This window comes from Mesorhizobium sp. P2_E6 (assembly GCF_056403835.1).
Genome location: NZ_JBFUEQ010000011.1, coordinates 115344 through 224257, shown reverse-complemented (window position 1 = coordinate 224257; position 108914 = coordinate 115344). Strand labels below are relative to the sequence as shown.

Annotated in this window: 96 protein-coding genes (1 of these 96 only partly in view); 66 read left to right on the top strand and 30 right to left on the bottom strand. The window is 61.9% G+C overall.

Translation table 11 applies throughout. From position 1 onward, the window contains the following. From AC1D08_RS25870 to AC1D08_RS25855, 4 genes are all read right to left on the bottom strand, one after another. A partial coding sequence (locus AC1D08_RS25870; RefSeq protein ID WP_477424376.1) for a DUF4347 domain-containing protein occupies positions 1-2114 on the bottom strand: 2114 nt, incomplete at its 3' end. 3 nt (positions 2115-2117) lie between these two features. Next, positions 2118-3131, bottom strand: coding sequence for a DUF4347 domain-containing protein (locus AC1D08_RS25865; protein ID WP_477424383.1), 1014 nt, complete (start codon positions 3129-3131; stop codon positions 2118-2120). 601 nt (positions 3132-3732) lie between these two features. Continuing rightward, positions 3733-9096 (bottom strand): DUF4347 domain-containing protein, encoded by a 5364-nt coding sequence (locus AC1D08_RS25860; RefSeq protein ID WP_477424374.1) that lies wholly within the window; start codon positions 9094-9096, stop codon positions 3733-3735. Between the two features lie 94 nt (positions 9097-9190). Further along, positions 9191-9505, bottom strand: coding sequence for a hypothetical protein (locus tag AC1D08_RS25855; protein ID WP_477400054.1), 315 nt, complete (start codon positions 9503-9505; stop codon positions 9191-9193). A gap of 1102 nt (positions 9506-10607) precedes the next feature. Between AC1D08_RS25855 and AC1D08_RS25850 the strand changes: the two genes are divergently transcribed. The 3 genes from AC1D08_RS25850 (at position 10608) to AC1D08_RS25840 (ending at position 18671) form a co-directional block, all read left to right on the top strand. Further along, positions 10608-14390, top strand: a complete 3783-nt coding sequence (locus tag AC1D08_RS25850) for a glycosyltransferase (RefSeq protein ID WP_477424373.1) — start codon at positions 10608-10610, stop codon at positions 14388-14390. Positions 14391-14401: 11 nt separating this feature from the next. Beyond that, on the top strand, positions 14402-16978 hold the full coding sequence (locus AC1D08_RS25845; RefSeq protein ID WP_477424371.1) for a tetratricopeptide repeat-containing glycosyltransferase: 2577 nt from the start codon (positions 14402-14404) through the stop codon (positions 16976-16978). Between the two features lie 79 nt (positions 16979-17057). Next, entirely contained in the window at positions 17058-18671 is a 1614-nt protein-coding gene (locus AC1D08_RS25840) for a discoidin domain-containing protein (RefSeq protein ID WP_477424369.1), read from the top strand. A gap of 94 nt (positions 18672-18765) precedes the next feature. Here AC1D08_RS25840 and AC1D08_RS25835 read toward each other — a convergent pair whose 3' ends face one another. Next, positions 18766-19932 (bottom strand): FkbM family methyltransferase, encoded by a 1167-nt coding sequence (locus AC1D08_RS25835; protein ID WP_477424367.1) that lies wholly within the window; start codon positions 19930-19932, stop codon positions 18766-18768. Between the two features lie 132 nt (positions 19933-20064). Here AC1D08_RS25835 and AC1D08_RS25830 point away from each other — a divergent pair, with 132 nt between their 5' ends. The 8 genes from AC1D08_RS25830 to apnL all read left to right on the top strand — a co-directional run bounded on the left by AC1D08_RS25830 (position 20065) and on the right by apnL (position 29423). Beyond that, positions 20065-20868 carry a hypothetical protein gene (locus tag AC1D08_RS25830; RefSeq protein WP_477424366.1) on the top strand — a complete coding sequence of 268 codons (804 nt, stop codon included), beginning with the start codon at positions 20065-20067 and terminating at the stop codon, positions 20866-20868. 228 nt (positions 20869-21096) lie between these two features. After that, the gene (locus tag AC1D08_RS25825) at positions 21097-21924 is read left to right on the top strand and encodes a phosphogluconate dehydrogenase C-terminal domain-containing protein (protein ID WP_477225736.1); all 828 of its coding nucleotides are present in this window, start codon (positions 21097-21099) and stop codon (positions 21922-21924) included. A 330-nt stretch (positions 21925-22254) separates the two neighbouring features. Then, a complete protein-coding gene (locus AC1D08_RS25820; protein ID WP_095080533.1) occupies positions 22255-23196 on the top strand; it encodes a D-ribose ABC transporter substrate-binding protein in 942 nt (313 codons plus the stop codon). A 109-nt stretch (positions 23197-23305) separates the two neighbouring features. Then, a complete protein-coding gene (locus tag AC1D08_RS25815; RefSeq protein ID WP_457153135.1) occupies positions 23306-23947 on the top strand; it encodes a DUF2291 family protein in 642 nt (213 codons plus the stop codon). Next, positions 23944-25491 carry a sugar ABC transporter ATP-binding protein gene (locus AC1D08_RS25810; protein WP_477424365.1) on the top strand — a complete coding sequence of 516 codons (1548 nt, stop codon included), beginning with the start codon at positions 23944-23946 and terminating at the stop codon, positions 25489-25491. The genes AC1D08_RS25815 and AC1D08_RS25810 overlap by 4 nt, the downstream gene beginning before the upstream one ends. Then, the gene (locus tag AC1D08_RS25805) at positions 25484-26548 is read left to right on the top strand and encodes an ABC transporter permease (protein ID WP_457153137.1); all 1065 of its coding nucleotides are present in this window, start codon (positions 25484-25486) and stop codon (positions 26546-26548) included. The genes AC1D08_RS25810 and AC1D08_RS25805 overlap by 8 nt, the downstream gene beginning before the upstream one ends. Positions 26549-26550: 2 nt before the next feature. Further along, positions 26551-27585, top strand: coding sequence for a Gfo/Idh/MocA family protein (locus tag AC1D08_RS25800; protein WP_457153138.1), 1035 nt, complete (start codon positions 26551-26553; stop codon positions 27583-27585). Next, on the top strand, positions 27582-29423 hold the full coding sequence (apnL, locus tag AC1D08_RS25795) for a D-apionate lactonase (RefSeq protein WP_457153139.1): 1842 nt from the start codon (positions 27582-27584) through the stop codon (positions 29421-29423). Before AC1D08_RS25800 ends, apnL begins: the two co-directional genes overlap by 4 nt. 10 nt (positions 29424-29433) lie before the next feature. Here the strand turns inward: apnL and AC1D08_RS25790 are convergent, their stop codons facing one another. Continuing rightward, a complete protein-coding gene (locus tag AC1D08_RS25790; RefSeq protein WP_457153140.1) occupies positions 29434-30147 on the bottom strand; it encodes a transcriptional regulator NanR in 714 nt (237 codons plus the stop codon). A gap of 184 nt (positions 30148-30331) precedes the next feature. Between AC1D08_RS25790 and oiaX the strand changes: the two genes are divergently transcribed. Beyond that, positions 30332-31582 carry a 3-oxo-isoapionate-4-phosphate decarboxylase OiaX gene (gene oiaX, locus AC1D08_RS25785; RefSeq protein ID WP_457152918.1) on the top strand — a complete coding sequence of 417 codons (1251 nt, stop codon included), beginning with the start codon at positions 30332-30334 and terminating at the stop codon, positions 31580-31582. Positions 31583-31586: 4 nt separating this feature from the next. Next, complete coding sequence (locus AC1D08_RS25780; RefSeq protein ID WP_457152917.1) at positions 31587-32921, top strand: four-carbon acid sugar kinase family protein; 1335 nt, start codon at positions 31587-31589, stop codon at positions 32919-32921. A gap of 41 nt (positions 32922-32962) precedes the next feature. Here AC1D08_RS25780 and AC1D08_RS25775 read toward each other — a convergent pair whose 3' ends face one another. The 9 genes from AC1D08_RS25775 to AC1D08_RS25735 all read right to left on the bottom strand — a co-directional run bounded on the left by AC1D08_RS25775 (position 32963) and on the right by AC1D08_RS25735 (position 42995). Beyond that, positions 32963-34048 (bottom strand): tartrate dehydrogenase, encoded by a 1086-nt coding sequence (locus AC1D08_RS25775; protein ID WP_457152916.1) that lies wholly within the window; start codon positions 34046-34048, stop codon positions 32963-32965. Then, positions 34035-35126 (bottom strand): isocitrate/isopropylmalate dehydrogenase family protein, encoded by a 1092-nt coding sequence (locus tag AC1D08_RS25770; RefSeq protein WP_457152915.1) that lies wholly within the window; start codon positions 35124-35126, stop codon positions 34035-34037. Before AC1D08_RS25770 ends, AC1D08_RS25775 begins: the two co-directional genes overlap by 14 nt. 49 nt (positions 35127-35175) lie before the next feature. Then, positions 35176-36585, bottom strand: a complete 1410-nt coding sequence (locus AC1D08_RS25765; RefSeq protein ID WP_477424362.1) for an MmgE/PrpD family protein — start codon at positions 36583-36585, stop codon at positions 35176-35178. A 234-nt stretch (positions 36586-36819) separates the two neighbouring features. Continuing rightward, positions 36820-37527 carry an FCD domain-containing protein gene (locus tag AC1D08_RS25760; protein ID WP_477424361.1) on the bottom strand — a complete coding sequence of 236 codons (708 nt, stop codon included), beginning with the start codon at positions 37525-37527 and terminating at the stop codon, positions 36820-36822. Positions 37528-37736: 209 nt separating this feature from the next. Further along, positions 37737-39407, bottom strand: a complete 1671-nt coding sequence (locus AC1D08_RS25755; protein ID WP_477424359.1) for an ABC transporter permease — start codon at positions 39405-39407, stop codon at positions 37737-37739. 194 nt (positions 39408-39601) lie between these two features. After that, complete coding sequence (locus AC1D08_RS25750) at positions 39602-40648, bottom strand: ABC transporter substrate-binding protein (RefSeq protein WP_477225725.1); 1047 nt, start codon at positions 40646-40648, stop codon at positions 39602-39604. Positions 40649-40659: 11 nt separating this feature from the next. After that, positions 40660-41727, bottom strand: a complete 1068-nt coding sequence (locus AC1D08_RS25745; protein WP_095080504.1) for an ABC transporter ATP-binding protein — start codon at positions 41725-41727, stop codon at positions 40660-40662. A gap of 157 nt (positions 41728-41884) precedes the next feature. Beyond that, positions 41885-42424, bottom strand: a complete 540-nt coding sequence (locus AC1D08_RS25740; RefSeq protein ID WP_095080502.1) for a chromate transporter — start codon at positions 42422-42424, stop codon at positions 41885-41887. Then, the gene (locus AC1D08_RS25735) at positions 42411-42995 is read right to left on the bottom strand and encodes a chromate transporter (protein ID WP_095080501.1); all 585 of its coding nucleotides are present in this window, start codon (positions 42993-42995) and stop codon (positions 42411-42413) included. The genes AC1D08_RS25740 and AC1D08_RS25735 overlap by 14 nt, the downstream gene beginning before the upstream one ends. Before the next feature lie 106 nt (positions 42996-43101). Between AC1D08_RS25735 and AC1D08_RS25730 the strand changes: the two genes are divergently transcribed. From AC1D08_RS25730 to AC1D08_RS25720, 3 genes are all read left to right on the top strand, one after another. After that, positions 43102-43812: an FCD domain-containing protein gene (locus AC1D08_RS25730; RefSeq protein ID WP_457154483.1), complete on the top strand. Its 711-nt coding sequence runs from the start codon at positions 43102-43104 to the stop codon at positions 43810-43812. Beyond that, positions 43809-44558, top strand: a complete 750-nt coding sequence (locus tag AC1D08_RS25725) for an SDR family NAD(P)-dependent oxidoreductase (protein ID WP_457154484.1) — start codon at positions 43809-43811, stop codon at positions 44556-44558. The genes AC1D08_RS25730 and AC1D08_RS25725 overlap by 4 nt, the downstream gene beginning before the upstream one ends. Positions 44559-44623: 65 nt before the next feature. Then, positions 44624-45967 (top strand): MmgE/PrpD family protein, encoded by a 1344-nt coding sequence (locus AC1D08_RS25720; RefSeq protein WP_477424356.1) that lies wholly within the window; start codon positions 44624-44626, stop codon positions 45965-45967. Between the two features lie 85 nt (positions 45968-46052). On the opposite strand, the gene AC1D08_RS25715 is transcribed toward AC1D08_RS25720, so the two are convergent. Then, on the bottom strand, positions 46053-47126 hold the full coding sequence (locus tag AC1D08_RS25715) for a tartrate dehydrogenase (protein WP_477424354.1): 1074 nt from the start codon (positions 47124-47126) through the stop codon (positions 46053-46055). Between the two features lie 31 nt (positions 47127-47157). Next, positions 47158-48216: a PdxA family dehydrogenase gene (locus tag AC1D08_RS25710; RefSeq protein ID WP_457153481.1), complete on the bottom strand. Its 1059-nt coding sequence runs from the start codon at positions 48214-48216 to the stop codon at positions 47158-47160. Positions 48217-48391: 175 nt separating this feature from the next. Between AC1D08_RS25710 and AC1D08_RS25705 the strand changes: the two genes are divergently transcribed. The 5 genes from AC1D08_RS25705 to AC1D08_RS25685 all read left to right on the top strand — a co-directional run bounded on the left by AC1D08_RS25705 (position 48392) and on the right by AC1D08_RS25685 (position 53147). Further along, positions 48392-49360 (top strand): alpha/beta fold hydrolase, encoded by a 969-nt coding sequence (locus AC1D08_RS25705; protein WP_457153480.1) that lies wholly within the window; start codon positions 48392-48394, stop codon positions 49358-49360. 435 nt (positions 49361-49795) lie between these two features. Beyond that, complete coding sequence (locus tag AC1D08_RS25700) at positions 49796-50764, top strand: helix-turn-helix domain-containing protein (protein WP_457153479.1); 969 nt, start codon at positions 49796-49798, stop codon at positions 50762-50764. 146 nt (positions 50765-50910) lie between these two features. Continuing rightward, positions 50911-52428 carry an aldehyde dehydrogenase gene (gene adh / locus AC1D08_RS25695; protein WP_457153478.1) on the top strand — a complete coding sequence of 506 codons (1518 nt, stop codon included), beginning with the start codon at positions 50911-50913 and terminating at the stop codon, positions 52426-52428. Between the two features lie 69 nt (positions 52429-52497). After that, positions 52498-52836 (top strand): DUF779 domain-containing protein, encoded by a 339-nt coding sequence (locus AC1D08_RS25690; RefSeq protein ID WP_457153477.1) that lies wholly within the window; start codon positions 52498-52500, stop codon positions 52834-52836. A 59-nt stretch (positions 52837-52895) separates the two neighbouring features. Beyond that, positions 52896-53147: a DUF1858 domain-containing protein gene (locus AC1D08_RS25685; RefSeq protein WP_457154871.1), complete on the top strand. Its 252-nt coding sequence runs from the start codon at positions 52896-52898 to the stop codon at positions 53145-53147. Here the strand turns inward: AC1D08_RS25685 and AC1D08_RS25680 are convergent. Further along, the gene (locus AC1D08_RS25680) at positions 53144-53848 is read right to left on the bottom strand and encodes a Crp/Fnr family transcriptional regulator (RefSeq protein ID WP_477424381.1); all 705 of its coding nucleotides are present in this window, start codon (positions 53846-53848) and stop codon (positions 53144-53146) included. The genes AC1D08_RS25685 and AC1D08_RS25680 overlap by 4 nt on opposite strands. 247 nt (positions 53849-54095) lie before the next feature. Here AC1D08_RS25680 and AC1D08_RS25675 point away from each other — a divergent pair, with 247 nt between their 5' ends. The 5 genes from AC1D08_RS25675 (at position 54096) to AC1D08_RS25655 (ending at position 57922) form a co-directional block, all read left to right on the top strand. Beyond that, a complete protein-coding gene (locus tag AC1D08_RS25675; protein WP_457154873.1) occupies positions 54096-54542 on the top strand; it encodes a pseudoazurin in 447 nt (148 codons plus the stop codon). A gap of 320 nt (positions 54543-54862) precedes the next feature. Next, positions 54863-55966 (top strand): copper-containing nitrite reductase, encoded by a 1104-nt coding sequence (nirK, locus tag AC1D08_RS25670; protein WP_477303473.1) that lies wholly within the window; start codon positions 54863-54865, stop codon positions 55964-55966. 72 nt (positions 55967-56038) lie between these two features. Then, on the top strand, positions 56039-56911 hold the full coding sequence (locus tag AC1D08_RS25665) for an SUMF1/EgtB/PvdO family nonheme iron enzyme (RefSeq protein ID WP_457155279.1): 873 nt from the start codon (positions 56039-56041) through the stop codon (positions 56909-56911). A 217-nt stretch (positions 56912-57128) separates the two neighbouring features. Continuing rightward, on the top strand, positions 57129-57386 hold the full coding sequence (locus AC1D08_RS25660) for a group III truncated hemoglobin (RefSeq protein WP_477225708.1): 258 nt from the start codon (positions 57129-57131) through the stop codon (positions 57384-57386). A gap of 104 nt (positions 57387-57490) precedes the next feature. Continuing rightward, positions 57491-57922 (top strand): potassium channel family protein, encoded by a 432-nt coding sequence (locus AC1D08_RS25655; RefSeq protein WP_477225707.1) that lies wholly within the window; start codon positions 57491-57493, stop codon positions 57920-57922. Between the two features lie 12 nt (positions 57923-57934). Here the strand turns inward: AC1D08_RS25655 and hemN are convergent, their stop codons facing one another. Continuing rightward, complete coding sequence (gene hemN / locus AC1D08_RS25650; RefSeq protein ID WP_457155153.1) at positions 57935-59284, bottom strand: oxygen-independent coproporphyrinogen III oxidase; 1350 nt, start codon at positions 59282-59284, stop codon at positions 57935-57937. A gap of 158 nt (positions 59285-59442) precedes the next feature. Here hemN and AC1D08_RS25645 point away from each other — a divergent pair, with 158 nt between their 5' ends. Then, positions 59443-60171, top strand: coding sequence for a Crp/Fnr family transcriptional regulator (locus AC1D08_RS25645; protein WP_477424352.1), 729 nt, complete (start codon positions 59443-59445; stop codon positions 60169-60171). Between the two features lie 110 nt (positions 60172-60281). On the opposite strand, the gene AC1D08_RS25640 is transcribed toward AC1D08_RS25645, so the two are convergent. Beyond that, a complete protein-coding gene (locus tag AC1D08_RS25640) occupies positions 60282-60863 on the bottom strand; it encodes a hemerythrin domain-containing protein (protein WP_477424350.1) in 582 nt (193 codons plus the stop codon). Positions 60864-60950: 87 nt separating this feature from the next. On the opposite strand from AC1D08_RS25640, the gene ccoN reads away from it, so the two are divergent. The 9 genes from ccoN (at position 60951) to AC1D08_RS25595 (ending at position 69791) form a co-directional block, all read left to right on the top strand. Further along, positions 60951-62561, top strand: coding sequence for a cytochrome-c oxidase, cbb3-type subunit I (ccoN, locus tag AC1D08_RS25635; RefSeq protein ID WP_477417492.1), 1611 nt, complete (start codon positions 60951-60953; stop codon positions 62559-62561). A 12-nt stretch (positions 62562-62573) separates the two neighbouring features. Beyond that, a complete protein-coding gene (gene ccoO, locus AC1D08_RS25630; protein WP_095080473.1) occupies positions 62574-63305 on the top strand; it encodes a cytochrome-c oxidase, cbb3-type subunit II in 732 nt (243 codons plus the stop codon). Between the two features lie 12 nt (positions 63306-63317). Then, positions 63318-63467, top strand: a complete 150-nt coding sequence (locus tag AC1D08_RS25625) for a CcoQ/FixQ family Cbb3-type cytochrome c oxidase assembly chaperone (protein ID WP_023759205.1) — start codon at positions 63318-63320, stop codon at positions 63465-63467. A 2-nt stretch (positions 63468-63469) separates the two neighbouring features. Continuing rightward, positions 63470-64333: a cytochrome-c oxidase, cbb3-type subunit III gene (gene ccoP / locus AC1D08_RS25620; protein ID WP_477424347.1), complete on the top strand. Its 864-nt coding sequence runs from the start codon at positions 63470-63472 to the stop codon at positions 64331-64333. A gap of 186 nt (positions 64334-64519) precedes the next feature. Further along, positions 64520-66079 carry a cytochrome c oxidase accessory protein CcoG gene (gene ccoG, locus AC1D08_RS25615; RefSeq protein ID WP_457153284.1) on the top strand — a complete coding sequence of 520 codons (1560 nt, stop codon included), beginning with the start codon at positions 64520-64522 and terminating at the stop codon, positions 66077-66079. Continuing rightward, positions 66076-66573 (top strand): FixH family protein, encoded by a 498-nt coding sequence (locus AC1D08_RS25610; RefSeq protein ID WP_457153285.1) that lies wholly within the window; start codon positions 66076-66078, stop codon positions 66571-66573. Before ccoG ends, AC1D08_RS25610 begins: the two co-directional genes overlap by 4 nt. Further along, positions 66570-68858, top strand: a complete 2289-nt coding sequence (locus AC1D08_RS25605; protein ID WP_457153286.1) for a cation-translocating P-type ATPase — start codon at positions 66570-66572, stop codon at positions 68856-68858. Before AC1D08_RS25610 ends, AC1D08_RS25605 begins: the two co-directional genes overlap by 4 nt. Then, on the top strand, positions 68855-69007 hold the full coding sequence (ccoS, locus tag AC1D08_RS25600) for a cbb3-type cytochrome oxidase assembly protein CcoS (RefSeq protein ID WP_457153287.1): 153 nt from the start codon (positions 68855-68857) through the stop codon (positions 69005-69007). The genes AC1D08_RS25605 and ccoS overlap by 4 nt, the downstream gene beginning before the upstream one ends. A gap of 88 nt (positions 69008-69095) precedes the next feature. Further along, complete coding sequence (locus AC1D08_RS25595) at positions 69096-69791, top strand: CBS domain-containing protein (protein WP_477424345.1); 696 nt, start codon at positions 69096-69098, stop codon at positions 69789-69791. A 73-nt stretch (positions 69792-69864) separates the two neighbouring features. On the opposite strand, the gene AC1D08_RS25590 is transcribed toward AC1D08_RS25595, so the two are convergent. The 3 genes from AC1D08_RS25590 to AC1D08_RS25580 form a co-directional block, all read right to left on the bottom strand. Then, complete coding sequence (locus tag AC1D08_RS25590) at positions 69865-70413, bottom strand: hypothetical protein (protein WP_477394484.1); 549 nt, start codon at positions 70411-70413, stop codon at positions 69865-69867. Positions 70414-70574: 161 nt separating this feature from the next. Beyond that, positions 70575-70853 carry a DUF6455 family protein gene (locus tag AC1D08_RS25585; RefSeq protein ID WP_477225694.1) on the bottom strand — a complete coding sequence of 93 codons (279 nt, stop codon included), beginning with the start codon at positions 70851-70853 and terminating at the stop codon, positions 70575-70577. Positions 70854-70999: 146 nt separating this feature from the next. Then, positions 71000-71812 (bottom strand): universal stress protein, encoded by an 813-nt coding sequence (locus AC1D08_RS25580; protein WP_477225693.1) that lies wholly within the window; start codon positions 71810-71812, stop codon positions 71000-71002. A gap of 235 nt (positions 71813-72047) precedes the next feature. Here AC1D08_RS25580 and AC1D08_RS25575 point away from each other — a divergent pair, with 235 nt between their 5' ends. Together AC1D08_RS25575 and fixJ are read left to right on the top strand one after the other, a co-directional pair. After that, positions 72048-73562: a PAS domain S-box protein gene (locus tag AC1D08_RS25575; RefSeq protein WP_477226404.1), complete on the top strand. Its 1515-nt coding sequence runs from the start codon at positions 72048-72050 to the stop codon at positions 73560-73562. Next, the gene (fixJ, locus tag AC1D08_RS25570) at positions 73549-74163 is read left to right on the top strand and encodes a response regulator FixJ (RefSeq protein ID WP_477424343.1); all 615 of its coding nucleotides are present in this window, start codon (positions 73549-73551) and stop codon (positions 74161-74163) included. The genes AC1D08_RS25575 and fixJ overlap by 14 nt, the downstream gene beginning before the upstream one ends. Here fixJ and AC1D08_RS25565 read toward each other — a convergent pair. Continuing rightward, positions 74160-74384: a hypothetical protein gene (locus AC1D08_RS25565; protein WP_457155418.1), complete on the bottom strand. Its 225-nt coding sequence runs from the start codon at positions 74382-74384 to the stop codon at positions 74160-74162. The two genes, fixJ and AC1D08_RS25565, sit on opposite strands and share 4 nt — an antisense overlap. A gap of 170 nt (positions 74385-74554) precedes the next feature. On the opposite strand from AC1D08_RS25565, the gene AC1D08_RS25560 reads away from it, so the two are divergent. From AC1D08_RS25560 to AC1D08_RS25535, 6 genes are all read left to right on the top strand, one after another. After that, complete coding sequence (locus AC1D08_RS25560) at positions 74555-74809, top strand: biotin/lipoyl-containing protein (protein ID WP_457155419.1); 255 nt, start codon at positions 74555-74557, stop codon at positions 74807-74809. A gap of 107 nt (positions 74810-74916) precedes the next feature. Then, a complete protein-coding gene (locus AC1D08_RS25555; RefSeq protein WP_477394493.1) occupies positions 74917-75354 on the top strand; it encodes a DUF2267 domain-containing protein in 438 nt (145 codons plus the stop codon). Positions 75355-75356: 2 nt separating this feature from the next. Beyond that, positions 75357-76091 carry a phosphoribosyltransferase gene (locus AC1D08_RS25550; RefSeq protein ID WP_477424380.1) on the top strand — a complete coding sequence of 245 codons (735 nt, stop codon included), beginning with the start codon at positions 75357-75359 and terminating at the stop codon, positions 76089-76091. Between the two features lie 12 nt (positions 76092-76103). Next, positions 76104-76550, top strand: coding sequence for a pyridoxamine 5'-phosphate oxidase family protein (locus tag AC1D08_RS25545; RefSeq protein WP_457153087.1), 447 nt, complete (start codon positions 76104-76106; stop codon positions 76548-76550). Positions 76551-76560: 10 nt separating this feature from the next. After that, positions 76561-77814 carry an MgtC/SapB family protein gene (locus AC1D08_RS25540; protein ID WP_477424341.1) on the top strand — a complete coding sequence of 418 codons (1254 nt, stop codon included), beginning with the start codon at positions 76561-76563 and terminating at the stop codon, positions 77812-77814. Between the two features lie 85 nt (positions 77815-77899). Next, positions 77900-78286, top strand: coding sequence for a hypothetical protein (locus AC1D08_RS25535; RefSeq protein WP_095080458.1), 387 nt, complete (start codon positions 77900-77902; stop codon positions 78284-78286). 75 nt (positions 78287-78361) lie between these two features. Here the strand turns inward: AC1D08_RS25535 and AC1D08_RS25530 are convergent, their stop codons facing one another. Both AC1D08_RS25530 and AC1D08_RS25525 read right to left on the bottom strand, forming a co-directional pair. Continuing rightward, positions 78362-79555 carry an acetate/propionate family kinase gene (locus AC1D08_RS25530; protein ID WP_457153085.1) on the bottom strand — a complete coding sequence of 398 codons (1194 nt, stop codon included), beginning with the start codon at positions 79553-79555 and terminating at the stop codon, positions 78362-78364. 10 nt (positions 79556-79565) lie between these two features. Further along, entirely contained in the window at positions 79566-81989 is a 2424-nt protein-coding gene (locus AC1D08_RS25525) for a phosphoketolase family protein (protein WP_457153084.1), read from the bottom strand. 433 nt (positions 81990-82422) lie between these two features. On the opposite strand from AC1D08_RS25525, the gene AC1D08_RS25520 reads away from it, so the two are divergent. Further along, positions 82423-83070, top strand: coding sequence for a helix-turn-helix domain-containing protein (locus tag AC1D08_RS25520; RefSeq protein WP_457153083.1), 648 nt, complete (start codon positions 82423-82425; stop codon positions 83068-83070). Between the two features lie 112 nt (positions 83071-83182). Here AC1D08_RS25520 and AC1D08_RS25515 read toward each other — a convergent pair whose 3' ends face one another. The 3 genes from AC1D08_RS25515 to AC1D08_RS25505 form a co-directional block, all read right to left on the bottom strand. Continuing rightward, entirely contained in the window at positions 83183-83770 is a 588-nt protein-coding gene (locus tag AC1D08_RS25515; RefSeq protein WP_457153082.1) for a DUF308 domain-containing protein, read from the bottom strand. 293 nt (positions 83771-84063) lie between these two features. After that, positions 84064-84651 (bottom strand): TetR/AcrR family transcriptional regulator, encoded by a 588-nt coding sequence (locus AC1D08_RS25510; RefSeq protein WP_477303443.1) that lies wholly within the window; start codon positions 84649-84651, stop codon positions 84064-84066. Between the two features lie 108 nt (positions 84652-84759). Further along, positions 84760-85434, bottom strand: a complete 675-nt coding sequence (locus tag AC1D08_RS25505) for a GntR family transcriptional regulator (protein ID WP_457154697.1) — start codon at positions 85432-85434, stop codon at positions 84760-84762. A gap of 133 nt (positions 85435-85567) precedes the next feature. On the opposite strand from AC1D08_RS25505, the gene AC1D08_RS25500 reads away from it, so the two are divergent. The 11 genes from AC1D08_RS25500 to AC1D08_RS25450 all read left to right on the top strand — a co-directional run bounded on the left by AC1D08_RS25500 (position 85568) and on the right by AC1D08_RS25450 (position 98198). After that, a complete protein-coding gene (locus tag AC1D08_RS25500) occupies positions 85568-86689 on the top strand; it encodes a cupin domain-containing protein (RefSeq protein ID WP_457154698.1) in 1122 nt (373 codons plus the stop codon). A 10-nt stretch (positions 86690-86699) separates the two neighbouring features. After that, complete coding sequence (locus AC1D08_RS25495) at positions 86700-87620, top strand: fumarylacetoacetate hydrolase family protein (RefSeq protein WP_457154699.1); 921 nt, start codon at positions 86700-86702, stop codon at positions 87618-87620. Positions 87621-87739: 119 nt separating this feature from the next. Next, positions 87740-88771, top strand: a complete 1032-nt coding sequence (locus AC1D08_RS25490; protein ID WP_477424338.1) for a carbon-nitrogen hydrolase family protein — start codon at positions 87740-87742, stop codon at positions 88769-88771. 43 nt (positions 88772-88814) lie between these two features. Continuing rightward, positions 88815-89567, top strand: coding sequence for a maleate cis-trans isomerase family protein (locus AC1D08_RS25485; protein WP_477424336.1), 753 nt, complete (start codon positions 88815-88817; stop codon positions 89565-89567). Positions 89568-89804: 237 nt separating this feature from the next. Next, on the top strand, positions 89805-90857 hold the full coding sequence (locus AC1D08_RS25480; protein WP_457154006.1) for a 2,5-dihydroxypyridine 5,6-dioxygenase NicX family protein: 1053 nt from the start codon (positions 89805-89807) through the stop codon (positions 90855-90857). A gap of 17 nt (positions 90858-90874) precedes the next feature. Further along, complete coding sequence (locus tag AC1D08_RS25475; RefSeq protein ID WP_457154007.1) at positions 90875-92185, top strand: acyl-CoA dehydrogenase family protein; 1311 nt, start codon at positions 90875-90877, stop codon at positions 92183-92185. A gap of 6 nt (positions 92186-92191) precedes the next feature. Beyond that, the gene (locus tag AC1D08_RS25470) at positions 92192-93481 is read left to right on the top strand and encodes an alpha/beta fold hydrolase (protein WP_457154008.1); all 1290 of its coding nucleotides are present in this window, start codon (positions 92192-92194) and stop codon (positions 93479-93481) included. Next, positions 93478-94167: a TetR/AcrR family transcriptional regulator gene (locus AC1D08_RS25465; protein WP_477424334.1), complete on the top strand. Its 690-nt coding sequence runs from the start codon at positions 93478-93480 to the stop codon at positions 94165-94167. The genes AC1D08_RS25470 and AC1D08_RS25465 overlap by 4 nt, the downstream gene beginning before the upstream one ends. After that, a complete protein-coding gene (locus tag AC1D08_RS25460) occupies positions 94157-95497 on the top strand; it encodes a glutamine synthetase family protein (protein ID WP_457154349.1) in 1341 nt (446 codons plus the stop codon). The genes AC1D08_RS25465 and AC1D08_RS25460 overlap by 11 nt, the downstream gene beginning before the upstream one ends. A 6-nt stretch (positions 95498-95503) precedes the next feature. Then, positions 95504-96670 carry a LysR substrate-binding domain-containing protein gene (locus AC1D08_RS25455; RefSeq protein WP_477424332.1) on the top strand — a complete coding sequence of 389 codons (1167 nt, stop codon included), beginning with the start codon at positions 95504-95506 and terminating at the stop codon, positions 96668-96670. A 94-nt stretch (positions 96671-96764) separates the two neighbouring features. Further along, positions 96765-98198: an APC family permease gene (locus tag AC1D08_RS25450; protein WP_477394527.1), complete on the top strand. Its 1434-nt coding sequence runs from the start codon at positions 96765-96767 to the stop codon at positions 98196-98198. A 153-nt stretch (positions 98199-98351) separates the two neighbouring features. Here the strand turns inward: AC1D08_RS25450 and AC1D08_RS25445 are convergent, their stop codons facing one another. Continuing rightward, a complete protein-coding gene (locus AC1D08_RS25445) occupies positions 98352-98975 on the bottom strand; it encodes an SdpI family protein (protein WP_477424378.1) in 624 nt (207 codons plus the stop codon). A 171-nt stretch (positions 98976-99146) separates the two neighbouring features. Here AC1D08_RS25445 and AC1D08_RS25440 point away from each other — a divergent pair, with 171 nt between their 5' ends. From AC1D08_RS25440 to AC1D08_RS25395, 10 genes are all read left to right on the top strand, one after another. Then, a complete protein-coding gene (locus tag AC1D08_RS25440; protein ID WP_457152874.1) occupies positions 99147-99860 on the top strand; it encodes a hypothetical protein in 714 nt (237 codons plus the stop codon). 42 nt (positions 99861-99902) lie between these two features. Next, a complete protein-coding gene (locus AC1D08_RS25435) occupies positions 99903-100448 on the top strand; it encodes a hypothetical protein (protein ID WP_457152875.1) in 546 nt (181 codons plus the stop codon). A 12-nt stretch (positions 100449-100460) separates the two neighbouring features. Beyond that, a complete protein-coding gene (locus AC1D08_RS25430; RefSeq protein WP_095080450.1) occupies positions 100461-101807 on the top strand; it encodes a radical SAM/SPASM domain-containing protein in 1347 nt (448 codons plus the stop codon). Further along, entirely contained in the window at positions 101804-103015 is a 1212-nt protein-coding gene (locus AC1D08_RS25425) for a radical SAM/SPASM domain-containing protein (RefSeq protein ID WP_477424330.1), read from the top strand. The genes AC1D08_RS25430 and AC1D08_RS25425 overlap by 4 nt, the downstream gene beginning before the upstream one ends. Before the next feature lie 176 nt (positions 103016-103191). Then, positions 103192-104235, top strand: a complete 1044-nt coding sequence (locus tag AC1D08_RS25420) for a hypothetical protein (protein WP_457152876.1) — start codon at positions 103192-103194, stop codon at positions 104233-104235. Continuing rightward, a complete protein-coding gene (locus tag AC1D08_RS25415) occupies positions 104232-105317 on the top strand; it encodes a radical SAM protein (protein WP_095080445.1) in 1086 nt (361 codons plus the stop codon). Before AC1D08_RS25420 ends, AC1D08_RS25415 begins: the two co-directional genes overlap by 4 nt. Continuing rightward, positions 105310-105855 (top strand): hypothetical protein, encoded by a 546-nt coding sequence (locus tag AC1D08_RS25410; protein WP_095080443.1) that lies wholly within the window; start codon positions 105310-105312, stop codon positions 105853-105855. Before AC1D08_RS25415 ends, AC1D08_RS25410 begins: the two co-directional genes overlap by 8 nt. A 73-nt stretch (positions 105856-105928) precedes the next feature. Continuing rightward, complete coding sequence (locus tag AC1D08_RS25405) at positions 105929-106501, top strand: hypothetical protein (RefSeq protein ID WP_457152877.1); 573 nt, start codon at positions 105929-105931, stop codon at positions 106499-106501. Further along, positions 106485-108422: a RiPP maturation radical SAM C-methyltransferase gene (locus AC1D08_RS25400; protein ID WP_477225663.1), complete on the top strand. Its 1938-nt coding sequence runs from the start codon at positions 106485-106487 to the stop codon at positions 108420-108422. The genes AC1D08_RS25405 and AC1D08_RS25400 overlap by 17 nt, the downstream gene beginning before the upstream one ends. A 9-nt stretch (positions 108423-108431) precedes the next feature. Continuing rightward, a protein-coding gene (locus tag AC1D08_RS25395; RefSeq protein ID WP_457155044.1) for an alpha/beta hydrolase family protein crosses the window boundary here: on the top strand, positions 108432-108914 show its 5' portion. Its footprint extends 1095 nt past the window's final position; the window shows 483 of its 1578 coding nt (coding positions 1-483); it begins with the start codon at positions 108432-108434; its stop codon lies beyond the right edge, outside the window.

Below are 108914 nucleotides of genomic sequence, written 5' to 3'. Positions count from 1 at the left end.
CCCGTATCGCCAGTTGCGCCTGTCGAACCCGTGGCACCGGTATCGCCGGTCGCGCCTGTGGCTCCGGTCGAACCTGTGGCTCCCGTGTCGCCGGTCGCGCCGGTCGACCCCGTGGCGCCAGTATCGCCGGTCGCACCTGTGGCTCCGGTTGCTCCAGTCGAACCCGTGGCTCCCGTATCGCCAGTGGCGCCGGTTGAACCCGTGGCGCCGGTATCGCCGGTCGCACCTGTGGCTCCGGTTGCTCCAGTCGAACCTGTGGCTCCCGTATCGCCAGTGGCGCCTGTCGAACCCGTGGCGCCGGTATCACCAGTCGCGCCCGTTGCTCCGGTGGCCCCCGTATCGCCGGTCGCACCTGTGGCTCCGGTTGCTCCGGTCGAGCCAGTAGCTCCGGTATCGCCGGTTGCACCAGTCGAGCCAGTTGCGCCCGTATCGCCTGTGGCGCCGGTTGAACCCGTGGCGCCGGTATCGCCGGTCGAGCCCGTGGCTCCGGTATCGCCAGTCGAGCCAGTTGCGCCGGTATCGCCAGTAGAGCCTGTCGCGCCCGTGGCTCCGGTTGAACCTGTGGCGCCGGTATCACCGGTCGAGCCAGTTGCGCCGGTATCGCCCGTGGCGCCGGTCGCACCTGTGGCTCCGGTTGCGCCGGTCGCACCCGTGGCGCCAGTATCGCCAGTATTGCCAGCGGCGCCTGTCGAACCCGTTGCGCCCGTATCGCCAGTCGCACCTGTGGGTCCGGTTGCGCCGGTCGCACCCGTGGCGCCAGAATCGCCCGTGGCGCCAGTAGCTCCAGTCGAACCTGTGGCGCCCGTATCGCCGGTCGCGCCGGTGGCTCCGGTTGCTCCGGTCGAACCTGTGGCGCCCGTATCACCAGTCGCGCCTGTAGAACCAGTGGCGCCCGTATTGCCGGTCGCACCTGTGGCTCCGGTGGCGCCAGTCGAACCTGTGGCGCCAGTCGCACCGGTCGAGCCAGTCGCACCAGTGCCGCCGGTCGCACCAGTTGAACCTGTGGCGCCAGTCGATCCCGTAGCGCCGGTCGTACCAGTCGCGCCGGTCGCACCTGTCGAGCCAGTCGCACCAGTGGCGCCGCTCGCGCCGGTCGAACCCGTGGCGCCGGTTGCACCCGTAGCGCCAGTTGAACCTGTAGCGCCAGTCGCACCCGCGCCGGTAGGGCCGGTGGGGCCGGTAGGACCGGTGTTACTGGCGAAGGAGAAGGAGCTGAAAGTGTCACCGTTGCTTGTGGCGCTAATCGCTCCAGTCAACGTTACAACAAAAGTAAACGAGCTGCCGGAAGTTGTCGTTCCAGACGTGTAAATCGCATACGTGTCGGTGGCGTTTGGAACGGTAAAAGTGACAGAAAAACCATTGAATCCTGAATTAGTCCTATTTGGCAACGTAAAGCTGCCAACTATTAAATTGCTTGTCGTATCTACTACATAAAAAATATTAGTACTCTGTGTAGAACCATTGGAGATTGTCCCCCCGATGGTGAGTTCTGATGACAACACCCCCGTGTATGCGGCAATAGCCGCACTCGAAATCGGGGGGAGCAGTACAAGCTCATTCTTGCTCCGCACGATCTCCCAGGCGCCGCCCAGCGCCGACGCGCCGACGCGCCCGGCCGCCGCCGCTACAAAAGCGCCAGCTGCCTCTTCCAACTGTTCGACGAACGCCTCGCCGGCGTTACCCTTGCCCGTCTCGCAGCTCCACAGCTGCAGGTCGCCGTCTTCGGCCAGGGCCCGGCCGATCGCGGCCAGGTCGCCGGCGTCGCGCGCCAGCGTTTCGCGCGACCATTCGCCGGCCGCGAAGGCGACGCGCCCAGGCGCGCCGTGGGCGATGATGTGCACGGCCGCAAGGCCTTGGCGGCCGGCCAGCGCCGCCGCCATCTGTGCGGCCGCCGGCCGCGCCGCGTCGAGGAGCACCGGCTGCACGCCGGCCCGCAGCCCGGCAAGGATGGCGGGTATGTCGGCGACGGCGGGATCGATGAACAGGACTTCGGGCTCGAACGTCATGGCTCGCCCGCTCTGAGGGTATGCGGGCGAAACCTTGTGTGTCGATGCGTGAAGGCCCAGCGCGGCGGCCGGGCTATGGAAGGGATCCGAGGTGAGGTCCTTCAGCATGGCTCACCCCTTCGGCCCGACGGCGCCGGATGGACGCGCGGGCACATCCACAGTGAAGCCAGCCGAGGTGAACTTGCCGCTTTCGTCGAAGACGCCGACGTCGAGGCTCGTCGCTCCGCCCGGCACCCTGACGGCGATCCGGAAGGCGTTGTTGGCCATGTTCGGCAGATTGAGGTTGCCAACAATCGTGCCGTGGTCCCTGTCGACCACGAAGTAGGTCGTCGAGCCGCCGGTCATGCCGGTTGGGATCAAGCCGGAGATCGTGATCTCGATCGCGGCAAGCACTGCTGCGTAGCCCATGATACCCTCCTCCGTCAGCGGCGCCCGCGCCGCGGTGTTCCTTGTCAGTTTCCATCGTCCGCCGAGCGTCGGCGACCCAACCAGGTCGGTGGCGGCCGCAACCGGCGCCCCCGCAGCGCGCGCCAGCGCATCGACAAAATCGGTTCCGGCAGCGCCGGCGCCCGCGTCACAGCTCCACAGAAGCAGCTCGCCGGAGCCTCCCAATGCCTGGCCGATCGTGGCGAGATCGGCCTCATCGTGCCGCAGCGTGCGCGCCGACCAATCGCCGGCCGCGAAGCACACCCGCCCGGGCGCGCCGTGCGCGATCACGTGCACGGCGTCGAGGCGGTCACGAGCTTCGAGCGCCCGTGCCATCTGGCGCGCGGCCGGGGATTTGGCATCAAGCACGATCGCCTCGACCCGTGGCCTCAAATTGCCGAGGATCGTGCCTGGATCGGATACCGATGGATCGACGAAAACGAGTTCGGTGGCGCTGGCCGTGGCGAGATCCCGCTGGTTCCAATTGGGTTCAAGCTGAGAGCATCCGCCGGCGACGCCCGGCGCGGCGGGGTCGGGCCCGCGGGCAGGCCGCGCAGTGCTGAGGCTTTCATGGAGGGCGGAACAGCGGCGGCCAATCTGCCAGCCGCCGGCTGCGGCGGTCCGTCGCCGCTGTCGGATTGCGGGCCTATCGACGCCGGAAATCGCTCCGCGCCGGGCCCAACTCGCACGCAATCTCACCCCACCCACGACACACTCCCGCCACTGGTCACGCCGACGGATCGGCGTCCAAACGCGAGGGAACTCTGGAACGGGAAACCTGTCCGCCTCCGTGGGCGGGCAACGTTGACGCGGCTTTCAAGGCGCGCTCAAAGAACGCGCCTCCATCATCGCCCGCGATGTGGCTTAACGACCCCCAGATCCTTCCCCAAAACTTCGCAGGACGTCGGCAACCCTACCGCGCGACCTGCGGACACACCCCGTGTCACACATTAGTAAAATCGAAAATTAGGGATTTGTAAACTATAAAGTGGAGATTTGGTGAATGGCCAGGAACAAGATGGCCGAACTTGGCCAGTATCGAAGAGCCGAAGCCGCGCAGATTCTTTTTGAAAATCGCAGGCTTGGCGGCTTCATTTCCGTTTGCGCCGACTTACTAAAAATAATCGCCTCGCCAGGCCGATCCGCTGCCCTCGCTGGAAGCCAGAGATGGCCAGCGGAGGGTTTTCCGCAAGACGATGCCGCACCGACAAGAAGTGGAAACGCGCGAACTTCCAGCGAAGTCCGCGCGCCCCTTTTTCAAACCTGGACCAGTCTCCGGACGTGGTCCATTTAACATTCCTTATTCATGCGGCTTCAAGAGATCCTTCAGGGTCGTCTTGATGGAATGATCGTCGCTGGCGTAGCCGGCGCCATGCTTGGTCTGGTCCGAGGTGAGATCCGAGCTCGCCCCCGACGGCTTGTTGTGGTTCTGGCCAAATCCGCTCATCGTCTTGAGGACATTGAGCAGGTCTGTCGACACCGATGTAGACGCCAGGCCGATCAGGTTGCGGAACGACGCATGGCTGTCGTGATCACTGTTGCCATGTGTCGAGCCCGACTGCAGGAATTTTGCAGTGTCCTTGAGGCCGAGCGAGGTGGAGGTGACGCTGGCTTTGTGACCAGGGCCGTTTTCGCCATTGTTATGGTTCCCGGAACCACCAGGTGCATCCTGATCTCCATTGCCAAAGCCGTTATTGCCATGGTTGTGGTCATGATCACCTGTTCCACCGCCCGAGCCCGTGGCTCCGGTCGCACCTGTCGCACCAGCCGTACCTGTTGCTCCGGTCGAGCCAGTAGCACCGGTCGAACCGGTGGCTCCTGTCGAGCCGGTGGCTCCGGTAGAGCCCGTTGCACCAGTGTCGCCAGTCGCTCCGGTCGAACCGGTCGCTCCGGTATCGCCGGTCGCACCCGTGGCTCCAGTTGCTCCGGTCGCTCCGGTGTCGCCAGTCGAGCCCGTCGCTCCGGTATCGCCGGTCGCACCCGTGGCTCCAGTCGAGCCAGTCGCTCCGGTATCACCCGTTGCACCCGTGGCTCCAGTTGCTCCGGTATCACCGGTGGCGCCAGTCGAGCCCGTCGCTCCGGTATCACCGGTGGCGCCAGTCGAGCCCGTCGCTCCGGTATCGCCCGTTGCACCCGTGGCTCCAGTCGAGCCAGTCGCTCCGGTATCGCCGGTCGCACCCGTGGCTCCAGTGGCTCCAGTCGCTCCGGTGTCGCCGGTGGCGCCGGTCGAACCCGTCGCTCCAGTATCGCCGGTCGCACCCGTGGCTCCAGTCGAGCCAGTCGCTCCGGTATCGCCAGTCGCACCCGTGGCTCCGGTTGCTCCAGTCGCTCCGGTGTCGCCAGTGGCGCCGGTTGCACCGGTCGAGCCCGTTGCACCTGTGGCTCCAGTGTCGCCAGTCGCTCCGGTCGCTCCAGTCGCTCCGGTATCGCCCGTCGCACCCGTCGAGCCGGTGGCTCCGGTCGAGCCGGTATCACCAGTTGCACCTGTCGAGCCCGTCGCACCAGTCGAGCCGGTGGCTCCGGTCGAGCCGGTATCGCCAGTCGAGCCGGTCGAACCCGTYGCACCAGTCGAGCCGGTGGCWCCAGTCGAGCCAGTTGCTCCAGTCGAGCCGGTCGAACCGGTTGCACCAGTGTCGCCAGTGGCACCCGTCGAGCCAGTTGCGCCGGTCGAACCAGTCGAACCCGTCGCACCAGTCGAGCCGGTGGCTCCAGTCGAGCCGGTATCGCCAGTTGCACCTGTCGAGCCCGTCGCACCAGTCGAGCCGGTGGCTCCGGTCGAGCCGGTATCGCCAGTCGCACCTGTCGATCCAGTCGCACCCGTCGAGCCAGTTGCCCCGGTCGAGCCGGTTGCTCCAGTCGAGCCGGTCGAACCAGTCGCACCMGTCGAGCCGGTGGCTCCGGTCGAGCCGGTATCGCCAGTTGCACCTGTCGAGCCAGTCGCACCCGTCGAGCCAGTTGCCCCGGTCGAGCCGGTTGCGCCGGTCGAACCAGTGGCACCCGTCGAGCCTGTCGCTCCGGTCGAGCCGGTTGAGCCTGTCGCTCCGGTCGAACCGGTGTCGCCAGTCGAGCCAGTCGAACCCGTTGCACCAGTCGAGCCAGTGGCACCCGTCGAGCCGGTTGCTCCAGTCGAGCCGGTCGAGCCCGTCGCACCAGTCGAGCCGGTGGCTCCGGTCGAGCCGGTCGCACCCGTCGAGCCAGTTGCGCCGGTCGAACCCGTCGAACCCGTCGCACCAGTCGAGCCGGTGGCTCCGGTCGAGCCGGTTGCTCCAGTCGAGCCGGTCGAACCCGTTGCACCAGTCGAGCCGGTGGCTCCGGTCGAGCCGGTTGCTCCAGTCGAGCCGGTCGAGCCCGTCGCACCAGTCGAGCCGGTGGCCCCGGTCGAGCCGGTATCACCAGTTGCACCTGTCGAGCCAGTTGCGCCGGTCGAACCAGTGGCACCCGTCGAGCCAGTTGCGCCGGTCGAACCAGTCGAGCCAGTCGCACCCGTCGAGCCCGTGGCTCCGGTCGAGCCGGTTGCTCCAGTCGAGCCGGTCGAGCCAGTCGCACCAGTCGAGCCTGTCGCTCCGGTCGAACCGGTATCACCAGTTGCACCTGTCGAGCCAGTTGCGCCGGTCGAGCCAGTGGCACCCGTCGAGCCTGTCGCTCCGGTCGAGCCGGTTGAGCCTGTCGCTCCGGTCGAACCAGTGTCGCCAGTCGAGCCAGTCGAACCCGTTGCACCAGTCGAGCCGGTGGCACCAGTCGAGCCAGTTGCTCCAGTCGAGCCGGTCGAACCCGTTGCACCAGTGTCGCCAGTGGCACCTGTCGAGCCAGTTGCGCCGGTCGAACCAGTCGAGCCAGTCGCACCCGTCGAGCCGGTGGCCCCAGTCGAGCCGGTTGCTCCAGTCGAGCCGGTCGAGCCCGTCGCACCTGTCGAGCCGGTGGCCCCGGTCGAGCCGGTATCACCAGTTGCACCTGTCGAGCCAGTTGCGCCGGTCGAGCCAGTGGCACCCGTCGAGCCTGTCGCTCCGGTCGAACCAGTCGAGCCAGTTGCACCAGTCGAGCCGGTGGCCCCGGTCGAGCCGGTTGCTCCAGTCGAACCAGTCGAGCCAGTCGCACCAGTCGAGCCGGTGGCCCCGGTCGAGCCGGTTGCTCCAGTCGAACCAGTCGAGCCAGTCGCACCAGTCGAGCCGGTGGCTCCGGTCGAGCCGGTATCGCCAGTTGCACCTGTCGAGCCAGTCGCACCCGTCGAGCCAGTTGCGCCGGTCGAGCCAGTTGCGCCGGTCGAACCAGTCGAGCCAGTCGCTCCGGTCGAGCCGGTATCACCAGTTGCACCTGTCGAGCCGGTCGCACCCGTCGAGCCAGTGGCACCAGTCGAGCCGGTGGCTCCGGTCGAGCCGGTATCACCAGTTGCACCTGTCGAGCCGGTAGCACCTGTCGAACCGGTGGCGCCGGTCGAGCCAGTCGCTCCGGTATCACCCGTGGCGCCGGTCGCACCTGTGGCTCCGGTTGCACCAGTCGAGCCAGTTGCCCCGGTATCACCCGTGGCGCCGGTCGAGCCAGTCGCTCCGGTGTCGCCGGTTGCGCCGGTCGAGCCAGTCGCTCCGGTCGAGCCCGTTGCACCCGTGGTTCCTGTTGCACCGGTGTCGCCAGTCGCACCTGTCGAACCAGTCGCTCCGGTCGAACCGGAGGCGCCGGTCGAGCCAGTCGCTCCGGTATCACCCGTGGCACCAGTTGAGCCAGTCGCTCCGGTAGAGCCCGTTGCACCCGTGGTTCCTGTTGCACCAGTGTCGCCAGTGGCACCTGTCGAACCAGTTGCTCCGGTCGAACCGGAGGCACCAGTTGAGCCGGTCGCTCCGGTAGAGCCCGTTGCACCCGTGGTTCCAGTTGCACCAGTGCCGCCAGTCGCACCTGTCGAACCGGAGGCGCCGGTCGAGCCAGTCGTTCCGGTATCACCCGTGGCGCCGGTCGCACCTGTTGCTCCGGTTGCGCCGGTGGAGCCCGCGGCTCCGGTATCACCGGTGGCACCAGTCGAGCCGGTCGCTCCGGTAGAGCCCGTAGCACCCGTGGTTCCTGTTGCACCAGTGTCGCCAGTTGCACCTGTTGAACCCGTCGCTCCGGTCGAACCGGACGCGCCGGTCGAGCCAGTCGCTCCGGTATCACCCGTGGCGCCGGTCGCACCTGTGGCTCCGGTTGCGCCAGTGGAGCCCGCGGCTCCGGTGTCGCCCGTCGCGCCAGTCGAGCCGGTCGCACCTGTCGAACCAGTCGCTCCGGTCGAACCGGCGGCGCCGGTCGAGCCAGTCGCTCCGGTGTCGCCCGTCGCGCCTGTAGAACCCGTGGCGCCAGTGGAACCTGCGGCGCCGGTATCACCTGTGGCTCCGCCTGCGCCAGTCGCTCCCGTGGAGCCGCTCGCGCCCGTGGCTCCGGTCGAGCCGCCTGCGCCAGTCGAACCTGTTGCACCCGTGGCGCCGGTATCACCTGTGGGTCCGCCTGCGCCAGTCGCACCCGTCGGGCCGCTCGCGCCAGTCGCACCCGTCGGGCCGCTCGCGCCAGTGGCACCGGTCGGGCCGCTCGCGCCAGTGGCACCGGTCGGGCCGCTCGCGCCAGTCGCACCGGTCGGGCCGCTCGCGCCAGTCGCACCCGTCGGGCCGCTCGCGCCAGTCGCACCCGTCGGGCCGCTCGCGCCAGTCGCACCGGTCGGGCCGCTTGCGCCAGTCGCACCTGTGGCTCCGGTCACACCTGTGCCGGTAGCACCCGTGGCGCCTGTCGCTCCGGTTGCACCCGTGGCTCCGGTCGCACCCGCGCCGGTCGCTCCCGTAGCGCCGGTCGGGCCCGCCGGGCCCGTCGCGCCAACTGTACTGGTGCTGAAGCTCCCAACATCAAATAGATTGCCCCCGGATCCATTGGAGGGACCCGCTGCGAAATTGTAAGTATTACCGGCGCCTGGAGTAAGTGTGCCGTATAAATTGAAGCCGGCGTCGTAAATCACATAAGTATGAGTTTCATTTGGTATTGAAATAGTTACCGCAAATTCGCTGACAACGCCATTACCCGATTGAGGCAGTGGAAAGCTGCCAACCAACACATCAGGATTTGCTGTTGTATCTATTAAATAGTAGGTGTTAATGGTTGCGGAGCCATTCTGAACAGTCAAGTTGCCAGTGAGTGTCAGATCAACCGCCAGCACCCCGGCGTAACTTGCCATTCCATCCGGGGTCAGCGGCGGCGGCGTGGGCGCGCTTGCACGTGCGGACAGTTCCCAGGAGCCGCCCAGGGCGGCTGCACCAACCAGCGATCTTGATGCACGGACATCCGCGCCGACGGCCTCTTCCAGCGCCGCCACGAAGGTCTCGCCCGCATCCCCCGACGCCGTCTCGCAGCTCCACAGCCGCAGCTCGCCGTCCGCGGCAAGCGCCCTGCCGATCGCGGCAAAATCGTCAGCCGCTTCCTTCAACGTCCCGGCCGACCACTCTCCTGAAGTGAAGCCAACCCGGCCAGGTGCGCCATGTGCCATGATATGGATCGCATCGAGGCTTTCGTGCCCTGCGAGCGCGGCAGCGATCTGTTGTGCGGCCGGCCGGCGGCCATCGAGCACGACAGCCTGGACTTGCGGTCGCACGTTGCCGAGAACCGTCTCGAGGTCGGAGACTGAAGGATCCACGAAGAGAATTTCAGAGGCACGGGCCATGACTGGCTCCTGTTGGCTTCGAATTCGATTCAAGGGGAAACCGCCCACCGGCTTGGCCGGCGAGCGGTCGTAGGGAGAAGGAGCACGGGCGCCGTCATCTTCCGGACGGGCCGACGGCGCCGTCGGGATGTTTGACAGCGGGGCTCTCTACGCGGAGGAAGCTGCAGGCCTGGAAGTTTCCGCCATCTTCAAACGTGCCAATCGCAAATGCGCCGGCTGCGGCCGGAACCTTGACAGTGAGAGCGACGGCGAGGCTTCGCTTGACGGCTTTGGGAAGAACGACCTGACCGACGATGGCGTTCTTGGCCGTGTCCAGAATAAAATAAGGCACGTTTTCGGTCGTATCGCCGATAGGCAAGACGCCTCTAACGGCGACTTCCATGACCGCAAACCCTGCTATGTAGCTCATCGTTGTTCTCCTCGGTCGGCGGCGGCTGGGCCACCTGCTTCTCTTGTTCGTACCCTTAGGTTCAATCGCTGGTTTCAATTGCCTCCGAGCGCACGCGCTCGCCGAAGCCGTTCGCGGCTGCTATCGGCCCCGCGCGCATCCGCGTATGACGGGCAGGTCTACGAGGCGGGCGGGCAAGGCTTGACGGCCTCTTCGTCACGCTCGATCGAACGGCGCGCCACTTGTCTTCGCTGAGGTGATTGAGAGGCCCGCGGGCACGTGGGCGTTCCCTGCCGGCGGCCGGCTGCGGATGATTGAGGGGGTGATCGAAGCGGGCGCCCGCGTCGCGGCCGCATCGTTTCATACGCGGTATCACACCTACCACAGCCAACTCCCGTTACGCGTGTCTCGATTTCTCGACGACGACTTGCGAGGGAACCGACTGCTAGCGAGGGAACATCGGGTTGGGAAAACGCTGGCCTTGAGTTCAAGGCGTCACGACGTCTTCACTTGCACGCCACCGCACACTCTATGCGCCCTCACGCACGAAGTGACTTGCTCCAGACACTCTCCAGGCTGACAGACTGCGCAGACCGACAGGCCTCCTGCCCGGTCCACGGCTACCCTCCCATGCACAAGACATTAGTAAAATCTAAAATTAGCAAGTTGTAAATAACCCTGTTATCAATTTGTTAATTGTTGACCACGGGTAACTACTTTTCGGTCGACATCTACATGGCGCTCGTGGGCCAAACCCTTCGAAAAATCCGAGGCTTAAAGGTGCCCCCTGGTTCGCGTCGTGCCCTCGAAATCACGGCGAAGTGAGCGATCGACCCGAACGGAGCGTTTGCTCGCCAACGGCTGGTTCAGCGGGACGGCGAGACCCTTGCGGCGGCGGACAGCGCTAGCTAACAATGGATAGCGTGGGGGTCGCGTTTGCAAAGGAAGGGACGAACTATCCTTTGCACACGGGTCATGCGAATGGCCGAGGCAGGGGGGTATTGCACATGGGGCATGAAGGTCGGACAAATCCGCATCGGAGCGGATTGCTGCCCCAGACGGCACGACGGCATAAAAGTGACCGCCTCGACCCGCAGTTATCCGGGGAGCAGACAGTCAGCATATGACAAGCGGCAAGCGCCTCTGTCTCAACATGATCGTCAAGAACGAGATGGCAAATCTCGAGCGCTGTCTCGGCGCAGTTGCGAGCCACATCGACTGCTGGGTCATCGGCGATACCGGCTCGACCGACGGGACACAGGATTTCGTCAAGTCGTTCTTCGCCGCACGCAACCTGCCAGGTGAGCTGCACGAATTTCCATTCCACAATTTCGAGCAGGCGCGCAACGCCGCGCTCGATCACGCCTATGCCTCGCCGCTCGCCTATGACTATCTGCTGTTCGACGACGCCGACATGGAACTGATGGTCGAGGATACGGGCTTCCGCGAGGGGCTCGACGGTCCAGGCTACCGGCTGCTGCAACGCTCGGATTCAGGCCTCGCCTATTGGAACACGCGCATTGTCAGGCGCGATGCTGGCGCACGCTACCGTGGTGTAACCCACGAGTATCTCGACGTGCCCGGCGGCGTGCAAGAACTACGCAGCGCCTGGTACAAGGACCACGCCAGCGGCTCGAACCGGGTGGACAAATTCGAGCGCGATGCCAGACTTTTGCTGGAGGCCCTCGAAAAGGATCCGGATAATCAGCGCTACTGGTTCTACCTGGCGCAATCCTACCGCGACGCCGGGCGGACGGCGGAGGCCGCGGTGGCATATGCCAAGCGCGCCGCGATGGGCGGCTGGGACGAGGAGGCGTGGAACGCCCGGCTGCAAGAGGCGCGCTGTCTGCGCACGCTTGGCGACGAGGCTGGCTTCATCGGCCAGGCGCTTGCCGCCTTCAATCAGCGGCCGCAACGTGCCGAGCCGCTCTATGACCTGGCGCGGTTCTACCGCGAGAAGGGGATGAATGACGCCAGCGTGCTGTTTTCGGAAGCCGGGCTGGCGATCAGGCGACCCGACCAGGACATCCTGTTTATTGAGGACTACGCCTACACGACAGGCCTGCTGGAGGAGTACGCGATCGCGGCAAACTACGCGCGCGATCCCGTGCGCAAGGACCGCGGCTTCGCGGCGTGCAACTGGCTGGCGCTGAACCGGACCATCGCCGATGGCCCCAGGGATCTGGCGTGGTCGAACCTGTTCTTCTATGTGCAGCCCGCCAAGACGGTGATGCCGTCCTTCAGCGCGCGTCCGGTCGGTTTCACGGCGCCCGACGGCTATCGGCCGTCAAACCCGTCGGTGACCCGGTGGGGCGGCCAGATCGTGCTGTTGCAGCGGACGGTGAATTTCACCCGGACCGAAGACAACCTTCGATACGACACGCCGGACGGAGTGCCGGTTCACACGCGCAATTTCCTGCTCCGATTGAGCGATGAACTCGCCATCCAGTCCGCAAACGAGATTTTGCCGCCGGCTGACATGCCGGAACTCGCGCGCGACCGGGTTCTTGAGGATATGCGCCTGTTCGCCTGGCGCGATGCGCTATGGGGCGTCTCGTGCGTGCGCGAACTGATACCGGACGGACAGTGCGAACAGGTCATCGCGCGCATCGACGAGGGTGGCGCCAGCCGGCTGACCGACTGGCGCGTGCTCCATCCGGCAGGACCGCGGGTGCACGAGAAGAACTGGATGCCGCAAGTCAAGCCTGCCGCAGGCGGCGAGAAGCTGCAATTCATCTGTTTCGGTGACTCCGTCAGGATAGTGGACGAGCATGCTGCGACCGTCCTTGAGACGTCTCCCGCGATCGCGACCCATAAGTTCGGGGGAGGAACCCAACTGCTCGCTTTCGCCGGCGGTTGGCTGACATTGATTCAGGAAGTGCAATGGAGGTTTGCGGAGAAGCTCCATTGGTGCATGCATCGGTTCGTCTGGTTCGACGAAACAAGCGTTCTGCGAAAAGTGAGCCGTCCGTTCTTCTTCAACAAAAAGGGCCCTGAATTCGCTGCGGGTCTAGCCTGGCATCCGGATGACGCGCGTTTGCTGATTTCTTACGGTGTGGCCGACAGCGAGTCCTGGATCGCGACCGTCGATGCGGGTGAGGTCCAGGCCTTGCTGGAGGAGGTGGATAGCCTGCCATCGGGTGTGGCTGACACAGCGTCCAGGCTGACGCTGTCGTCGCCGGCCTCGCGGCTCCAGGCAGATTATTCAGCGCATACCGCTCCTCCAACGGAAACGCGGATGAAGCCTGACCGTGCTCGTGATGGCGCGGCGGGGGACAGAAGCGGGGTGCTGGTCGAAGCCATCGCCTCCGGCCGCGTGAAGTCAACGGAGGAGTTCTTCTATGAGCTTGCGCCGTTTCTGCGCGACGTCGATTCTCCGCGGGAGCGGCGGGAACGATCGCGCCAGTTCGACGCGCGGATCAATCCCTTCCTTGGCAGCGACGACACCGCACTTCCCCAGATCAACTGCTTCTATCAGGTGATGTCCGACAAGGCCGAGCATCGTACCCTGATTGCCGCCACAGCGTCGATGCGAGCGGCGGGCCATCCGGTGCGGGTGTGGAGCTATGCACCGGAGAAGCTCGAATTCCTCATCCCGCATGGGATCGAAATCCGCAATGCCGACGACGTCATGCCGCGCGCCATGTTCGAGCGGATCGTCGCCGGCTCCGAGATCAGGTATTTCAGCGACGTCTTCCGCTACGCCGTGCTGTACGAGCATGGCGGGCTATGGATGGATTGCGATGTCGTCATGCTGCGGCCCTTCCCCTTCCGCGGCGATCATTTCTTCAATCTGCAATGGCGGGGAGCGCACAAGGGCCACTTCATCTGCGGCAACGTCATGTATGCCCAGCCCTACAGCCGCCACCTGAGGGCCCTCTACGAGATTTCGATCGAACGTTTCCATCATGCCGACGGCAAGGAGTTTGGAGATATCGGCCCCAAGCTGCTGTCTGACTATATTGCGTCCGATAGGGGATCCGAACTGCAACAATGGGTGTTCAGCCCGATGTTCTTCAACACGATCGACTGGACTGAGATCGACCGGTTCGAGAAGCCGATAGCGGAACTGGCTGACTATCTGAACGATGATCGCGTAGTCGGCCTCCATCTTTGGACGGCGCGAAACGACGCTCAACCGGGCGGCGAAGGGGCGCCGCTGATCTCTCAGCTGATCAGCCCGCTCGACAGTTTCCCCACGTTCACAAGTCTCGCCGACCGCTTCAACACCGACAAGAACCGGCACACCGGCAACCGCCATTGCTACGCAAGGATTTACGATCGCCTGCTGTCGGCCCGACGGCTGTCCATGCGGCGGCTGATGGAAATCGGCCTATACAATGTTTTCAGGGAAGGCAGCCAGACCGAGATGCCTTCAGTCAGCCTGTGGCAGAGCTATTTTCCGTTCTGTCAGGTGATCGGCGTCGACCTGACGGATTATTCGCGGCTCAATGACGAAAGATTCAAATCGTTCGTCTGTAACCAGTCCAAGCTGGACGATCTGCGCGGCGTCGCTGCGAAGCTCGAACCGGGATCGCTCGACGTGATCATCGACGACGGCAGCCACGCCTCGTTCGACGAGCAGTTGACGCTCCGCCAGTTCTTCCCGCTGCTCGCCGAGGGTGGCTGGTACTTCATCGAGGACCTCGATTGGCAGCCGCCGGGCGAGGACGCCGGCAAGATCACGCTTACCAAGAACCTGCTACGGGAGATCCAGCAGCATGGCAGCGCGCGCTCGGTCGATCCGCTGGGTGTGAACGCGCTTGCCGATCAGTTCGCCGAGATCCTGTTCTTCGACAGTCACTACGAGCTGAATCGGGCAAGGCTGCTCGGTGGCCTGGTGGCTATCCGCAAGGGCGCGTCGGGCCTGTCCACCAGGCGAGGTGTATCATCGCACGTTGAGTGAAGGGGCTTGATTTGAAAGTTGCGGTCTACACCATCGCCTTGAACGAAGCCGCAAACGCGGAGCGCTGGGCCAATTCGGCCGTCGACGCCGACTATCGCATTGTGGTCGACACCGGCAGCACGGACGGCACAGTGGAGCGACTAACCGAGGCGGGGGTGACAGTATACAGGATAGCAGTCCGCCCGTGGCGCTTCGACGACGCCCGCAACGCCGCCATGGCCCTGATCCCGCCTGACGTTGATGTATGCTGTACGATGGACATGGACCGGTTTCTTGCGCCTGGCTGGCGGGCGAAACTTGAGGCTGCCTGGACCCCCGAGACGACAGCCCTTTACTGCCAGACGATCTACAGATCGAGTGTCGAGGACCCGACACCGCTGCGAAGCTGGCCGGCGAAGAACTTTCACCATCGCTGGGGATATCGCTTCAAGCGGCCCGTCCACGAGGCTCTGGTCTTCACCGGAGACAGGGAAGTCACCACGAACAGCAGTGAGATCGTCATGTTCGAGGTGCAGGACCTCGCCAAGCCAACAAGGAGCAACTACCTGCCGCTGATGGAAGTGGCACATAAGGAGGACCCCGGCGACGCTCAGATATGCTTCTGGCTCGGACGGGACTTGATGTGGGCCAACCAGCCAGAGCGGGCCGTCCAACTGCTTGAGCACTACCTTGCATTGCCGACAAGCACATGGGGCGAAGAACGCTCCGAGGCAATGCGCTACATCGCGCGCATGCAACCGGAGCAGAAATTGTCCTGGCTGGACAAGGCACGGATGGAGGCCCCCCATCGGCGCGAAATCTGGCTGGACATGGCCGAAGAGTTCCATGGCAAGGCCGACTGGCTGAACCTGCTCTGGGCCTGCAGCAATGGGATCGAGAAGACGCGCCGCACCGGCAGTTATCTGGACGACGCGCATTGCTGGGGGGCTCGGCTGTACGAGCTTGGCGCCACGGCAGCATGGAAACTCAATTCGATGGATCAAGCTGTGGAATGGGGGCAAAAAGCGGTCGAACTCGATGCCGGCAATCAGCGGCTCAAGAACAATGTTGATTTTTTCATCAAACACCGACTGCGGCTTGCGCGCAGCCACACGAGCGGTCCGTCTTTCAAACCCGCGCGGTTGTTCACAGCGTTCGGCACTGTGCTGTATGTCGACCAACCTACAGGCGAGCTGCGACACGGCCCCGTCGAAAGCGTCCCGGCAAACGTTTTCTTTGAACCGGAGATGAGTTTGGCAGGCGGATTCCGGCAGGGTCGGTTGCTCAATGCCGGCATCGGTTTGCCCGAACCGGTCCTTTGCTTTCATGACGCCTGTTTGACCGCCTCACAGGCGAAACGGCAGAATCGACCAGCAGATGCGGATGCGCTCGAATTGATCCCCCTCGAACGTGGCTTGCTGGCACTGAGATCCGGTGGCGTGTTTCTGTCGGCCATACCTAATGGCCACGTGGAACTCAGGGCTCCTGTTTGCAGCACTTGGGAATTGTTCATCGCTTCGGAAAACTGGTGCACGGAAAGCAGCCGGGAGACCATCCGATGGCGAACCGACCACGCCGATTTCGACAAGAGCCGGATTCAAAGCCACTTCGTCCATCCCGCCATTCGAGCTGCCGCAGACACGCTGTCCCGCGCTCCCCGCAAGGCCGTCATCTGCGACATCGGCTGGCTATCGTCCTATCTTGCAGACGAGCACTTCTATTTGGTTCGGCTATTGAATGAAGACTATGACTTCGACATCATAGATTGCAGATCGACGGACTTTGCCGCCGAAAGCACAATAGAGCGCCTGAACTCATATTCGGCTCTCTTGATAGCCTACCAGGGTGGCATATCCATACCTCTCGATGCTTTTTCAGCACTTAAGTTTTTGAAAATAGACGACCTTGTAAGTTACAATCCAAGCTATGATACTTTGCTGCGCTCCCTTGTCGCTTCATCTGATGTCGTCATAAGCCCATATGCGTACGAGTTTCAGAACCACTTCACCCATCGTGCAGTGAATTGGGTTCCATATTCGTCGGCGATGGAAGGTTGCAAAGGCTTCGAGCGTATCGTGTTCAATGAAACCCCGATTTCCAAGGTGCTCGTGTCGGGGAGCATCGCGGCGGATCGACCTCTGAGGAAATATGCGGCCGGTCTCGACTCCAGCAAGGTGGCCGTATTGGATCATCCTGGCTACGCGGGAAAATACAACGACGACAGCCCCGCCATTGTTAGAGTACGATACTACGAGGAACTCTCAAAATACCTTTGCTGCTTTTGCGATGGCCATTCTTATCGCTACATTCATCTCAAGAATTTTGAAATCGCATCGGCAGGTTCATTGCTTTTGACCGATCGCTTGATCGAAAAGGAAATGAATGAACTCGGTTTCGTAGATCACGAAACATGCATTTTTGCTGCGAGAGAGGATTTTCTGGAAAAGGTGGATTGGATCCTGGACGACCGCAACCGGCCCGCTGTGGACGAGATCCGATCTGCCGGAATGCGTCTTGTTAAAGCAAGGCATATGACGCGGCACCGCGCGCTTCAGATCGACAATTTGGTCAATTATTACGCGCTTGGTGCCGGAACTGTTGATCATTAAAGATAATCTATGCGAAATTTTCCCAATTTTTACTGAAATGGAGAAGAGAAACTACTAATCTCGCAGAAAGTGTAGCAAAATGAGTCAGGTGCCGCCAGAAAATTACTTTGCGCGTAGGCGTGTCATCGCCTTAAGGCATCGAGGTAATGTAGCGAACAAGATGATTCAGTATATGGGCGCTTTGGCAATGTCCAAGCGTATTGAACAATGCAGCGTTGTTGGCGTTTCTATCCCGGAATGGGGCATTGAAATTCCAGACGATACGCAAAGTCAGATTTTTCTTGATAACATAGATTTGTGGACTTGGGATGCCTTTCGGCCTCACGTTGGTGAGATTTGCCGTCTTGCGAACAGAAGCGAGTCGGTGCGAATAATGATGGCTGACCATCTGCAGAGGATGGAGTTCCTTGACCCACCTCAAGCTTATCACTCACTTTTTCCATACAGCTCTCCGGAACGGAAAATTGGCGAGGGTGATCTACTAATCAATATTCGAACTGCCGAAATCCTACAAGGCATAGCTCACTATCCGCTTCTTCCGATAGATTTCTATGAGGATGTGGTCGCTTCGACGGGACTAAATCCGGTGTTTGTCGGACAGCTCGGCGATTCAGAGTATGTGCGACAACTTAGATCCCGCTTCCCAAAAGCTGTCTTCTACGACAGCCAAGGAGCCAGGGCCGACTTTGATTTGATTCGTTCAGCAAAGAACATTGTCGTTGCGGTCAGCACGTTCTCCTGGTTAGCGGCATGGCTTTCCCAAGCGCAGACGATCTTCCTTCCGCTCAGTGGTTTCTACAACCCAGCGCATCATCGCGAGGTCGATCTGCTGCCGATCGATGATCCTCGTTATAGATACTTTCTATTTCCGTTGAACTATGGAATTCCGGAGGAACAGAGCCTGGAATACCATCGCCGGATATCAGGTAGATGGAAAGAGATATCGCGCAATCAGGTTGCGCTGCTGAAGACTTCCGCTCCATTCCTGCGTGTGCCGAGAGAAAACTACGACAGCGGCTTGCCGTCGAGAACCGCGCAGGGGTCTGCCATCACCTTCGATTCCATCTGGTACGCACATCGATACATCGACGCTGCAATGGAGATAAGCGAAGGGTGGTTCGAGGATCCACTGCACCACTATCTCGAAGTTGGCAGGCTGCGGGGCTATCAGCCGGTTCGCCAATTCGATGGACATCCTCCCATAGATCTTTCGATGCCCAACCTCGCGCTCAAAAAGCGAGCGACACAAAGTTCGTTGAGCCAGTGGTCCGTTGGATCGACCTTGGAGGAAGACGCCGGGAATGCAGTAAATGGAAATCCAGCAAAAGCGCTTGGATTTCATACTGAGAATATCGAAACCCCGTGGTGGATGGTAGACCTTGAAGAGCCCTCTCAAGTGTTCGCCATTCGGATATTCAACCGAGACCGTATTCCGGAATGGATGCAGCGCCGAACGTCGCCCATTGTAGTCGAAGGCTCGATTGATGGCGTGGACTGGAAGCTGATATTCAGCACTGAGCCCGGTCAAATCTTCGGCGGATATAGCGCTGGAATGCCATTGGTGTGGTCCTCTGACTTACCTGTGGAGGCACGCTACGTTCGGATTTCGATCCCTCGCAAAGAGTATCTCCATCTTTCCGAGGTGGAGATTTACGGTCTCCAACAGCCCACAATCCACGGGACAGGCGGATGATACGCGGGTTCCGCGCCCGGCAGATCAGTCAGCGGTCTGAAGTGGAACAAAAAATGCAATTCGGGCGGCGGTCGTTGCCATGCGACTCCCGCGGTCAAGTCCGTTCCTTGGGCACCAAGAAGTAGTTGTCATCCATAGGCAGGGATTCCTGGATCATATAGTGAAAAGCGCTGCACCAGGCCTCGAGCTCCTTGCGAGCCTGAGGCCAAACCTCGACCAGCAGATTTGGCCGCCGGAGCTCGATTGTATTCTTCAATCCCTTGAGCACTTCAAATTCAGCACCTTCGACGTCAATTTTAATGAATCCAATCGGCTTCTGATACAGAAGATCGTCGCCGGGAATGCATTTCACGTCCCCAAAGTCGTCGGGCAACATTTGAGCGCCACCAATATTTCCGATTGATGGATAATGTACGCGCATTGTCCCAGATTTTGACGACAGCGCCAAACCAAGATGGTCCTGATTGACTTTCGAACATCCGTTGAGTGACATATTTATCCTAAGTATGGCTATCGCAGCTGGATTGGGCTCGAACGCGATCACCTCGGATGGATTACAAAATTTTGAGAGGAAGATGCAGTGATTGCCAATATTGGCACCTATGTCGACGAATGTTTTTTCCGGTAGACATTGACGCCTGATGAGGTTGAGCGCCTCGCGGTCATAAAAATCTCCACGTAGCAGCAACGATTGAATGTAATCGGCTCGGTTCGAAATAAAGAAATTCACTATCTGACCGTCAATCCGATGCCTAACTATCGATCCGCTTACCTCGGAAGCATCATGCCGAAAATGGAACAGCTCCCAGCTTTTGCACTCTGTTCTCGAGAGCGAAACGCGGCCATCCGGTTCAGCGCTGAGGAACAACCCGCTTTTCTTCAGCCCGAATTCCTTCTTGTTAAAATTTACGAGGGCAAATGAGTTGATACTATCGTCATAGTTACTTCCATCATTCTTTTTGAAGGAAAACCCATTTGGGTATGAAGAAAGTCTAACTATATCTTGATTGAAGTATGCGTCGGAGAGTTTTGGATCTGATTCTCCGCCCTCTGGCATCAATACAGTATTGAAAGGAGTGGCCTCAAAAGGTCCATGTCGGAGTTCGTTTGAGCTCGGATCGACGAACAACGTCGTACCATGTGAGGTGAAAAGGCGGCTGGCTGAGCCGATACGATCAGGATCCGCATTCATGACGATAGCCTCTCTTGGTTCCATCGCAAGGTAAGCGACTTTCCGAAATTTGCCAAAGACGAGCGTCATGCTGAAAGGCGGTATCAGAAGGGCTTGGAGGGCAGATCGAATATGAAACGGCGTGATTTCATCCTTGGCGCAGGAAGCGCACCAATGCTATTTGCTCAGCCCAAGTTGACCTGCTGGGGCCTTACTCCTGCAATGGCCGCTCCCTCCACCCTCCTCACCGCACCCATCGAGCTTGCCGGCGACTGGGGCCGCATGCTGGAGGGCGCGGCAGATCAGGTCGTCGAGCGCATGCGGCACGCATGCCTTGACGGTGTCCGCCTTGTCTCCGACCGCCAGCCGACGCGGCTGCGTGTCGACGAGCACACTTCCGGCACGCCGGCGATCTGGCTGCATCCCGACGGCACCAGCATGGCCTGGATCATCGTCGATATCGGCGAGCGTGACTGGTCGAAGCTCGCCTACCAGTTCGGCCACGAGCTCGGCCATGTACTCTGCAACAGCTGGCAGGCGGACGCCAAACCGGCGGCGCCCTGCCAGTGGCTCGAGGAAGCAATGGTGGAGGCCCACTCGCTGCGCGGGCTCGGGCGTCTGGCGAAAAGCTGGAAGGAGGCCCCGCCCTTCGCCGGCGACAACGCCTTCGGCGATGCCATTGCCAAGTATCGCGAAAACATCATCCGAAGCTATACCGCGCTTGCCGACAGCCAGGGGCTCACCAGCGACGCCGCGGCGTGGTTCGCCGACCATCGCAGCGAGATCGAAATACCCGGCCTCAATCCATTCGCCCAGGCGATGTCCGTGACCATCCTCGCCGAATACGACCGCGCGCCGGATTGCGTCGAGGCGCTGGGTGCACTCAACCGCTGGCCCGGCCGCACCGGTCTACCGATCGCCGAGTATCTCGGGCGTTGGGAGGCAAGCTGTTCCGAATTGCGCGCTTCGTCCAGCTTGCCGATCCGCCTGCGTGAGCTGCTGCACGTTCCGCAATGGGCCAAGTGAATAGCATCTCGATGTCTTGTCTCGCTGACTGCGTTGTTCATCGGCGCCATTGCGACGGGCATAGCTAGCGAGCTTCGACCAGCGCCAGACATGCAGGCCAAGGATGGTCCGGCATGAATCATCGGCATTCCATCCCGATCCAGATTGCCAAGATTTGGTAGAGTGATTATACCAGTTGATAACATGACGATTGGTTGGTCCATCGTTGGACATCGGGAGTAGTGATACATGACGACGATTGCACTGTTCGGTGCCGGCGGGAAAATGGGTTACCGCCTGTCGACCAATTTTCGCGGCTCGCCTTACACGATACGCCATGTCGAGGTCAGCGAGGCCGGTCGCGAGCGACTGAAGTCGGGGCTGGGTTTCGATGCCGTCAGTGCCGATGACGCGCTCAAAGGCGCCGATGTGGTGATCCTGGCCGTTCCGGATACACATATCGGCAAGGTCGCGGCGAGCATCGAGAGCAAACTCGTGCCAGGTACGATGGTGGTGGTGCTCGACGCCGCGGCACCTTTCGCCGGCCATCTGCCCAAGCGGCCGGACCTGACCTATTTCGTCACCCATCCCTGTCATCCGCCGATCTTCAACGACGAAACCGACATGGCGGCCAAGAAGGACTATTTCGGCGGCGTCAAAGCCAAGCAGCACATGGTTAGTGCGCTGATGCAGGGCCCGGAAGAGGACTATGCCAAGGGTGAGGCGATCGCCAAGATCATCTGGGCGCCGGTGATGCGATCGCACCGCGTCACTGTCGATCAGATGGCGCTGCTCGAGCCGGGTCTTTCGGAGACCGTCTGCGCCTCGCTGCTCGTCGTCATGAAGGAAGCCGTCGATGAAGTCGTTGCGCGCGGCGTCGACAAACAGGCGGCTCTCGATTTCCTGCTCGGCCATATGAACGTGCTTGGCGCTGTCATCTTCGGCGAAACCAAGGGCGTCTTCTCCGACGCCTGCAACAAGGCAATAGAGTTTGGAAAGCCGGTGCTGATGCGCGACGACTGGAAGCGCGTCTTCGAGCCGGAGGAGATTGCCGCCAGCATTCAGCGCATCACCTGAAGCGAAGCTCAGGCGGAACGGCCGGAAGGGCCGAGACCCTTGGATGATAACAGCGCTTGCGAGGGTTGGGCTGTCGACGCCCTCGTGAAAACACGCTCATCAGGTACATATCATCTGAATTTGTGATTGACTCATCATACCAGTTGGCCTAGCTATTTCTTAAGCTCAGGCCAAAGCTTCGCAGGGAATTCGTGGCCTGGACGAGCGGAGGACTGCCGGGGGCACGACGGCCGGGGTGATGCCGGCAAACAAACGGTTTTTGAAACTGAGACGATCCGCGGTCTGAAATGCAGACAGCGGCCTGAATTGTTTTTCAAACGGGAGGACTTCATGAAACTGACACGCAGAATGACACTGGCGGCTTTTGCCGGCATGCTGGCGCTTGGCACGGCCGCACCAGCCTATGCTGCCGATCTCATTGCCATCATCACGCCCTCGCACGACAACCCGTTCTTCAAGGCGGAAGCTGTCGGCGCGGAGGCCAAGGCCAAGGAACTCGGCTATGAAGCGCTGGTGCTCGTCCATGATGACGACGCCAACAAGCAGTCCGAGCTGATCGACACGGCGATCGGCCGCGGTGCCAAGGCGATCATCCTCGACAATGCCGGCGCCGACGCCACCGTTGCCGCCGTGCAGAAGGCCAAGGACGCGGGCGTGCCTTCGTTCCTGATAGATCGCGAGATCAATGCCACCGGCGTTGCCGTCGCGCAGATCGTTTCCAACAATTACCAGGGCGCCCAGCTCGGCGCGCAGGAATTCGTCAAGCTGATGGGCGAGAAGGGCAATTTCGTCGAACTCGTCGGCAAGGAATCCGACACCAATGCCGGCATTCGCTCCAAGGGCTATCATGACGTCATCGACGACTATCCGGATCTGAAGATGGTTGCCCAGCAGTCGGCCAACTGGAGCCAGACCGAAGCCTACGCCAAGATGGAATCGATCCTGCAGGCCAATCCGGACATCAAGGGCGTTATCTCCGGCAACGACACGATGGCGATGGGCGCCTATGCGGCGCTGGTCGCGGCAAACCGCAAGGACGTCATTGTCGTCGGCTTCGACGGATCGAACGACGTGCGCGATTCAATCACCGCGGGCGGCATCAAGGCCACAGTCCTGCAGCCGGCCTTTGCGCAGGCGCAGATGGCGGTCGAGCAGGCCAACGACTTCATCAAGAACAAGAAGTCGCCGGCCAAGGAAAAGCAGCTGATGGACTGCCTCCTGGTCAATGGCGACAACGCCCCCAAGCTGGAAACCTTCGCGCTGACCAACTGAGCCGGCGTGACATGAATAGCGAGGGGCGAATCTCGGTTCGTCCCTCGCCGCCATTTTCTGCGGATGCCGACCATCATGCCGAGGCCGCCATGCTGAACAACAAACCGCCATGCTGAACAAGCCGACCTGGCCGATCCTTGCCGTGACGCTCGGCATCAGCCTTGCCAGCTGCAAGGTTCTGCCGACCCCCTCGGGTGATAGCGGCGGCGCTGCCGCCTTCAATCCCGACAAGATGGTCGAGGCGTTGTGGGCGGCGAAGGTGGTGCCCTATCTCAAGCAGAAAGCCGGACCGTTTCCCGAGGTTCATGCCCTGGCGAAAGCCGACCCGGCGGCTGCCGGCGCCAAATACGGCAATCCGAACAAGCAGGCGAATTCGCCGTGGGCCTTCGCGGTTCGTGTTGACGGCAAGATCGTTGCCGCAAACACGGGCTCGCGCGCGGCGACGATGGATATCGATGTCGACGGCGACGGCAAGGCGGATGCACGCGTGCAGATCGGTCCCGCCATGCGCGGTACGGCGCTGCGCGACAGCCTCGACTTCGTCCAGTTCAACGACTTCACCAACCAGATCGACTTCGCCCAGTTCGGCAAGGCGTTCAACGCGTATGCCGACAAGAATGTGCTTTCGAAGCTGCCGCGTGAAGCACTGGAAGGCCGCACCGCCAAGGTTCTCGGCGCCTATACGCTCGAAGGCAGCCAAGACCTGCCGCTGGTGACGCCGGCGGAGGCAGAAATCGGGCCGCGGCCATGAGCGATCACGATGTTATTCTGAAGCTGGAAGACGTCTCCAAGGTCTATTCCGGCACGGTTGCGGTCAAGCGAGCGAATTTCGAGGTGCGCAAGGGCGCGGTCAATGTGCTGGTCGGCGAAAACGGCGCAGGCAAATCGACGCTGATGAAGATCATCGCCGGTGTAGAACGACCTACTGCCGGCCGGATCCTCCTGGAAGGGGAAGAAGTTTCCTTCTCGTCGTCCGCCGACGCCGTGAACCGCGGCATCGGCATGGTGTTCCAGGAGTTGAACCTGTTCGGCAATTTGACCGTCGCCGAAAACATTTTCGCCACCCGCGAGATCACCAACCGGTTCCGCAAGATCGACCGCAAGCAACAGGAGCGCCGCGCCGCGCAATTTCTCGAACGCCTGCAGGCCGGAATCCGGCCCGACATGCTGGTCGAGGATCTGCGCATCGGCCAGCAGCAGTTGGTCGAGATCGCCAAGGCGGTTTCGCTCGATGCGCGCATCCTGATCATGGACGAACCCACTTCGGCATTGAGTTCCGCGGAAGTCGAGATCCTGTTCAAGGTGATTGCCGACCTCAAGGCGCGCGGTGTGGCCATCGTCTACATCTCGCACCGGCTCGAGGAGCTGATCCGCATCGGCGACTACATCACCGTGCTGCGCGACGGGCACATCACCGGCCAGGAGGAAATGAGAAACGTCGACACCCGTTGGATCGTACGGCAGATGATTGGGTCCGACGCCAAGGATTTCGCCAAGGCCGATGGCCATGTCCCAGGCGAAGAAATATTCCGCACCGAGGACATCTGCCTGCCGCGTGCGACCGGCGGTCTTGCGGTCGACCACGTCTCGCTCTCGCTGCGCGCCGGCGAGATCCTCGGCATCTACGGCCTGATGGGCGCAGGACGCAGCGAGCTGTTCGACTGCATCATGGGCCGCCATGGCCAGGCCACAGGAGCGATCTTCATTTCCGGCAAACAGGTCAAGGAGCGCGACACGACGCGGCGCATCCGGCGCGGGCTGGCGCTGATCCCCGAAGACCGCCAGCGCGAAGGGCTGGTGTCGATCCTCTCCGTTGCCAGCAATCTGACGCTGGCCAGCCTGTCGCGGTTTGTCCGCCTGTTTCATATCCGCGGCGGCCCCGAAAGGCAGGCGGTGGTGCAGATGGTGCGGGAACTGGCGATCAAGGTTGCCGATCCGGCACAGGAGGTCTCGTCGCTGTCCGGCGGCAACCAGCAAAAAGTGGTGATCGGCAAGGCACTGCTCACCGGCCCGAAGGTGCTGCTGATGGACGAGCCCAGCCGTGGCATCGATGTGGGCGCCAAGGCCGACGTCTTCCGCACGATGCGCAGACTGTCGCGCGACGGATTGGGCATCCTGTTCGCCACCTCGGACCTCGACGAGGTGATGGCGCTGTCCGACCGGATCGCGGTGATGAGCAATGGAAAACTGACCGGCATGTTCGATCGCGCCGAGGCGACGGAGGCCGCCCTTGTCGCCGCCTCGGCGCTTGGCCACGGCCCGGTCCCGCACACGGAGTACACCGCCCATGACTGACATCCCGGCCAAGGCGGCTATTCCCTCCGCATCGAGCGGCTCGCTGCTGCTGACGCTGATGAAGGCGAGGACCTTCATCGCGCTGATCGCCGTGCTGGTCTTCTTCTCGATCGCGGCACCGAATTTCCTGTCGACCGCCAACCTGATCCTGATGTCGAAGCACGTGGCGCTGAATGCGTTCCTCGCCATGGGCATGACCTTCGTGATCATCACCGGCGGCATCGACCTGTCGGTCGGCTCGATCGTCGGCCTGTGCGGCATGGTGGCCGGCTATCTCGTGCTCAACGGCATCGACCTGCAGATCGGCTACACCATCTATTTCAACGTCGTCGAGATCGCGCTGATCACGCTTGCGGTCGGCATCCTGATCGGCGCCGTCAACGGATTGCTGATCACCAGGCTGAACGTCGCGCCGTTCATCGCCACGCTCGGCGTGCTCTATGTCGCGCGCGGCCTGGCGCTGCTGTCGTCGGATGGACGCACCTTCCCCAACCTTGTCGGCAAGCCGGAACTGGGCACCACCGGGTTCGGCTTCCTCGGCGCCGGCCGGCTGCTCGGCCTGCCGGTGGCGATCTGGATCCTGATCGTCGTTGCGCTGGCGGCGGCCTATCTCGCCAAATACACGCCGCTTGGCCGCCATATCTTCGCGGTTGGCGGCAACGAACGGGCGTCGCGAATTTCGGGCGTCCGTGTCAACACGGTGAAGATGTTCGTCTATATGTTCTCCGGTTTCTGCGCGGCAATCGTCGGCCTGATCATCTCGTCCGAGTTGATGGCCTCGCATCCGGCGACGGGCGAAAGTTTCGAGCTCAATGCCATCGCGGCGGCGGTGCTCGGCGGCACCTCGATGTCGGGCGGTCGCGGCACGATTGGCGGCACCATAGTCGGTGCCTTCGTCATCGGCATTCTTTCGGACGGGTTGGTGATGATGGGGGTGAGTTCTTTCTGGCAAATGGTGATCAAGGGCCTGGTCATCATTGTCGCCGTCGTCGTCGACCAGGCGCAGCGCCGGCTGCAGAGTCGCGTGACATTGATGCAGATGGCAAAGGCAGGCTGAGCATGGTGGAATTGCGCGGAGCGCTGATCGGCTGCGGTTTCTTCGCCGTCAATCAGATGCATGCCTGGCGCGACATCGCTGGCGCCACGATCGTCGCCATTTGCGACCGCGATCCCGACCGGCTGCGGATCGTCGGCGACCAGTTCGGCATTACCAGGCGCTACACCGACGCGATGGCCCTGTTTGATGGCGAGAACCTGGATTTCGTCGATATCGCCACCACGGCGCCCAGCCATCGTGCGCTGGTCGAGATGGCGGCGCAACACCGCGTGCCGGCGATCTGTCAAAAACCGTTCGCGCCAACGCTTGCCGATGCCGAGGCGATGGTGAAGGCATGCACCGATGCCGGCGTGCCGCTGATGGTGCATGAGAATTTTCGCTGGCAGTCGCCAATCCAGGCGGTGCGCGCCGTACTCGACAGCAACGAGATCGGCACGCCGTTCTTCGGGCGCATCTCGTTCCGCTCCGCCTATGACGTGTTTTCCGGCCAGCCCTATCTGGCAACGGGAAAGCGCTTCATCATCGAGGATCTCGGCATCCACATCCTCGACATAGCCCGCTTCCTGCTGGGCGACGTCTCGACGATCACGACGCGAACGGCGCGCATCAACCCTGCCATCGCCGGCGAGGACGTGGCGACCATGCTGATGGACCATGCCAGTGGCGCAACCTCGGTGGTCGACTGCAGCTACGCGACGACGCTTGCCGTCGAACCGTTTCCCGAAACGCTGATCGAGATCGACGGAAGCGACGGCACGATCCGATTGGCACAGGGATACCAGCTCACCGTCACCGGCAAAAGCGGCACGGCGGTCAGCGACGTCTCGCCGCCGCTGCTGCCCTGGGCATCGCGACCCTGGCACAACATCCAGGAAAGCGTCGTTGCCATCCAGCAGCACTGGGTCGACTGCCTGGCGAAGGGAACGGAGCCCGCGACCTCGGGCGCCGACAACGTCAAGACCTTCGCACTGGTCGAGGCCGCCTACGCCGGTGCTGCAAGCCGCGAGCCGGTGCAGCTCGACACTTTGCTCAGATGACCGCCGACACCTTTCACCTTTGCGGCACGGATGCGACCGAGGTCGAGCCGGTCAGGCTGAGCGCCGGTGCGCTCAGCGCCGACTTCGTCAACGGCAATCTGCGCACCGTCCGCCATGGCGGTACCGAAGTGCTGCGGGCCATCGCCTACATCGTCAGGGATCGCGACTGGGGCACTTACGAGCCCGAACTGACCGACCTTGCCATTGACCAGGGCGATGACACTTTCTCGATCCGCTATTCGGCAAGCTGCACCGGGCCGGACGCAAGCCGGCTCGGCTTCCGCGCCACCATCAAGGGCTCCTCCGATGGCCAACTGGTCTTCGACGTGAGCGCCCTTCCCGAAAGCGATTTCGAAACCAATCGCTGCGGCTTCTGCGTCCTGCATCCGATCGCCGGCCTCGCCGGCAGCCCGGTGACGGTCGAGCACACCGACGGCACCACGGTCGCGACCAAGCTTCCGCTGCTGATCGACCCGTGGCAGCCCTTCAGGGATTTGCGTGCGATCACGCATGAGGTGCGGCCAGGCGTCAGTGCCGAATGCCGGATGGAAGGCGACGTGTTCGAAATGGAGGACCAGCGCAACTGGTCGGATGCCTCCTACAAGACCTATGTGCGGCCGCTCGCTTTGCCGTGGCCCTATATGCTGCCGGCCGGCCAGCCCCTGCGCCAGACAATCAGCCTGCTGATCACTGGTGAGGGCAGAGCACCGGCTGCCTCCGTGGCCAACGGACCGGTCCGCGTTAAGCTCGGCGAGGCCGGACCGAGGAAGCTGCCCGATGTCGGCGTGATCATCTATCCCGAGGATGTCGAGACGGCACTGGCGAACCTGCCGCTGCTGTCGGCGCTTGGCCCGCAACAGCTGGTCCTCCACTACGATCCAACGCGCGGCCATGGGCTCGACGCCTTGCGATCCTTTGCCCGGGTCGCGGCAGCCTACCCGGCCCGGACGACGCTCGAATGCGTTGTTGCCGGCGTGGGCGATCTCGAGGCTGAATTTTCAGCTGTCGCCAGCTTGGTGCACGAGCCAGGGCTAGAACTTTCGGCCATCGCCGTCTCGCCTTCGGTCGACCGGCAGTCGACGCCGCCGGGGAGCGCATGGCCGGAGTGTCCGCCGCTGGAAACCGTCTATGCCGCCGCCCGCCGCGCCTTCCCCGACATCCGTCTCGGCGGCGGCATGTTCAGCTATTTCACCGAACTCAACCGCAAACGCGTGCCGGCGGACCTGCTCGACTTCGTCACTCATTGCACCTGCCCGATCGTGCACGCGGCCGACGATCTCAGCGTCATGCAATCTCTGGGGGCGCTGCCCTTCATCACCCAATCGGTGCGGGCGATCTTCGGAGAAACACCCTACCGGATCGGCCCGTCGACGATCGCCATGCGCCAGAACCCCTATGGTGGCGCGACCAAGGCCAATCCCGGGGGACAGCGCATTGCCATGGCCGACCGCGATCCGCGCCATGCCGGCCTGTTCGGGGCCGCATGGACGATCGGCTATGCGGCACGCGTCGCACCGGCGGGGCTTGAGATGCTGACGCTCTCCGGCTTCACAGGACCGTTCGGCGTGCTGGCGGGACCGGGCGAGCCAGCCGCGGAAGGATCACCTCGGCCGATCTTCAGGGCTATCAAGGGGCTTTGCGAACTGGCCGGCCTCGCACATGTTGCGGCAACGACGAGCGATGAGACCAAGGTGCTGGCGCTGGCCGGGCGCTCCGCTTCCGGTCAGACCATCGTGTGGCTGGCGAACCTGACAGCGGAGGACGTACCGGTCGACATTTCAGCGCTGGGCAGAGGCCACCTGGTCATGACGCCCTACGCGATCACCCGGTTCGGCTGACACTGCGGATTCACTTTTCGGCGTTCATCACATAGAGCGCACGCGAGCGCTCGAGGTGCTTGATCATCGCCTTCTCGGCGCCGTCGGCATCCTTCTTCTCGATGCGGCCAATGATCTCTTCATGCTCAGTCAGCGTGAACTTTTCCTTGCCGGTCCAGATCAGCATTTCGGTGTGATATTCCTTCAGCCAGCCCAGCATCGCCTCGCTGACGGCGACGTAGATCGGGTTGCCCGAAATCGCCGCGATCTGGGTATGAAACTTCATGTCGGCGGATATGAAGGCTTCGGAATCACCGCGAAAGCTGCGCTGCTCGGCGACGGTGGCGCGCAACCGCTGCACATCCTCGGCGGTGGCTTTTTCGGCTGCTTCCCTGACCATGCCTCGCTCGAAGAAGATGCGGGCGTTCTTGAGGTGCTCTAGCGTGTCTTTCGACGACGACAGGATGATCTTGGCTGCGCCGTCGACCTGCCTGATGATCGACTTGGCGGTAAGCTGCAGCACCTTGGCGCGCTCGCCATGCGAGATCGCCACCAGCCCCATATTGCTCAGCGCCTGCATCGCCTCGCGGATCGCCGGACGGCCGACCTCGAAGCGTTCCATCAGTTCGCGCTCCGAGGGCATGTCATCGCCCGGCATCAGTTCGCCGCTGGTGATCAGGCGCTTCAGCCGCAAGAAGACCTCGTCGGAAAGCTTGCGCCGGACAATCGGTTCGGAACGGTTCATCGTCACGAATCACTCCCTTGATCCGGCCTATCTAACACTGCCGCCACAATTCCCGGAAATTGCGGTCGGGTCGACCCGACCAAACTTCCACTCGGATATCTCTTGCAATACTTATGTACTCATTATACCAGATTTCGAGCATCGGTGAACCTTTTTCGAACGCCCGGGCTTGAGACGGCGGACCATGATCACCCTCACCTATCGCATCGAAACATCAGACAGCATCGAGGTGCTGGCGGCCAAGATCGCCAGCGACCAATCGACCGGCACCTTCGTTGCGCTGCCCGGCGAGACCGAGGAGCTGAAGGCCAGGGTGGCTGCGCGCGTCCTGGCGATCCGGCATCTGCCCGACGCCATGCAGCCCTCCATTCCGGAAGCCGGCGATGGGCCGTTCAAGCGCGCCGATGTCGACATCGCATTTCCGCTCGACGCGATCGGCACAGACCTTGCGGCGCTGATGACCATCGCCATCGGCGGTACCTATTCGATCAAAGGGCTGTCCGGCATTCGCATCGTCGACATGAAGCTGCCTGAGCAATTCCGCGGCGCGCACCCAGGCCCGCAGTTCGGCGTCGCCGGCAGCCGCCGGTTGACTGGTGTCGAGGAGCGCCCGATCATCGGCACCATCGTCAAGCCAGCGCTGGGGCTGAGGCCGCACGAGACGGCGGCGATGGTGGGCGAGCTGATCGAAGCTGGCGTCGATTTCATCAAGGACGACGAGAAGCTGATGAGCCCGGCCTATTCGCCGCTGGCCGAGCGAGTGAAGGCGATCATGCCGCTGATCCTCGACCACGAGCAGAAGGCCGGCAAGAAGGTGATGTATGCCTTCGGCATTTCGCATGCCGACCCGGACGAGATGATGCGCAACCACGATCTGGTGGCCAGGGCCGGCGGCAATTGCGCGGTGGTCAACATCAATTCGATCGGCTTCGGCGGCATGGCGTTCCTGAGGAAACGCTCCAGCCTGGTGCTGCACGCCCACCGCAATGGCTGGGACATCCTCACCCGCCACCCCGGCCTCGGGATGGACTTCAAAGTCTGGCAGCAGTTCTGGCGGCTGCTCGGCGTCGACCAGTTCCAGATCAACGGCATCGCCTCGAAATACTGGGAGCCGGATGCATCCTTCGTCGAATCCTTCAAGGCGGTGACCACGCCGATCTTCTCGCCCGATGATTGCGCCCTGCCCGTGGCGGGCTCGGGCCAATGGGGTGGGCAGGCGCCGGAGACCTACCAGCGAACCGGCCGCACGCTCGATCTGCTCTATCTCTGCGGCGGCGGCATCGTCAGCCATCCGGACGGGCCGGGCGCCGGCGTGCGCGCAGTGCAACAAGCCTGGCAAGCGGCGGTAGACGGCATTCCGCTGGCGGACTTCGCCCTGACCCATCCAGAACTGGCACGATCGATCGACAAATTCGGCGATGGCAGGGCGGCCTGACGCCATGCAGAACCTGCTGCTCAGCTACTATGGCGACGATCTCACCGGCTCGACCGACGTCATGGAAGCGCTCGAGCTCGGCGGCGTGCAGACGGTGCTGTTCATGCGCCAGCCGGACAAAGCCCAACTTTCGCGTTTCTCACATTGCCGGGCCATCGGATTGGCCGGCACCAGCCGCAGCGAGACGCCGCACTGGATGGGCACGCATCTCAAGGACGCTTTCACCTGGCTGAAGATGCTGAACGCAGCGATCTGCCACTACAAGGTCTGCTCGACTTTCGATTCCAGCCCAACGACCGGCAGCATCGGCCGGGCGATCGAGATCGGCCGCTCAGTGTTCAGTCAGGATAGCGTGCCGCTGCTGGTCGGCGCGCCGCAGCTCAAGCGCTACACCGCCTTTGGACACCTGTTCGCCGCCTATCGCGACCAATATTTCCGCATCGACCGCCATCCGGTGATGAGCCGCCACCCGACGACGCCAATGGATGAATCCGACCTGCTGATCCACCTGTCGCGGCAGACCGGGCTTGCCTCGGGATTACTGGACCTGGCGACCCTGCAATCCGCGTCACGGTCGCAGGCATTCGATCGCCTCGTGGCGAATGGCGCGGCCATCGTGCTTGTCGACGTCGATAGCCACGGGACCCAGGCACTGGCCGGCAAAGAGATCTGGCGCATCCGCAAGCCAGGCGGCTCCTTTGTCGTCGGCTCGTCCGGCATCGAGTACGCGCTGCTGGCCGAATGGGCCTCGAATGACATCGTCAGCACTGGACCAGGCTTCACACCGCCGGGTGCTGCCGACCGGATCGCCGTCGTATCGGGCAGTTGTTCGCCGACCACCGAACGACAGATCCGGTATGCGCTGAGCGACGGTTTCGACGGCATCGAGGTCGATCCTGTCGAACTGGTTTCGGAGGCTTCCGAGCAGGTGATCGCGCGTGCGGCGGCAAGCGGCCGCGCCAGCTTGCAAGCCGGGCGCAGCGTCATCCTCTACACCGCGCTTGGCCCCGCCGCCGACAGAGGCGAGGAAATCGACCGGCAGGAAGGCGCCCGCCACAAGCTCGGCCGCGGTCTGGGCGAACTGCTTCGCGCGCTAACGATCGAACAGAAACTGCGGCGCGTGGTCATCGCCGGCGGCGATACCTCGAGCCACGCGCTCGGCCAGATGGGCATCGACGCCCTGACTGTGCGGATGCCGCTGCCTGCCTCGCCAGGGTCCCCGCTATGCCTCGCCCATTCGCGCATTGCGGCGATCGACGGACTGGAGGTTGCGCTGAAGGGCGGACAGGTCGGAGCTGACGGCTATTTCAGCGCGATCCGCGACGGCCTCGGTGGTTGACAGGACAGTCCCCGCGCCCATAACTTCTGTGCGGGCAAGCCTCAGGATCCTGGACTGTTCACGCCCGAAAGCGCGGCAATCACAGCGGCCGTTACTTCGGCGGTGTTGGCTGCGCCACCGAGATCCGGGCTAAGAAATTCTCCTCGACCGGTAACGATTTCGATCGCAACCATGAGACGTCGCGATGCAGCCTGCTCACCCAGATGGTCCAGCATCAAGCTCGCCGTCCAGAACGATCCAAGCGGATTGGCGACGCCCTTGCCGGTAATGTCGAAGGCCGAACCATGGATGGGTTCGAACATCGACGGACGATTGCGCGACGGATCGATGTTCGATGTCGAGCCGATGCCAAGCGACCCCCCAAGTGCTGCAGCCAGGTCGGAAAGGATATCCGCGTGGAGGTTGGTCGCCAGAACCGTGTCGATGCTGCCAGGCTTGTTGACCATGCGCTGGGTCATCGCGTCGACCAGCATCCAGTCGACAGTCAGACCAGGGTGGTCGCGCACCACTTCGCGCACGACTTCGTCCCAGAGCACCATGCCATGGCGCTGTGCATTCGACTTTGTCACCACGGTCAGCAGCTTGCGGGGGCGCGACATGGCAAGATCGCAGGCAAAGCGGGCGATCCGTTCAATACCGGTGCGGGTAAAGACGGCGACATCCATGCCGACCTCGATCGGCAGGCCGCGATGGGCGCGACCGCCGACGCCGGCATATTCGCCCTCGCTGTTCTCGCGGACGATCACCCAGTCTATCTGCTTGCCGAGCTCTGGCCGCAGCGGACCGGTCAGGCCGGGCAGCAGACGCGTCGGCCGCACATTGGCGTATTGGTCGAACCCCTGGCAGATGGCCAGGCGCAGACCCCAGAGCGTGATATCGTCGGGAAGGTTCGGATCACCGACCGAACCGAAATAGATGGCATCGAAGCCCTCGATCTGAGCCAGACCATCTTGCGGCATCATGCGGCCGTTGCGGCGATAATAGTCCGAGCCCCAGTCAAAGCGCTTGAAATCGAAGGCAAGGCCTGGCTCGACGTCTGCCAGCGTTTCCAGCACCTTGACGCCGGCCTCAACCACCTCCGGGCCGATACCATCGCCGCCGATGACAGCGATCTTATGCAAGGACATTTTCAGATTCCTTCTCGATGGCAGCGACGATGGCGCTGGTCATTCCTTCGGTGTTGGTGATCCCACGTATGTCGCCCGTGCGCGTTTCGGGCCGCGAGAGCGCGGCGATGGTGGCTTGCCCCATCATGGACGCCGCGGCGAGCGCCTCGGCAATGCCGCGGTTGTGGCCGAGCCACTCCAGCAGCATGCGGGTGGATTCGACCATCGCATAGGGATTGACGATGCCCTTTCCGGCAATATCGGGAGCAGACCCGTGCGCCGCCTGCGCCATGGCTATGTTGCCTTCGCCGATACACAGGCCGGGCGCCATGCCGAGCCCGCCGACGAGGCCTGCTGCCTCGTCGCTCAGTATGTCGCCGAACATGTTTGTGGTGACGACGACATCGAATGTCTGGGGATCGCGAAGCAACCGCATGGCGAAGGTGTCTACGATCACCTCGTCGACAGCGACGTCAGGGAACTGCTCGGCGGCCCGGTAGCACTCCTCCACGAACATGCCGCAGCCGAGCTTGAACACGGTGTCCTTGTGAACGATCGTCAGCTTCCTGCGCCGGGTTCTGGCAAGTTCGAGTGCGGCCTTGGCCACGCGATAGCTGCCGGCACGGGTGATGACGCGGACCGAAATGGTCGTATCGTGCGTTGGACGAAATTCTCCCGAACCGGCAACCACATTGCGATCCGGCTGGAAGCCCTCATTGTTTTCCCGAACGATGACGAGATCGACATCGTCGAACAGCGCGCCAAGTCCGGGAAACGAGCGCGTCGGACGGACGTTGGCGAAAAGGCCGAAGTGCTTGCGCAAGATGGGATGCGGGTTGATCGCGCCAATCACCTTTGGATAGGCGCGATGTCCGATCGGACCGAGTATGAAACCATCGAGTGTCGAAAGCGTCTCGAGCGTGCCGTCGGGCATCGTCGAGCCGTGTGTGTCGAGTGCCGTGCGGCCAATCGGCATCGGTCGCCAGTCGATGTCGAGACCCGTTCGCGCCGCGGCGGCCCGGGCGATGCGCACGGCAGCGGGCACGATTTCGTGTCCGATATCATCGCCATTGAGAATGCCGATCGTGAGATGGGCCATCGAACCAACCTTTCTGAATGCCGGCTGCAGCGCAGCGCCATCAAGACCGTCAGCCGGCCTTGGCGACCAGGGCCATCAAGCGTTCGAGCGAGGGCTGTTCTTCGAGGTCACGCACCAGCGCGACGACCTCGTCGGCTGCCGAACGGGCAAGGCGGGCATGAGCCGCGTTGTCCCGGAACTTGTCGGCGACCTCTTCATAACTCATGGGATTGGCGGGGCTGCCTTTGCCGAAATCGGCCTCGCCATGGATGACGCGGCCATCATTGAGCGTGACGTCGATGATCGTTGTCATCTTGTGATAGCCTGCCTTCTCGGCCTTTTCGTCGATAACGAAATCCACCTTGTCGATCATGGCCTTGACGTCGTCGCGTTGGGTTGCCGCATCCGTAAATTCGCCAAGCCCGGCCTTGCCGTCGAGCAGCAGGATGGCCATGCAGAATTCCATGGAGAACTTGGCCTGCAACTCATCATGCGGATGGTGATGGATCAGGGCGTTCGGCATGTTGGAATTGGTGCCGATGCGCACATGCTTCACATCCCCGGCCTTGATGTCATTCTCACGGATGAGGCGCGCCATCTCAGTCATGCCGGGATGGGTCAACGACCCCGAGGGATGCGGCTTGATCGAGATGCCTGGGTTGGCGAACGTCCAGGGAGCGCCGAGGCGTCCGCGAATTGCGTTCTCATCGTAACCGCCGCCGGCCGCCTGGAAGAACCCGCGCGGGGCCTCCAGTATCTTGTCGGTGGCAGTCCATCCATGGGCGGCGAACTGTGCGGCGGCGACACCGCTTTCCGATGCACGCCCGGCATGGAACGGCTTGGTCATCGTGCCGAAATTCTCACGCAAACCAGCCGACTGGCTGCCTGCGATCGAAAGCGCGCGAGCCGTGGTTTTCGCGTCGAAACGCAAAAGCCAGGCCGCAGCCGCGGCCGCGGCAAACGTTCCGCAGGTGGCCGTCGCGTGAAATCCCGTCTGATAGTGGCGGGGCGCGATGGCTTCGGCGATCTTGCACTCGACCTCGACGCCGAGATGATACGCCAGCATGACCTGCTTGCCCGAGGCGCCCACCTGTTCGCCAATGGCCAGAGCCGCGGGCAATGCCGGCGCCGTGGGATGGGTCAGCAAGCCGTAGACGCGATCCGTGGCGACGGCCAGCTGGGTGTCGTCATAGTCATCGGCATGGATGCCGACACCATTCGCGAATGCCGCAAAGCGCGGTGCAACCTTGCGGCCCGCTCCGATTATGGTCGCGGCGCCCGGCATCAGTCCAAGCTCATCGAGATGGCGGCGGACGAGGTCGCCGCTTTGCGCGACCGAGCCTGAAAGAGCCAGCCCAATGCCGTCCAGTATCGACTTCTTGCCAAGGGCCACGACGTCGTCCGGCAGATCTTCCGGAGTGGCCGACGCGACGAATTCCGCCACATAATTCGTGAGACCTGCAGGTGCGGTGTCGTGCATTGATAGTCCTCTCTATCGAAATTGTAGCGGGCCAACCAGGCATCGAGTTCAAGCTCGACTCCATGTCATGGCCGCCTGATGCAGAGGAGTAGGAAGGCAGTTTTGGTAAACTGTCAACAATTTTTTGCCGACAGGGCAACCAAGTTTTCAGTTCGTCGGACAGCCGCTACCGCAGGCACGCAAATGCTGCCGCGGTATCTGTCCTCGGACCTCGACTACAGGAATGGGTGAGCGTCAGTCGGAGCCGTGGCGCAAAGCGACGCTGGCCCTGCGCGTGCGCGAGGTGCCATTGACGATATGCTCCCGCCCGGCCGTGAAAGCCCGTTGCGAGTCGCGGGCGGCAACAGCCTCAACTATTGCCCGATGCTCGCGGTTGGATATGTCGAGCACGTCGCCACTCGCCAATGCTCGATAGCGCTGGATATGAAGCTCTCGAGCGAGGCCGAGATAGATCTGCGCTAGGCGTGCGTTGCCACACATCCTGGCCAGTTCGGAATGGAATTCCAGATTGACCGGGTAGTACTGGCTCACCTCACCGGTCTTGGCCAGCGCGTCCATGCGGTCGACGAGCGCGCGCAGCCTGGCGACCTCGGGGTCGGTGATCCTCTCGGCAACGCTCATGGTCATGCAGGCGAAGATGTAGGCACGGGCCTCCGAGACATCACGGGCTTCGTCTTCGCTGAGTTCTCGCACGAAAAACCCGCGATTGGGAATCACCTGGATCAGCCCAAGAGCGGCCAGCGCGCTGCACGCCTCGCGGATCGGTCCACGGCTGACCTTGAGTTGCTGGGCCAGGGCGTTTTCGTTGATCCTCTCGTTGGGTGTGAATTCCCCCTCGACAATCATTCGCTCGATTTCGTGCTGCACGACATTGGCAAGCGAGCGCGTGCGCAAAAAGTCGATTGGCGAAAATCCCTGCATGTTCTCGGTTTCGTTAGCCATGGGCCTGAATTCCGTTCAATGCGTCACGGGATATGCCGCTTGCCTGGTCCGGCCCTGATGGGCGCCAACGCGTTGCCTGCGCATCATCCATGGTTTGGTCTCCCTCATCGAATTGATGCCGACGCGTCCAATCGGGCCCATGACTGAGACGATACTTCCTCTTGTCAAGCGAAACGCCGATAATTGCTGTGGAACCAAGCTGTATCCTATCAACTGCCACTCCTGGGCGCCGCGCCGCCGAGAACCGGAACCTTGTTGGCTATGAAGACGACAGTGAACGAAACCACCAGCAGCAGAATACCAAGCACCGAAATCGCGCCGTAGTCGCCGCTTTCGTTGAGGTCGTAGATGATGACCGAGACCAGCTTGGTCTGCGCCGTCGTCAGCAGGACCGTCGCCGACAATTCCCGGATGGTGCCGATGAAAACGAAACACCAGGCCGCAATCAGGCTGGTGCGCAACAATGGCGCGGTGATCTGCCAAAGGGTCTTCAGGCGGGTGGCGCCGAGAATCCGACTGGCTTCCTCTAGTTCCGGATGCACGCCATGGAAGGCCGATGACAGTTGCTGGTAACCAGCCGGAAGCTCAATCGTCAGGAATGCAATCAGCAGGATCCACAGCGTGCCGTAGAGGCCGAAAGTCGGATTGGCGTAGGCCAGGAAAAGACCAACGCCCAGCACAATGCCCGGAATCGCAATCGGCGCGGTCGCCAGCATGCCGAGCAGCGAGGCGCCCGGCACCGCGCGGCGCGCAACCAGATAGGACACGACAAGGGCTATGCCGGTCGCGATCGTTGCTGTAGCCAGACCGAGGATCAGGGTGTTCCAGATGGCGAGCCGCGTGCTGGAGAATTCGAACAGCACGAAATTGAAGTTATGGAGCGTCAAGGAACTCCAGCTGAGCGGTTCGGAAATGTTGTGGGTCAGCGCCACCTTGAGCAAGGCCAGGTAGGGGAACAGGATCGTCACGCACAGGATGAAAAGGACGTATGCGCCCGCCAGCCATTTCCAGTTGCCCAGCTTTACACGCCGGGGGGTGCCGCTCTTGCCGCCGAGCACGGTATAGCCACGGCGCCCAAGCAGCCATCTCTGCCCCCACAGCAAGAGCATTGTGACCACAAGCAAAGGCACCGCGCTTGCTGCCGCGAGATCAAGCCGTGGAGGAAACTGGAAGAAGCTCCAGATCTTGGTGGTGAGAACGTGGAACCCGGCCGGCAGCGCCAGGATAGCCGGCGAACCGAACATGGTGAAGGCCTGGACGATGGCGACCAGAGACCCGGCGAGCATCGCCGGCAGCACCATCGGCAGGGTCACCCGCCGCAATGTGGTGCCTGGCTTGCCGCCGAGGATCGCCGACGCTTCCTCGAGATCCGATGGCACCTTGTCGAAGGCGTTGGCAACAAGCGTGAAGACGAATGGGAACGAGTAGCAGGTGACCGCGAACACCAGTCCCGTGAAGGTGTAGATGTTGAACAGCGCCTGCGATTGATCGAGGCCAAATGCCCAGCGGTAGATGTTGTTGAGGATGCCGCTGTTGGGCGCGGCCAGCATCGCCCAGGCAATGGCACCCAGGAATGGCGGCGTCACGAAGGATGCCGTCACCAGGCTGCGGACCAGGCGCTGCCCCGGCATGTCGGTGCGCGCGACGAGCCAGGCGAGTGGTGTGGCCACCAGGCAAGAGAACACGCCGACGCAACCAGCCATGCCCAGCGATATGAGGAAGGCCCGGCGAATTGTGGCATCGGTAAAGAGACGGGCCAGGTTCGCCAGGGTCGGTGAACCGGCCTTGTTGGTGAGGGCGTAGTATCCCAGCCAGAACAAAGGCAGCAGGACCAGCACACACAGAACCACTGCGAGCAGCACGAAGAGCGGCGTCGACAAATCGAATCTGCCGAGGTGTCGCCTGTTGGCGGTATCGGGGGACAATGCAGCGATGGTCACCTGGTCACCTCTGAGTTTGATCCGACGTCGGCGGATCAACCGCCGATCTGCCCAGGGATGTGGCGATGTCGCCGGTGACGACATCGCAAGATCCTCATTCTGGCACCGATCCGTGGCCGGTGCCGAGCCTTTGCTTACGTGCCGAAATACTCTTCGTACTTCTGCTTGATCTCTTCAACGGCATCCCGAACGTTCGACGGATCGGAGTCGAGAAGCTTGATCTGGGAGAGCGGCGTGCGGTTGGATTTCTCCTTCACGTCCGGGCGAACCGAACGCAAACCGCCGAAATCGTCATTCAACTGCTGCGCTTCCTGAGAGAACATGAAGGAATAGAACAGCTTGGCCGCGTTCGGATGGGGAGCATAAGCCAGGATTGCGGCGTTGCCGTAGGCGATCGAGGTTCCCTCCGCCGGATAGACCGCCTTGATCGGCACGCCTTTGTCCTGGAGGATGAAGACGTTGTATTCGTTGCCGTCGGCCTGGATCGGGCGTTCGCCCTGGGCGAGGACCTTCGGCGGCTCCGTCGAGGACTGAACCTGCATGACACCCTGCTTGCCCAATTTCTCGAAATAGTCCCATCCGAGAAGCTGGCTGAGTGCGTAGGTGGCGGTCATCACGTTGCCGCTGTAGCCGGGATGCGACTTCACCAGCTTGCCTTTGTATTTGGGATCGAGCAGGTCGGTCCAGGTCTTCGGCGCGTCACCTTCCTTGACCAGGTCTGTCCTGTAGGCGATTACCGTCAGCGTGGCGCGGAAAGCCGCGTAGAAGCCATCGGGATCACGATCCTTTTCCGGCCACATCTTGGCGACATCCTCCGGAACGGCCGGCGTCAGCCAGTTCTGCTCCTTGAACGTCAGGAAATGGGATGCGTCGGAGGTTTCGATGATGTCGGCGTTGTGGATGCCGCTCGAATATTCCTGTCCTATGCGCTGAAAGACGCGCTCCGAACCGGCCCTTTCCACCTGGACCTTGATGCCTGGATAGTGCGCCTCGAATGCGGCGCCCAGTTTCTCGGCGACCTGGACATCGGTTGAGGTGTAGTAGACGACCGATGCTTCCTTGGTTGCCGCGGCAACCAGGTCGTCCGTAACTTTGTAGGGTTCGGGCGGACCGGCCCAGGCCAATTGACCCCATGCCAAGGCTGCTAAAAGCGCGCCTGCTGCGACTTTCTTATTGGACATTCTCTCTCTCCCTAGTGTGCGAGCGCCCGGCAACGATCAGGTGGGCAATGAAGCCAAATTTGCTGGTTTTCCGGGACCGCGACATCGACAGGCGCGATCGCCCGCACGGTTTCGCCACCTGATAGATTGACAAGATAATCGCGATGCGACCCGAGATAGACTTGGCGCACGACCTTTCCGGTGGCCCAGTTGCTCGGATCGCCCTTCGGTTTCTCGTTGGTGAGATGCAGATCGTGATGCCGCACGGATACGGCGGTCTGGCCGTTGGCGGCATAGTCGCCGCTGCCACAGCGCAGCAGCAGACCGTTGCCGCAATCGACGGTGTCCGTTCCGACCCGCTTGCCCTTGAAGATGTTGGTGCCGCCGATGAACTGTGCAACGAACTCCGAACGCGGCCGCTCGTAAATGTCTTCGGGCGAGCCGGCCTGCTCGACATTGCCCTGGTTCATCACCACAATGACATCGGCAGCGGTCATGGCCTCCGTCTGATCGTGCGTGACATAGACGGTCGTGTAGCGGAACTCGTCGTGGAGGCGGCGGATCTCAAACCGCATCTCCTCGCGAAGATTGGCATCGAGATTGGAAAGCGGCTCGTCGAGCAGCAGCGTCTCCGGCTCGATGACAAGGGCTCTCGCCAGGGAAACACGCTGCTGCTGACCGCCCGACAACTCGCCCGGATAGCGCTCGGCCAGACTTTCGAGCTTGGTCGCCTGGAGGATGCGGCCTGTCTTTGCCTGAATATCGGCCTTGCCCATGCGACGAAGCCGCAAGCCGTAGGCGATGTTCTCGAACACGGTCATATGCGGCCAGAGCGCATAACTCTGGAAGATCATCGACATGTTGCGCGCTTCCGGCGGCTCGCTGGCGTGGGGCGACGACACAACACGGCCGCCGACACGGATCTGACCGTCCGACGGCTGAACGAAGCCGGCAACCAGGCGCAAGGTCGTGGTCTTGCCGCAGCCCGAAGGTCCGAGCAGGCACACCAGTTTTCCCTTCTCGATAGCGAGATCGACCGCGTTGACCACCGTCAGCTTGCCGTAGCGCTTGGTCAGCTTATCGAGTTCCACAAAGGCCATCGGTCCTCCCGAAACATTTCCTCACAAACGCGATGCGCTTGTGCCTGCTGCTAAAGGTCGGTCTAATTTTGTCAATTGTCAACAATTAACTGACGACTATCTGCATGAATTGCAAAGCGCTGCCATCTGCGTTGAATCGAAATGGCTTTGCGGCGCGCTATCCGGCGGCCCACAAGAGGCCGCAAAAGACCAACGATCCTGCGGCCATCAGCGTCAGTGGACCCAAACGAATTGTTCGCGCGGCAACGGCGACCACAATTGCCACGCACCAGGCAATCCATCCCCCTTTCGCGTTGCTCAAGAGAGTGAACACGCTTGACAGCACCAGCCCGGCGGCGAGCGGGGCCAGGCCATAAATCAAAGCCCCTTGCCATGCTGCATTGGGACGGCTGTGCCAGAAATGCGCGATCACGATCACCAGCAGCGACGACGGCGCAAAAATCGCAATCGTCGCAACGATCGCGCCCGCCCATCCGGCAAGATGCCAACCCATCAGCGTGACGATCAGGGTTCCCGGTCCGGGCGCAACGCGGGAGATGGCAAACATGTCGAGGAAGGTCTTGTTGGTCAACCAATGCTGGTTGTCGACAACGCTGTGCTGCAGTTCGCCCAGAATGGAGGCTCCCCCGCCGATGGCCATCAAGGACAGAGGCGCGAACACCAGAAACAGGCTGACAAGCAGATTATCGTCTTTCATGGCGGCTTCTTGCAAAGCCGACGCCGATGCCGATGGGTGCAAGCACCGCCACAACGACGAGAGCCGAGAAATGAAAGACAGTCGCGCCGATCAGCGTGCACGTGAAGAGGGCAATTGAAACCGCGTCGACACAGGCATAGCGCATGGCAAGGTAGCCGACTGACAGTGACAAGCCGGCGGCCGCAACCGCCAGCCCCACGAGGATAGCGCCGATCGCGGGATCGGCGCTCAGCCTCAGCACGATATTTCCTATCAAAACTATCGCGACCGCAGGGGGCAGCACCACCGCCGCCAGCGCCACCACGGCGCCGACGACACCGCGACATTGAAACCCGAGCCAGAGCGCCAGGTTTGCAACATTGACACCAGGAAGTGACTGGCTAAGCGCCAGCCCTGACAGAAACTGTTTGTCGCTGAACCAGCGCCGATTCACCACGAATTCCGTGTGCATCATGCCGTTCACACCACCGCCAATGCTGGTGATGCCGAGCTTGGTGAACGCCAGGAAGAGCTCAAGGAGGTTTGGTGGGGGTGACGTGTCGGGCGCCAGCGGGACATCCATTTGATCCATGAAACCTCCGATTTTTCCTGCTTTCAAACCAGGGATGTGCTCGATCGCTGCGTCGGCGGCACTGTATTCTGTTGACAGTTTGCAGTAAATAGTCGATCACTACCCCATGAGGGCCGAGCTTGAATTTCTCCAGAACCACTCCCTGACGAGCGTCCTTCGACGTGAGTTGGAAACCCTCATCCTGTCGGGAGAATTTGCCCCTGGTGAGCGATTGAACGAGAATTCGCTGGCAATCCGCTTCTCGGTGAGCCGCGGCCCGATCCGCGAAGTCTGCCGCGCGCTCGCCGAAAAAGGCTTGCTCGAACTCGTGCCCAATCGAGGCGTGTTCATGCGCCGGATTGGCGAGGAACAGGCCGCCGAACTCTACGACGTGCGAGCAGGCCTGTTTGCATCGGCGGCGCGGTTGCTGGCGACCAAGGTGACGCCGGAGCAGATTTCGGAACTCCAGAGTTTACTTGATCGCATGGAAGAAGCGGTTCTCGCGAATTCGCTCGACAACTACTATCCGCTCAATCTGGAATTCCACGATTCCATCCTGCGCTTTGCCGGGAACAGCCGGCTGCACAAGGCCTATTCCGAGCTCGTCAAGGAGCTGCACCTGTTTCGGGAGCGTGCGCTGCTGCAAGGCGGCGGCCTGACCGTATCCAATATCGAGCATCGCCGCATCGTGGCAGCGCTGGGAGCGGGCGACGCCACGGCAGCCATGGATGCAGCGTTTGCGCATGTGCTGAGCGGCAAGAGCCGCATGACCCTGCCAGCGGCAGCCGACACGGAACATTCGATCGGCGGTGCCGCAAAAACCACGGACATCGCATGAACGGCGCGCGGGAACTTGAGGGGCGCGTCGCCATCGTGACCGGTGCAGGACGCAACATCGGGCGCGTGATGGCGCTGGAACTGGCTCGAGCCGGCGCCGCGGTGGTCGTGAACGCACGCACATCTCGCGCCGAAGCCGAAGCTGTCGTCAACGAGATCACCGCCGCCGGAGGCAGGGCTACGGCCGTCCTGGCCGACGTCGTCGACCCGAATGCCGTCGACGCACTGATCGGCGCGGCTGTCCGGCAGTTCGGTGGCATAGACATTCTCGTCAACAGCGCTGCCGTGCGACGCGAAACCGCGTTCGAGGATCTGGGTTTCACCGAATGGCGTGAGGTGCTTTCGATCATCCTCGATGGTGCATTCCTCACCGCCCATGCAGCGCTCCCGCATCTCAAGAAATCGGGACAAGGCGTGGTGATCAACATCGGGGGTCTGTCGGCTCATACCGGCGCCAGCGGTCGCGCCCATGTCGTCGCGGCCAAGGCGGGCCTGGCCGGATTCACCCGGGCGCTCGCCCATGACCTTGCCGGTGAAGGCATCACGGTCAATTGCGTTTCGCCTGGCATGATCGACACTCGACGTGCCGGCGAAGAGCCTTCTCATCATGCCGGGAAACTGCCGCCTGTCGGGCGGCGTGGAACACCCGAGGAAGTTGCACTGCTCGTGCGCTATCTCTGCGGACCGGCGGCTCGCTACATCACCGGCCAGACCGTCCACATCAATGGCGGCGCCTTCACGGCGTGATGCACGCCAATCAGCAAGCACGCCGATGCACCGGGCGGTGCCCGACGGCTATCCAGGGAGATCAAATGATGGACGTTACAGCCATTCTGGCGCGCTATGTCGTGTCGGCATCCGCGGACAGCGTCCCGGCAAACGTCCGGAGCGAAGCAGTGCGCTCCTTCCTCAACTGGACCGGCTGCGCGGTAGGCGGCTCGCAACATCCGAGCGTTGACATTGCCTTGTCCGCGGTGTCACCGTTCGCCGGCAAGGATCAGGCTGCGATCCTCGGCCGTAGCGAACGGCTGGACGCCCTGAACGCCGCGCTCATCAACGGCATCGCCAGCCACGTCTTCGATTTCGACGACACACATCTGAGGACCATCATCCATCCGGCCGGGCCGGTCGCCTCCGCAATCCTCAGCCTGGCGCAACTGCAACCAACGAGCGGCCGTGATCTCCTGCACGCCTTCATCCTCGGCGTCGAGGTCGAATGCCGCATCGGCAACGCCGTCTATCCCGCGCACTACGACATCGGCTGGCACATCACCGGAACCGCCGGCGTTTTCGGAGCCGCCGCCGCGGCAGGTCGCCTGCTCGGTCTCAACGAACAGCAGATGATCTGGGCGCTCGGCATCGCCGGCACACAGTCTTCCGGTTTTCGTGAGATGTTCGGAACCATGTGCAAAAGCTTCCATCCCGGCCGCGCCGCGCAAAATGGACTGCTTTCCGCCGTGCTGGCGCAACGCGACTTCACCTCGTCAAACCGCGTGCTCGAGGCGCCGCGCGGTTTCGCCCATGTCATGTCCACCGAACGGAATTTCGACGAGATCACCAAAGGCCTGGGCGAGAGTTTCGAGATCGCTCTCAACACCTACAAGCCGTTCGCTTGCGGCATCGTCATCCACCCGATCATCGACGGCTGCGTGCAATTGCGCAATGAATTCGGCCTGAAGGCCGACGAGATCGAAAGCATTGCGCTGGAAGTCGATCCGTTGGTGTTGGAATTGACTGGCAAGAAGACCCCGCAGGTTGGCCTCGAAGGCAAATTCAGCGTCTACCATTCGGCAGCGGTCGCCATTATCGAAGGCCGCGCCGGCGAGGCAGAATACAGCGATGCAAACGTGCGCGATAAGCAGGTCATTGCGCTGCGCGATCGCGTCAGCGCAGTGGCGTCGCAAAGCGTCGCCGAAGACGAATGTCACGTCACGATCAAGCTCAGGGACGGTCGCGTGCTCAAGAGGCATGTCGAGCATGCGATCGGCAGCCTGGCGCGGCCGATGACCGACGACGACCTCAACGCAAAGTTCGGCGGACTGGCCGAACCGGTTCTGGGTGCAAAGGCAACGGCGCGTCTGCGGGAACTGTGCTGGGATATCGAGAGCCTCGAAGACACCGCTGCGATCGCGCAGGCCGCAACCCCGGCTACCTAAAAGGCGGGTTTCGCCGACGTCAGCGGCCAGTCTGGCCAATGCAGGCGACCTGTCGTCCCGGGCTTTGAGAAAATTGATCTGGAAGTCAGAGCGCGGCGACGATCGCTTTGCCGCACTCGACGGTGTTTGCAGCGCCGCCGAGATCGCGCGTGCGCAGCGAAGGCTCGGCCAAAACGGTCTCGATGGCCGATACAATCCCGGCAGCCGCTTCAGCATGTCCGAGGTGGTCAAGCATCATCGCCGCCGACCAGATCTGCCCCACCGGATTTGCGATCCCCTGCCCGGCAATATCCGGTGCCGAGCCATGGACCGGTTCGAACAGAGATGGAAAATTGCGGTCCGGATTGATGTTGGCGCTCGGCGCGATGCCGATCGTTCCCGTGCAGGCCGGACCGAGATCGGAAAGAATGTCGCCGAAAAGGTTCGATGCGACGACCACATCGAACCAATCGGGGTGAAGCACGAACTGAGCCGTCAGGATGTCGATGTGATATTTGTCCCAGCGCACGTAGGGGAAGGCCTTCGCCATTTCCTCAACGCGCTCGTCCCAATAGGGCATGCTGATCGAAATGCCGTTCGACTTGGTCGCCGAGGTGAGGTGTTTGCGCTTGCCCTTGGCGGCAAGCTCGAATGCGAATTTCAGCACGCGATCGACACCGATGCGCGTCATGACCGTTTCCTGCACAACCACTTCGCGCTCGGTGCCCGGGAAGATACGGCCACCGATCGATGAATACTCGCCTTCGGTGTTCTCGCGCACGACCCAGAAATCGATATCGCCGGGACCACGGCCGACGAGCGGGCTCGGCACACCAGGCATCAGGCGCACCGGCCGCAGATTGACGTACTGATCGAACTCGCGCCTGAACTGGAGAAGCGACCCCCACAGCGACACGTGATCGGGCACGCCGGCCGGCCAACCGACGGCGCCAAAGAAGATCGCGTCATGCGATCCGATCTTGTCCTTCCAGTCTTCCGGCAGCATCCGACCGTGACGGGCATAGTAGTCGTAAGAGGCGAAATCGAACCAGTCGAACGACAGCCCGATGCCGAAGCGCGACGCGACTTTTTCCAGAACGCGCACGCCTTCGGGTACGACCTCCTTGCCGATCCCGTCGCCTGGGATGACCGCAATGCGGAAACTGTTGGATTGTGTCATTTTGCTTTCCAGGCTGATCGACGGGATTTGCTCAGGCCGCAGCCTCTTCGCGCTGCGTGTCCTTGTGGCGCGCAAGCTGGGCCGCGAGGCGGACTGCGTTTTCCAGTGCACCTGTCGATGCACTTCCCTTGCCAACGATGTCGAAGGCGGTTCCGTGCGCTGGCGTGGTGAACACGGTCTCCAGGCCCGCCGTGACGGTCACGCCGCGGTTGAAGCCGCGTAGCTTGGTCGCGATCTGCCCCTGGTCGTGGTACATGGCGACGACGCTGTCATACTCGCCCGCGAAGGCCTTGATGTAGATGGTGTCGGCCGGGAAAGGCCCCTTGCAGTCGATGCCGGTTGCAGCGGCGACCTTGACCGCCGGTCCGATCAGGTCGATTTCCTCACGGCCAAACAGCCCGTTCTCCCCGGCATGAGGGTTAAGGGCCGCAACGGCGATGCGCGGTTTGTCCATACCGGCGCGCTGCATGGTGCGGTTGACCAGTTCGATCGCCTCGATGATGCTGTCATGGGTGATCTGATCGAGAGCCGTGCGCAGCGACACATGCGAGGTGACGCGCGACATCCATTGGCCGTCGAGCACGTTCATCTCGGAGAAATAGCCTTTGTGTCCCAACAGATGAGCAAACATCTTGTGCTCGTCGGGAAATTTCCAGCCGCCAGCATGAAGCGCTGCCTTGTTCAGCGGCGCGAAGGTGATGCCATCGACGTCGCCTTTCATCGCCAGCCGCACCGCCTCGGCCAAGGTGTCCCCTGTCAGCTTGCCCGACTCCGGTGAAACCACGCCGCGCGGCAAGGCCGCGGGGTCGATGTTACCAAGGTCGATCACAGGTGTTTCTGATGCATCCCAGTCGATGGATGCAACATCGGGGACGGTCTTAAGCGAAAGCGCTACGCCTGCGTCGCGGGCGCCCATCTCCAGGACACGCCGGTCGCCAAGAACGACAATGCGCGCCACGTCGGAGAGCCTACCGTCCGACAGCACGCGAGCAACGAGCTCAGGGCCGATACCGGTCATATCGCCAAGCAGCAAGGCCAGGCGAGGCAGGGGTGAAGCGGTTTTGCGCGAAGATTTATCTGGATTTTCCATGGACATGCCCCCTTCGGCTCGACGGTGGTGAGGCCACCCGATATCGGCCGCGCAAGGCTGGCTTCGTGACCGCTTTGAAGCCATGTTGCGCCGCATCCAAGAAAAGTCAACTGAAAATTGTTGACAGTATTCAATTTGAAGGCGAGGCTAAGGACGACCTTATCTGGAGAGCACCATGGACAGCCAACACGCCTCGGAAGCCGCCGCCGCATCCTCTATGCCGCCCTTGGAAAGCAAGCATGGAAGCCTAATGGAGGGGTTCTCCTACAGGAGGATCAAGACCAGGGGCGCCGAGATCAATGTCGCCGTCGCGGGATCAGGCCCACCGTTGCTGCTTGTTCACGGCAACCCGTTGACGCATGTCAGCTGGCATCGCATCGCGCCTTCCCTGGCAAAATCCTTCACGGTGGTCGCCATCGACCTGCGCGGCTATGGCGACAGCTCAAAACCCGACGGCGGTGCGGACCATGCCGCCTACAGCTTCCGCGCCATGGGCGAAGACGCCTTTGATGTGATGAGCGCGCTTGGCTTTGAAAAGTTCGCGCTTGCTGGCCATGACCGCGGTGCCCGCGTCGGGTTTCGGATGGTGCTTGATCAGCCCGACAGGATCACCCGTTTCTGCGCGCTGGATATCATCCCGACCTACCATCTCCTGACCAACGTCACCCTTGGATGGGGGCTGGAGAGCTATCATTGGTTCTTCATGGCGCAGAAGGCGCCCTTCCCCGAGAAGCTGATCTGTGCCGACCTCGACTACTACATCAACTACAAGCTCAACAAGAAAGGCGTGGGCCTGGAGATATTCACGCCGGAAGCCTTCAAGGAGTATGCACGCTGCACCACGCCTGAGCAGATCCACGCCGTGTGCGAGGACTACCGCGCGACCGTGACGCTCGACCTCGCCATGGACACAGCCGATTTCGGCAAGAAGACGATCCAGTGCCCGGTCATGGTGATCTGGGGCAGCAACAGCCATGTTGGCCGTCACCTGACGCCTATTGAAGCTTGGACGCCCTGGGCGCCGGACCTCAGGGGCTGGGCCATTCCGACAGGTCACTATCCGGCCGAGCACCGGCCTGATCTGGTCTATGAGAGTTTCTGGACCTTCTTCAACGGCGTTGAGCCGACCCCATATCGCTCCTGATACGGCACCTTGGCCCTCTTGCGTCAGAGCTTCTGCTCTGACGCCCTTCTGAAGGCCGTTTCTCCGCCACGCGGTTCCACGTCCCAATCTTCGCCAGTCCGGTTTGTGATCCGGAGCATCGAGAAAATCCATCCCATGTCGCCAGGCGGCGTGCCGTGTGAGACTTTGCTCTCGATCAATAAATGCCCAATCTGGTTTGAGTACGCTGTCAGGACGTCAATTGAACGGTTCGCTTCAACAAGGTTGTTCGAACGTTCGGGGCGAGAATGACCACCGGTTCGGCCAAGCATGGTGGGGAGTGGTTTGCCCTTCTAGTTCTTCCGACGAATTGACAGTGTGACGATCGAAAGCGGAAAAGCGGACGCAATGACAGCTTAGCCCTGTCTCGCAGTTGACCTGATCCAGGGCCTGAAAGGGAGGTTTGGGAGGATAAGCATGGGCGAGGATCTATCCGGTCATCATGCCGACCGCATTCAGGCCGCGATCGCTTCGGACGCCGCGGCGAAGTCCGCTCTGGTTGCCTCCTGGCGACGGTCTTCCAATTTGCATCGGCTCGATCCGACCGATTGCAGTCCCCCACGCTATCTTACAGAGGCGGAATTCGGAGAGGCCCGGCAACGCAGCGAGCCGCTCATCCGTGCTGCCCAATCGAGTCTGGACCGGCTCTATCTTGCCGTGGGTGGCGTCGGGTGCTGTGTGCTTCTCGCCGATCGTGACGGCGTGCCGGTCGAACGGCGCGGGGCCCCGGTGGATGACGAGACGTTTCATTCCTGGGGCTTGTGGACCGGCTCCGTCTGGAACGAACAGAGCCAGGGCACCAACGGGATCGGCACCTGCCTGGTCGAACAGCGCGCACTGACAATCCATCGCGATCAGCATTTTCATACGCGCAACACGGGGCTCAGTTGTACCACCGCTCCCATCTACGATCACCAGGGGGATCTTGTGGCTGCGCTTGACGTGTCTTCCTGCCGGGCCGATCTGACCGAAGCCTTCGCCAATCTTATCTCGGTGGCCGTGGTCGACGCGGTGCGTCGGATCGAGGCTGAGAACTTCAGGATGGCATTCCCGAAGGCGAGAATTCTGCTGGCGCCGGTGACCGACAGAGGTTCGGGCGCGCTGATCGCGGTTGATGCGGACGACCTTGTGGTCGGCGCGACCCGATCGGCCCGCCTGGCGCTCGGGATTACGCAACAGTGTCTCGACAGGCCGATGCCTGCCGCAGATCTGCTTGGTTGGGGCGAGAGCGGGCCCGAAGTCCTCGCCGAGGCTGAGCGCGGCGTGCTGCAGCGGGCGCTGGCGCGAGCAGACGGAAATATCACGGCTGCGGCCCAGGCGCTGGGTATCAGCCGGGCGACGCTGCACCGCAAGCTCAACCGCCTGGATGTGCACAGGCCTCACTGACCTTCCGAATCCTCGCATGACTGTCGCAATTCTGCGACACATGCCGCCCGCCCGCTGTCCTCGGCACGGTGACAATAGCGGCGGAAATCGCAAGTCTCCCTTCCCAAGCGTCGCATTCCGCGGCGTCATCTCTGGGAGGAAGACACATGAACAAGGTAGAATTCTCACGCTCGGTCAAGGCGCCCTTCGACAAGCGTTACGGCAATTTCATCGGCGGCAAATGGGCCGAGCCGCGCTCCGGCCGCTACTTCGAAAACCACTCGCCGGTGAACGGCCAGCTGCTGTGCGAGGTGGCGCGTTCGGATGCGCACGACATCGAGGCAGCGCTGGACGCCGCGCACGCCGCCAAGGACGCCTGGGGGCGCACCAGCGTCGCCGAGCGCTCGCTTATCCTCAACCGCATCGCCGATCGCATGGAGGAAAACCTCGATCTCCTCGCATGCGCCGAAACCTGGGACAACGGCAAGCCGATCCGTGAAACGACCGCCGCCGACCTGCCGCTCGCCATCGACCATTTCCGCTATTTCGCCGGCGCCGTGCGCGGTCAGGAAGGCAGCCTTTCCCAAATCGACGACGATACCGTCGCCTATCATTTCCACGAGCCGCTCGGCGTGGTCGGCCAGATCATCCCGTGGAACTTCCCGCTGCTGATGGCCTGCTGGAAACTTGCTCCCGCGCTTGCAGCTGGAAACTGCGTCGTGCTGAAGCCTGCCGAGCAGACACCGGCGGCCATCCTGCTCTGGGCCGATCTTGTCGGCGATCTGCTGCCGCCAGGCGTGCTCAACATCGTCAACGGTTTCGGCCTCGAGGCCGGCAAGCCGCTCGCATCCTCGCCGCGCATTGCCAAGATAGCCTTTACCGGCGAGACGACGACGGGGCGGCTGATCATGCAATATGCCAGCCAGAACCTGATCCCCGTCACGCTGGAACTGGGCGGCAAGTCACCTAACATCTTCTTCAAGGATGTTGTCGCCGAGGACGATGACTTCTTCGACAAGGCGATCGAAGGCTTCGTCATGTTCGCGCTGAACCAGGGCGAGGTCTGCACCTGCCCAAGCCGTGCGCTCATCCATGAATCGATCTACGACACCTTCATGGAACGCGCCCTCAAGCGCGTCGAGGCGATCGTGCAGGGCGATCCGCTTGACCCGGCGACGATGATCGGTGCCCAAGCCTCGTCCGAGCAGCTGGAAAAGATCCTGTCCTATATCGACATAGGCCGCCAGGAAGGCGCCGAGGTGCTGACCGGCGGGTCGCGTAACGTCCTGCCCGGCGATCTGGCGGGTGGCTATTACGTCAAACCGACGGTGTTCAAGGGCCACAACAAGATGCGCATCTTCCAGGAAGAGATTTTCGGACCGGTGGTTTCGGTCACGACCTTCAAGGACGACGACGAAGCGCTGGCGATAGCCAACGATACGCTCTATGGCCTTGGCGCCGGCGTCTGGACGCGTGACGGCAACCGCGCCTATCGCTTCGGCCGCGCGATCCAGGCCGGCCGCGTCTGGACCAACTGCTACCACGCCTATCCCGCGCATGCCGCCTTCGGCGGCTACAAGCAGTCCGGCATCGGCCGCGAGACCCATAAGATGATGCTCGACCACTACCAGCAGACCAAGAACATGCTGGTCAGCTATAGCCCGAAGAAGCTCGGCTTCTTCTGATCCCTTGTTTGGCTCACAGCGCGGCTCCGCGAGGGGCCGCGCCCCCCCATTCTGAATCCGGAAAAGACCATGCATGCGAAGGTCACGGCGACGCCGGCAGCCCTTGAACTGATCGCGGAGATCGTTGCCGAGCATGGACCGGTGCTGTTCCACCAATCCGGCGGCTGCTGCGACGGTTCCTCGCCTATGTGTTATCCGCGTGCCGGTTTCATCGTCGGCGACCGTGATGTGCTGCTCGGCCACATCGAAGACGTGCCCTTCTACATCGGGGCTTCGCAATTCGAGGCCTGGAAGCATACCGATCTCATTATCGACGTGGTGCCTGGTCGCGGCGGCATGTTCTCGCTGGACAACGGACGGGAGAAGCGGTTCCTGACGCGGTCGACGATCTGCGCCGTTCATAGGTGATGAGGGTGCATCGGGCTGCTTCCTCTTTGTCCCAGCGCAACGAGCATCCCGGAAATCAGATGCAGCATGTCCGCTTCCAAGCGTGGGCAAGCGGCATGAAACACAAATTCAGCGACGATGCGACGATGGACGAAATCATGCACCTGTCGCCGGCGGCCATCCGGGTGGTGCTCCAGCACGGCATGCTTTGCGTCGGCTGCCCGATTGCTTCGTTCCATACCGTTTCCGACGCGGCACGCGAGCACGATCTGAACGAGGAACAACTCGGCTCCGATTTGCGGGCCGCGATCGAAAGCACCAACCCTGACTAACTTTTCTCGGCGCGGCCTTCCGCGATCAGAAGGAGCCGGTGAGGTTCGACTACGGTCACCCTCTGGCGTCCACTTTTGACCAATCCCTGGTCTTCCCAGGCCGAGAGCAACCGGCTCACCGTATGGAGCGTTGTTCCCGTCATCTCGGCAATGTCCTGACGAGAGATCGGGAAGTCGATCAGGATTCCTTCCTTTGTCTTCCTGCCAGCCTGCTTGACCAGCTTGAGCATCGCATGGGCGACGCGCTGTTCCACCTGTTCTGTGGCCATCTCGATGACGCGCGTATGAGCGTCCTGCAGCCTGGTGCCCACGGCTTTGTAGGTGTTGGCACTGAAGCTCGGGAAATTTGCTGCGAAGGTCGGCCATAGATGGCTTGCCCAGGCAAGAACCACACAATCAACGGCAGCGATCGCATTTGCCGGATAGGTGGTGCGGCCAAGCGCGTGGGCGATGCCCATCAACTCGCCTGGACTTATGTACCGCACAGTCACCTCGTGACCGTCCGGGGTTGATTTCACGACGCGCACATGTCCGTCCAGCAGCAGGAAAAAGGAATGTGCTTCCTGCTCCTGCTCGAACACCGGCTGGTCCTTGGCGATCCGGAGCGACCTGGCCTGGCCGACGATGCGATCGAGATCCGTGGCGGCGACGCCCTCAAAGACAGAAAGCCCTGCAATCAGCGAGCGATCGAGGCTAACCAACTCTGTCCCCTCCCGAATTTGACCGCGGCCAATGCATCCAAGCCGGTCTGCCAAAGAGTGTTCTCACGGCGATTGATGCGGGGCAAGGGGCGCATGCTTTGGCTCTCGTCCATGCGCCACGCCACACGAGGGCGCCAACGATGTTTTTGCTCACGAGTTTGCGCCAGCGCAAATCGCCAAGCCGCCTGATGGCCTAGAAGAAGGCAACGGTTGAAGGCCGTGACGAACTCAAGAAAAGGATTTCCAAATGAAACTGCCACTGATCGCCGCGGCCATCGCCCTGCTCTCCATCGCCGGTGCCGCGAATGCCGAAGAACACGTCGTACAGATGCTGAACAAGGGCGAGAAAGGTTCGATGGTCTTCCAGCCCGCCTTTGTCCGGGCAGTGCCCGGAGACACGATCAAATTTGTGCCGACCGACAAATCCCACAATGCCGAGAGCATCAAAGGAATGATCCCGGACGGTGCTGAAGCTTTCAAAGGTAAGCCCAGCGAAGAAGTAATCGTGACCCTCACCAAGGAGGGCGCCTACGGCGTCAAGTGTGCCCCACATTACGGCATGGGCATGGTTGCGCTGATCGTGGTCGGCAAGTCCGCCAACCTGGAAGCGGCGCAGGCCGTCAAGCAGGTCGGCAAAGCCAAAACCGTGTTTGCCGAACTGTTTGCCGAAGCGACCAAGACTGCTTCCAACTGAGGCTTTTCCAGGATGCCCTCCGGTTGGCGATCTTCCGGAGGCAGAGGCCGGACAGACTGAGGGGAGCGGTCTGGTCCGGCCTATTTCATTTGGATATCGATAGACAGCCCGAGACACGATCTTCTCGTCCCCAGCGGTTGCCTTATCCAAGGTTGCTGATCTGGAGTTGGCAGTCAGTGAACCTCGGCCGGCCGGGCTCGGCTACTCGCCCCGTCAATCGAGCAACGCAACAAATGAAATCGGATTTGCGCCAGCGCAAAGACGTGGCCCGCGAGCAGACTATTCTTAGTGCATCAGATCGGTGAAAAAAGGAGATGGAAATGCTTACGAGACGAGAAGCTTTGTTAGGTTCTGTCCTTACCGCGGCCGCAGCCGCGGCCGTTGTTGCAATGCCGGTTGTGGCAAGTGCAGCCGAAGTTGCAAGTCTACCGCGCGAAAAGGTCACCCTCGTCGCGCCGCCGTTCGTCCACGCCCATGACCAAGTGGCCAAGGGCGGTCCAAAGGTCGTCGAATTCACCATGACGATCGAGGAGAAGCCGATGATCATCGATGCCGACGGCACGCAGCTCAATGCGATGACCTACAACGGCTCGATTCCGGGCCCTCTGATGGTCGTGCATCAAGACGACTATATCGAACTCACCCTGATCAATCCCGAGACCAATACGCTTGCCCATAATATCGATTTCCACGCCGCCACCGGCGCGCTTGGCGGCGGCGGCCTGACCCTGGTCAATCCTGGCGAGCAGGTCACGCTGCGCTTCAAGGCCACGCGCACGGGGACCTTCGTCTACCACTGTGCGCCTGGCGGCGCGATGATCCCGTGGCATGTCGTGTCGGGGATGAGCGGAGCAGTGATGATACTGCCGCGCGACGGCCTCAAGGACGACAAGGGCAGGCCCGTTCGCTATGACCGCATCTTCTACATCGGCGAGAACGATTTCTACGTCCCCCGCGACGAGCAGGGGAAATTCAAGAAATATGAAACAGCCGGCGACAATTACGATGATACGGTCAAGGTCATGCGCGGGTTGATCCCCACCCATGTCGTGTTCAACGGCAAGGCGGGATCGCTGACTGGCGACAACGCGATGAAGGCGAAGGTCGGCGAAACGATATTGATCGTTCATTCGCAGGCCAATCGTGACACACGCCCGCACCTGATCGGCGGCCATGGCGACTTTGTCTGGGAACAGGGCAAGTTCGCCAACCCTCCGGCCAAGGACCTGGAAACCTGGTTCATCCGCGGCGGGTCGGCTGGGTCGGCGCTCTACACGTTCCGGCAGCCAGGCATCTACGCGTATGTGAACCACAATTTGATCGAGGCGGTGGAACTTGGTGCAACCGCGCACTTTGTCGTCGACGGAACCTGGGACGACGATCTGATGATGCAGGTCGAAGCACCCAAGCCGATCGCCTCGTAAAAGGGAGATCCGATCTTCAGTGCAACCTTGCGGCGGAGCCAAAAGGTTGCACGTGCGGCCGGACTTGGTGCCATGCCCTTCGATCCTGTCTTCGCATTCGGAACAACTGCGGCTGCCGCACTGATCGGCTTGGGCATAACCCATGCGCTCGACAGGGCTCCTTTGGATTTGCCGACACCGGTCGCCGTGAGCGAACTTGTGGTCCTGGGACCCGGCTCGTTCGATCACCCACAGCCCGGGGAATTCCTCAAGCAGAACCATTCCGTCGCAGCCCCCGTCGTGCGGGAAACCATCGATGCGCCGCTGGAAATCATGAAATACCAGGTAAGCGTTTCGGACTATGGACGTTGCGTGGCGGACGGTGCCTGCAAGCCCGCCGACTCGCGCAAGATCGGCAACGTGCCGGTCACCGGCGTCAGCCACATCGATGCCGAAGCCTATGCAACCTGGCTGTCAGCCCGCAGAGGTGAGGCATGGCGGCTGCCCACGGATGTGGAGTGGGCTTACGCCGCCGGCGAGCGATTCAGAGGTGACATCGAGGGTGGCGAAAGCGACCCGAACAACCCGGCGCGACGGTGGCTGACACAGTATCGCCAGGAGGCTGCACTCGGACGCAAACCTGATCCCGAGCCGAGAGCTCAAGGCGCCTTCGGAACCAATTCAAAGGGATTGTCGGACATTGCAGGCAATGTCTGGGAATGGACCTCGACATGTTATTCGCACGCCACGATAGACAGCGACGGAAAGCGCACCGCGAGTTTGATCGACAATTGTGGAGTGCACGCCGTGGAGGGCTTCCACCGCACCTATATGTCGAACTTCATTCGGGACGGTAAGAGCGGCGGCTGCGCCGTAGGAACGCCACCCGACAATCTGGGTTTCCGGCTTGTACGCGACCGGACAGGTTTCTTTCAAACCACCATTCGCAGCTTGGGATTGACCTGACTGCAGCAGAATCAAGAGTGCACGAATGACTTCAAAATCCGCTCCGGTTGACCGGGCACGTCCTGTCGCGGAACAGGCTCTGAACCATAACGGCGTTGATCGAATTTCGATCGGAAAACTGGTCCGCGAATTCTATGCAAAGGTCAGACAGAACGAGCGTCTCGGTCCGATTTTCGCGCGCGAAATCACCGGGGATTGGGAGCCTCATCTCGAGAAAATGACGGACTTCTGGTGTTCTGTCGTCCTCAAGAGCGGCGACTATCACGGACGCCCGGTGCCGGCGCACCTCAAGCTCAAGGATGTCACCGAGGCCGATTTCGATATCTGGCAGGCCCTCTTCGGCCAGACGGCGGCCGAACTCTTCGCCCCGGAAACGGCGGCGGTGTTTGTCGACAGAGCCGAGCGGATCGCGGCAAGTCTGAAGCTGGCGATGTTCTTTCGCATTGGTCCCGCCGCGCCAGGCGCACGCCAATAGGCGAACTTGGCGAAACCCGACCGATTGCTTCAAGGCTCGAAAGGCCAGCGCCAGGTTTGATTTTACGCAAGGAAAGCGTCCCTCGCGGCTTCTAGTTTCCTCGCATGGCTCTCAACCTCTTCGTCGGCACGATCGTCATAAGCCTGACGGTCGTCATTCACACCTTCGGCCTCATTGCCGTCACCCGTGCGATGGGACATCTGGTGGCGCGATTTCGCATGCATGGTCGGCGAAGCCGGGTCGTTGCAATGATCAGCGTGGTGATGGGCCTTTTTGCCGTCATGACAGCCGAGGTCTGGTTGTGGGCGGGCGTGTACCGCCTGCTCGGCGTCCTGCCCGACTTCGAGACCGCGCTGTATTTTTCAACCATCACCTTTTCGACCGTCGGCTATGGCGACGTGGTGCCGGCCCATGATTGGCGCGTGCTAGCGGCGCTGGAAGGCGTGAACGGCTTTCTTCTGCTCGGCTGGTCGACCGCCTATCTGATCGCGGCCGGAACGCGCATCGGCCCGTTCAGGGCTGGCGAGCACTTTTGACCGGGTGGACACTCAGACCGCTACCGAATGCCTGGCCTTGCCGGCTTCAAGATATTTGTCGAACTTCGCCGCAATGCTTCTCACAAAGGGGCGACTTTCGGCCGGCACGACGAAGCTGTCGCCATCGAGTTCAAGCAATCGCCCAGGACCATCAAGAGCAGTGGAACTTGCCTTGAGCAGAAGCCTTTGACCAGCATCGCCAAAGCGCTCTACCAGTTCGATCGCCGAGAAGGCGAAATCGCACATCAGCCTCTCGATGATCCAGCCGCGAACGCGGTCGTCGTCGGAAAGTGCGATACCGCGGACGGCCGCCAGCCCACCGTCGGAGACCATGCGCCCATACTCGGCGGTCGACGGCATGTTCTGCGCATAGCCTTGGCGAAATTGACTGATGGACGACGGGCCGAGGCCGATCAGTGTTTCGCAGCGATCCTCCGTGTAGCCTTGGAAATTGCGGCGCAAGCAGCCGGTTCTGGCCGCTACGGCCAACGCATCGTTGGGCTTGGCGAAGTGGTCGAAGCCGACGGCTTCATATCCCGCGTTCAGCATAAGACAAGCGGCCAGTTGTGATTGAGCAAACCGCTCCGCCGGACCCGGCAACCATGCCTCGTCGATCATCGTCTGGTGCTTCTTGAACCAGGGCACATGTGCGTAGCCGAACAATGCCATCCTGTCCGGTTCCAGGGTCAACGCCTGCGCGACGGTGGAGGACACGCTCTCCCTGGTCTGGTGCGGCAGGCCGTAGAGCAGGTCCAGATTGACCGATTCGACACCGCGCGTGCGAACGCCGTCGACGACCGCTTTGGTCTGCAAAAAGCTCTGCTCGCGATTAATTGCCTTTTGCACCTTCGGGTCAAAATCCTGGACCCCGAGGCTCGCCCTAGTCATGCCGATCTCGGCAAGCGCATCGAGGCGGGCGTCATCCATATCATTGGGATCGATTTCGACGCTGATCTTGGCGTCCGGAAGAAAATCGAAGCTGGCCCGCAATGCTTTCCCTACCTCCACCATGTCCTCGGGCTTCAGCATCGTCGGAGAGCCGCCACCGAAGTGGACGGCGCGCACGCCGGCCTTGCCACCGACAATGCGGGCGATAGTGGCGATCTCGGCATGCAAAGAGCGGAGATAGGCGGTTACCGGGTCATAGTGACGGGTCTGCTTGGTGTGGCAGGCGCAGAACCAGCAGAGCCTGTCGCAGTAGGGAATATGCAGATAGAGCGAAATCTCGTCGCCTTTCCCGAGCGCCTCCAGCCAGCCTCGACAGACAGTGGCATCGACCCCCGGATGGAAATGCGGCGCGGTCGGATAGCTCGTGTAGCGCGGCACGTTCTCGCCAAGCCTGGCAGCTAGTTCCGGTCGCATGTCGCCATCCCTTGTGTTTGCATGGCCAGGAAAATGGCCGCGACGGGACGCAAATGCCTTGATTTCGGTCAAAGCCCTTGCACCGGACAAACTGCCACAAGGCGTTTTCAATGGGCCGATGCTATTTTGCCGATACCCTGGATCCTCGGACGATCGTGATGACAGTGCGTGAGGATATTCATAGCGTCGGCATTCCTGTGCTTTGCCAATCATGCGAGGCAAGGCATCGCGGCGTTTGCGGTGCCCTCGACCCCGACCAATTGGTTGGGCTCGCCAAGACCTCGTCAAGGCACAGTGTCGAGCCGGGCAGCGAATTGATCGGCGACGCCGAAACCGTCGACAGCTACTCGAACGTGCTTTCCGGCGTGGTGAAGCTGACGAAGAGCCTTTCGGACGGACGCCAGCAGATCGTCGGCCTCCAGTTCGCGCCGGACTTTCTGGGACGACCTTTCAAGGTGGAAAGCGAGATCAACGCGGAAGCGGCGACCGCTGTCTCCCTTTGCTCGTTTCCGAAGACGGCGATCGAACGGATGATGAAGCAATCGCCGGAGCTCGAGCATCGCCTGCTCAAGCAAACGCTGAACGAACTCGACGAGGCGCGCGACTGGATGGTGACGCTGGGACGCAAGACCGCCGCGGAAAAAGTGGCGAGCTTTCTGCTGATGATTGCCAGAAATATCGATCCCACGCTCGATCCAGCCACCAACGCGACAAGCTTCGACCTGCCGCTCACGCGCGCCGACATCGCCGATTTCCTCGGCCTGACGATCGAAACGGTGAGCCGCCAATTGACCCGGCTGCGGACAGACGGCGTGATCCGGATCGACAACAACCGCCATGTGACGGTGGACAGCCTCACCCGGTTGGAGAGCCGCTCTGGCGCCTAGAGCCGGATGATTTCAGGTTGAATCGACCTGAAAGCTGAATCCGCCTCTAAATCAAAGCGATAGAGCATGATGTCGGCCGAAAACCGCCTCACACTTTTCGGCATCATGCTCTAGTCCCGGTCGACGATCCCGATCATCGGCAGGACGTGCTCGCGTTCAAACGCGATGTGCCGGCGCAAGTTCTCGAACAGGCCGCGCAACATGAAGCCGATGGTTTCGGGATTCTCGACTGTCTCACCATGACCGATGGCCAATAATATTTCGGTCACCTCACTGGCAAAGCATTCGTCTTCCACATGTTCGGCCCGCAATCGCCGGGTTGAGGCAAGGTTCGCACCGCTGCCGGTCAAAGCGGCATCGTAGGCGGGAAAGATGACCGTCTCTTCGTATTGATGAATGTTGCGCAGCAACGGAACGATCGCGTTGGCCGTGCCGAGACATTTCAGACGATCGACGCTGGGCAAGGCGTCTGCAATTCTCTCCAGGGCATCGCAGAGCTGCAGCTTTTCCCTGTGCGCGCGCTTCATCACCGCGGCCGGGACCGCTTCTCTGCAGGATCGATCGGCTGGTGCGGGATTTTCATCGCCTGCTCCGAACAGCGACGTTCCCGGTCCTTTCGTCTGGCTCAACGGCGGCCCCCGGTTGGTTTGCAAGACCACGCTGCCCAATCCGAAAGCGCTGAGCTTTGACATGGATCAAGGCGGTGACACTACGGCTGAGGAATTGGTGTCCAGGCGGATTGGCGTCCGCGCATCGGAATCCGAGGTCGGGGACATGTCATGAAATTCGGCACACAAATCTTCGCTTTGGCCCTTTTTACATTTGCGGCTCTGGTGGCCGCTGGCTTCGGTGTGGACGAGCCCTTCCGGCAGCACATGTGGGTGCTGTTTTTTGTGCTGCTCGGTTTTGTCGCCGTCCTTATCCGCAACACGAGCTTTGAAGCTGCCGCTCCCATCGATGCATCCGCTTACATGGATGGGCCGGTCCGTTACGGCGCCGTCGCCACCATGTTCTGGGGCGTCGTCGGCATGCTGGTCGGCGTGGTCATCGCGCTGCAGCTCGCCTACCCCGATCTCAACATCCAGCCCTGGTTCAATTTCGGTCGTTTGCGGCCGCTGCATACGTCGGGCGTGGTCTTCGCTTTCGGCGGCAACGCGCTGCTTTGCACGTCTCTGTATGTCGTGCAGCGCACCTGCCGCGCGCGGCTGTTCGGCGGCGATCTCGCCTGGTTCGTGTTCTGGGGTTACCAGCTCTTCATCGTCATGGCGGCGACCGGCTATCTGCTCGGCATCACCGAGAGCCGCGAATACGCCGAACCCGAATGGTATGTGGACATCTGGCTGACCATCGTCTGGGTCGCCTATCTCGTCCTGTTCCTCGGCACGATCCTGAAGCGCAAAGAACCGCATATCTACGTCGCCAACTGGTTTTACCTGTCCTTCATCGTGACCATCGCGATGCTGCATGTGGTCAACAACCTGTCGATGCCGGCCTCCTTCCTGGGCTCCAAGAGCTATTCCGCCTTTTCCGGGGTGCAGGACGCGCTGACGCAGTGGTGGTACGGCCACAACGCCGTTGGCTTCTTCCTCACCGCCGGGTTCCTCGGCATGATGTATTACTTCGTGCCCAAGCAGGCGAACCGGCCGGTCTACTCCTACCGGCTGTCGATCATCCATTTCTGGGCGATCATCTTCCTCTACATCTGGGCCGGTCCGCATCATCTGCACTACACCGCCCTGCCCGACTGGGCGCAGACGCTCGGCATGGTGTTCTCGATCATGCTGTGGATGCCGTCATGGGGCGGCATGATCAACGGCCTGATGACGCTGTCGGGCGCCTGGGACAAGCTCCGTACCGATCCGATCATCCGCATGATGGTGATGGCCATAGCCTTCTACGGCATGTCGACCTTCGAGGGGCCGATGATGTCGATCAAGACGGTCAACTCGCTGTCGCACTATACCGACTGGACCATCGGCCACGTCCATTCCGGTGCGCTCGGCTGGGTCGGCATGATCTCGTTCGGCGCGATCTACTACATGGTGCCGAAGCTCTGGAACCGTGAACGCCTCTACTCGCTGCGGCTGGTCACCTGGCATTTTTGGCTGGCGACGCTCGGCATCGTCGTCTACGCGGCGGTGATGTGGGTGTCCGGCATCATGCAGGGCCTGATGTGGCGCGAATACGACGAGCAGGGCTTCCTGGTCTACTCCTTCGCCGAAACCGTCGCCGCCATGCACCCCTATTATGTCATGCGCGCCATCGGCGGGGCCATGTACCTCTCCGGTGCCCTGATCATGGCCTGGAACATCACCATGACCATCCTCGGATACCAGCGCGCTGAAGAGCCGATGCCGGGCTCCGCACCCTCCCTGCAGCCTGCCGAATAAGGAAGCCAGAGAATGAGCCTGATGGACAGACACGCACTCATCGAGAAGAACGCCACGCTTCTTCTCGTTGGCTCCCTTCTTGTGGTGACCGTAGGCGGCATCGTCGAGATCGCGCCGCTCTTCTATCTCGACAACACGATCGAGAAGGTCGAGGGCATGCGGCCCTACTCGCCGCTCGAACTTGCGGGACGCAACATCTATGTGCGCGAGGGCTGCTACCTCTGCCATAGCCAGATGATCAGGCCTTTCCGTGACGAGGTCGAGCGCTACGGCCACTACAGCCTGGCGGCAGAGTCGATGTACGATCATCCTTTCCAATGGGGATCGAAGCGCACCGGACCGGATCTCGCCCGGGTTGGCGACCGTTACTCGAATTTATGGCACGTCGAGCACCTTGCCGATCCACGTTCGGTCGTCCCGGAATCGATCATGCCGAGCTACGCGTTCCTCAAAGACGCGCCGATCGACGTGAAGGACTTCTCAACGCATCTGGTCGCCAACAGGCGGGTCGGCGTCCCCTACAGCGATGACATGATCGCCCACGCCAATGCCGATCTGATGGCGCAGGCCGATCCCAACGCCGACACATCCGGCCTCGAAGCCCGCTACCCCAAAGCCAAGATCGGCGACTTCGACGGCAACCCGCAACAGGTGACCGAAATGGATGCCCTCGTTGCCTATCTGCAGATGCTCGGCACGCTGGTCGATTTCAAGAACTACGACGAAGCCGCCGGCTACCGCTGAGGAGTCTTATCCATGGATTACAATTTGATGCGAGAGTTTGCCGACAGCTGGGGTCTGGTCGCCATGGCGCTGTTCTTTGTCGGCGCAATCGCCTTCGCGCTGCGCCCCGGCAGCCGCAAGCTGGCCGACGAAGCCGCCCGGATTCCCCTTGAGGACGAGTGATCATGAGCGACGAGCACATCGACGAAATCTCTGGCGTCTCGACCACCGGCCACGAATGGGATGGCATCCGGGAGCTGAACAACCCGCTTCCGCGCTGGTGGGTCGTCACGTTTTACGTCACCATCGTCTGGGCGATCGGCTACACCATCGCCTATCCGGCATGGCCTCTGCTGCACTCGGCAACCAAGGGCGTCCTTGGCTATTCCAGCCGCAACGAGGTCAAGAACGAACTGACCGCTGCTGAAGCCGCCAAGGGCAAGTATGTTGCGGCGGTCGAGTCCAAGAGCGTTTCTGAGATTGCCGCGGACGACACCTTGCGCGAGTTCGCGGTCGCTGCCGGTGGCGCCGCATTCAAGGTCAATTGCGTGCAATGCCATGGCTCCGGCGCCCAGGGCTCCAGGGGCTTTCCCAATCTCAACGACGACGATTGGCTCTGGGGCGGCAAGGCCGAACAGATCCAGCAGACGATCACGCACGGCATCCGCTTCGCGTCCGATCCGGATACGCGCCTGTCGGAAATGCCTGCCTTTGGCGACATCATAACCGCTGACCAGATCGCTCAGGTGAGCGCCTACGTGGCCAGCCTTTCCGGCAAGGTCCAGGACGCAAGCCTGGTCGCGCCTGGCGCCAAGGTCTTTGCCGAGAATTGCGTGTCCTGTCACGGCGACAACGCAAAAGGCAACAAGGAACTCGGGGCTCCAGATCTGACCGACGCGATATGGCTCTATGGCTCCGGCGAAACAGCCATCGCCGCTCAGGTTCGCGCGCCGAGGCAGGGGGTAATGCCAGCCTGGGGCGCACGCCTGGGCGAAACCAAGGTCAAGGAACTGGCGGTCTACGTTCATTCGCTTGGCGGCGGAGAATAGGAAGCGGGGGCCTATTCTCATCCCTTCACCGCCCGAGCGACGAGGCCCGGCGTGTCCGGGCCTCGGTTTGTTTCGGCAACCCGGTTTGACTTGCATCAACGCGCGTGGCGCTGCCCTGCGGCAAGACTTCCCTACGCTGGCGGCCCAGGCATGGGCAGATTGCCGCCCGCGCGAGTGGAGGTGCATGTGCTGGACAATACGCAGGTAGAACGGCTCGAAGCCGAGGCGGTCAACTCCGCCAAAGTGCGCCAGCCGATGTATGCCGCGCGCAAGAAGATCTTCCCCAAGCGAGCCTCGGGCAGCTTTCGCCAGTTCAAATGGCTGGTGATGGCGATCACGCTCGGCATCTACTATTTGACCCCGTGGTTACGATGGGATCGTGGTCCGTTTGCTCCGGACCAGGCCGTGCTGCTCGATCTCGCCAACCGCCGCTTCTACTTCTTCTTCATCGAGATCTGGCCGCAGGAATTCTACTATGTGGCCGGCCTGCTGGTCATGGCCGGCGTCGGTCTTTTCCTGGTCACATCCACGGTTGGCCGTGCCTGGTGCGGATATACATGCCCGCAGACCGTATGGGTCGATCTGTTTCTGGTCGTCGAGCGGGCCATCGAGGGCGACCGCAACGCGCGCATGAAGCTCGATGCCGGGCCGTGGACCGCCCGCAAACTCGTGCTGCGGGTATCGAAGCACGCCATCTGGCTGGTCATCGGTGCGGCGACCGGCGGCGCCTGGATCTTCTATTTCGCCGATGCGCCGACGCTGGTCGGCGAGCTCTTCACCGGCACTGCGGCACCCGTCGCCTACATCACCGTCGCCGTGCTGACGGCGACGACCTATACGTTCGGCGGGCTGATGCGCGAGCAGGTCTGCACCTATATGTGCCCATGGCCGCGCATCCAGGCAGCCATGCTGGACGAAAGTTCGCTCACCGTCACCTACAATGACTGGCGCGGCGAACCGCGGTCGCGCCACGCCAAGAAGGTGCAAGCAGCAGGGCAGCCCGTTGGCGACTGCGTCGACTGCAATGCGTGTGTCGCGGTCTGCCCAATGGGGATCGACATTCGCGACGGCCAGCAGCTCGAATGCATCACCTGCGCGCTTTGCATCGACGCCTGCGACGGCGTCATGGACAAGCTTGGCAAGGAGCACGGGCTGATCTCTTACGCAACGCTCTCCGACTACAACGCCAATATGATGCTGGCGACCGCGGGCGGCTCCGGTTCAGTCAATCCGTCGCTGGTCAGGACCGCTGATGGCCTGTTCTCCGACAAGGTGGCCCATTTCCATATTCGCAAGATCTTTCGCCCACGCACGTATGTCTACATGGGCTTGTGGTCGCTGATCGGCCTGGGCCTGCTCTATTCGCTGCTGACGCGCGACAGGCTCGAAGTCAACGTGCTGCATGACCGCAATCCGCAATTCGTCACGCTGTCCGACGGTTCGATCCGCAACGGCTACACGGTCAAGCTGCTCAACATGATCCCCGAGCCACGGACGGTCGTCGTCACCATGCAAGGCTTGCCAGGGGCTGAAATGAGCGTGGTCGGGTACGACATCCCGGCAGGCCGTTCCTTCGCCATTCCGGTCGAGCCCGACCGCCTGAAGATGCTGAAGGTCTTCGTGCGCCAGCCGGTCGATCAGATCCGCGGCATAGCGCAGACCTTCAAGTTCCGTGTCGAGGACAAGGCGAGTTTCGAGGCGGACGAATACACCGCCACTTTCAACGCGCCGGAGACCGCCAGATGAGCGCGAATACGCAGAAATCCCGCGAATTCACCGGCAGGCACATGTTGGCCATCATCCTTGCCTTTTTCGGGGTGGTGATCGCGGTCAATCTGACCATGGCGACGCTCGCCAACACGAGCTGGACGGGCCTTGTCGTCGAAAACACCTATGTGGCGAGCCAGCAATTCAACAAGCAGGCCGAGGAGGGTCGCGCGCAGGCAGCGCTCGGCTGGACCGGCAAGCTGACCATCGCATGGGGCGAAGTTCGCTACGGGCTCACCGATTCCGCCGGCAAGCCTGTTCCCTTGCATGGCGTCAAGGTGCTGTTTCGCCATCCCGCCTACGAGAAGGAGGACAAGGCCGTCACGCTCGCGCTCGCCTCCGGCCAGGAGTTTGCCGCGCAGCACATGCCGAAGGACGGCGTCTGGATCGTCGAGATCGACGCCGATGCCGGTCTGGCGAAACCCTATCGCGACGTCCGCAGGATCATGATTTCCCATGGAGCGCTGCAATGAGCTGTTGTGCGCCGGGCGCTGAAATGGCGTTGGATGTCTCGAGCACCACATCGGTCCTACCATCTAGCGAGGAGATCCGGCTGGCGAGCCGATCGCTTGGCGATGACCTTCGCCAGACCGATCTTTCCGTGCCGACGGTTCATTGCGCGGCCTGCATCCAGACGATCGAGACGGCATTGGGAAAACTCGAGCGCGTCGAGGGCGCTCGTGTCAACCTGTCGACGAAACGGGTCTCGGTCCGGTGGCGTGGGGACGAGGTTCCACCGTTCGTCGCCGCGATTTGGCGGCTCGGCTACCAGGCGCATCTCTTCGCTCCCGAGGCCGACGCGAAGGACGGGACGCTTTCGGAGTTGATCCGCGCGGTCGCGGTTGCCGGGTTCGCGGCGGGCAACATCATGCTGCTTTCGGTCTCTGTTTGGTCAGGTGCTGAAGGTGCAACCCGCGACCTGTTCCACTGGGTCTCGGCGCTTATCGCCATCCCTGCCCTCGCCTTCGCCGGCGGCATCTTCTTCCGCTCGGCCTGGAATGCGTTGCGCCACGGCCGCATGAACATGGACGTGCCCATCGCGGTCGGGGTGTCGCTCGCCTACGCCATGAGCCTCTATGAGACGATCAACCATGGCGATCACGCCTATTTCGATGCGTCGGTGTCGCTGCTGTTCTTCCTGTTGATCGGCCGTACGCTGGATCATGTCATGCGGGAACGTGCCCGGACCGCCGTGAAAAGCCTGTCGCAGCTGGCGGCGCGTGGCGCCATGGTCCTGCGCAGCGATGGCGCACGCGATTACCTGCCGGTTGGCGAGATCGAACCAGGCATGTTGCTGCTGATCGCAGCAGGCGAAAGGATACCCGTCGACGGCAAGATCGTTCAGGGGGCGTCGGATCTCGACTGCTCGTTGGTTTCCGGCGAGAGCACGCCGAAAACCGTGGCGTCGGGGGAACGGGTTCAGGCCGGTACCCTCAATCTCACCGGCTCGCTGACGATCGAGGCGACAGCCGCCGCGAAGGATTCGTTCCTGGCGGAAATGGTTCGGCTGATGGAGGCCGCCGAGGGCGGCCGGGCGCATTATCGCCGGATCGCCGATCGCGTTTCGGCGCTCTATGCCCCTGTGGTTCACCTGACCGCCTTCGTGACGTTCCTTGGCTGGATGGCGGCAACCGGCGACTGGCATAGGGCGATCACCATCGCCATTGCTGTTCTCATTATCACCTGCCCGTGCGCGCTCGGCCTCGCCGTGCCGATCGTTCAGGTGGTCGCCGCGCGGCGCCTGTTCGAGAACGGCATCATGGTCAAGGACGGTTCGGCCATGGAGCGCCTGGCGACGATCGATACAGCGGTGTTCGACAAGACCGGGACACTCACGCTTGGACAGCCCCGGCTCGTCAATGCATCGTCGATCGACCCGGCCATGCTGGCAATCGCAGCCGACATGGCCGCGCATTCGCGTCATCCGTTTTCGAAGGCCATCGCCGGATTTGCCTCTCCTGGCAGGCAACAAAAATTCGATGCCGTCACCGAGCATCCCGGGTTTGGGATCGAAGCTGCCGACTCCGGAGCTATCTGGCGGCTGGGCCGACGCGGATGGGCCGGATGGAAGGCCCGGACCGGCGGCGAAGGCAAGCATGGCTATGGCGGAACGGTCCTGACGAAAGACGGCATCATCGTCGCCACCTTCGATTTCGAGGATGCGCTGCGTGCCGACGCCAGGGCGGCAGTCGAGCGATTGAACGATGTCGGGATGTCGGTGCAAATGCTGTCTGGCGATACCGCAGGGGCCTGCGCCGAAGTCTCGAAAATTCTGGGTGTCGGCGACTTCGTTGCGTGCCTGCTGCCGTCCGGCAAGGTCGAATGCATCGAGACCCTGGCGAAAGACGGACACAAAGTCCTGATGGTTGGCGACGGCCTCAACGACACGCCTGCGCTGAGCGCGGCGCATGTCTCGATCGCACCGGCGACCGCAGCCGACATTGGCCGCAACGCGGCGGACTTCGTATTCCTGCGCGAAAGCCTTCTGGCCGTGCCTCTCGCACTGAACATCTCGCGGAAAGCCGGGCGGCTGATACGCCAGAACATCGCGATCGCGATCGTCTACAATGCCGTCGCCGTGCCGATCGCAATCCTGGGACAGGTCACGCCATTGATTGCGGCGATCGCCATGTCCGCCTCCTCGCTGCTGGTTATTGGAAACGCGCTACGGCTGCAGGGCTTTGGGCCGCACACTCCAGCAAAAAGCACCGCGGCCGACAGGCGCGCCGGCTTTGGTGCACTGGCACGATCCTCATGACGACGCTCGTCTACCTCATACCTGTGGCGCTGTTCCTCGGCGCGCTCGGGCTGGCCGGCTTCCTGTGGGCCTTGAGGAGCGGTCAATACGAGGACCTCGACGGGGCGGCGGAACGGATACTCATCGACAGGGACGACAAGTCAAATTGACGTCCGTCGACGCCGGAGATGACGCAGATCAAGGCATGCCTCACACAAGGCCCCGATAATGATCCGATAGATGTTGGAGGAGGCAGACATGCAAGCCGCAGCCATAATGACCGCTCCGGTCATCGGAATAGAACCAACAGCATCGATCTCCGATGCGGCAGGGTTGATGCTCTCCAAGAAGTTCAGTGGCCTTCCCGTCATTCGCAGCGATGGCACGCTGGTGGGCATTGTCAGCGAGGGCGATTTCCTCCGCCGGGGAGAACTGGGCACCAACCGCAAACGCTCACGCTGGCTGGAGTTTCTTGTGAGCCCCGGAAGAGCCGCTGACGAATATGTTCAAGCCAACGGACGCCGTATCGAGGAGGTGATGACGACGGATGTCGTAACGGCATCGCCGGGCGTATCGCTGCCCGAGATCGTCGAGCTCATGACGTGCCATCGCGTGAAACGCATTCCGGTTGTCGACGACGGGAAAGTCGTTGGCATCATCACCCGTTCCGACATCCTGCGTGCGCTGCTCACCGTCCTGTCGGCCCCTTCGGCAGCCAGGGACGACGAACGGATCCGCCAGGACATCATCGCCGAGCTTGCGAGGCAGAAATGGGCCGGCAAGGATATGATCGACGTGACCGTGGCCAAAGGGGTGGTGGAGCTGAGCGGCGCCATCTTCGACGAACGCGAGCGCCAGGCGGCCATTGTCGCCGCCGAAAACGTCGCCGGCGTAAAGGCAGTGAAGGATAGGCTTTTCTGCCCGGGGCCCCTGTCGGTGGTGCTCGTCTCTTAGTTAGCACCAAAGAATTCGCGGACTCCGCATTGCGCGACCCGACATCCGAATTGGCAAAATGTCCGCGTTGAACCTAGATCAAGGCTACCGCTATCAACGGTCGAAGCAGCAACAGGGCGAATAGAACAAGCGCAGCGCCCGCGACTCTGTCTGCCGCTTTTTTGCCTCCGTTCAGCCGACTGCCGAGCAATATCCACATCGACCCGGTGGCAGCCGTGGTCACTAGGAGCACGATCCAGAAGAGGCCCAGTTCGTACGGCCCCGCGTCTACCGGCACGATTGCCAGACAATAGATAAAGGCTTTCGGGTTGAGTGCAGTGGTTGCCAGAACCGAAAGGCTATCGCCGCCGTCGGACGCGTTGACCCGGTCGGTGCCTATCAGACGCAGGCCAAGAATTACGAGCCATACAGCTGCGGCCAGCTTGAGCACCTGGATGGCGCCGGACGGCAGCAAGGGTCGCAGCAAAAGCCAGCAGGCCGCTGCGATCCCGTAGCCGCAGGCCTGTGCGACCAGGAGTGCAATTGCCTTCTCTCGCTTGACCGCCCCCGCCATCAGAAGAGCGTTGGTTGGCCCGGGCGCGATAAAGAGCAGAAATGCTTCCAGGAAAAATAGAGTGTCCAAAACGGCCTGGTCCCGTGGATGCAAATGTATCACAGAAGAACTCGGTTTGATGCGTTGACTCTCGTCAGCCCCAAACGTCGAACGGCATTCGCAGACCTCTTTGCTGCAAGCAAGCTATAGGACACTAAATACGCACCAGCCCGTGTCTGGCGCTGAAAGCACTATCGGCGGCCGGCCGCATGCTGCAGCCGTGCGATCAGGTCGCGGTTACGGCAGTAATCCGGCGGATCATCCGCTTGCCGGTGTTCGTCGAGCCAGTTCGAGCATTCATCCTGGTGTCCGCAGGAGCGGCAGCGGTCCACCGCCCGATTTGTAACGGCTGCGTGGTCCGCGACGATCTTCAATTGTCTGTCGACGCCGAGCTTCCGCATCATACGGCCCATCAGGGCTGTCCTTGCGTCCACTGAAATCAGGTAGTCGAGAAAGGTCACGTCGGTCACTCCTATTTCTCAGCCATCTTTCCCAGCCATCATCGCCATGTTGGCGACCACTACATTGATCTCGGTCAACAGCGCGACGCACGCTCGGCCATCGTTCCAGCTTGTGACTGCGTGTGGCGACTTGAAGAAGCTGACGCGACACGCGTTCAATAGGACATCAAGCGATTGATGCCGTTGTCCTCGATCAGCGAGCGGGTGACGCCGCCGAATGCCCATTCCCGCAAACGGCTATGACCATAGGCGCCGGAGACGATCAGGTCCGCATGGATCGAGCGCGCGAATGCCAGCAGCCGGTCGCCGTCGGCCTCGCCGGCGATCAGTTCGGTCCGTGCCATGATGCCGTGATGCTCAAGAAAAACCGCCACGTCGGCGAGACTGTCGCGAATGCTTTCGTCGCGGTCGGTATCGATGGTGGCAACGACAACTTCGTTGGCCTTGGCCAGGAAGGGCAATGCATCCACCATCGCCCGTCGCGCTTCCCGGGTGTCCTTCCAGGCAACAAGCACGGTTTTCGCCATGACATGCTCGACATTGCTCGCGGCGACCAGGACCGGCCGTCCAATTCCAAGTGCGAGGCTGCCGACATCCACGGCGCGAAACACATTTTCGCCTTTCCCGCTGCCGGTAACGACAAGATCGGCGGCTCTGGCCGAAGCGCTGAGGAAGCGGGTTGGGCTGCAAACGGCTTGGCCCCATTCGCTAAAGATCGAAGCGGGAACCAGTTCCTCGAATTCGGCACGCAGTTCGGCAAGCCGTTTTTCGATCTCCGTGCGCTGGATCTGCATGATCTCGCCTTCGTAGACCATGCCGTCGCCTGTCGCGACCAGTGGCGGGACATCTGCTGCCGCCAGACCGATAAGACGGGCTCCAAACCGTTCCGCAAGCTCGATCCCCAATTTCACCATGGCCGCCGGAGGTGCATCCACGGCAAGATTCACGATGATTGACTTGTAGGACATGATGGAGGCCTTTCGCTGGACCGGTGAAATACGATGGTGAAATGGCATCCATCGGCGCTCGACGCCTTGATGCGTGTCAAAGAACCCGCCAATTGCATCCGTGCGAAAAAAGTCGGCCTCGATCCGTTTTGCCTGTACGGAGAGAAGTGATAGTTAGCCTCTCTTGCAGGCGTATCGAGCCCAGGGATCTCAGGTGAGCCAATACGAAGCGCCTATTTTGTCGGCCGGCGGCGCGATGCTGAAATCAGTCTTGTCGCAAATGTTCGAGCAGGCTCCGGGCTTCATGGCTCTGATGCGCGAGCCGGACCATGTCTTCGAACTGACCAATGCTGCCTACCAACGGCTGATCGGCCACAGGCGGGTGATCGGAAAGTCGGTGCGCGAGGCCCTTCCAGAGTTGGAAGGTCAAGGCTTCTTCGAACAGCTGGACCAAGTGTACAAGACCGGCGAACCGTACAGAGGCCAGGGCATGAAGATTGCCCTTCGCAACAACAACGACGAACCGGCAGAAGAGCGCATCCTGGATTTCGTCTACCAGCCGATCAAGGCCGACGATGGTCGCATCACGGCCATCTTCGTCGAAGGCACCGATGTCAGCGAACTGTCCTTTGCGAATGCCGCACTTCGGTTGCGTGAGGATCATCTGCGCTCGATCCTGGCAACGGTGCCAGACGCAATGGTCGTCATCGACGAACAAGGCCACATCCAATCCTTCAGCACGGCCGCGGAAACGCTGTTCGGTTACAAGTCCAGCGAAGTCATAGGCCAGAATGTCAGCCTGCTGATGCCGGCGCCGTATCGTGGCGAACATGATGCCTACCTGCACCGCTATCTGACGACGGGGGAGCGCCGGATCATCGGGCTTGGTCGCACCGTCACCGGGATGCGCAAGGACGGTTCGACCTTCCCCATGGAGCTTTCAGTCGGCGAGATGCACCCGGGAACGGGACGCTTCTTCACCGGCTTTTGCCGCGACCTGACCGAGCGCCATCGGGCGGAAGCGAGAATACAGGAGCAGCAGCAGGAATTGCTCCACATGGCGCGATTTACCGCGCTCGGCGAAATGGCCTCGACGCTTGCACATGAGATCAATCAGCCACTGACGGCCATCACGAACTACCTCAAGGGCAGCCGCCGGCTGCTCGAGAAGAGTACGGAAGAGAACGCCCCTATGCTGCGCGATGCCGTGGAAAAGGCGGCTGAGCAGGCCCTGAGGGCAGGAAATGTCATTCGTCACCTGAGGGACTTTGTTGCGCGGGGCGAAAGCGAGCGTCGGGTCGAACGACTGCCGGCGCTGATCGAGGAAGCTTCGTCGCTCGCCCTGGTCGGCGCAAGGGAGATCGATGTCCGCGTCAGCTACGAGCTTGATCCCGCCGCCGAGCTGGTGTTGACCGACCGCATCCAGATTCAGCAGGTTTTGCTCAACCTCATGCGCAACGCGGTGGAAGCCATGCAAGGTGTACCGCGCCGCGAGTTACACGTGAGGACCGTCGCACGGGAGGATGGGATGGCCGAGGTAAGCGTGACGGATACAGGCACCGGCCTTGCGCCAGAAGTCTCGGCCCAACTTTTCCAGCCCTTCGTCACAACCAAGAAGCAAGGGATGGGGGTCGGACTCTCCATTTGCCGTACCATCGTCGAGTCGCATGGCGGCCACATCTGGGCCGAGCCAATGCCCACCGGAGGAACAGCATTCCGGTTCACATTGCGCATCGTTGAGAAGGAAGAGGTCGCCAATGGCCGGCAATGATCTTGTGCATGTCGTCGACGACGACGTCGACGTCCGCAAGTCGCTTGGGTTTCTTCTCGCCACAGCCGACTTTGCCGTGCGCCTGCATGAATCAGCGACAGCCTTTCTGGCCGCGACGACAGACAATATTGATGGCTGTATCGTGACCGATGTGCGCATGCCGGGTATCGACGGCATCGAGTTCCTGCGACAGCTTCGGACTCGCGGACATAGGCTTCCGGTTATTGTCATGACTGGCCATGCCGATGTGGCACTCGCCGTCCAGGCGATGAAGGAAGGCGCTGCTGATTTCGTCGAAAAGCCGTTCGACGACGAGATGCTGATCGACGCGATCCGCTCCGCCTTGGCCAATCGCAATAGGATAGATGCAACGCACCCGCAATCCGCGGAAATCCGCGGGCGTCTGTCTACACTATCGGATCGGGAGCGGCAGGTGCTGGATGGACTTGTGTCGGGTCTGCCGAACAAGACAATCGCCTATGATCTGGGGATCAGCCCGCGCACTGTCGAAATCCATCGCGCCAATGTCATGAGCAAGATGGCCGCGAGCAGCCTGTCGCATCTGGTTCGCATGGCACTCATCGTGGATCCCAAGCACTAGGGCGACCGAGAGATAGAGTTGCCGATATCTGCCGGTGTCTTGTCCGGCACCCAGTCGCGCCAATGGGTCGGGTGGATGTCGAGATAGGCGCCGGTCGCGGCGTTCCTCCATCCTTTCCGCGTCTTCATGCAGGGAAATACAAGCGCATGCTCGCCATCCTCGTCGAGGACGGCCAGTTCGAGATCGCTGTCGAACGGAGCGCTTAGGATCGGCTTCCACATCCCCCTAGGATGCGCGAGATGGCATGCCTCGCCTTGATTTGAATCAGTTTTCGACACCCGAATGCAGCCTCGAGCTGGCTGCCCTGCGTCTGCCGAACCGCACCTTTTGATCGCGATCAATGTCCATCTTGGCGGTTGGGCTACTTTCCCTGCTCATAAGGAGAAACGCGATGCACGAAATCAAGGTCGATGAAGCGCTGTGGGCGTCCAGCATGCTTCCCGAGGGCATTGTGGAACGATGGGTCGTTGCCAGCGGCACCACGATCAAGGCTGGCGATAGAATAGCCGAGGTTCGAATTGAAGACGCGCTGCATGAGATCGTGTCGCCGGCAAGCGGTCGCGCGACGATCATGGCCCCCGTGAATGCCGTGATCGAACCCGGATCGGTTCTGGCAACATTGGACGATACGATCCGGGCCGACTGACGGCGCATGCCGACCACCGATCGGGCATCGCCGGCAGTGGGTCGGATGCAGGAAATTGATCCGGCGCGATGCTCACGCACTCCCGGGATTGGAAGCGAGCAATTGACATGACCCAAATGTCTCACACATCATTTTCTGGCTTTTCCCACGCCGCGCAGCAGGCTCAGCAGTGGGTCAACGAACTCGCCAGGGACCTCTGCTGGAGCGAGCCGAGCGCGTACCGGCTGCTGAAATCCGTTCTGCATACGCTGCGAGACTGGTTGTCGCCTGCGGAAACTGCCGACCTTGCGGCGCAGCTCCCTGTCTTGGTTCGCGGCATCTATTTCGAGGGTTGGCAACCAACGAAAGCACCTGCCTGCAAGCGAACGAAGCGAGACTTCATCATCGATGTCAGAAGCGGTTTCGGCTACGATGACGAAGTCGATTTCGACACTGCGATCGGTGCAGTTTTCAAGCTCCTCGATCGCCATATATCGCATGGAGAGATCACTCAGGTGAGAAATTCGATGAGGAAGTCACTTCATCAACTCTGGCCGGCGGACTGATGATGTTCCGCGACCGCAAGGAGGCTGGAGAGAAGCTCGGCATCGAACTGGGCAAGCTTCGATTGCGCCAGCCCGTCGTGCTCGCGCTGCCGCGTGGCGGGGTTCCGGTTGCCGCCGAAGTGGCCAAAGCTCTGAAGGCACCGCTTGATCTGATTATCGTGCGCAAGGTAGGCGCGCCGGGAAATCCTGAACTGGCCATTGCCGCAATCGTGGACGGCGAACCGCCGGACATCGTGCTGAACCGGGAGATTGTCGAAGCCTACTCGCTCGATGATGACGCACTTCGCGCCTTGATCGCGCAGGAACGACCCGAACTTGAACGTCGCCGGCTCGCCTATCGGGCAAAGCATCCACCCTTATCGATCGCGGGGAAGACGGCGATCATCGTCGATGACGGCGCGGCAACAGGAACGACGATCAAGGTTGCCATTCGTGCCCTGAGAAAACGAGCCCCCAAGGAGGTCGTCGTAGCAGTTCCTGTTTCACCGCGCGATACGATATCGGAATTGGCTGGCGAAGCCGACCGGGTGATTTGCCTTAGTCAACCAGCGCGGTTCGGTGCACTGGGCTACCACTACTTGTCGTTCCCTCAGCTTTCCGACAGCTCTGTTGTCGCTGCAATGGACGAAGCTGCCCTGCGGCAAGCGACCCGCCAACGCAAGAATCTCAAGAAGCCCGCCGGCCGCCCCACAATCGAGACTGAGCGGCAGCGTGACGGGGCCACCTCGAAAAAGTAGGAGATCGCACCGATGCTGATCCGTAGCCTTTCTGCCTTGGAATGCACGAAATTGCTGACCGCCAACCGGATCGGTCGTTTGGCATGCGCGAAGGACGGCCAGCCTTACGTCGTGCCGATACACTATGCCCATTCAGACAATCACCTTTACGCGTTTTCGATGCCAGGCAAGAAGATCGAGTGGATGCGAGGCAACCCGCTGGTGTGCGTTGAGGTCGATGAACGCGGCAAAGGGCGAGGATGGAGAAGCGTGGTGGTCGACGGCCGCTATGAGGAACTGCCGGATCAGATCGGCCACAAGGTCGAGCGCGACCATGCATGGTCCGTGCTCAGCAAGCACGCGGACTGGTGGGAGCCCGGTGCCCTCAAGCCGGCAAGACCTCCCGTTTCAGACAGCGCGTCACCTGTGTTCTTCCGAATTCTGATTCAGCAGGTGTCGGGCAGGGAAGCGGGCGAGTAAACTGCCTCCCATGGATCCGCTCATCGCCCGGCTCGGACTTGCCTTGGCAATCGGCCTGCTCGTCGGACTGGAGCGTGGCTGGCGGGAGCGGGACGCACCCGATCGCAGCCGTACGGCCGGTATTCGAACCTTCGGCATATCCGGCCTGCTCGGTGGCATTCTGGCCGCCCTGGCCGAAGCCCTTGACGCGGTTTCGGTGCTGGTCGCGGGGTTTATCGCCTTTGCCGCGATCTTCGCGTGGTACAAGGCGCGAGAAGCTGCTCATGACCAGGATTTCAGCGTCACCTCGGTCATGGCCGGCCTGGGCGTGTTCGCGCTTGGCGCACTCTGTGTAGCCGGCGACTATCGGGTTGCTTGCGCTGGAGGGGCCGCGCTCGCGGCGGTACTTGCCAGTCGCGAGGTCCTGCACGGCCTGTTGCGACGACTGACCTGGATCGAGCTTCGTTCGGCGTTGATCCTGGCGGTAATGACCGCGATTGTCCTGCCCTTGCTGCCGAACCGGACCATGGACCCATGGGGCGGTTTCAATCCTTGGGAGGTCTGGTTCCTTACGGTGCTGATGGCGTCGATATCGTTCGCTGGCTATGTCGCCGTTCGCGTTCTTGGAACCACGCGGGGTCTGCTCGTCAGCTCGCTCGTCGGTGCAATCGTCTCCTCCACAGCCGTGACCGTGGCGCTTGCCCGCAACGCGACGTCGTCGAGCAATCCGCTACCGCTGGCAGGGGCAGCTTCGCTGGCAGCGATGGTCTCATCGCTGCGCGTTTGCGTGGTGGTTTTGATCATCCAACCGAGCGTATTCGTCCCAGCCGGCATTCCCGCAATTGCGGCGGCATTCGCCTTCGCGGCCTGCGGCGCATTTCTGTTGGTGCGCGTCGGCGGGGATCAAAAAGGTGGTGGGCTGACGCGCAATCCATTCGAACTTGGTCCATTGCTGCTCTTTGCCCTGCTCTTTGCGGTGGTCTCGACCGCCAGCGCCGCACTGGCGGGTCAATTCGGCGGGCGCGGCTTGCTGGCGAGCTCGGCGCTTGCCGGAACGTTCGATGTCGATGTCTCGGTGCTCAGCGCGTTGCGCCTGGTCAGGCATTCGGTCCCTGTCGAAACCGTGGGGCAGGCAGTGCTGGCGGCGCTGGCGGCAAACGCGACCGGTCGCGTCTCGCTGGCGGTCGTTGCCGGCCCGGTCAGGTTCTGGTTGCCGTTGGCCGTAGCGACCCTGATCGCTGCAGGTGCCGGTTACTGCGCCATGGTGCTGCTAGCGACCTTCTGACCGCGCAGAAACGACTAGGCCCTCTTGATCCGGATCAAGGCGAGATCTGGTCATCGCGCTATGAACTCCGTCAAGGGAGTTCGCCATGACAGATCTGAAAGATCTTACCCCGAAATTCCGGCATGTCCGGCTGCTGCTTGCCCGCGAGAAGGGCCATCCGGGCGGTGATCGCGAAGAGGGCTATGATGTGCTCGCCCCATTGAAGAGCGACGGACGGATCGACGCCGACGAGTGGAAGTCGCACCGGGGTTCCTGCCGCGTTCGCCGTTTTCGTGCTGACGAAGAAGACTTGGTCGGTCTTCTGCGGCGCAAGCCCGGTGGACAGTGGTACTTCGACTATGCAGAAGGCGACCGCGATGACGAGATCGGCTTCCACCTCGGCGACGAACGTTTCGTCACCGGCGAATACGTGTCCATCGAACGCAACGGCACCATGCACACCTATCAGGTGGCAAGGGTCGAACGGCCTTAGAGATATGACGCCTGGAAGTACGGGGCGAGTGGGCGAGCGGGCCAAGTCATTTGTCCGGCAAGGGAGGCCTACCCGTCAGGTCCCGCGCAGCGATGCCGCCTGGGATGCAGCCTGTACATCACTGGCGACTGCCCTCTCTTCATCCGTGGGAATGACAAGCACGTTGACGCTGGAATCGGCAAGGCTGATCACGCCCTCGCCTCTCCGGTTCAACTCATGGTCGATGCCGACGCCGAGCCAACCGGCCGCGGCACCGATCTTCTCCCGGACCAACGGCGCGTTCTCGCCGATGCCGGCCGTGAACACCAGCGTATCCAGACCTCCGAGGGCAGCCGCCAGCGACCCGATCTCGCGCCCGATTCGATATACGAAGAGATCGATCGCCTCGGCGGCGGCAGGATCCTCGGAACTGATCAGCGTGCGCATGTCTCCGGATATCCCCGACACTCCGAGCAGGCCGGATTGCTCATAGAGAAGCGTGACCAGTTCGTCGGGCGACAGCTTACCGTCCTCCAGCAAATGGAGGATTATCCCTGGGTCCAGGGCACCGCAACGCGTGCTCATCACCAGGCCGTCCAGCGTCGAAAACCCCATCGTCGTGGCGATACTTCGTCCGGAGTCCATGGCGCAGAGGCTGGCACCACTGCCCAGATGGGCAACGATCGCTCGGCCTCCAGCGCGCGCGCCGTAGCGGTCGCGCAGCTTCGAAGCGATATGGCTGTAGGACAGGCCGTGAAAGCCATAGGAAACGATGCCCGTCTCGGTCATCGCGCGCGGCAGGCCGTAGATCTTGGCGACCTCCGGCCGGGCCGAATGGAATGCCGTGTCGAAGCATCCGACCTGGAGGGCTTGCGGCAGGAACTCAGCGGCCAGGGCGACAAGCTCGAGATTGATCCTTTGATGGATTGGCGCGAGCGGCTCGAGCAGGCGCAGTGCGTCGAGTGTGGGCCCGTCGAGCAGCGTCGCTCCGGTGAAATTGCGGCCACCATGGACGATCCTGTGCCCGATCCTGCCTATGCGGCGCAGGAGGTCGTGATCGGCAAGCACAGAGGCGACGGCCGCGAATGCCTTGCCAATGTCGATCGGTCCGTCACCCAGGCTTTTGTCTGTCGCCGGCTCACCCGCAGTGGCTTCGACACGCAGCCGCGGGTGCCCGGCCAGCGACGAGACGTTGCCGCGCAACAGCAGGGGAAGCGCGTCGCGTTCCTCGAAGACGGCGAACTTCAGGCTGGAGGAGCCGCCATTGAGGACCAGGACAGCGTCTGTCATGCGATCGTCCTCAGCGGCGACCGGTCGACGCCGCATCGGGATCCTGATCCCACTTCCAGCCGAGTATTTCCGGCATGTCCTGGCCATGAGCCCGGATATAGGCTCGATGCTCGAGCAGCTTACTCTCCATTGCCTGCTTCAGGCCAACCTGCACGTTCTTGAGCTGCGGAACCCAGTCAAGCACGCTTTGCACGAGGTGAAACCGGTCGAGGCCGTTCAGGACCGTCATGTCGAAGGGCGTGGTGGTCGTGCCCTCCTCATTGTAGCCGCGGACATGGATGTTGTCGTGATTGGTGCGCCGATAGGTAAGCCGGTGGATGGTCCACGGGTAGCCGTGATAGGCGAAGATGACAGGCTTGCCGGTGGTGAACAATGCATCGAAATCGCGGTCCGACAGGCCGTGTGGATGATATTCCTTTGGCTGCAGCGTCATCAGGTCCACGACGTTGACGACCCTGATCCTGAGCTCAGGAACGTGATGCCGCAGGATCTGCACTGCCGCCAGCGTTTCAAGGGTCGGAACGTCGCCGGCGCACGCCATCACGACGTCTGGCTCGTCGCCGTTCTCTGTCGATGCCCAGTCCCATATGCCGATCCCTGCCCGGCAATGGACGATGGCCTTGTCCATCGGCAGCCATTGCCACGACGGCGGCTTGCCGGCGACGATGACGTTGATCCGGTTCCATGTCTGCAGCACGTGATCGGTCACGCAAAGCAAGGTGTTGGCATCCGGCGGCAGATAGACGCGCACGATGTCGGCCTTCTTGTTGAGGGCGACATCGATGAAGCCGGGATCCTGATGGCTGAAGCCATTGTGTTCCTGGTGCCAGACATGGCTCGACAGCAGATAGTTCAGCGAGGCGACCGGCTGCCGCCACGGGATGTCACGGCAGGCATCAAGCCATTTCGCATGCTGGTTGAACATGGAATCGACGATGTGGATAAACGCCTCGTAGCAGGAAAACAGGCCATGCCGCCCGGTCAAAAGATAGCCTTCGAGCCAGCCCTGGCAGGTGTGCTCGGAGAGGATTTCCATGACCCTGCCGTCGCGGCCGAGATGAACGTCTTCGGGCAGGATCTTTTCCATCCAGGCGCGCTCGGTGGCTTCGAACACGTCCTGAAGGCGGTTCGAGGCCGTCTCGTCAGGGCCGACGATGCGGAAGTTCTTCGCGGCCTCGTTCAACTCCATCACAGCCCGAAGGAAACCGCCCATTACACGTGTTGACTCGGCCTTCACGGCGCCGGGCCGAGCGACGGCCACGGCATGGTCCCGCAGCCCGGGCAAATCGAGGGTCCGGCGCAGCAGGCCGCCATTGGCATGCGGATTGGCGCTCATGCGCCGCGCGGCTTGCGGCGTGGTGGCACGGATCGCCTCGACAGGGGCACCAGCGGCATCGAACAACTCATCCGGCCGGTAGCTTTTCAGCCACTCCTCGAGCATCGTCAGATGCGCCGGATTTTCCGCAAGGCCAGACAACGGGACCTGGTGCGCGCGCCAGAAGCCTTCGGTCTTCAGCCCGTCGACTTCCTTCGGACCGGTCCAGCCCTTCGGACTTCGCAGCACGATCATGGGCCACTTCGGCCGCAACCCCGCGTCGGCAGACCCGCCGCGCGCACCTTTCTGGATCACTTCGATGCGGTCCAGCGCATCGTCGAGCACTGTTGCCATCCGCTCGTGCATCAACGTCGGGTCATCGCCCTCGACGAAAAGCGGGTCGTAGCCATAGCCGGTGAACAGCGCGCGCAGTTCCTCTTCGGGAATGCGGGCAAGGATAGTGGGATTGGCGATCTTGTAGCCGTTCAGATGCAGGATCGGCAGCACTGCCCCGTCATGCGCCGGGTTGAGAAACTTGTTTGAATGCCACGCGGCAGCCAATGGCCCGGTCTCCGCTTCACCGTCGCCGACAACGCAGGCAACGACAAGGTCTGGATTGTCGAAGGCTGCGCCAAAGGCATGAGAAAGCGCGTAGCCCAGTTCGCCACCCTCGTGGATCGAGCCCGGCACATCGGGTGCGGCATGGCTTGGAATTCCGCCCGGAAAGGAGAACTGCCGGAACAGTTTGCGCATGCCTTGTTCGTCCAGGGATATGTCCGGACTAAGCTCGCTGTAAGTGCCTTCGAGATAGGCATTGGCAACCATCGCCGGACCGCCGTGGCCCGGCCCGCAGACGTAGATCATGTTTGCATCCCTCAGCCGGATGGCGCGGTTGAGATGGGCATAGATGAAACTCAGGCCCGGCGATGTTCCCCAGTGGCCAAGCAGACGCGGCTTGACGTGTTCCAGCCGCAAAGGCTCCCGGAGCAGCGGATTGTCGAGCAGGTAGATCTGCCCGATCGTCAGATAGTTGGCGGCGCGCCAGTATGCATTGATGTCGTGCAACTGGCGTTCGGACAGCCGCCTGCCGGGGGTTGCTGTCGTCGTGTGCTCGGTCATGTCTGGCTCCTATAGTCCCCATTTGTGAATGCCGCTCGATCGCGACATGCGCCGCTATTCATCGAAATCGCCGTGAACGGACGACCAACGCATTCGCGCGCCATTCGGTTCATGACCGCCGGACCAGTTTGCAGCGAGGTGGCCGTCAACCGGGCGTATGGCGAGCGGTCGTTTGCGCCATTCATAGTGGCGACGAACAGTGCGAGCTTTGATCCACCGCAAACGCGTTTGTATCAGGTGCCGAAGGCCGAACACCTGGACCACAATGCGTTCTCTGGCTATGGCCGACCCTGCCGAAAATTCCCAGCTGACAACGCTGTCGAAATCGTCACGACAAGGGGAGTCTAGGTAGTATCCCGTAGGGACATAACCGAATTTCGCGCGGCGCGGATTCGAGCGATTGCTGTGACACGGATCAACCGGGGAAACAGCCATGCACGCCTACACGACCTCCAAAATTTCGCTGCCGTCGCATTTTGCCCAGCCGAGCCTGCCGGCGGCATTCGACCCGGCACCGTTGCAGCCGCTCAGCTTCTTTCCCGCCGGTGCGGAAATCTATGCCCAGGGCGAGAAGGCCGGAGCTTTCTATCAAATCGAGTTTGGGGCCGTTCGTGTGTACCGCCTGCTCGCCGACGGTCGCCGGCAGATAAGCGCCTTCCACCTTGCAGGAGAGACATTTGGCTTCGAAGCAGACACGACGCATCATTTCTTCGCCGAAGCAATCAACGCGACCGGGGTCCGCGTCTTCCGCATCGCCGCCGGGGCTGACATGTCCCGTCAGTTGCTGCCGTTGGCGCTCAAGGGGCTGACCAGGGCGCAGGAGCATCTGCTGGTCCTCGGCCGCCAGAACGCCATCGAGCGCGTCGCGGCGTTCCTAGTCGATATGGCGGAGCGCCAAGGCGCGCTTCGGCAGGTCGAACTGCCGATGTCGCGCGTCGACATTGGCGACTATCTCGGCCTCACCATCGAGACGGTCTCAAGAATATTCACCAGGCTGAAGGAAAAGGGCATCATTCGCTTGGTCAGCCTGCGCTGCGTCGAAATAATCAAGCATGATGCGCTTCAGAATATGAGCGAGTGATCGCGGTTTCCATCAAAACAAGGCATTACACGCCGCCGCATCATGCAAGCGCCGACCTTGCAGGGCAGCGCTCCGATTGAGGGGCTTGGAGGACAGGAGCGTTTGACGCTCTTCAGCCAGCCGCTTGAGCCGACTTGCGCCGCGCATCACTTACCGTCAACCAGACAGCGGAAACGAGGAAGTAGAAGGCGCCGAAGGCCGCATAGGGAGCGATGTTGGTGATGTCGATCGTCGCCGCACTGCCCGCCATCTTCACAAAGAAAATGCCTGCCAGTGCCGACTGAGCGCCGCTCAACACCATTGCCCACTGCGCGCCGGACTTCCAGCGCCTGACCGCGGTTGCAAGCTGAAAAAGGCCCGACAGGACCGCCCAGACGCCGAAGACGGCGAGCACCGTGTTCATATCTTTTCCGAGAGCAATGGCGACCGCTACCGTCGTGATGATGCTGATGACGAAGTTGAGCAACTGCGTCTTGTTGCGGTTCAAGCCGCCGGTGCGCTGGGCGTCGATGAAATTGGCCAGCGCATCCCAAGCCGGATAGGCGACCAGCATGATGGCTGCCAGGGGAGGCATTGCCTTGGCTACCGTGAAGGCCAGGAGGACCCAGGCGGTCGAAACGGCAAAGCGTGTGAAATAGTAGCTTTTGAGCCAGGCGGTTGAGGATTGGACCAGGTTGGCTTCAGTCGTCTTAGCAAGCATTTCGATTTCTCCTTCGCGCTTGATATTGTCACCTACCTACTAGAAGGTAGATATTGTGACGTCAACCACTTTCTTGGCGGTTTGACGCCGTCCCGGACGGCAGGGGCTGGGCGACCGGAGCTCGGCACGACCGATCAACCAAGCGGTGGCGGAGATCGTGAACCGTATTGGCCATACGAAATGGCCGACCCTAAGTTGCTACTTTCAGCACCGATGCACTGGAGGTCTCAACGGTCCCTGTGAGATGCGAATTTGGTTGCGGCGGCTCGCCGCCATGCCGCGCAAATAACTTGTCAGTGAACCTTCGCCGATAAGCGCTGCAAGGTCGACGTCAGGATCGCGCCAAAGATGGCAGGGCTGCCATAGGCACGCGCCGACAACATCGCGCCATGGACAGTCGCCATGAAAGTCTCTGCCTCCAGCTCCGCAGAGCCGGCGAATTTGAGAACGCCCTGTTCAGCGCCCCGCTCCATGACCTTGGTCAACCAGGACGACAGAAATCGAAAGTAGGCCCGCACCTCGACGGCAACCTCAGGCGGGAGTGCCGGGAGTTCGCTGGCAAGCAGCGCGCAGACGCAAAACGGGATGCTCGCGTCTTCAATGCATTTTGCCCAGTAGCCAGCATAGGTTTGAAGCAGTGCAAGCGGATCAGGGAGTTTACTTTCCAGATCTGCCATGCTGGCCTCGGTACGCTCGCGATGGCGCGCCACAAGCGTGCGAACAAGGTCGACTTTGCTGGGGAAATGATGGTGGATACTCGCCTTGCGGATCCCTACCACCTCAGCGATATCAGCATAGCTGAAGCCGTTGTAGCCGCCCGAAACAATGAAGTTGCGCGCGGACGAGAGGATCTGATCGGAGGTCATGACAAGATTGCTCATCGCCCTTACCTACCTTCTAGTAGGATCGTTGGCAATAGGATTTTGCACCTGCGAGCCGATCCGCCTTGAGGGCTCTGTCACAAATGGCCTGCCGTGGCGTATTCCATATCACGAGGCGCGCAGCTTCACTTCGTCGGGGCTCATAACCGCCGCCAGATCTTCCACCGTTCTAAGGTAATGCTGGCTGAGCAGCGCCGAGGCCTTCTCGGCGTCCCTGTCGAGCGCAGCCTGCGCAAGCGCACTGTGCTCGGCCTGGACATCACGACCCACCGGCAATGACGATGCGAGCAGAACCGGAATGCGGTAGCGCTCGGTTGCAGCATAGAGCCGTTCGAAGAATTCCAGCGTCCAGGGCGAGTTGCAGGCAGCCAGCAGGGCGCGATGGAACGCGTGATGCCGCTTTTCGAGCGTCCAGATGTCGGCCTCGGCGCCTGTGCGCGCGGCCTGGACGTTCAGGGCATAGAGGGCGGAAACGATGTCTGACGCCCAGCTGTCGTCGCCCTTGCTGATCGAAGCCTTGAGTGCCTCCGTTTCGATGACGATGCGAAGCGACACGGCATCGTGCAGTTCATCGAGCGACAGCGGCGCCACGCGGAAACCGCGCAGCGACTCTGCCGTCACCAGCCGCTCCGCCTGCAGGCGGTTCAGCGCCTCGCGCAGCGGCGAGAAGCCCATGCCATAGCGCTCGCCGAGATCGGCAAGGCGCAACGGCCTGCCAGGGGGGAGTTCGCCGCGAATGATGTCGTGGCGCAGTGCATCGTAGGCTTTTTCGGCAAGCGTCATCAGTGTTCCTCACCGCACAGCCTTACCTCATAGATGGACTTGTCGGCAATTTCAATTATTTTCGAAAATTTGTGTTGCAATCGAAAATATGTCGCGTCATGCTTAGCCCAACAGCCCCAACCAGGAGGATCCCATGGCACGGGAGCGCGAGAACCATCGCGAAGACGTCGTCGGGCGGGCAAACGTCGAGGACACGCCGGAGTTGCTTGCCTATTACGAGGAGCTCGAGCGCCATAAGGCAGGCGCGCTGTGGACCGTCGCCAACAAGATCGAGCCGTGGGAACCGAAGTCACAGTCGGTGCCTGTGGTCTGGCGCTATCGCGACCTGCGTGCGCATGTCCTTCGCTCGGTCGAACTGGTGACACCGGAAAAGGCCGGGCGGCGTGTGGTCTACCTGAACAATCCGGGGCGCACCGACGTGGCTGCAGCGGTCGGCTGGATCTATGGCGGGCTTCAGGTGATGAACCCTGGCGAGGTCGCATCGGCGCATCGCCATTCGGCCTCGGCGATCCGCTTCATCATCGAGGGCTCAGGCGCCTATACGGTGGTGGACGGACACAAGATGACGCTCGGCGCGAACGACTTCGTGCTGACACCCAACGGCACCTGGCACGAGCACGGCGTGGAGGCCAGCGGTTCGCCCTGCATCTGGCAGGACGGACTGGACATCCCCTTCGTCAACGCGATGGAAGCCAATTTCTACGAGGTGCATCCGGATCAGAGCCAGGCAGTCGGCTACGCGGTCGACGACATGACCAAGACCTGGGGAAATCCCGGCCTGAAGCCGACAGGCGAGGCATGGACCAAGGGTTACAGCCCGATGTTCAAATACGAGTGGGCGCCGACCTACGAGTCGCTGCTGAAATATGCCGGTTGCAGCGACGGCTCGCCCTTCGATGGGGTGCTGATGGAGTATGTGAACCCGGTGACGAACGGTCCGGTCATGCAGACGCTCGGCGCGTCGATGCAGATGCTGCGGCCCGGCGAGCACACCAAGGCACACCGGCACACCGGCAGCGGCCTCTACCATGTGGCTAAGGGCGGCGGCCATTCGATCATCAACGGCCAGCGCTATGACTGGCAAGAGCATGACATCTTTTGCGTGCCGTCCTGGGCCTGGCACGAGCATGTCAACGGTTCGGATCGCGAGGACGCCTGCCTCTTCTGCCTGTCCGACCTGCCGGTGATGCGGGCACTCGGGCTCTACCGGGAGCAGGCATTCGGCGACAATGGCGGCCTGCAGCCGCTTCTCTGAAGGATAGATCATGAAACTTGTAACCTATCGCGCCTCGGTCGAGGGGGCGGCAAGGCTCGGCGTGCTGGTCGAAGATCTGGTGGTCGACGTCGGGGCGCTCGCCGCGGCTCAAGGAAAGCTGCTGCCCGACACCATGCTCGGCCTGATCGACGCTGGACGCGCCGGATTGGAGACGCTGCGCGACTGCCTCGACACGTGCGCCGGACGCTTCCCCACCGGCTGCGCCACCGCGATGGACAATGTGAAGCTGCTGGCCCCCATTCCCCGGCCCCGCAAGAACATCTTCGGCATCGGCCTGAACTATGTCGAGCATGTCGCCGAGAGCGCCAAGTCGCTCGACACGTCGAAAGACCTGCCGAAGCAGCCGGTTGTCTTCTCCAAGCCGCCAACCACGGTGATCGGACCCGGTGACGGCATCGAGCACAACAAGAAGATCACGCAGCAGCTCGACTGGGAGGTGGAACTCGCCGTCATTATCGGCACCACCGCCCGTCATGTCCGCAAGCAAGACGCGCTGAACCACGTCTTCGGCTATTCGGTGATGATCGACGTCTCGGCCCGCGACAATCGGCGCGCCGGGCAATGGATCTTCTCCAAGGGACAGGACACCTACGCGCCGTTCGGGCCATGCATCGTCACGGCCGACGAGATCCCAGATCCGCATGTGCTTGACCTGTGGCTGACGCTGAACGGGGTCGAGAAGCAGCGGTCCAACACGCGTCACATGCTGTTCAAGATCGACCATCTGATCGCCGACATCTCGTCGGGGATCACGCTGGAGCCTGGCGATATCATCGCCAGCGGCACCCCGGAAGGCGTTGGCGCCGGGCGCGACCCGCAAGAATGGATGTGGCCCGGCGATGTTGTCACTGCGTGCGTCGAAGGGATCGGCACACTGCGGCACCCCGTGGTGGATGCGACACCGGACTAGACACGCGAACGCGCAATTCAAGGAGGTCATCCAGATGGCCTCGGTTCCCGGCGATCCGATGGTCACCGCCGAGCCCACCACCGCCCGCCCAGACGGTCGATCACAAGCAGGAGGTTGCCATGCTGAAGCTTCCGAAATTCGTTGCCGCGGCGGTGCAGGCGGCACCCGTCTTTCTCGATACGCCAGCGACGGTGGAGAAGGCGGTCGAGCTGATCCGCGAGGCAAGGGCCAACGGGGCGGATATCATCGCCTTCCCGGAAGTGTTTATCCCGGGCTATCCGTACTGGAGCTGGATCACCGATCCGGTGACGGGCGGAGCCTGGTTCGACAAACTGGCGCGCGCCGCCATCACCGAGCCGGGACCGGAGGTCGACATCCTGCGCAGCGCTGCACGCGATGCCGGCATCCATGTCGTGATCGGCATCAACGAGCGCAGCCTGAGGTCTGTTGGCACTCTCTACAACACGCTTTTGACCATAGGACCCGACGGATCCCTGCTCGGCAAGCACCGCAAATTGATGCCAACCTGGGCCGAGAAGCTGACTTGGGCGCCCGGTGACGGGGCCGGGCTGAGAGTTTACGACACTGCAATCGGGCCTCTTGGCGCGCTTGCCTGCGGCGAGAACACAAACACCCTTGCGCGCTTCACGCTCCTCGCACAAGGCGAACTGGTTCATGTCGCCAGCTACATTTCGCTGCCCGTTGCGCCGCCCGACTACGACATGGCTGAGGCCATAAAGCTGCGCGCCATGGCCCACTCGTTCGAAGGCAAGCTCTTTACGATCGTCTCCTGTTCGACCGTCTCGGAGGAAATCATAACGGCGATGGAGGGTGTCGTTTCGGATGCACGGGCACGCTTGCAACGCAAATCCAGCGCCTTCTCAGGCGTGATCGGTCCGGACGGGCGCGTGGTTGGCAAGCCGCTGATCGACGAAGAGGGCATCGTCTATGCCGAGATTGATCTCGGACGCTGCATCCAGCCGAAGCAGATGCATGACATTGCCGGCCACTACAACCGGTTCGACGTTTTCGACCTGAAGGTAAATCGGCGCAGATTGGAGCCGATATCGCTGATCGAAAGGGCGCAGATGTTCGACGGCGATGATGCCAGCGTGCCCGAAACAGCATCGCAGCGCGGTCATCAGGAATAGGCCGAACAGTCACCAGCGGCGACACGCCAGAGGACGGATAAGGATGCCGAAGACCTATCGGATCGGACAGATCGTGCCTTCCTCCAACACCACCATGGAGACGGAAATCCCGGCGATTTTCCGTAGCCGCGAGACAATCCTGTCAGAACGCTTCACTTTCCATTCCAGCCGAATGCGAATGAAAAAGGTGGTCAAGGAAGAGCTCGAGGCCATGGATCGCGACAGCGACCGCTGCGCGACCGAACTTTCGGATGCTCGCGTCGACGTCCTCGGCTACGCCTGTCTGGTCGCCATCATGAGCATGGGCAAGGGTTATCACCGCACCTCGGAAGCCCGGCTGCATCAGCGTACCGCGGAGAATGGCGCGCCCGCTCCCGTTGTGACCAGTGCTGGCGCTCTGGTCGACGGCCTCAAGGTACTGGGAGCCAGGAAGATTTCCCTCATATGCCCCTACATGAAGCCGCTTACGCAACTGGTGGTCGACTACATCGAGCATGAGGGGATAGCGGTGAAAGACTTCATCGCGCTTGAAATCCCCGACAACATCGAGGTCGGCAGGCACGATCCGGATAAACTGCTCGATATCTACAGGAAAGTCGACACGACGGGCATCGACGCGTTTGTCGCATCGGCCTGTGTGCAGATGCCCTCCTTGGCAATCATTGACAAGCTTCAGCAAGCATTGGGCCTTCCAGTTGTCAGCGCCTCCGTCTGTACGGGTTTTCAACTGATGTCGAGACTTGGCTTGAAAGCCGCGTCGCCCGGTGCCGGCGAACTGCTCTCCGGTCGCTACTAGACCAATTCGGGTTTGGCCAGTCGACGATAGACGGCTCTGACAGCCAGCCGCGCCGCGGTCGGCTCAGCTGTCATTTGCGAGCGACGATCCCAACTGGATCCGAGACTAGGATTCAATCCGATTCTCGAAAATACAAAAATCTTCGAAAATTTCGTTGACAAGTCGTCGCAAAACTGAAAACTTAACTCACAAGTTAAGAAATCCGATACAAGCCGGATCGTCAATGGGAGTTTAGCGATGTTGCAAGAGCGCATCGAAGGACGGTGGCTGGACTGCTTCCGGCGCGTCTTCGCGCTGAATGCGATCGGGAAGGGGACGAGGGTCGCGATCCTGTCCGAGACGCAGTCGCGTCCTGTGCTGATCCATCTTTCGGAACTCGCCCTGCACGACCAAGGCGCCGAGTTCTGCATGATCCAGATGCCGACGCCGCGCCAGACGGCCCCTGTGCCGGTGAAATCCACCGGCACCTCCTGGGCCATCCAGGGCAACCGCGCTGTTATCGAGGCGCTGAAGCGCGTCGAAGTCATCGTCGACTGCACGGTCGAAGGGCTTATCCATGCTCCGGAATGGCCCGAGATCGAGGCGGCCGGCGGCACGCGCCTGCTCGTGATCTGCAACGAGCATCCCGAGATCCTGGAGCGCACCGAGCCCACAGCCGACCTTGGCCCGAAGGTGGCGCTGGGCGTGCGTATGCTGCGCGAGGCGAGCGAGATGCGCGTCACCTCGCCGGCCGGCACCGATCTCGTCATCGATTTGCGCAACGCGCCCTGTGGCGGCACACCGGGCTTCGGCACCACGCCGGGCGCCGTGGCGCACTGGCCGGGCGGGCTCTGCCTTGCCTTTCCCGGAAAGAACTGCGTCAACGGCCGGATCGTCATGGACGTGGGCGACATGAACCTGACGTTCAAGACGACGCTTGCGAGCCGCATCGACTTCACCGTCGAGGACGACTTCGTCACCGCGATCAAAGGCGACGGCGTCGATGCCATCCATTTCCGCGAATACATGGAGGCCTGGAACGACCGCAACGCCTACGGCATGAGCCACGTCGGCTGGGGCATGCACCCGCGCGCCCGGTGGGTCTCGGCCGCCATGTACGACAAGCGTGACATGCAGGCGGTGGAGTTCCGCGCCCTGGCAGGATCGTTCCTGTGGTCCACGGGGGCGAACCAGTATGCCGGCCGCTACACGCTCGGTCATTTCGACCTGCCGATGCGCAACTGCACGATCACATTGGACGGGAAAGTCGTCGTCAGTGACGGCGTCCTGCAAGGCGAATTGGCGTCCTGACGCCCTCGGAGAAAACCATGAGCGATATTGTTGATTACTACGACCTCTCACGCATCCGTCCCGAGGTGCAGGCCAAGCTGCGGCTGGTGAACGAACTCGGCCGCGACAAGTTCGCGGGGCGCGCCAAGGGGATCGACGATGACGCCTCCTTCCCGGTCGAGAACTACAAGGATCTGGCCGCCGAGGGCTTTCTCGGCCTCTGCATCCCTGAGGAATTCGGCGGCTGGGGCTATTCGATGTTCGAATATGCCATGGTCGGCGCCGAGATCGGCAAATATTGCGGCGCCACCGCGCTGACCTTCAACATGCACAACTCGTCCATGGCTTGGTCACGCTTCATGGTCGACATGCCGAACCTGACACCTGAGGAGAAGGCTGCATTCGCGCCGCTGCGCGAGCGCCAGTTCCGCCGCGCCATCGCCGAAAAGGCGATCTATTCGCAGCCGATCTCCGAGGGCGGACAGAACTGGACTTCGAAGCCGAACCAGACGCAGTGCCGCAAGGTGGACGGCGGCTGGAAGATCAACGGCTTCAAGAAGTTCGCCTCGCTCGCCGGCTATTGCGACTATTACACCATCGTCTGCACGGAGGTGTTCGAAGGCCAGGAGCCGCGTCACGAGGACACGATGCTGTTTGTCGTCCACAAGGACGCGCCGGGCCTCAGCGTCAAGGGTGACTGGGATCCGCTCGGCATGCGCGGCACCAACAGCCGCGACCTCATCCTGAAGGATGTCTTCGTTACCGAGCAGGACATGCTGATGCCGCGCGGCATCTTCGGCAAGACCCTGCCGAACTGGCCGCATATGATGATCACGCTGTCGCCAACCTACATGGGCGTGGCGCAAGGCGCCTTCGACTTCATGGTCGATTACCTGAAGGGCAAGATCCCCGGTCAGCCGCCCATCGACCGGCGCATGTATGCGACCAAGCGCGTCGCCGTCGGCAAGATGTATGCGCGGCTCGCCAACATGCGCGCGCTCTGGTGGCAGGCTTTCAGCGAAGCCAAGGGCTTCCCGACCAAGGGCGAGGTGCTGCGCATGTACGCCGCCCAATACAACGTCATGGAGGGTGCGGCAGAGATGACCTCGATGGCGATCCGAACCTGCGGCGGCCAGTCGATGCTGAAGTCGTTGCCGCTGGAGCGGATGTACCGCGACAGCCGATGCGGCGCGCTGATGCTGCCTTACACCTCGGAGATCATGGAAGACTACCTCTCGGTCCTCGCACTCTATGACATGGACGAGATCGATTCCGCTCCGGGCGACGAAGGTGGCGCCCGCATGTCGCTGTGGCGCGGCGATCACGGCGCCGTGCGGTCGGTCCGGTAGACGCCGATGACGCGCGAAACGGTCAAGGTCATCGGCGCCTGCGCCGCCTCACCGGAGGCGGTGTGGTCGGTCGTCGCGGATTTCTGCGGTCGATGGCACCCGATCATCGCGACCATTCGCGCGGAGCGCGACGAGCGCGGTGCGCTGGTCCGCAGCTTCACCGTCAACGGCGAGGACACCGTCTATCGCGAGCAGCTGACCTGGCTAAGCGACAGCGAGCGCACGCTCGCCTATACGCATCTCCAAGGCATCGCCGGCGCCGAGGCCTATGACGGCCGCATCGCCATCGCCGCCGACGGTCGGGGGGGCTGCATCGTGCGCTGGAGCGCAGATGTAAACGCCGCCTCCCCGCGATTGCAGGAAATCTGCAAGGGCACGAAAGCGATCTTCGAGATGGGCATCGCCGCACTTTCGGAGAAGGCGCTTGAGATCCGCAGCGCGGAGCCGCCGCCTCTACCCGCCCCTGTTGCCATGCGCGACATCGTCATCGATGGCGATCCCCGCCTCGGACTGACAACGACGCCGGACGGTGATGGGCCGCTCTGCCTGTTCCTCCACGGCATAGGCGGATCGCGCGGCAACTGGCTGCAGCAACTCGCGGCCGCCGGCAGCGTGATGCGTGCGGCCGCACTCGACCTGCGAGGCTATGGCGGCAGCGCGCTCGGGCGAAACCAGTCGGCGGTGGACGACTACTGCGCCGATATTTTGCGAGTGAAGGATAATTTCGGCGCCTCCCGGCTGGTTCTGGTCGGCCTCTCCTATGGCTCGTGGATAGCCACCTCTTTCGCCATGCGCTATCCGCAAATGCTGGCCGGGCTGGTCCTGTCGGGCGGCTGCACCGGCATGTCGGAAGCCAGTTCAGAGGAACGCGAGGCCTTCCGCGTCAGCCGCAAGGTGCCGCTCGATGCCGGCCAGACGCCGGCCGACTTCGCGCCGGCGGTGGTGAAAGTGCTGGCAGGACCGAACGCTTCGGATGAGATGAAGAAGCAGCTCCTCCAATCGATGGCGGCGATCCCGTCGGCGACCTATCGCGATGCGCTCGTCTGTTTCACCAATCCATCCGAGCGTTTCGATTTCTCGCGCCTGACCATGCCGGTGCTGATGATGACCGGCGAACATGACCGGCTGGCTCCGCCATCGGAGATCCGCGGTATCGCCGAGCGAATATTGGGTCAGGTCTCCCGGCCCGACATCCGCTACGAGACCATCGCGGATGCCGGCCATGTCTGCAATGTCGAGCAGTCCGAGGCCTACAGCCGCATCCTGCTGGACTTTCTGGGGAAGCTACCGAGATGACCGCCTTGTCCCGCCGACAGCAAAACAAGATCGAGCGCGAGCGCCGCATCCTGGCGGCCGCTTTGAAGGTCTTTTCCGAAACAGGCTATTCCGGCGCCAACATGGATGCCGTTGCTATCGAGGCGGGGCTTTCGAAGCCGACGCTTTACCAGTACTTCCAGTCAAAGGAGGCGCTGTTCTCGGCCATGATGCTGGGCGAGCGCGACCAGATGCTTGATATCTTCGAACATCCTTCCGAACGCGGGATGGTGGCCGACCTCCTCGAATTTTCCTGGGATTATGCCGACACGGTGCTGCGTCCGGACCTCTTGTCCCTGGCCAGGCTTATCATCGGCGAGGTGCAGCGCTTTCCGGAGATCGGCCGCGCCTATCAGGAGGTGGGCCCCGATCGCCTGCTGCGCGGCATCATGGATTATTTGGAAGGCCAGCGGCGCGCGGGCCGACTGGCTTTCGACGACGCCGAACTCGCGGCGCAGGATCTGTGGGGCCTGATCCTTTCGGCACCGCGCACCCAGGCCCTCTACATGCCGGACCGTTTCCCGTCGCGCGCCGAGGTCGCCCGCTATCTGCACAACGGCCTGCGCGTATTCCTCAAGGCCTATTCTACACAGCCCGAGACCGATCTCACCGAACTCGCGCGACTTATCGGCGCCCATTCCCTCAATCAGGTGCAACATGACAGTTGACGATTACCTGGCCGATCCGGCCAGCCGCTTTGCCACCGTCGCGATGACCGACACCAACGGACTGCTGCGCGGACAGATGGTCTCGACCAGCAGCCTGAAAGGCATCGCGAAAAGCGGCATGGGCATGGCTCCCGCGCAACTGGCGCTGGACCCGACCGATGTGATGCTCGTCATCCCGGGCGTCAACGACGACAAGGGTGATTTTCACGATGACCCCTTGCAGGTCGACCCGAATTCTGGCCGCCGCCTGCCATGGTCGAAACCGGGGCATGACCTGCTGGTCCTCTCCAACTACACCGGCGCCTCGGCACAGATATGTCCGCGGGCGATCCTGAAATCGGTTCTGGCTCGCGCCAGCGAAGCGGGGCTGGTGCCGAAATACGGAATGGAGCTGGAATACACACTTTTCGACGAGACACCGGAAAGCGCGAAGGCGAAGGGCTACCGCAACCTCAAGACAGCGACGGCTCACGCCAGCCACGACCTGATCCTCTATCAGGTTGTCCAGACCGAATGGTACGAGGCGCTGGCCGCAATCTGCGAGCCGCTGAAGATCGACCTCGCCAAGATGCACGAGGAGATCGGCGCAGGCTTCATGGAGGCCTGCATCGGAGCAGGCGTAGGTACGGAACCGGCCGACCAACTCGTCCTCTTGAAGAACTTCATCCGCGCGCTGGCGTTGCGGCAAGGCCGGTCCGTCACCTTCATGCCGCGCTGGAACGAAAAGGCGGACAGCCAGTCGATCCATTTGCACATCAGCCTGAAGGACAGGGACGGCAAGACGCTGTTTTGGGATCCAAACGAAAAGAACGGCGTCAGCCGCACCTTCCGCCACTTCCTTGGCGGTCTCCAAGCCTATACCGGCGACATGACGCTGGTCTTCCAGCCGACGGTGAACAGCTACCGTCGCTTCGCACCGGGCACCTTCGCGCCGCCCGGCCTGACCTCGGGTTTTGAAAACCGCACCACATGTTTTCGCCTGGTCGGCCATGACGCAGGGACGCTGCGGGTGGAAAATCGCCTGCCGGGCGCCGATTCCAACCCTTATCTCTCGGCCGCGGCCACAATCGCCGCCGGGATCGCCGGTGTCATAGGCGAGATCGAGCCCGACCCCGAGACCATCGGGTCAGGCTACACGCAGAAACCCGCCCGCGACTTCGCCCGCTCGATGCCCGAGGCGATCGAACGGCTGCGCGGATCGAGCTTCGCCAAGGACTGGCTGGGGCCGCGCTTTGTCGAGGCGTTCACGGCCACCCGAGAGTGCCAGCACGACGAATTCCGCCGCAAGGTTCCGGACGTGGAACTGGAACGTTTCTTCGACCTGGGGTGAACGACCATGGATACTGACCTGCGCGCCCGTTTCATCGAAGGCATGAGCCGCGTTGCCTCCGCCGTTACCGTGGTGACCACGGACGGCGAGGCAGGTCGTTTCGGAGTGACCGTTTCATCGATGACCTCGGTGTCGGCCGACACCAGCCGGCCCTCCCTGCTCATCAGCGTCCATCACCTCAGCCCTGCATGCGAGGCGATCAAGAGGAACAGGCGGTTCTGCGCCAATGTGCTCAGCGGCAATCAGAGCTTCGTCTCGGATCTCTTTTCCGGCCGTCTCAAACATCTGAACCAGGACAGGTTCGGCGCGATCGCCTGGCACCCCGGCGCAACCGGCGCGCCGGTCATCGATGGTGCCGTCGTTTCGCTCGACTGCGAGCTCAAGACAGCCTTGCTGTGGGGGACCCATTTTCTGTTCATCGGCGAGGCCGAGACCATCGACCTTTCAGCGCAGCGCTCGCCGCTGGTTTACGGTAATCGCGGCTACCGGCGCGCCATCCCGATCGCGCCGGATGATCATCGGCCGCCGCACCCGGCGAACCACCTCAGCATCGGCTTTTTCATCACGCTTGGGCCGCAATTCGTGCCGGCCCTCGTCGCCCGCTTCGCAAGCCAGCAGCCGGATGTCGACATCCGCCTTCTGGAAGCCGACCACGACGACCTTATCGAACAGATGCGCGCCGGCAGAATAGAGGCTGCCATCACCTTCGGACAGGTGAACGAGCCTGATCTCGACGCCGAACTCATCTGCCCCCCGGCTCCGCATGTGTTGTTGAGCGCCGGTCACGCGCTGGCAGCAAGGTCTCGTCTGCGGCTCGCCGACCTGGCTGACCTGCCCATGATCCTGCTGGACTATCCTTCCGTCCGCGCGGCCACGGATGCCTTGTTCAAGCGCAGCCAGCTTCAGCCGCTCATCCGCTTCCAGTCGCCATCTTTCGCCATGGTGCGAGGTCTGGTCGCCCAGGGGCTTGGATATTCCATCGTCCCGCAGGCGCCGCAGACCAGAACCGCCTCCGACGGCAAGGAGATCCTGGCCATACCTCTGGATGAGGACTTTCCCGAGGGAGCAGTCATCGCGATCACGCCGCGCGGCAATCAAAGGAGCGAGTCGGTCGAGCACTTTCTCGCCAAGTGCCGGGGGTCCTTCGGGCATCTCGCCAACGGAGAGGAATGATGGCGGGCCGGACGGCCGCCTGAACGAAAACAGACGTCAACCAACAATGGACCGGTCAATCGGCCATGGGGAACACAGAGGGAGAACTACCCAAATGAGTACCGCAGGAACCAACCAACTTCGCAGGAATTCACTGGGCCTGATCGCCGTGACCTTTATGGTCATCTCGGCAGCGGCCCCGCTTACCGGCGTTGCCGGCGCGATGCCGCTGGCGTTCATGCTGGGCAACGGCGCCGGCATCCCGGCGACCTTCATCTTCGTGACCCTGGTGATGCTTGCCTTTTCGGTCGGCTACGTGGCGATGTCGCGGCATGTCACCAATGCCGGCGCCTTCTACGCCTATGCCGCGCGCGGTCTCGGCGGGCGGGTCGCCGGCGCCGTGGCGGTCGTGGCGGTGGTTGCCTACAACGCCATGCAGTTTGGACTGATCGGCCTCCTGGGGGGCATCGCCGCTGGTGTCTTCGGCGAACTCGGGCTGACCCTGCCCTGGTGGGGATGGAGCCTGATCGCCGTCCTGCTGGTCGGCATACTCGGCTACCGTCAGGTCGACCTGTCGGCAAAGGTTCTGGTCGTGGCCGTTGCGCTCGAATACCTGATCGTCCTGATCGTGGATTTTGCAATTCTCGGCAAGGGCGGCGCGCACGGGCTGGCGCTGAACCTGTTCGATCCGAACGCGATGTTTTCAGGTTCGCTGACTGCCGCGATCCTGTTTTGCCTGGGATCCTTCATCGGCTTCGAAGCGACGACGATCTACGCCGAGGAAGCCCGCGACCCGGAGAAGACCATTCCGCGCGCCACCTATCTGTCGGTGCTGATGATCGGCATCTTCTTCGTTTTCACCACCTGGCTGATGATCGTTGGCATAGGCGCCGAGAAACTCGTGCCGACCATCCAGGGCTACGGCGATCCCTCGGCACTCTTCTTCGATCTTGCTGGGCGCTATGTCGGCGGTCCCGTGCCGACCATCGCCGGCATTCTGCTGGTGTCGAGCCTGTTTGCCGCGCTGTCAGCCTTCCACAACTACATCGCCCGATACAGCTACGTGGCGGGACGCGAAGGCCTGCTGCCCGCTGCCTTCGGCCGCACCCACGCGGATCACCAGAGCCCGCACATCGGCTCGGTCGCTCAGACAGTCGGCGCCCTGGTCGTGCTGGCGATCTTTGCCGGACTAGGACTCGACCCGGTGCTCAACATGTTCACCTGGATCAGCCAGGTCGGCACGCTCGGCGTCCTCGGCATGATGACCGTGACCTCGCTCGCGGTCATCGTGTTCTTCCGCAAGAAACATATCGGCGCGCCGGCGCTGTCGACCGTGATCCTGCCCGCCTTGTCAGGGCTCATCATGGCCGCACTGTTCGTCTACATCTTCCTGCATTTCGGCGACCTCACCGGCACCACCGGTGGCGTGCTCGGGATCATCCTGCCGGCATTGATTCCGGCCGCCGCCGTGGTGGGATACTTGTTGGCGTTGCGGCTGGAAAAGGCCGATCCAGTCCGCTTCGCCAATATGGGAGTAAATCAGATTTAGGAAACGATGGACGGAATCGAATTCCGTTCGGACGACCGTGGCAGCGCGAAATAATCGCGCTGCCACGATCCGTCTGAATGACACCCCGTGCGAGACGTCCTCAGCCAAAGGCGTGGCTTCGACTGCTGAATCGGGATCAGCCTGGATTGCGTATCACCCTGACCCGTTCTGGCGCCGGGATATCCACCACGAATAGGCCACACATATGAGTGCTGCGGTCAGCAGGATAGCCAGCACCGCCGGGCCGACACGATCGTCCGGCAAGCCGAAAAGAGGCAGCGACACGGTGAGCAGCCCGGCCGCCCGAAAGACGGGGCCGCCGAATCGGTGAGTTCTCGTCCAGACGTCCCGATCCGCAAGGGTCCAGGGTGTTCTGATACCGAACCACCGGTTGGGCTGCAGGAGCGGCATTCGAGCACCGACGACGATCATGATCACGCCGAGGATGATCGGCATCAGCCGAAGGCGGTTCGTCTGGAATCCAAGCGCCGAAGCAATCAAGAAGGCCTGCAGCAGGATGAGCAGCAAAAGGCCTATGAGCCACGCATGGTCCGGCGCAAAACTTCTTGCGGGTTCGCCGGATGCCTGCCTGTTCTCGACCTGCCGCCCCGGCCACAGGCGCAGGACCATCCACAGCACGGCGAGCAGCACCGGCGCACCAAGCAATGCGATCCAGCGGCCCGCAAAGACGTCCGCTTCGCCCGACGCCGACCAGTGAACCGCAATGCGTGCATCCGGCGACGTGAAGAGTGCCGCGACGATGCCGCTCAGTACCATCACAATGAGCGCTATCAGCCTTCGGTGAATGAGAGGTCTCCCTGTTCGACCATTTGCCAGTTCAGGCGGCCGGTTCGCAGCGCCGCGTCCGCTCGCGCTACCGCAAAGGAATGCTGCCCCGAATCGGCGTCAGGATCAACGGCATGGCCAAACACGGCCTCGCATTCGATTGTGAGCTTGATTGTAAACCCTTTCTTAACTCACATTAGCAACGGTAAAATAACGTACTTTTCTTGCCTGAAAACTGGCGATAGGGTAGTAATCTTTAAGTTTCCGCCGCGAATTTGGAAACAATATTACGCTGGCAAACTGACGATTGTCACATTCGAGAGGCATGGCCAACGCGCTCAGCGTAGGGGGGAACCTATGGTGTCGCCTTATGCAGATTTCATAAAGAAGCTCCACAGGGACAAAGCGTTCCGGCAGGCATTCGCCGATGATCCGCGCGGCGTTCTTCGCGCGAGCGGGCTCGATCCAGACCTCCTTGACCTGCCTTCCAAGATCGATTTCGACGCGCTGGAACGGCGTATCGACGCGCAAATATCCTCCGTTCCGCCGGATGCGGCCACACTGAGGCATGCATCGGCACAGGAACTTTGGGACAGGTTCAATTTCATCCGCGTCAACTATGATCTTGCGTCGCCGTCGATCCCAGCGACGAGCATCATCTACGGTACGACGGCAACCACCTCCGTCATATCCCTTGTTACGGCGCAGGGCAGCGCAGCCCGCACGGATGTGGAGTTGGCGCGTCTCGGCCGGTTGCGCAAACTGACCCGGCTGCCAGCAAGGGCCCTCAGTTTTGCGGTGAGCGGACCGGACGGGAGATCACTGCACGGCCTCGGCATCGAAGCGATCAAGGCGCTGGTCGGCCGCCTGCGCTGAGCGGCCCGACCCCGCAAGCATGCGAAGTACAAGGAGCTTGTCATGGGAACCGAAGCGGCGAGTTTCATCAACCGGTTGCGCAAGGACAAGGACTTTCGCCACCGCTTTGTCCAATCGCCCAAGCACGTGTTGTCCGAAGAGGGGCTGAACCCCGACGTGCTGGCGCTTCCCGACCGCATCGACGAACGGGATCTGCTGAAGAAACTCGAACACGTGTTTTCGGGGCGAGAGTGGCAAGACGAGTTCGCACGGGCCAAGCCGGAGACGTTGACGGCCGGGGAGTTGTGGGAGCGGTTCGGCGTGATCGGTTGGAAGGGTTCGGCAGCCGCGGGCGGCAAACCCGGGATCGACGTGTCGGTTGCCTCGGCGGTGGTCATCTACGGCGTCTCCGTGGTGACGTCCTCATCTACGCAGGTGGCGGCCGCCGGATCATTGGCCATGACATCGGTCGAGCAGTTGAGGTCACTGCGCGAACTGGCTCGCTTTCCCAAGGAGAAGCTCAGCTTCTCCATCGTCGGGCCGGATGGCGTTGCCATCGAGGGCGTGAACGCCGACATGCTCGCCGCCTTTCTCGCTCGTGTGAAGTGATGGTGCGCCCCAATGCTTGACGTCTACGATGGTGATCCGACGAAGACCGTGCGCTGGTGGTCCGGGCCGTCCGAGCCACCACGCGTCTGCGTCTGGGAAATCACGCTGAAGTGCGATCTCGGATGCCGGCATTGCGGTTCGCGGGCAGGCGCCGAACGCCCTGGCGAGCTGACGCTCGAGGAGGCGCTCGACACCGTGAAGCAGCTTGCGGCGCTTGGCGTTCGCGAGGTCACTTTGATCGGCGGCGAGGCCTATTTGCGGGATGACTGGGTCGACATCGCCAGCGCCGTCACCAAGGCTGGAATGGCCTGCACCATGGTGACCGGCGGATATCGCTTCGATGATTTCCGCATCCAGGAAGCGCTCGCGGCCGGCATCAGGCGGATCGGCGTGTCGATCGACGGCATCGGCGCGACGCACGACCACCTTCGCGGCCGCATCGGCAGCTACGAAGCAGCACTCGACGCAGCAAGACGGATCATGGCCACCGGCCGGATCGGCCTCAGCGTCAACACCCAGATCAACCGGCTTAGCCTGCCGGAATTGCCGGCGCTTGCCGACCTGTTGGTCGAGATCGGCGCGAGCGCCTGGCAAGTGCAGCTGACGGTCGCTCTCGGCCGCGCGGCAGACCGTCCGGACCTGCTGCTGCAGCCCTACGATATGCTCAACGTGATGCCGCTGCTCGCAAGGCTCAAGCGGACGGTGCTGGAGCCGGGCGGCGTCCAGCTCTTCCCTGGCAACAACATCGGCTATTTCGGTCCGCACGAGCCCTATCTGCGCTACGGCGGCGCCGACGGGCATACATGGAGCGGTTGCCTCGCGGGCCAGGCTGCGCTGGGCCTTGAAGCCGATGGCACATTGAAGGGCTGTCCCTCCTTGCCGAGCGCCGACTATGGTGCGGGCTCGGTGCGCACCAGCTCTATCGAGGACATGTGGCGGTCGAGTGAGCGTATACGCGGCCTCGGCGCAAGGACGCGCTCCGATCTGTGGGGGTTCTGCGCCACCTGCGAACACGCCGATCGCTGCAAGGCGGGCTGCACATGGACGGCACATGCGCTGTTCGGGCGTCCCGGGAACAACCCGTTCTGCCACCACCGGGCACTGACGCTCGCGGGCCAGGGCCTGCGCGAACGGATCCGTCTGGTCGAGCGTGCCCCCGGCGTGCCGTTCGACTACGGCCGCTTCGAGATCATCGAGGAGCCGTTGGATGGCGAGGAAGGCGATCAAGGCGGGCTCGAGGAGCTTGCCGCGCTCGCGACGCTCTTGGGCGCGGCCGGCAGCGGTGTCTGGTCGAACGCCGGGCTGCGGGCGGCGACGGCAAAGACGGCGCAGCCCCGTCACCGGGAGGCCGCGCCATGAATGCACCCGGCACAGACGTTCAACGCCCGCTCGAACTGGGAATCATGTTCACGCACCGTTGCCCGATCGCCTGCCGCCATTGCGGCATCCTTTCCGGCCCGGACAATTTCGACAGCATGGCCATGGAATTGGCGGAGCGCTGCATCACCGAGGCAGCCTCACTCGATCCCAGGCCGTCGACGATCGTCTTCACCGGCGGCGAGCCGATGATGTACCCGCACCACCTGGAGCGCCTGCTTGGCGTGGCCAACCAGCTGGGATTTGCGACACGCGTGATCACCAACGGTTTTTGGGGTCGCAATCAAGCCACCGGCCGGCGCCTTCTCTACCGGCTGCAGCTCGCCGGGCTTGATTCCCTCAATTTCAGTGCCGACAAATTTCACCTGGAATTCCTTCCGGCCGAGGTTTTCCGTCGCGCAATCGAGATCGCCTGGGAAGCAGGCTTTCCGGTCATCGTCAACACGGTCCTCAATATGCCGGGCGATCCTGTCGCCCTGTTCTCGCAACTTTACGGCATCCCCACCGAGAAGATCCGCCTCTTCGACGAGGACGAGTTCATCAGGCAGGTGGCTACCGATACCGTGCCGCCCGAATTGACCCAGATGGTGAACCTCTCGTTTGGCAGGCTTGTCGGCCTCGGACGCGCCGCCGAATACCCCGAAGAGCACTACCGCTCGGATCTCGCCACCTACACGTATACGCCTTGCCAAGAAGTGGTGAACCGACCGGTCATCTACCCCGACGGCAGTTTTCAGGCGTGCTGCTGTGCCGGCGGCAAGATCGCGAGCTTCACGGTCGGCAACGTGCGTGAGCGTTCGCTCGCGGATCTGTTTGACGCGATGCAAACGCGGACGCATTTCCGGTTCATAAATCAGTTCGGTCCGCGCGCACTCCATGAGGCGATTGCGGAAATGAGCCCAGATCGCTCCTCCGACCCTGACGGCTACGCCTCGATTTGCGACGTCTGCGTCGCGGCCACGAAAGGCTTGTGCGCGAAGGAAGTCGATGCACGCCTCGATCATTGGCTGCTCAAGCGATTTCTCGAGAAGGATGAAATCTCGGCCGAGAGCGAACCGAAGCGGTCGGAGCTGGCGGAGCGTGACGAGGAAGGCGTGATCGCGGCCGGCTTTTTCGACACCGGCCGGCGACTGCCTGGCGCGCCGGAAGATATGAAAATTTCAACTGGATCGCTTGAAAATGTAATATGAGTAACATATAATAAAAAAATCTTGAAAAATGCTGAAACCTGCGCTGATATTTAGTCGGTGCGGCATTTATATTTGTATACACAACAGATATATCTCGAATCTATTAGTCGGTATTTCTTAGTGCGGGTGTAATTCTGTGGCCAGGACGGATTTTCGGAGCATCGGTGGTTATATCGATGCGGCAGGAGCGGCGTCCCATGAGTATGCTTTCTCCAGTTGACCAAGCGACGTCGTCGACCGTCGCGTGCTGTCTTGAGCTGGAAATACGCGACGAAGACGGACGGCTTCCGCAAGGAAACATGTTCCCGGTACTGACCCATCTCGACAGCGGACGCACATGGCGCATCCTTCGCTACGCCCGCGCCTTCGACGGTTTGCTGTTCAGGGCTTTGCCGCCCGGCAAGTTCAGACTGCATGTTGCGAGCCCGCGGCACGAAACGGTGGAGATGGAGATCATGCTTGCCGCGGGTGGGCGCGAGCGGATCAATCTGCAACTGAAAAGAAAGCCGGGGCGCCAACCGCTGATCATCGATGTCGGGGCCGACGAGGATACGCTAATCCCTGCCCGCCATTCGGTCTCTCGGCTCGTATCCTGTCTCCTTAGCGATCGCGCCGTCCTCAATGCGGTCGAGGCGCCGCTTGATGCGTTGGATGCGATCGAAAAAAGCGAGCGGCACCATGTCCGGCGGCTGCTTTGCATAGGATTTCCCACCCCGCGCCGGCCGCTTGCTCAGCGGCTGTTCTGGAGCATTGTCGACCGGCGCTGCCGTCTCGAGGCATTGCTCGCCACGGTGTTCGCCAATGAGGCGGTCGCCGAAATGCTGAATTGTGAGCCAGCTCAGGTGGCGGATGAAGCGCGGACGGCAGTCGACGGACTGGACCGCCTGGATATCGCCGACGCGTTGATGATGCTGGCGCTCTACAGCGCGCCATGGAAGGCGGTGATGTCCGAGGTTTGCCGCACCCAGGCCGGAATTCGCGACGTGCTGATTCCGGCCGGCCTTGCCCACATGCTGCAGCCCGATGCAAACCCGGCAATTCCGACACGGCCGAGCGCGCGCGGGCGCTGGGCCGGCGAGTCGTCCGACCAGACCGTGCTCGAGGCAGGTCCGCTGATAGCGCGCATCGCCCTGGTGATAGCTGGCGCGTCCGAGGCACAGCCGGCCTATTTCGCAATGTTCGACCCGGTCATCAGACAAATGCGGGAGGGCAACGCATGAACGCCGGCAGGAAACCAACCACGCTGACCTTGCTGACGTCCTACCAATGCACGGCCGCCTGCGAGAACTGCTGCTTCGCGTCGCATCCCGGGATCGCGGAGAAACTGCCGTTGTGGCGCATGCTCGATGCCATTGAGCAGGCGGCGGAGATGCCGTCGATGAAGCTTGTGGTCTTCTCCGGCGGGGAATGCTTCATGCTGGAAGATGAGCTTGTCGTGGCGGTTGCGCGCTGCACCGAGCGAGGGCTCGCCAGCCGGTGTGTCACCAACGGCTACTGGGCGAAGTCGGTGCAAGCCGCGCACGCACGCCTCGAGCCGCTCTACAGGGCTGGCCTGCGTGAAATCAACTTGAGCACCGGCGACCACCATCAGCAGTTCGTACCGGTCGAGCGCATCGCCTATGGCGCAGCCGCAGCGATCAGGCTCGGCATGAATGCCGTTGTCGTGGTGGAACGCGAAATGGACCGGACTTTTCATGCCCAGGGACTGCTCTCTCATCCGGAGATGGCAGCGATCCGCGACCATCCCAACCTCATTGTGTTCGACAGTCCCTGGATGGCGATGGAGGATCGCGATTCCGTGCGGCATGGCCCCGCCAGCCTGACCAACCACCTGAACATTCACCGCCGCGCGCCCTGTGAAAGCGTGCTGGACACGATGGTGGTCAATCCGCGCGGCGAGGTCGGCGCCTGCTGCGGTTTGACGCGCGAACAGATTCCCGAAATGCAGATCGGATCGCTTCAAGACGCAACGCTCGTGGAACTCGCGGAAGCCGCCGGCAATGATTTCCTGAAGATATGGCTCGCGGTAGAGGGGCCGGAGCACATACTCGCCTGGGCTTCCACGATCGATCCACGCATCGACTGGGAGAACCGTTTCAATCATCACTGTGACGCATGCCGCGCGCTCTATGACGATGCATTGGTGCGCGACGTGCTTGCCCACCATTGGCGCGAGCGGCGCGACGACGTCCTTTACCGTTATCGGCTGGCTCATCAAAAACCCGAGGCAGAATGGCCGGACCAGTCCACCCGGCATACGCCAATCGCCTCATCCCGGCAGGAGGCCATAGACCATGCATGATAGCGATCTCATCAGAAAACTCGTCAGCGATAACCCTCCGGAAAAAGTCAGGAACCTGTCAGAAAGACTTGCGTCCGACCCGAGCCTGCTTGAGAAATTCGTCGACAAACCGTCAGCGGTGCTGAAGGATCACGGCCTTGCGGTGAGTGGCGATATCAAGCTCGGCGACCGTGAAAAGGCGATGATCCGGATGTTCTCCGATCCTCGCGTCATCGAATTGTACAACAGCGGCAAGATCGACGACCTGCGCGCCCACATCACGGACAAGTACAGGGAAATCGTGATCACCAATCCCGGCGACACCCACGCAGTGGCGGTCGCGGACTTCGACGTGGCTATCGAGGTCGAGGTCGTCGCCGTTGCGGTGGCCGTCGCGGCGATCGTTGTGGCGGGCGCAGCCGACAGGTTTTCCAAGCTGGCAACGATCGAGGCCGAGGCGGGAATTCTCAGCGCCAAGGTGGCGGCGCTCGAGGCTCGGGTCAATCTTGTCGACAAGCTCGATGCGAAGGTCACCCGTCTCGAGCAGCGCATTCGCTGACGCGGCATCACCGGGTGAACGCCCATAGCGTTCACCCCCGTGTCTTCGTCCGTGTGGACACCGGAGGGCTGGTATGCGGCAAAGGGAACTGTTGCGGGAATTTGTGACGGCACCTCCACCGGTCGGGCTGGCCCGGCTGCGCGACGACATCGCTGCCGATCGCAGAGTGCTCGACAGTTTCTGCGATCATCCCGGAACATTGTTGCGGACCTATGGCGTGGACGCCGACCAGACGATTGCGCTTGGCGACCGCGAGAAGGCGATCATCCGGCTGTTCTTCGACCCTCAGGTGGTCGAGCTGCATAGCCGCGGGGAACTCGACCGGCTGCGCGAGTACATCCTTGCGCATCATCCTGAAGTCGGCATCGCCAACCCGACCGATCTCGCCGGGGCGTTTGCCTATGTCGACGTCGACGTGGCGATCATTGCCGAAGCCGTGGCAGTGGCGGTTGCGGTGACGGCGATCGCCGTCACCGGTTCCTTCAAGTCTGGAAGCACGGTTGGCAAGGCGATCGAGCCTCTCGCCGCGCGCATTTCGGTTCTGGAGAGCCGGTTGGCGAGCCTGTCGCGGCTGGAAGTCCGCCTCGCCGAACTGGATCGGCGAACACAGCAAGCCTCGGAGGCCGCCAATGCGAAAGGCCGCTAATTCGAAAGTGCTGCTGTGCGTGATGCCGTTCCTGCCGATCGAAAGGCCGGCGCTGGGCGTAAGCCTGTTTGCCGCGCGTCTGCGACAGCAAGGCATTGCATGCGACGTATTCTACGCCAATCACCGCTTTGCCGACCGCATCGGCTTTCCGCTCTATCAGCGGATCGCGCAAAGCGCTCCGACGCACGACCTGCCGGGGGAATGGGTGTTCAGCCGCGCACTTTGGAGACACGACGCGCTACCCGACGAGGCCTTCGATAGATATGCCAGGACCACGCCGGGCGATTACTACCCCAACGCCTTCCTGGGCCAGATCCGCTATGCACGGGAGCAGGCTCCCCAGTACATCGACGCTCTGGCGGAAACGATCGACCTTCAAGACGTCGACATTGTCGGTTTCTCGAGCACCTTTCAGCAGAACCTCGCGAGCCTTGCCATGGCCAAGGCGCTCAAGGCGCGCGCGCCAAACCTGCATGTCGTGTTCGGCGGCGCCAATTGCGAGGGTGAGATGGGGCTTGAACTGCATCGCAGCTTCAGCTTCATCGATGCGGTCTGCCGCGGCGAGTCCGATACGAGTTTTCCGCAGTTGATCGAGGCCGTTCGCAAAGGTTCGGACATGTCAACCATTGGCGGCCTCGTCTATCGTGGCGCGGGAGGCGAAACCGTCGAGAGCCTCGTGCCACAAGCTGCGGTCCGCTACATGGACAGCCTCCCCTTCCCCGATCACAGCGATTTCCTCGCCGCGTTCGAGCGGTCCACGGCGCCGCAATTCATCGAACCGGAGCTAACCATCGAAACCTCGCGCGGATGCTGGTGGGGCGAAAAGCACCACTGCACCTTTTGCGGCCTCAACGGCCTCGGTATCGGCTACCGAGCAAAGTCGGCGGACCGCGCGCTGGCCGAGTTCCGCCATCTGCGGGACAGCACGGGGATTCATACCTTTTTCGCAACCGACAACATTGTCGACATGCGCTACTTCGCGACGGTGTTTCCGTCCCTGGTGGAGGACGGCACCAAGCTGCAGCTGTTCTACGAGACCAAGGCAAACCTCAAGAAGGACCAGATCGGGGTTCTCAGACGCCTGGGAACGACCTGGATGCAGCCCGGAATCGAGCACCTGAACACGCATGTGCTCAAGCTCATGGACAAGGGCATTCGCGGCATCCAGAATGTGCAGACCTTGAAATGGGTCCGCCAGCACAAGATGCTGGTCACCTGGAACGTTCTCTGCGGCTTTCCTGGGGAACGGCCGGAGGACTATGAGGAAGCCATCCGTTTCATGCGGTCGATACGTCACCTGACCCCGCCGTCGTCCTTCGCTGCGTTTCGGCTGGACCGATTCTCGCCGATGTTCGACCGGCCGGACGATTTCGGGCTTTCCGACATCAAGCCATACCCATCCTATGACCTTTGCTACCCGGGCGTTTCACCAGGTGCACGGGCGCGCATCGCCTATTTCTTCACCTACCGCGGGACCACCGACGCGCAGACGCTGGAGGGGATCAATCGCGCCTGGCGCGAGGCGCAGGACTGGAAGCAGGAGCACCGGCACGCCGCGCTGAGCGCTATCGTCGGCACCGATCTGGTTACCATCATCGACCTGCGGCCGGATCACCCGGTTCGCCCTTACATATTGGTCGGGGACGATCGGCTCGTCTATCTCGGCCTCGACAGCATTCAATCCATTGCTTCTCTCACCGCCAATTTGCGCGGCGTTGCGCCCGATCGCGCATGGGACGAGGAAACCGTGGCCAAAACGGTGCAAGGCTTCATCCAAAACGACCTCGTTCTCCAGGAGGACGATCTCTACCTTGCGCTGGCGATCCAAGTTGCCGCCGACACGAGCCAGGATGCCGAGCACGTGGATATGGCGGCGCCATCGATGCGCTTTGCCCGACAAGACGAAGCGGCGGTGACCTGAGCCGGTGCAATGAAGCCAATCGATTTGCCTCTCATGGAGGGTTTCCAAATTTTGCTTCGCGGCGAACTCTTCGTCGAACAGGCGCGGCGGCGGGTAGCGTCGACCGTCGACGAATATCACTGGACCACGCACGCCGAGAAGGTTGGCGGACCCAAGCCTGTTCAAGAAGCGGCAGTCATTGAAATCGGTGACGACGGCAAGGTTGCGACCTATTCGCTGTTTTCATCCGGCGCCGTGCTTCACCGCGCCGTTTTCGGTCAGAACCGTGCGCTCCTGACCTTGCGCGACGGCAACGAGCATGAGTTGGCGCTGACTGTCGCACCCGACCTCGTGCTTCAACAGAATTTACTTCTTCAGCTTTCGCGCTGTCTTGCCGCGCTCGATCGCGATGAAGGTCCGCGCAAACTTCACTACTTTTCACCCGAAGCGCTGGCAGTGCGCGACTTCGACGTCGCGCCCGCCGGAGCGCTGGACTGGGAGACGTCGATCGGC

Bases quoted from the DNA above. Each gene is read 5' to 3' on its own strand.
- AC1D08_RS25855 (WP_477400054.1), bottom strand. From the start codon at position 9,505: ATGAGCTACATAGCAGGGTTTGCGGTCATGGAAGTCGCCGTTAGAGGC.
- AC1D08_RS25850 (WP_477424373.1), top strand. From the start codon at position 10,608: ATGACAAGCGGCAAGCGCCTCTGTCTCAACATGATCGTCAAGAACGAG.
- AC1D08_RS25840 (WP_477424369.1), top strand. From the start codon at position 17,058: ATGAGTCAGGTGCCGCCAGAAAATTACTTTGCGCGTAGGCGTGTCATC.
- AC1D08_RS25835 (WP_477424367.1), bottom strand. From the start codon at position 19,932: ATGACGCTCGTCTTTGGCAAATTTCGGAAAGTCGCTTACCTTGCGATG.
- AC1D08_RS25830 (WP_477424366.1), top strand. From the start codon at position 20,065: ATGGCCGCTCCCTCCACCCTCCTCACCGCACCCATCGAGCTTGCCGGC.
- AC1D08_RS25825 (WP_477225736.1), top strand. From the start codon at position 21,097: ATGACGACGATTGCACTGTTCGGTGCCGGCGGGAAAATGGGTTACCGC.
- AC1D08_RS25820 (WP_095080533.1), top strand. From the start codon at position 22,255: ATGAAACTGACACGCAGAATGACACTGGCGGCTTTTGCCGGCATGCTG.
- AC1D08_RS25815 (WP_457153135.1), top strand. From the start codon at position 23,306: ATGCTGAACAAGCCGACCTGGCCGATCCTTGCCGTGACGCTCGGCATC.
- AC1D08_RS25810 (WP_477424365.1), top strand. From the start codon at position 23,944: ATGAGCGATCACGATGTTATTCTGAAGCTGGAAGACGTCTCCAAGGTC.
- AC1D08_RS25805 (WP_457153137.1), top strand. From the start codon at position 25,484: ATGACTGACATCCCGGCCAAGGCGGCTATTCCCTCCGCATCGAGCGGC.
- AC1D08_RS25800 (WP_457153138.1), top strand. From the start codon at position 26,551: ATGGTGGAATTGCGCGGAGCGCTGATCGGCTGCGGTTTCTTCGCCGTC.
- apnL (WP_457153139.1), top strand. From the start codon at position 27,582: ATGACCGCCGACACCTTTCACCTTTGCGGCACGGATGCGACCGAGGTC.
- AC1D08_RS25790 (WP_457153140.1), bottom strand. From the start codon at position 30,147: ATGAACCGTTCCGAACCGATTGTCCGGCGCAAGCTTTCCGACGAGGTC.
- oiaX (WP_457152918.1), top strand. From the start codon at position 30,332: ATGATCACCCTCACCTATCGCATCGAAACATCAGACAGCATCGAGGTG.
- AC1D08_RS25780 (WP_457152917.1), top strand. From the start codon at position 31,587: ATGCAGAACCTGCTGCTCAGCTACTATGGCGACGATCTCACCGGCTCG.
- AC1D08_RS25775 (WP_457152916.1), bottom strand. From the start codon at position 34,048: ATGTCCTTGCATAAGATCGCTGTCATCGGCGGCGATGGTATCGGCCCG.
- AC1D08_RS25770 (WP_457152915.1), bottom strand. From the start codon at position 35,126: ATGGCCCATCTCACGATCGGCATTCTCAATGGCGATGATATCGGACAC.
- AC1D08_RS25765 (WP_477424362.1), bottom strand. From the start codon at position 36,585: ATGCACGACACCGCACCTGCAGGTCTCACGAATTATGTGGCGGAATTC.
- AC1D08_RS25760 (WP_477424361.1), bottom strand. From the start codon at position 37,527: ATGGCTAACGAAACCGAGAACATGCAGGGATTTTCGCCAATCGACTTT.
- AC1D08_RS25750 (WP_477225725.1), bottom strand. From the start codon at position 40,648: ATGTCCAATAAGAAAGTCGCAGCAGGCGCGCTTTTAGCAGCCTTGGCA.
- AC1D08_RS25745 (WP_095080504.1), bottom strand. From the start codon at position 41,727: ATGGCCTTTGTGGAACTCGATAAGCTGACCAAGCGCTACGGCAAGCTG.
- AC1D08_RS25740 (WP_095080502.1), bottom strand. From the start codon at position 42,424: ATGAAAGACGATAATCTGCTTGTCAGCCTGTTTCTGGTGTTCGCGCCT.
- AC1D08_RS25735 (WP_095080501.1), bottom strand. From the start codon at position 42,995: ATGGATCAAATGGATGTCCCGCTGGCGCCCGACACGTCACCCCCACCA.
- AC1D08_RS25730 (WP_457154483.1), top strand. From the start codon at position 43,102: ATGAGGGCCGAGCTTGAATTTCTCCAGAACCACTCCCTGACGAGCGTC.
- AC1D08_RS25725 (WP_457154484.1), top strand. From the start codon at position 43,809: ATGAACGGCGCGCGGGAACTTGAGGGGCGCGTCGCCATCGTGACCGGT.
- AC1D08_RS25720 (WP_477424356.1), top strand. From the start codon at position 44,624: ATGATGGACGTTACAGCCATTCTGGCGCGCTATGTCGTGTCGGCATCC.
- AC1D08_RS25715 (WP_477424354.1), bottom strand. From the start codon at position 47,126: ATGACACAATCCAACAGTTTCCGCATTGCGGTCATCCCAGGCGACGGG.
- AC1D08_RS25710 (WP_457153481.1), bottom strand. From the start codon at position 48,216: ATGGAAAATCCAGATAAATCTTCGCGCAAAACCGCTTCACCCCTGCCT.
- AC1D08_RS25705 (WP_457153480.1), top strand. From the start codon at position 48,392: ATGGACAGCCAACACGCCTCGGAAGCCGCCGCCGCATCCTCTATGCCG.
- AC1D08_RS25700 (WP_457153479.1), top strand. From the start codon at position 49,796: ATGGGCGAGGATCTATCCGGTCATCATGCCGACCGCATTCAGGCCGCG.
- adh (WP_457153478.1), top strand. From the start codon at position 50,911: ATGAACAAGGTAGAATTCTCACGCTCGGTCAAGGCGCCCTTCGACAAG.
- AC1D08_RS25690 (WP_457153477.1), top strand. From the start codon at position 52,498: ATGCATGCGAAGGTCACGGCGACGCCGGCAGCCCTTGAACTGATCGCG.
- AC1D08_RS25685 (WP_457154871.1), top strand. From the start codon at position 52,896: ATGCAGCATGTCCGCTTCCAAGCGTGGGCAAGCGGCATGAAACACAAA.
- AC1D08_RS25675 (WP_457154873.1), top strand. From the start codon at position 54,096: ATGAAACTGCCACTGATCGCCGCGGCCATCGCCCTGCTCTCCATCGCC.
- nirK (WP_477303473.1), top strand. From the start codon at position 54,863: ATGCTTACGAGACGAGAAGCTTTGTTAGGTTCTGTCCTTACCGCGGCC.
- AC1D08_RS25665 (WP_457155279.1), top strand. From the start codon at position 56,039: ATGCCCTTCGATCCTGTCTTCGCATTCGGAACAACTGCGGCTGCCGCA.
- AC1D08_RS25660 (WP_477225708.1), top strand. From the start codon at position 57,129: ATGACGGACTTCTGGTGTTCTGTCGTCCTCAAGAGCGGCGACTATCAC.
- AC1D08_RS25655 (WP_477225707.1), top strand. From the start codon at position 57,491: ATGGCTCTCAACCTCTTCGTCGGCACGATCGTCATAAGCCTGACGGTC.
- hemN (WP_457155153.1), bottom strand. From the start codon at position 59,284: ATGCGACCGGAACTAGCTGCCAGGCTTGGCGAGAACGTGCCGCGCTAC.
- AC1D08_RS25645 (WP_477424352.1), top strand. From the start codon at position 59,443: ATGACAGTGCGTGAGGATATTCATAGCGTCGGCATTCCTGTGCTTTGC.
- AC1D08_RS25640 (WP_477424350.1), bottom strand. From the start codon at position 60,863: ATGTCAAAGCTCAGCGCTTTCGGATTGGGCAGCGTGGTCTTGCAAACC.
- ccoN (WP_477417492.1), top strand. From the start codon at position 60,951: ATGAAATTCGGCACACAAATCTTCGCTTTGGCCCTTTTTACATTTGCG.
- ccoO (WP_095080473.1), top strand. From the start codon at position 62,574: ATGAGCCTGATGGACAGACACGCACTCATCGAGAAGAACGCCACGCTT.
- AC1D08_RS25625 (WP_023759205.1), top strand. From the start codon at position 63,318: ATGGATTACAATTTGATGCGAGAGTTTGCCGACAGCTGGGGTCTGGTC.
- ccoP (WP_477424347.1), top strand. From the start codon at position 63,470: ATGAGCGACGAGCACATCGACGAAATCTCTGGCGTCTCGACCACCGGC.
- AC1D08_RS25610 (WP_457153285.1), top strand. From the start codon at position 66,076: ATGAGCGCGAATACGCAGAAATCCCGCGAATTCACCGGCAGGCACATG.
- AC1D08_RS25605 (WP_457153286.1), top strand. From the start codon at position 66,570: ATGAGCTGTTGTGCGCCGGGCGCTGAAATGGCGTTGGATGTCTCGAGC.
- ccoS (WP_457153287.1), top strand. From the start codon at position 68,855: ATGACGACGCTCGTCTACCTCATACCTGTGGCGCTGTTCCTCGGCGCG.
- AC1D08_RS25595 (WP_477424345.1), top strand. From the start codon at position 69,096: ATGCAAGCCGCAGCCATAATGACCGCTCCGGTCATCGGAATAGAACCA.
- AC1D08_RS25580 (WP_477225693.1), bottom strand. From the start codon at position 71,812: ATGTCCTACAAGTCAATCATCGTGAATCTTGCCGTGGATGCACCTCCG.
- AC1D08_RS25575 (WP_477226404.1), top strand. From the start codon at position 72,048: ATGCTGAAATCAGTCTTGTCGCAAATGTTCGAGCAGGCTCCGGGCTTC.
- fixJ (WP_477424343.1), top strand. From the start codon at position 73,549: ATGGCCGGCAATGATCTTGTGCATGTCGTCGACGACGACGTCGACGTC.
- AC1D08_RS25565 (WP_457155418.1), bottom strand. From the start codon at position 74,384: ATGTGGAAGCCGATCCTAAGCGCTCCGTTCGACAGCGATCTCGAACTG.
- AC1D08_RS25560 (WP_457155419.1), top strand. From the start codon at position 74,555: ATGCACGAAATCAAGGTCGATGAAGCGCTGTGGGCGTCCAGCATGCTT.
- AC1D08_RS25555 (WP_477394493.1), top strand. From the start codon at position 74,917: ATGACCCAAATGTCTCACACATCATTTTCTGGCTTTTCCCACGCCGCG.
- AC1D08_RS25550 (WP_477424380.1), top strand. From the start codon at position 75,357: ATGTTCCGCGACCGCAAGGAGGCTGGAGAGAAGCTCGGCATCGAACTG.
- AC1D08_RS25545 (WP_457153087.1), top strand. From the start codon at position 76,104: ATGCTGATCCGTAGCCTTTCTGCCTTGGAATGCACGAAATTGCTGACC.
- AC1D08_RS25540 (WP_477424341.1), top strand. From the start codon at position 76,561: ATGGATCCGCTCATCGCCCGGCTCGGACTTGCCTTGGCAATCGGCCTG.
- AC1D08_RS25535 (WP_095080458.1), top strand. From the start codon at position 77,900: ATGACAGATCTGAAAGATCTTACCCCGAAATTCCGGCATGTCCGGCTG.
- AC1D08_RS25530 (WP_457153085.1), bottom strand. From the start codon at position 79,555: ATGACAGACGCTGTCCTGGTCCTCAATGGCGGCTCCTCCAGCCTGAAG.
- AC1D08_RS25525 (WP_457153084.1), bottom strand. From the start codon at position 81,989: ATGACCGAGCACACGACGACAGCAACCCCCGGCAGGCGGCTGTCCGAA.
- AC1D08_RS25520 (WP_457153083.1), top strand. From the start codon at position 82,423: ATGCACGCCTACACGACCTCCAAAATTTCGCTGCCGTCGCATTTTGCC.
- AC1D08_RS25515 (WP_457153082.1), bottom strand. From the start codon at position 83,770: ATGCTTGCTAAGACGACTGAAGCCAACCTGGTCCAATCCTCAACCGCC.
- AC1D08_RS25510 (WP_477303443.1), bottom strand. From the start codon at position 84,651: ATGAGCAATCTTGTCATGACCTCCGATCAGATCCTCTCGTCCGCGCGC.
- AC1D08_RS25505 (WP_457154697.1), bottom strand. From the start codon at position 85,434: ATGACGCTTGCCGAAAAAGCCTACGATGCACTGCGCCACGACATCATT.
- AC1D08_RS25500 (WP_457154698.1), top strand. From the start codon at position 85,568: ATGGCACGGGAGCGCGAGAACCATCGCGAAGACGTCGTCGGGCGGGCA.
- AC1D08_RS25495 (WP_457154699.1), top strand. From the start codon at position 86,700: ATGAAACTTGTAACCTATCGCGCCTCGGTCGAGGGGGCGGCAAGGCTC.
- AC1D08_RS25490 (WP_477424338.1), top strand. From the start codon at position 87,740: ATGCTGAAGCTTCCGAAATTCGTTGCCGCGGCGGTGCAGGCGGCACCC.
- AC1D08_RS25485 (WP_477424336.1), top strand. From the start codon at position 88,815: ATGCCGAAGACCTATCGGATCGGACAGATCGTGCCTTCCTCCAACACC.
- AC1D08_RS25480 (WP_457154006.1), top strand. From the start codon at position 89,805: ATGTTGCAAGAGCGCATCGAAGGACGGTGGCTGGACTGCTTCCGGCGC.
- AC1D08_RS25475 (WP_457154007.1), top strand. From the start codon at position 90,875: ATGAGCGATATTGTTGATTACTACGACCTCTCACGCATCCGTCCCGAG.
- AC1D08_RS25470 (WP_457154008.1), top strand. From the start codon at position 92,192: ATGACGCGCGAAACGGTCAAGGTCATCGGCGCCTGCGCCGCCTCACCG.
- AC1D08_RS25465 (WP_477424334.1), top strand. From the start codon at position 93,478: ATGACCGCCTTGTCCCGCCGACAGCAAAACAAGATCGAGCGCGAGCGC.
- AC1D08_RS25460 (WP_457154349.1), top strand. From the start codon at position 94,157: ATGACAGTTGACGATTACCTGGCCGATCCGGCCAGCCGCTTTGCCACC.
- AC1D08_RS25455 (WP_477424332.1), top strand. From the start codon at position 95,504: ATGGATACTGACCTGCGCGCCCGTTTCATCGAAGGCATGAGCCGCGTT.
- AC1D08_RS25450 (WP_477394527.1), top strand. From the start codon at position 96,765: ATGAGTACCGCAGGAACCAACCAACTTCGCAGGAATTCACTGGGCCTG.
- AC1D08_RS25445 (WP_477424378.1), bottom strand. From the start codon at position 98,975: ATGGTACTGAGCGGCATCGTCGCGGCACTCTTCACGTCGCCGGATGCA.
- AC1D08_RS25435 (WP_457152875.1), top strand. From the start codon at position 99,903: ATGGGAACCGAAGCGGCGAGTTTCATCAACCGGTTGCGCAAGGACAAG.
- AC1D08_RS25430 (WP_095080450.1), top strand. From the start codon at position 100,461: ATGCTTGACGTCTACGATGGTGATCCGACGAAGACCGTGCGCTGGTGG.
- AC1D08_RS25425 (WP_477424330.1), top strand. From the start codon at position 101,804: ATGAATGCACCCGGCACAGACGTTCAACGCCCGCTCGAACTGGGAATC.
- AC1D08_RS25420 (WP_457152876.1), top strand. From the start codon at position 103,192: ATGCGGCAGGAGCGGCGTCCCATGAGTATGCTTTCTCCAGTTGACCAA.
- AC1D08_RS25415 (WP_095080445.1), top strand. From the start codon at position 104,232: ATGAACGCCGGCAGGAAACCAACCACGCTGACCTTGCTGACGTCCTAC.
- AC1D08_RS25410 (WP_095080443.1), top strand. From the start codon at position 105,310: ATGCATGATAGCGATCTCATCAGAAAACTCGTCAGCGATAACCCTCCG.
- AC1D08_RS25405 (WP_457152877.1), top strand. From the start codon at position 105,929: ATGCGGCAAAGGGAACTGTTGCGGGAATTTGTGACGGCACCTCCACCG.
- AC1D08_RS25400 (WP_477225663.1), top strand. From the start codon at position 106,485: ATGCGAAAGGCCGCTAATTCGAAAGTGCTGCTGTGCGTGATGCCGTTC.